The sequence below is a fragment of the Amycolatopsis sp. NPDC049159 genome (assembly GCF_040648295.1).
Lineage (GTDB): Bacteria > Actinomycetota > Actinomycetes > Mycobacteriales > Pseudonocardiaceae > Amycolatopsis > Amycolatopsis pretoriensis_A.
This window is the reverse complement of the sequence record NZ_JBEZDL010000010.1, coordinates 163134-277099: the sequence shown is the minus strand read 5'-3', so window position 1 is coordinate 277099 and position 113966 is coordinate 163134. Positions and strand designations below refer to the sequence as shown.

Below are 113966 nucleotides of genomic sequence, written 5' to 3'. Positions count from 1 at the left end.
ACGACGGCCTGTCGGCCTCGATCGACATGATCGAGCTGTTCGCTTCGCGCACGAGCAGCCACGAGGAACTGCTCGCCCTCTTCCCGCCCGTCGGTTCGCGGGTCGAGGCGGTGGTCCAGCGGATCAGCCGGTGGCACCCGCCGGTGTCGGTGCGCCTCAGCATCCGCGCCGCCGACCTCGAGGCGTTGACCTGGCCGTGCGACTTCTGCGGCGAACGGACCACGCTGAGCCCCGGCGGTGACGCGCTCGTCCTCGACTCACGCAGCAACAACGGCCCGGGCAGTCACACCCTCGTCGTCCACCGGCAGTGCCTGGCCACGCGGATACACCCGCACAACTCCGGCGAGCGAGCACGGGCGCTCAAGATCGGTGAGGCTGAGGCTCCTTTCGTGTGAGGGTGGGCTCGCACCTGCGGACAAACTGCGGGCCGCGGCAGCCGCGGCGCGGGGACAGCACGCCGGGGGAACCGCTCGGCCGGAAACGGCCCCGCGGTGCGCGGGCAGGCGCGCCGGCACCGGCTCGTGCCGGCACCGCTGCGCTCGGGAACGGGCGCGGACGCCACCGCCGGAACCGCACACCGCCCGGGCTTGGGGACGAACCGCGGGCCGCGGCAGCCGCGGCGCGGGGACAGCACGCCGGGGGAACCGCTCGGCCGGAAACGCCCCGCAGCGCGCGGGCTGGTGCGCCAGCCGCCACCGGCACACCGGCACTGGCTGCGCTCGGGAACGGGCTCGGGCGCCACCGCCGGAACCGCACGCCGCCCTGGGCCCGTCCGAGAACCGCCCGGGCCTGGGGATGAACCGCGGGCCGCGGCAGCCGCGGCGCGGGAACAGCACGCCGGGGGAACCGCTTGGCCGGAAACGCCCCGCAGCGCGCCAGCCGCCGCGACTGGCACGCACCGGCACCGGCTGCGCTCCGGCAAGGCGCGGTGAGCCACCGCCGGAACCGCACACCGCCCGGGCCCGCACGAGAACCATCCGGGCCCGCTCCCGGCGGATCACGTCATCGGGACTCCCTCAACCGGGCCTCGCCCTCGACGCGGAACAAGAACGACACCCAGCTCCGGAACGGGGCCCACGCCTCCGCGATGTCGGCCAGCTCCGGCACGCCCGCCTCCGGCAGGTGGTAGGCGGCGCGCATGATCTCGTGGAGGCGGCCCTCGTCGCGGGGGAAGATGTCCGGGTGGCCCGCGCCGCGGATCAGGATCAGCTCCGCGCTGAAGCGGCCGATTCCGGGGAGCAGCCGCAGCTGGTCCAGGGCTTCGTCCGGGGGCATCGCGCGCAACGTCGCCGCGTCCAGCGCTCCGGCGGCCGCCGCCTCGGCGATGCCGCGCAGGCGCTGCACCTTCTGGCCCGACAGGCCCGGCATGAACTCCAGCTTCGCCAGGACCGCCGGGGGCGGGAACGACGCCAGCCGGCAGCCGCCGACGTCGACCTCCGTGCCGTGGCGTTCCTCCAGGCGGCGGCGCAGCCGGACCGCCTGGGTCATCCAGACGCGGTGGCTGAGCACCGCCCAGCACGCCGCCTCGTACGGCGAGGCGAACAACACCGGGCGCAGGCCCGGGTGCAACTCTCGCAGCAGGGACACCACGGGGTCGCGGGCGCCGGCTTCCGCGAACGCCGTGCCGTCGACGTCCAGCGAGCACATCCGCCGCACCTGGGCCAGGACCGCCGCCGCGTGCTCGGGCGGGCCGTGGACCTCCACCGCCACCTCGCCGGGCGATCTCTGGCGCAGCACCGCTCCCACCGGCGCCCACACCCCCTCGAGCGGGAATGCCACACGCAGCGCACCCGCCTCCGCCGCCGGCTGCCCGGCCGGGGCGAACCCGGTCAAGAAACGGGCCGCCGCGGCGAGGTCGAACTCGCCCTGCACCGTGATCTCGCTGTCCAGCATCGAAGTCGTCATCTGTCCTCCTCGGATCGGGAACCTCGCCTGCGACGCTAGGAAGGACCACCGACAATTCCGGGCTCGAACGCCTGAGCCCGCGCATTGTTCACTCGATCGAGTGCCCGAGATTTGACATACTCCCGGTATTCGAACGACAGGAGGGGCCATGCCGGCCAGCCGAACCACCGCCCTCGAGCGGCTGAACGCCCTGCTCGAGACGCCGGCGCAGACCACCGGCGGCTACCTCGACCTGCTGGGCACCGCGGACCAGGCCGGTCCCCCGACCGGCCTCACCCAGCGGCTGATGCGCACGACCCTGCTCCCGCAGGTCTACGAGCGGTACTGGCGCCCCACCCTCGGCCGCGCGCTCAAAGGCCCGTTCGGGCCGAGCATGGCCGGCGAGGTCCGCCTCGCCACGAAGCTCCTCGCCCTCGAACCCGGGCAGACGGCGCTCGACGTCGCCTGCGGCACCGGCCGCTTCACGCGCGCGTTCGGCGCGGCCGTCGCCCCGGGCGGGCTCGCGATCGGGCTCGACGGCGCCCGCACGATGCTCACCAAAGCCGTCGCCGAGGACAACCCCGGCACCGTGGCCTACTTGCGCGCCGACGCGGTGCGGGTCCCACTGAAAGGGTCCACTGTGGACGGCGTCTGCTGCTTCGCCGCCCTCCACATGTTCGCCGAACCGGAAGCCGCACTGGACTCCTTCGCGCGCGTGCTGAAGCCCGGCGGCCGGATCGTCCTGCTGACCAGCGCCCGCCGCGGCTGGCAGCCCGCGCGTCTGATCGACTCGGCCGGCGGGATCGTGAGCGGGCAGAAGATGTTCGACCGCGGCGAAATCGCGGCAAGCCTGCGCGCCCGCGGCTTCTCCGGGATCACCGAACGGTACGCGGGCGTCACGCAGATCGTGGCGGGCCGGCTGGGCTGAGCGCCGCGGATTGTCGGACCCGGCGGTTAGCATCGCCCCATGACCCACGCCGAACCCGTCCCGCCCGACGACAGCTACCTGCGTTCCCTGGTCGAGGCGACCGCCGACGCCGTCGCGGCCGCCGAACCGCTGTCCTCGCCGCACACCGGCGCGGACGAGGCGACGCGGGCCGAAGTGACGGCCGCGGTCGAGCACGGTTCACCCGATCTGGTGGCGTTGAGCCAAGATCTGCACGCGCACCCGGAGGAGGGGTTCGCCGAGCGCCGTTCGGTGCAGGCGCTGGCCGACCTCCTGAAGCGCCACGGCCACGACGCCACCATCGGCGTCGGCGGGCTCGAAACCGCACTGCGCGTCAGCACGCCCGAGCGGGACGGCCCGCACATCGCCGTCCTCGCCGAGTACGACGCGCTGCCCGGGCTCGGCCACGCCTGCGGCCACAACGTCATCTGCACGACCGCCGCGGGCGGGTTCCTCGGCGCCGCCACCGTCGCCGAGCGGCTCGGCGGCCGGGTCAGCCTGATCGGCACGCCCGCCGAGGAAGGCGGGGGCGGCAAGGAAATCCTGGCCCGCGCGGGCGTGTTCGACGACGTCGACGCGGTGATCATGCTGCACCCGTTCAGCCACGACATCGCGCTGCACCCGTTCCTCGGCCGCCGTCAGCTGGAGATGGTCTTCCACGGCATCGGCGCGCACGCGTCCGCGCAACCCTTCATGGGCCGCAACGCGCTCGACGCCGCGGTCGCCGCCTACCAGGGCGTTTCCGCGCTGCGGCAGCAACTCCCGCAGAGCGACCGCGTCCACGGCGTCTTCACCGACGGCGGCGCCCGGCCGAACGTCATCCCGGCGCGGGCCGCGCTGCTGTTCTACCTGCGCTCCCAGAACCCCGAGACCCTGCGCGACCTCGCCGCGCGCATGAAGTCGATCGCGGAGGGCGCGGCGGCGATGACCGGCTGCGGTGTCGAGCTCACGTGGGACGCGCAGGCCGCCTACCTCCCGATCCGGTTCAACACCGCGCTCGCCGGCCGCTGGACGGCCAACCAGCTGGGCACCGGCCGCAAGCCGCTGCCACCGGGCATCGTGCCGGAGTCGCTCACGGGATCCACCGACCTCGGCAACCTGTCGTTCCGCATGCCCGCGCTGCACCCGATGCTCGCGGTCTCGGGCCCGACGGTCGCCTTGCACACCAAGGAGTTCGCGGCCGCGGCCGGTTCGGAGACGGGCGACGCGGGCGTCCGCGACGGCGCTCTGGGCCTGGCCCTGACCGCGGCGGACTACCTGGGCGACGCCGAACTGCGGAAGGCGGTGCACGACGAGTTCGAAGCGGCGGGAGGAGCACTGGACGTGCCGTCGTTCTTCGACTGAGAACCGCCTGAGTTTTCTCAGCTGATTCTTCTCAGCAAAGCCTGAGGTATTTCCACAGGCTGTTCACAAGCACGGGCGCGAACCTAGGGCCATGACCGAGAACGAGAGTCGGCCCGGCCCCGCCTCACCCGGTGGGCACCAGCCGCACCAGAGCACCCCGCAGTACGGGCCGTACGCGCAGCAGCAGTACGGCTACCAGCACCAGGCCGCGCCGAACCCTCTGTTCACCCCGCAGCCGCCGCTCCAGCAGCCGGGCCAGGCACCCACGGCGCTGAAGACCAAGCCGCGCAGGGGAGGCCGCGTGGCGCTGATCGTCAGCGCGACCGCCCTCGGCGCCGCGCTGGTCGGCGGCGTCGGCGGGGCCGCGATCGTCGGGCTCACCACGAACTCGGCGGACGGCACCACGACGTCGGTGAGCGCGCCGGCCGCGAGCGGGCAGCCGGTCTCGAACTCGACGACCGGCGACGTCAGCGGTGTCGCGGCGAAGGTGACGCCGAGCGTCGTCCAGATCAACGTGACCACCGACCAGGGCGAGGCCATCGGTTCCGGCGTCATCCTCACCGCGGACGGCCGGATCCTGACGAACGCGCACGTCGTCGACGGCGCCCGGAACGTCGTGATCACGACGTCCGACGGCAAGAAGTACCAGGCCAGCGTGGTCGGCGCGGACACCAAGGCGGACATCGCGGTGGTCCAGGCCCAGAACGCGAGCGGGTTGACGGCCGCGACCTTGGGCGACTCGAGCAAGCTGGTCGTCGGCCAGTCGGTGGTCGCGATCGGCTCGCCGGGCGGGCTGCAGAACACCGTCACCACCGGCATCGTCAGCGCACTGAACCGGAACCTGTCGGACATCGGCGAGGGCCAGCAGCAACAGCAATCGCCCTTCAGCCGCACCTCCAACCAGGCCGAGAGCTCGCCCAGCTACACCGCGATCCAGACCGACGCCTCGATCAACCAGGGCAACTCCGGCGGCGCGCTGGTCGACGCCCAGGGCAACGTCATCGGCATCAACTCGGCGCTCTACAGCCCGTCGGCCTCGGCCAACGGCTCGGCGGGCAGCGTCGGGATCGGCTTCGCCATCCCGATCAACGACGCCAAGAAGATCGTCGACCAGATCGTGAACAACTAGGACGCGGACGGGCCGTGGTCGGGGCGGTCCGTCCACCCGCTTCGGGGAGCGGGGAACCGCGAAGGCCGTTTCGAGAGTCAATCGGGGGCTCTCGAAACGGCCTTCGTGCTGGCTCAGAGTGCGTAGCTGAGGACCAGCGTGTGGTTCTGCTCGGCGTCCAGCTCGATGTTCGCCGTGCCGGAGATCCCGGCCAGCTCGCCGAAGCCCGAGCCGGCGAGGATCTTGAGCGTCAGGCCGCTGTCGTCGGCGGTGTGGTGGAGGACGAAACCGCCCTTGCGGCCGTCGACCGAGACGGCAAGTCGCTCGAAGGCGACGTACGCGCGCGAGGTGGCGTTGGACGCCGTCAACATCTCGACGGTGCTGGTCCCTTCGATCGCACCGGTGAACGTCTTGGCGATCGCCACCCGGGCGAACTCGGTGCCGCCTGCCTCGTCGGTCGCTTGCGGCTCCCACTTGTCGAGGACGAACGACGCGGTGGCGGTGCTGGTCATGGCTTTCCCCTGTCTCGATGGTGGCGCCAGCTTCGCAGCGATACCTGACAGGTCGCGTCAGGTTTTCTCACCGCCGCCGGTTGCCGAACAGCCCGCGCGTGATCTCCCGGCCCAGCGCGCTCGCCGCGGACCGCATGAACGACTTCACCGCCGGGTTCTTCATCGCCGACTCGATGAAGCCCGGATCGTCCTTCTCGGGCGCCGGAGCGGCCGGGGGCGGCGGAGCGTCCGGGGGCGGCGGAGCGTCCGGGGGCGGCGGAGCGTCCGGCGCCGCCTCGGGCGCGGGCGCGGCGACCTTCGCGGCCAGCTTCTCGTAGGCCGACTCCCGGTCGATCGTCTCGCCGTACTTCGCGTGCAGGTCGGACGACGCGACGGCCGCGGCGACGGCGTCCGCGCCGATCGAGCCCATCTTCGACCGCGGCGGCCGCAGCCGCGTCCACGCCACCGGCGTCGGCGCACCCCGCTCGGACAGCACCGTGACGATCGCTTCGCCGATGCCCAGCGACGTCAACGCCGTGTCGAGCTCGTAGAACTTCGTCTTCGGGTAGGTCTTGACCGTCTTGGCCAGCGCCGCCTGGTCGTCCGGCGTGAACGCCCGCAGCGCGTGCTGGATCCGGGCGCCCAGCTGCGAAAGCACGTTGTTCGGGATGTCCGTGGGCAGCTGCGTGCAGAAGAACACGCCGACGCCCTTCGACCGGATCAGCTTCACGGTCTGCTCGATGCGCTCGAGGAACGCCTTCGACGCGTCGTTGAAGAGCAGGTGTGCCTCGTCGAAGAAGAAGACGAGCTTCGGCTTGTCGAGGTCGCCTTCCTCCGGCAGCTCCTCGAAGAGCTCGGCCAGCAGCCACATCAGGAACGTCGAGAACAACGCCGGCTTCGACTGCAGGTTGTCCAGCTCCAGCAGCGTGACGACACCCTTGCCGTCGTTCTGCCGCATCAGGTCGTGGACGTCCAGCTCCGGCTCACCGAAGAAGTCCTCCCCGCCCTGGGCCTCGAGGTTGGACAGCGCGCGCAGGATCACCCCGGCCGTCGCCGCCGACACCCCGCCGATGCCCTTGAGGTCCGCCTTGCCCTCGTCACTGGTCAGGTGCGTGATCACCGACCGGAGGTCCTTCGTGTCCAGCAACGCCAGCCCGCGCTGGTCCGCCCAGTGGAAGATCAGCCCGAGCGTCGACTCCTGCGTCTCGTTCAGGCCCAGCACCTTCGACAGCAGCACCGGCCCGAAACTCGTGATCGTCGCCCGGATCGGCGAGCCCTTCCCGCCGGTGCCCAGCGAGAGGAACTGCACCGGGAACGCCGTCCCCGCCCAGTCGTCCCCCAGCTCCTGCGCACGCTTCGCGACCTTGTCGTTCGGCTCCCCGGCCGCGGCCAGCCCCGACAAGTCACCCTTCACGTCCGCGAGCACCACCGGCACCCCCGCCGCCGACAACTGCTCCGAGATCAGCTGCAACGTCTTCGTCTTGCCCGTCCCGGTCGCCCCCGCGACCAGCCCGTGCCGGTTCAGCGTCGCCAACGGCAGGCGCACCGCGGCCGCGGTGTCCGCCGCACCGTCGATCACCACCGCACCCAGCTCCAGCGCGGCGCCCTCACTCGCATAACCAGCGGCGATCTCGCTCGCCGGCGACCCCTGCTCCGTCACTCTCAGCTCCCCGATCGTGTGTCCTGCACCACACCGCGAGCGTAACGCGCCGTACGCGCAGGTAACGCCACTCCCATCCCCGTGTCGGGTTAGGGTCACCAGGTGACCGACCGCCTAGTCTGGATCGACTGCGAAATGACGGGGCTCGACCTCGGCAAGGAAGCGTTGATCGAAATCGCCGCCCTCGTCACCGACGCGGAGCTCAACGTGCTCGGCGACGGAGTCGACATCGTCATCCACGCCGACGAGGAAAAACTCGCCGGGATGCCCGACGTCGTCCGCGAGATGCACGCCCACTCCGGCCTCACCGAAGAGGTCCGCGCCTCCAGCGTCACCCTCGAAGAAGCCGAACGCCGCGTCCTCGACTACATCCGCGAGCACGTCCCCGAACCGGGCACCGCACCCCTCGCCGGCAACTCCATCGCCACCGACCGCGGCTTCATCGCCCGCGACATGCCCGACCTCGACGCCCACCTGCACTACCGCATGGTCGACGTCTCCTCGGTCAAGGAGCTCGTCCGCCGCTGGTACCCGCGCATCTACTACGCCAAGCCGGAGAAGGGCCTCGCCCACCGCGCCCTCGCCGACATCAAGGAATCCATCGGCGAACTCGACTACTACCGGCGCGTCGCCTTCGTCCCCCAGCCCGGCCCCACCAGCGACGAAGCCAAAGCCGCAGCCGCTGAAGTGCAAGAACAGCACCAAAGGTAACCCCCTGCGAACCCCGCGAGGGCACCCGCTACGATTACAGCCAACGAGGTGATCGCAAGCGGTTCCCTCGCTGATGGTGGGCGTAGCTCAGCTGGTAGAGCACCTGGTTGTGGTCCAGGAGGTCGCGGGTTCGAAACCCGTCGCTCACCCCATTGGCCCCAGGCTGGTCGGTTGCTTCGCAACCTTTCCTCAGCCTGGGGTTTCGCCTTTTTGTGGGGGTCGAACCCCCACGCCCCCGCCGGGGGCTTGCCCCCGGACCCCCGTCGTAGCGGTCAACTTTTGTGCGTTGGCGGGCTTAGCCAGGTGGGGCGTACTCCTGCTAGAAGCAGGAGGGCTAGGCCTAGGACTACGTAGAGGGCGTGGGCTGCTGCTTGGGCTGGTGGTGCGTAGTTCTCCGGGAGGACTACCAGGCCTACCAGGGGGATGTCTTTGCGGCCTGTTCCTACCTGCCAGGAAAAGAGGAGTAGGTAGGTTGCGGTGAGGGCTGCGGCTGGGTACCAGGTGCGGGCGTTGTGGGCGGCGGTTGCCGCCATTGCGAAGAAGGGGATGAACCAGACCCAGTAGTGGGTCCAGGTCCAGGGGGTCACCAGGACCATCAGGGCGCCGATCACGCTTACGGCCAGGAGTTCCTGGTTGTTGCGGTGGGCTCGGAGGGCTATCCAGAAGGCTGCTGCGGCCACCGCTGCTGCGATGGGGATCCAGATCGGGCCTGAGACGTCCGGGATGTCGAGGATTCGGGCCAGTGCGCCTCGGATCGACTGGTTTTCCGGGGCCGTTGCGTCGCTGTCGCCTGTGATGCGGGATGGGTCTGCGATGTTCGCAGCCCAGAACGCCGCTGAGTCCCTTGGGAGGGCTATGAAACCGGCCAGGACTGTTGCGGCGAACGTTGCCACCGAGACCGCTGCGGCTTTGAAGCGGCGTGTGAGCAGCAAGTAGACGACGAAGATCGCCGGTGTGAGCTTTATTGCTGCTGCCAGGCCCACTCCTGCTCCTGTCCACCAGCGGTTTCGGCCCGTCAGGTCGGCTAGGACCAGGAGGAGCAGGATCAGGTTCACCTGGCCGGCCGTGAAGTTCATCAGGACTGGTTGCAGGGGGAGGGCCAGTGCCGTGAGGGCTGCTGTTGCCGCGATGCGGCCGTTGTCCCGGGCGTAGCCGAGGCTTCCTAAGCAGATCCAGATGACTGCCAGCAGGGAGAACAGGTTGACCAGGAGGGCGAACAGCGGCAGCAGGAGTTTGGGGATCGCAGTCAGGGGGACGAAGAGGCCTGCCGCGAACGGGGTGTACTTGAACGTGCCGCCGATCGTCGGCAGGTGGGAGACGCCCTGCTCGTAGAGGGGTGTTCCCGCCCGGACCGCTTTGCCGGTGGCCACGTAGGAGCGGAAGTCTTCGAGGTAGACGCCGGCCGTTGTCCAGACTCCGGCCCAGACCGTGTAGCCCGCGAAGACCACGAGGAGTAGCGCTCCGGCCAGGATCGTCCACCAGGTGGGGGCGGGTAGTTTTCGCTCGACCGGTGAAACGGGTAACACGACCTTTGCCATCGGATCCCCCTCTGATGCGCGTCGGCAGTCTAGGCGGGGCAGGTGGCACACCCGGCGTTAGCCCGAACGTGGTAACCCTCACGACCAGGTGGCTCGGCATGCGCGTCCCGGCAACCCGGTGCACCGTGTTCTGGTGGAACGTTCACGGCCGAAGCTGCGCACCCGGAAAAAACTGCGGTACGAGGACATCACCGTCGTCGACCGATCCCTGCTCAAGCGGGCGGTGGGAGCCGCCGCGCTGGGCAACGCCATGGAGTGGTTCGACTTCGGCGTCTACGCCTACATCGCCGACACCATCGCCGAGGTGTTCTTCCCGCCCACGGTGTCGCCCGGCGTCCGGCTGATCGGCACCTTCGGCGCGTTCACCGCCGCCTTCCTCATGCGCCCCCTCGGCGGCCTCGTCTTCGGACCGCTCGGCGACCGCATCGGACGGCAGAAGGTCCTCGCCGTCACCATGATCATGATGGCGATCGGCACGCTCTGCATCGGCCTGATCCCCTCGTACGCCAGCATCGGCGTCTGGTCACCGATCCTGCTCGTCGTCGCCCGCATGGTGCAGGGCTTCTCCACCGGCGGCGAATACGGCGGCGCGACCACGTTCATCGCCGAGTACTCCCCCGACAAACGCCGCGGCTTCATGGGCTCCTGGCTCGAGTTCGGCACGCTGTCCGGGTACGTGCTCGGCGCGTCCGTCGTCACCGGCATGAAGGCGTGGGTCCCCCACGAGACGCTGCTCGACTGGGGCTGGCGGGTCCCGTTCCTCGTCGCCGGCCCGCTCGGCATCATCGGCCTCTACATGCGGCTCAAGCTCGAGGAGACCCCGGCGTTCCAGAAGCACGCCGAGGAAGCCGAGAAGCGCGGCCGCTCCGGCGAGCCGTTCTGGAAGATGTTCACCGACTACTGGCCCGCGCTGCTCATCTGCGTCGGCCTGGTGCTCGTGTTCAACGTCACCGACTACATGCTGCTGTCGTACATGCCGACGTACCTGTCCGAGCAGCTGCACCTCGACGCGACCCACGGGCTGCTGCTGATCATCGTCGTCATGGTCGTGATGATGCTCATCATCATGGTCGGCGGCCGGATCACCGACCACGTCGGGCGCAAGCCCGTGATGATGGCGGGCTGCCTCGGCTACCTCGTGCTGTCGTGGCCGCTCATGCTGCTGGTGCACGACGGCGGCCTCGTCCTCACGTTCCTCGGGCTGATGGGCCTCGGCCTGCTGCTGCTCTGCTTCGAAGTGTCGATGCCTTCGGCGCTGCCCGCGTTGTTCCCGACCGCCATCCGGTACGGCGCGCTGTCCATCGCGTTCAACATCTCGGTGTCGCTCTTCGGCGGCACGACGCCGCTGGTGATGCAGTCGCTGATCTCCGCGACCGGCTACGACTACTGGCCGGCGTGGTACCTGATGGCGGCGGGCGCGATCGGCGCCGTCGCGGTGTACTTCAGCCGCGAGACGGCGAACAAGCCGCTCTGGGGTTCGGGGCCCGCGGTGGCGAGCGAGGCCGAGGCGCGGGAGCTGCTCCGCACCTCGGCCAAGGACGGCTAGTTGCCGGCGGTGCGCCACTCGTCCCAGGACAGCTGCCAGACGCTCCAGCCGTCGGTCGGCTCCAGCTTCGGGCCGCCGCTGTTCTGCACGGTGACGACGTCGCCCTTCTTGGACGTGTCCATCAGCCACTTCGTGTTCTCGGTGGACAGGTTCAGGCAGCCGTGGCTGACGTTGCTGTGCCCCTGCTGCCGCACCGACCACGGCGCGGAGTGGTAGAAGATGCCGCTGTAGGACAGGCGCACCGCGTACTGGACGAAGGTGCTGTAGCCGCCGGGCGAATCCTCCGGCACGCCGTAGGTGGCGGAGTTCATCGTGTAGCCGGTGTGCTCGCTCATGACGGTGTAGGTCCCGGCCGGCGTGTTGTGCCCGGGCTTGCCCATGGACGTCGGCATGGTCTTGACGACCTGGTCGTTGATCGTGACCGTCATCTGGTGCGTCCCGCCGTCGGCGACGGCGACGAGCTTGTCCCCGACCGCGCCGCTGACGCTCTTGTCTTCCCGGCCGTAGCTGCCGTTGCCGAGCGGCTTGCCGTAGACGGCGGCGTCGACCTTGATCTTGGTGCCGCTCTTCCAGTACTCCTTCGGCCGCCACGTGACCTGCTTGTCGCCGGACCAGCGGAACGCGCCCTCGGTGGCCGGCTCCGCGGTGATCTTGAGCGCCTTCTCGGCCGCGGCCTTGTCGGCGACGTTGCCGGTGAAGGTGAAGATCAGCGGCATCCCGACCCCGACGGTCTCCCCCTCGACGAGGTTCACCGAGACCCCCAGCTGCCGCGCGGGCCTGGCGGTGCTGAAGCTCGACTCCGTCGTGACCGGCTTGCCGTCGCCACCGGTCGCGGAGGCGGTCAGCTTGTAGGACTTGCTGTAACCGAGCGGCTCGGCGGAGTCCCACCCGGAGCCGTCGGCCCGCACCTTCCCGGCGACGACCTTCCCATCGGCCCCGGTCAGCTTCACGTCGCCGACCTTCCCGTCGGCAACGGTGACGCTCACCGGCTCCCCGGGCGCGACGTCCTTCGCATCCTTCGCAGGCACGACCGTCAGCACGGCGGGCTTCGGCGCCGGCTTGGGCGCGCTCGAGGACGTCTCCTTCGCCGGTGGTTCACTCGAAGGGCTACTGCTGCACCCACCCAAGGTGAGGCCGATCACCCCCGCGGCCACCAGCAGCCGCGCCTTCACACCCCGCATGCCCACCCGCCTGTTTCGCCGTCGATGTCCGACTACAGTGTGCCCGACCAGCCGCGACACCGGGGCGGCAACGCCCGAACCCGGTTGAAGGGACCCCCCTGAAACGGGGCCTGAACGGGGTGCTAATCTTTTCCACGTCGCCGAGGGAAGCCTCCGGCAGACACCGGCGCCATTAGCTCAATTGGCAGAGCAGCTGGCTCTTAACCAGCGGGTTCGGGGTTCGAGTCCCTGATGGCGCACAGTCGGAAAGCAAAGCCCACCAACGGTTTCCCTGCAATATCGGGGTCGCTGCTGATGGGCTTTGCTCGTATGTGCAGCCCGGGTGCAGCCGACGTGTCGCCCCGGTTCAGTGACTTGGCGTCACCACCCGTGCCCGTGGTGACCCGCTGCGCTGCTGGGGCACCACCACCTTGTGGATCTTGACCCCGCGCTGGTACCCGGCGCGCCGGACGAGCTCCGCCGTCGCATCCGCCGCCTGCTGCGCCAGGCAGGGCAGGACGCTGGTGTAGGTGTCGGCGGTGAGCACGATGCTGGAATGCCCGAGCAGGGCCTGCACCACCCGCAGCTCGTTCCCGGCCGCCAGCGACAGGGTCGCCGCGCCATGCCTCAGGTCGTGGAACCGGATCGGCGGCAGGCCGGCCTCGTCCACCAGAGCCCGGAAGGTGCGGGAGACGTAGCTCGGGCTCCACGACCGGCCCTGATCATGAGAGAACACCCAATCGCCGGCCGGATCCTGCCGGGCGAGCCGGCGCAGCAGAGCGGTCGTTCCCCGGTCCAACGCGACGGTCCGGCAGCTGGCGTCGGTCTTCGGCAGGCGCACACCGCGGCCATCACGTTCAACCAGCTGCCGCACGACCGCCAGTGTCCGGTTCGCCAGGTCGACATCGCACCACCGCAGACCGACCGCCTCTCCGCGTCGCAATCCCAGCAGGGCCGCCACGTGATACAGCGGGTATAGCTGATGATCGCAGACCTGCGCGAGGAACCTCGCGGTCTGCTCGGCCGTCCACACCGCGACAGCAGGACGTTCCCCGGTCCTCCGCCACAGCTCGACCCGGGCTTCGGTCCACACCACCGCCCGAGGCCGACGCGCCGAGGGCAACTCCACCCACCGCGCCGGATTGTGCGTGATCAATCCACGCCGGATCGCGCCGTTGAGCGCAGCCCGCAGCACCTCACGAATCCGCTGCACCGTGGTCGGCGACAACGGCCGCGACCGCATCGCGTTCGCCCGCAACAGGGCCGTGAACGCCGCCTGCACCGTCCCAATCGTCAGCTCCGACAGCGCGAGCCCACCCAACCGTGGCTGCAGATAGTCACGGATCAGTTGCTCATACAGCTGCCGTGTCGACGGCCGGAGGGCGCTCCTCGTCGCCAGCCACACATCCAGCCACTGGCCCACCGTCACCAGGGCCCGCCCGGGATCCACGTCGTCGCCCAGCCAGAACCCCCGCGCACGTTCCGCCGCGGCTCGCGACGCAAACCCGCCGCGCTGCACCCGCCGACGACCACCGTCCCGGCCGGCCGCCAGTTCAACCGCGAAATACCACCGTCCGTGACCACGCTCACCCAGCCGCGGACAACGCAACCCCCACCGGCGACCATCATCCGGATTGACACAACCACACCTTTTGAACACCCGCCCACCTGATCGCTTCGTCATGCTTCCTCCGTCCACAGAGCAGATCAACGCATCAACGATGCGCGTGTCATGAGCGACTCTCTAGTTGGACGACGCGACGAACTGCGCGAAAGCGTCCAGCACCTGCGAGCCCGGACATCCGAGGCAAGGCGAAATGAGGTGTACCCGATACCGTCGGCCTACACCCACTCACTCGTCGCAACTGTTCGACCGGCCCAGGACGCACAGACTGTGTGATCGCCCGAGCTGCAGACGGTCACTACCGTCAACGTTAGTTGCGCACCAGAGGCGAGATCGCCACGCGCGATCTAGTCGCGCAGGTCCGTGGCGGTCTGTAGTGACGGCCAGACGTCACGGGTGCGGGCAAGCCCGGCTCCTCGGGGCGTCGTAGCCACAAGGGCAGCTCGAAGACACGAAAGGCGGGGTGCAGGCTCAGCGATCTGTTGATCATTGCCGGAGAATCACCGCTAGCCGAAGATTTCTCACCTGGGCCGTCGCACCTGCCTAGCACCAATCTCCGGCGGTCCCAGCCTGCGGGTGTGGGATGCGTCGGGTCGGCCACCAGGACAGCAGCCGACCCGGCGACATACCACTGCTTCTCAAACGGTCCGGCAGCTCCGGAACGACGACGCGGGCTTGGGGCGTGCCGGGGTCGTCGGGCGGCCGGAGCGCCGACCCTGACGCGGCGGCCAAGACGGCCGGCGGTCGCCCAATCGGCCGGCCACACCTTGGGAATGACGGATCTTCTGCACCTGGTTCTCCTTGATCTTCAATATCCTGATCTTTCCTGCTGGGATTCTCGCAGGTCACGTCATCGTTGCAGGTGTGCGGCGCCGGGTATTCGCCGCGGTCGTGGGGCGAACGTGGGTCGGACGTGGGTCGACGCGCTGGCCACCGGATGCGAAGTGGTGCGAGGATCTGGCATCGGTTCGGTCGTACCCAGTCGCCGAACAAATCTTCCCGATTGTCAAGAGGGGTAGATGGAAATCCGCCTTTTGGGCCCCTTGGTGGTCTGTGTCGACGGCCGCGATGTCGTCATATCGTCGCCGATCGCCAAAGGCCTGCTCACTGTTCTCGTCCTCGCTCCGAACCGCACGATGCGCCACACCGAGATCGTGACCAGGCTCTGGCCGCATGACCGGGCTCCGCTCGATCGGGTCCGCGAGGCGCGTCGAGCGCTCGGCGAACGGCTGCCGGCGGTCAAGCCCAGAAACAAGAACCAGCAGTGCATGATCGACCTTTCGGATTGGTCAGTCGACTTCATCCGGTTCACGAGCGGGCTGACGGAGGCGAAACGGCTCGAGGGTCAAGACCGGGTGGAACGTCTGCGGAAGACCCTCGCCGAATGGCGGTCCGAGCCGCTCATGGAGGCGGATCTCGAGAAGTTCGACCTAAGCCGGGAACGCGAATACCTGGACGACCTGCACCGAGCGGCCTCTTGCGAGCTCCTTCAAGCGATGTCGGACTGCGGCGATATGAAAGGGTTTCGGAATACGGTGCACGACATCGTCCGTCGTTGGCCTCACGACGTCCCGTTGCTGAGTCTGGCCACCGACGTCCTGGCCGATGCGGAATCGGGCGCCCGGGCGGGAACCTTCCTGGACGGGCACATCCGGGAGCACGGCGACCCGCAAGGCCGCCTGGCCGAACTCCGGCCCCGGTTCGGGCCGCCGCCACCGACCGCCGCACCGCTCGCCGCGGTTCCGCATCAACTCCCCGGCTGCGACCCGGTGCTGGTCGGGCGGCAGGCGGAACTGGACGCCCTGAGCGAAGCACTCGTCTCGACCGACGACGGCGACACTCGTATCGCCGTGGTCTCCGGCATGGCGGGTGTGGGCAAAACCAGCCTGGTCCGCACCTGGGCCAAGGGTGTCGAAGACGCCGCGTTCCCGGGAGGGACGTTGTACGCGGACCTCAACGGATTCGGTGCGCTCTCGCCGGAAAACCCCGAGCAGATCCTGGCGAGGTTCCTCAAGGACCTCGACGTCGAGGCACCTACGAGCACTCTCGACGGGTTGATCACGACTTTCCGAACGGCGACCGCGGGCCGGGCAGTCCTCGTCGTACTCGACAACGCCCGGGATTCCGCCCAGGCCAGGCCCTTGCTCCCTGGAGCCGGGTGCTCCGTAGTCGTCACCAGCCGCCTCCGCTTGGAGAGCCTGATCGCCCGGGAGGGGGCGCGGCCTCTCGTTCTGCGGCCCCTGGCGCGGCCAGAAGCGGTCGCGATGTTGTCCGGGTCGCTGGGTGCGGACAGGATGCGCCACGCCGGGCACCTGGTCGGCGAAATCGCGGAGTTGGTGGGCGGACTCCCCCTGGCCCTCGCCGTGGTGGCCGCGCGGCTGGCCAGGCACCCCGCCGACGCGGTTCGCTCCATCCGCGACGCACTCCGCGAGACCAAGACCAGGCTCGACGCACTTTCCCTGGGGCGCGAGCCGGACTTGGACGTCCGGGTCGCGTTGTCCTACTCCCACGACGGGCTGACCAGCGCGGCCGCCGAACTGTGGGCCGTGCTCGCGCTGCACCCCGGCCCGACGATCAGCCTGGACGCGGCCGCGGACCTGGTGGGCAGGACCTGTACCGCCGAGATCGCGGAGCTCGTCGCGGCACATCTACTCGACGAGCCGGTCTATGAGCGGTACGCGATGCACGACCTCGTCCGTGACTACGGGCTCGAGCTCGCCGGCCTCCTCGAGCCAGGTCGCATCGAGGAGGTCGCTTCGGCCGCCTTCGAGTACCTCCTTCACCACGCTTGGGCTTGCGACCGGGCGCTCGTGCCCGACCGGGAGCTGCCCATACCGACGCCGGCCAAGGGCGAGGTGGCGGTGCCGCCGAGTGCGCAGGACGCCATGAGCTGGCTGGATGCTGAGTATTCGACGATCACCGCTGCCCTGCGCGCAGCGGTCGAGAGCGGGGCCGACCAGTACACCTGGCTCTTGGCGATGACGCTGGTGACCTACCAGTGGCGCCGAAGCAAGTTCGCCGACGCCGACCGCTATCTGCGCGAAGCGGCCGAAGCAGCAGGGCGGGTCGCCGGCCCGGCTGACGAGGCAATGGTCTACCGCATGCTCGGTGGATCTCGCTGGAATATGAAGCAGTACACGCTGGCCGAAGGCGCGCAACGGCACGCCGTCCGGCTGAGCGAGCAGGCCGGCGACGAGCGCGGCCTCGCCTACGGACACCTCGGACTAGCGACCATCTACTTGGCGCGCGACGAGCACCCAAGTGCCCACGCCGAGTTCGAGAAGGCCCACATGCTGTTCCGACGGCTGGCCGACGAGACCGGCGAAGCCGACGCGCTCAGCGGCCTCGCGCGGGTCGCACTGGCCGAAGGCGAGCACGATCGTGCTGCGCAGGCATGTTCAGAAGCCCGGCAACGGTTCGCCCAGGTCGGCGATGTGAACGCCGAAGCCGCCGTGCTGGTGGTGCTCGGCGACGTGCACGCGGACCGCGGAGACCTGCCACGGGCCGCCGCGACCTACGACGTCGCGATCTCCGCCTACCGGTCCTTGACCCGGCGAAGCCACGAAGCTCGGACGTTGGTTCGCCTGGCCGAAGTTCTCCGGCTCGACGGCCGCCAAGACGAAGAGGAACAGGCCTTGCGCCGCGCCCGCGCGCTCTACGACGAACTCGGCGACACCGCTGCCTTCGAACAGATCGACAACGTCCTGACGAAGGCTCAGGAGGCGTTCTGATGACGCGCCAGCCAGTACCTGAGCACGGGGTCGGGTTCGCGGCCCGGCCGGGGTGGCGCAGCGGGGCCCGGGAGAAGCCCGGCCAGCTCTCCGGCGACTTCGTCCGCACTCTGCGGGCGATCGGCGGGGTCCCACGCGATCATGCGGAACCCCACTGCGCGCAGTTGCGGTGCAAGCGCCGCGATCTCGGCCCTCAGCCGGTCCGGGAATGGTGGGTCCGGGGCCGGAGGAAGCCCTGTCTCGTTGGCATAAGGAAGATTCATGATCGCCAGCTTGAACAGCAGACAACCCAGCGAAAACACGTCCGACGCCACGGTCGCCGGAGCACCTTGCATGACCTCCGGCGCGGAATACCCGACGGTGCCTTGGGGCGTGGCTGCCACGTCGCGCCGAACCGCGCTGCCCAGGTCGATCAGCCAAACACGCCCGTCAGGGGCGATGAGCGTGTTCTCGGCCTTGATGTCGCGGTGGAGCCACTCCCGCGCATGCAACTCACCGAGGGTTCCGCACAGCTGGGCGATGATCGCGGCCGTTCGCAAGGACGAAACAGCACCCTCATCGGCCGCGAAATCCACGAGGTCGCGGCCACCGACGTCCGGCATGACCACGTACTGCCGCTTGATGTGGTCGCCGCCGGGGCGAGCCAGGACCAGGCCCGGTACTTCGCTCAGCTGACCCCCAACGGACCCCTCGTTGAGGATCTCGTTGCCGTATTCCTCGTAGCTGGCGGTGTCCTCGAAGAGGCGGGGCATCTGGATCTTGAGTACGAGGTGCTCCCCTGTTCGCCGGTCCCGGACACGGTAGGCCTCGCCTGAATTCCCATTCCCGAGTACGCCGTCCACAACGTAGCGGCCGTCGACTACCTCACCCGGATGAAACATCCCGGAATGCTCTCACGGAAGAAGGAAGAAATGACGTCATGGCGCCCCCCGGCCGGGGTGTCCGGTGATTCCGGCCTGATCAAGGTCTCGGTCGGGATGCTCGGGCCAGCGCGGTATCGCTGCCCGGCGCGCGACGCACTGGCGGCCCGGCCGCGCTACCGGGCCGACACACCGGTGCCGCGCAAGCCAGAGGTGCTGGAGACCTTCGCGAATGGCCCGTTCATGGACGTGCTCGACCTCGTCGAGCACCAAGGAGCCACCGTCGAGGACGCCCTCGCGAAGGTTGCCAGGCGCTCGATGCACGATTCGGTCCGGCAGTGGACCAACCATGCCGTCGACGGTTACCGCAAGGCGTTCCCGCCCGGTGAGGACGACGCGCTGAAGCCTCTGCGTGAGCGATGGGTCTACGAGACCGTGCTCACCCAGCCTGACCAGCGAGGAGCGCGGCAGTACCGGATCACCGTCTGGGGTCGCTGCTACCGATCCGCCGACGGCACCCTGCGTGAGGTGCGGCTGCCAGCGAACCGCCTCGACGGCCGGGCGAGGACCGATGCCGAGATCGCGGTCGCCGCGCTCGTCTTGGCGGCCGGCGGCCCGGGCACACCACCAGAGCACGTCACGATCCGCCAGTTCGGCATGCTTGACGGCCGTTCGGCCATCCTGTTCGACGGCTCGCGACAGGCCGCACTCGATCTGTACGCGGTGTCGGGCCGGACGGCGCTCGCCCAGCTCGTCGACGCCGGAGACCCCGTCGTCTACCGGCCGGGTGCTGCGTGTGCGGATTGCCCGTTCGCCGCGGTGTGCCCGGAACTTCGCCGGACCCCGGGCCTCCTCGGCGTCCGAAACCGCCGGCGTCCCCGTCGGAGCTGGTCCGCCACTTCGGCGCGCAACCACGCCACCTGCCCGGCTCGTGACTACGGCCGCAGACAGCGTCTGCCCGTCGACCAGCAGGTCGAGCGCGGGCCGGCCGCCGAACGCGGGCGAGCCGTGCACCGGTACCTCGAGAACAGGCACGCTGGAACCGCGTGCCGCTGCGACACCCGGATCCCCGTGGACTGGGTACCTCCCGGTTTCAGCCTGACCGAGGAAGACCAGAAACTCGGCGCGGTGCTCCTTCGCCACCACGCGGTCGTTTGCCCGGTCCGCCACACGAGCAAGCCCGCGGACCTCCGGGTGGAACCCGACCTCGTCTTCGACGACACCGACGCCGACACGGTCGTCCTGGCCAAGCCCGACCTCCTCTATCACGACGGGACCGCCTGGGTCTGGCGCGAAGTCAAGACCTCCGCCTCGGGGCGCCGTGGGACACGACCATGGATCGAGCAGTACCCACAGCTCGCCCTCGCCACGGTCCTCGCCGCCCGCGCCGAATTCGGGCTGGGGATCGGCCGGGTCGAGCTGGAGGTGCTCCGTCCGGCGGGCGCCGACCTCTACACGCTCGACCCGAGAACGCCGGAGGTGCTCGCGCATGCCGAGACCGTGGTACGCAAGTCCTTCAGCAGTTGGCAGAACGACGACAGCTTCGTCCCCGTGCCAGGACGCCACTGTTCCGGATGTGAAGTGGCCCAGTGGTGCACCGCAAAGGAAACGACCGAGGGTGCAGGATGACGGACGTGACGACCTTGCTCCACCACGTCGCCCGCGGCGTGAACGCTCTGTCCGATCGCGACAGTGCGGGGCCGTCGGTCCCGCCGTACCCGGACGAGAGCCAGTACGCGCTGGACTTGGTCGTCAGGGATTGCCTCGACCACGAACGCACGCCCCCGGCCGGAATACCGGAGCTCATCCGGTGGTGCACGGACCTCACGGCGCAGCACTGGCCCGCTCCATTCGGGCCTGCGTACAGAGGTCTCGCCCTGGTCGATCCGGTCCACCGCACCCGGACCCGGGCTTGCGCCGAGCTTGCCGGGCTGGCGGCCGTCGCCGACGAGATCATGACGGAGACGCTCGCCGATCTTTCCGACAGTGAGGCTGCAGAACGGCTTCGATTCCTGCAGTCACATGTACTCGTCGGACCGGACACCCAGCGGAAGCTGTTCATGGAGAATCCCAGGGAAGCGCACGTCGTGAAATTCGTCAAACCCCTCTACCGGCCGGCCTCGGCAGCGTGGATCGTCCGGGGCCGGGTCGCCCTGTGCGACTGTGGACTCCCCGCCCGGACGGACGATCTTGCGGGTGAAGACATGAGGTGGTGCGAGCGGGAGACCTGCCCACCAGGTGGCCGGACAGCGCAGCGATTCCCGGCCGCCCGAGTGCTTCTGCTCCATCCCGCGCTCCGACTCTTTGTCACGTTACCATCCACATTGGACATCCGGGTTCTCGACGGCTTCACATCGACGGGAGTCCCGGTACGGACGGTGGATCGCCCCACGCAACGCCGTGAAGTCTGCTTTCCCGGCCAGGATCCACTGACTTTTCGGAGCTACGACCGGCTTGTTCCGTCCGCGTTGGCCCTCGATGCCGCAGCCGACGGCGTAGACGTCGCAGTGATCCCGGATGGTTCCGCGATGACCGCGCCGGCTGCTCGTCAGGCCTTCGCGGACAACCTCCCGCCCGGTTCGCGGGTCGTTCTCGCAACCGAGAGCGAACTGCTGGCCGGCGCGCTCGAAAGGAACCATGATGCGTGACCCCGGAGTCGTGCTCGCGCCTGTCTTGCGCGACCTCGAAGAAGCAGGCCTCCGCAAAGAGCAGGCGGCTTTGCTGTGCGATGTCGAACTGGGCCTGCTGCTCCACCAAAGAACGAATCCCGACGAGGCTGCGGGCGGGGCCTGGGTCTTGTTCTGCGGCATCCCGTACGCGCGTGGCCGTGGGCTCGCGAGCACCGAGGAGGCGACGACCGCACTTCGCTCGGCGCGCTTCACGCTCTGGACGTTGCGCCGGCGCACCGCCTGGCACGATGCCTTGGCCACCTATCAAGAACTGGCCCGGAAGTTCCGAGCCTTCGACGTGCCGCGGCCGGACGTCCGGATCGTCCGGCTGCCGACCGAAGGCATCGCCGATGACCGGTTCGCCTCGTACGGCCGGCTGCTGGCCGCGGCGCCGCCGTTCGAGGGGCGCCCGGCGACCTTCGCCCGACGCGGGCCACACCGGTTCCAGGCCGGGCGGGCGACGGTACGCGTCGACCTGCCCGACACCGGGCACCTCCCCCGGCCTGCCGCCCACGACGTCGACCTCCGTCCGACGGGCAACGGCGAACCGATAACCGTGGTCTGGAACGACTTGATCACGACGGCGGAGAGCATGGACGCCGTCGAGTGCCACCACTGGGCGCGCCGACTGCGTTCGGTCCGGCTCCGCACGAAGGGCGACTCGACCTTCCGCCCTGACGGCGCTTTCACGATCGCGGGCGTCGAGCACCTCCTCGGCATCGTCGGTGCGGGGAAGAGCACGCTGCGCGACGTGCTGACGGTGCACCTCGCCCGGCAAAGACGCCGGATCACCGTCGTGGTCGGGGATGTCGCCGAAACCCTGGCGCTGGTCAGGCTCTACAACGTGCACACCGGCGGCAAGGCGGCACCTGTCCTAGGCGCGTCCGGAAAGGAACGGCACGCGCAGCGCATGCACCGCAGGCTCACCGGTCGCGGCGAGGCGAACGTCCTCGCCCACGACGACGCCGGGTTCGGGTACCTCAGCACCTCGTGCACGGTGAACGCCCTCATCGGCGACCCGGACGACGTCCTCGCGTTCAACCAGGCGCCATGCACTCGCCTGCACCGTCGCACCGTTCGGTCCGACGCCAAACGGGAGTGGTCGACGGCGCCGGTGACGTGCCCGTACTGGGCGGGGTGCCCGCGGCACCGCGGTGCGCACGAGCTGGTCTCGGCCACCATCTGGGTTTCGACCCCGGCCGGCCTAGTGGACGCCTCGGTGCCGCGGCCGCAGAACGCCGAGAAGATCCGCTACCTCGAGGCCGCCTGCCGGCGCAGCGACTTGGTGATCATCGACGAAGCCGACCGCGTGCAGATGCAGCTCGACCGGATGTTCGCCCCCGCGGTCGCCCTCGTCGGCGGCTCGGACAGCAGGTCGCTGCTCGACGATCTGGTCAGCCACAAGAACCGGGAGTTGTTCGAGGGCGCCCGCACGCAGCTGTCCCACCACGACGTCGAGGACTGGACGGCTGCGGTGAACACGATCACGACGACGACCGACAGGTTGTACGCGATGCTGGTCGCCGACCGAGGCCTCCGCGACTGGGTACGCACGGGCTACTTCAGCGCCTGGACCTTGCAGCTCCGGTTGATCGAGGAACGCTACCCCGACGATATGGTCGACGCGAACGAGCCCCGTCGACAGCTCACGGAACTGCTCGACGACTTCCGTGACAACCCGTTCGGGGATCGCGCGGGAGCCACCAACCAGGAGCTCACGGCGCTGGTCAACGAACTGCTCACCACCGGGCGCCAGCCTGCGACCCGGCGGAAACTAAGCGACTTCCTGGTGAAGTTGTTCGACCTGCCCTCGAAGCTGTCCGAGTTGCAACTGGCCTACGACGAGGATCAAGGGCGACCCGGGCCGGCAGGACGCCGACACAAGCCAGCACCGGATCCCGCGGATTGGCTGGACGAGAAACGGCGCCAGTTCGAGTTTACCCTGCTGCTCTCTGCGCTAGAACCGAAGCTGGCCCTGATGAACGCGATGTGGCCGCGGGTGGAATCAGTTCTGAAACTGGGCTTCAACGACATGTACCAGCGGCCGCCGGACTACGGCCCGATCGTCCCGGAAGCGCCGATGGGGAACGTGCTGGGCTTCCAGTTCATCGTGGACGGACCGCCGAGGCACGGAGTTCAGAGCGGAGAGCTGCGCTACTTCCGGTGCAGCGGGATCGGACGGGAGCTGCTCCGTGCGCTGCCGGAGCTTCCCCTAGTGGACGGCCGTCCTGGTACCAACGTGCTCTTGATGTCAGGGAGCAGCTGGGCGGGCAGCTCCAGCCGCTACCACGTGCCGGTGCCCGTCGGCACCATCCTGCTCCCGGAGGAAGAACACGTCGAAGCCGTGGTCGACGGTACCGAAATGCGCTTCGAATTCCTCCGGAGCGGACGCGGCGCCGAAGCGCTGCAGCTGTCCGGCGCCGGTCTCGACCAGCGACCGGACGTCCTGAGCCGGATGGTGACGCGTCTGGGTGAGCACGACCACGACGGCAGCATCCTGGAGCGTGAGCTTCGCCGCTGGCCGGATGCCCGGCGGAGGATCCTCCTGCTGGTCGGCAGCTATGAGGAAGCCGAACGGGCGGCCAACGCACTGCACACCCTGAGCCCGCGGTGGCGGGGGCGGGTACTGCGGCTCGTGTCGGACGACGTCGACGTCACCATCGGAAGCGACGACGAAATGCAGGCGCCTGTTCTGCGCCGCGGCGATGTCGACACCCTTCGCCACACCGATGCGGAAGTGCTCGTGGCACCGCTGCTCGCCGTCGAGCGCGGGCACAACATCCTGAACGACGACAAGGTCGCCGCCATCGGCAGCGTCTTCTTCCTGGCTCGGCCCAACCCCCGACCCGACGATCTGGGGCTCGCCGTCCACACGGTGAACGACTGGCTGGTGCGGTTCGCCGAAACCGCCGAGTTCGCCGAACGGCTGAGCGAAGCGGCAGATCTGGACAAAGGTGCCCTCGCACTCCGCAAAGAGGCACGAAGTCGCTGGTACCGGGCCCTCGCCCGATCGCTCGCCTGGACCTCGCTGGGGTCTGACCGCGATTCGGTGACGTGGGACTTGCTGGTGCTCATCTGGCAGGTCATCGGCAGGCTGGTGCGCGGCGGGGTGCCCGCCCGGGTCGTGTTCGTCGACGCCGCGTTCGCCCCGGAAACAGCCGCGGGAAGGCCGGCCGACGAGACGCCCGAGACCAGCCTGCTGCACAACATCCACGCCGTGTTGACGCCCTACCTGACACCGGACTCCACTGTGCCGGCCCACGACCGCTACATCGTCGACGCACTCTATCGGCCGCTCTGGGCGGCGCTGGACCGTCTCCTCAACGACAGGAACCCGGAATGCACTCCTTGATCACGCCGTGCGCGTACGAGCCCGATCCCAGCGCCGGCCCGTGGGTTGAAGACTTCCACGTAACGACATTCGCCGAGCAGTGGCGAAGCGAGCTGACCGACCTGTGCGCACTGGGCTGGCGCAGCCGGGATCCGTTCGCCGGGCTGCCCATCCGGAAACTCGACGGCCTTCTTCGCGCCGTGGCGCCGGGAGTACTCGCGACCGGACGCGGCGCCGCTGCCGACAGCACCGTGCCGTGGCTCTACGCACGCGAGCCGCTCCCGACTGACGTCGTCCTCCCCGCGTTCCTGAGCTGGGTCGCCGCGCTCCGGCCCGAGACCGAGCACCAAACCGCTTCCCGCCGCGTGCTCGACGCCGTCCGGCAGACCGAACCGGAGTGGTCAACGTCTCCGGTGGAGCTGTCCGGCACCGACATCTCCCCGGGCGGGACGGCATCACCCCATCAACGGCTCTACGCACTGCTGCCGGAACTGCTGGCTCTACGCCTGGCAGAACGTCCTTTCCGTGCCGAGGGGCAGGATACGGACATGTGGTTTCGGGCAGTCCGGCTCGAGCACGGGGCCGAGCTCGTGTCGTGGCCTCCTCAGACATTCCGGAAGAACGGCCAGGACCACCACTACTCGGCTCGGTTGCGGATCACGCTCCACACAGTCCCGTTCGCGCCCTCGTTCCGGGTGCACGTGTCGTCGGGAATCCGCCGGTGGGTGACCCGCACCCCGGTCTGGATTCCGCGCGGTCGCGGCGCCACTGTCCTGTTCGACCTGCCGTTCCCCTGGGACGGAGAGACCGGGAAGCGCCGTGTCCGGCTCGTCGGCAATGCGATGAAGTTCTCCCCTTCCGACGGGCGCTGTATGTGGCGAGGCCAGAGCCCCGTGGAGATCATCGACGATCTCGACATCGTCCGGCGGTTCCCGAAACCCGACGACCTCATCGCGGACCCGCGCGCCTGGTTGGACGGACAAGGTGACGTCGCCGCGGCGGTGGTCCACAGCACCATGATGGGAAAGCACACGATCGGTGCCGGCCTGATGCCCGGGGAACGGGCTCACCTCGACAAGTGGGTCGAGGCCGGGCTTCGTCCGTGGCTCCGCCGGGTGCCATCGCTGACCCGCGCGTTCCGCGTCACCAAGCCAGTCATGCTCCCGAAGGTGCCTAGAAACGACACTGCTCGACGTGCGACGGTCGAAATGCGAGCGGTGTCCGCACGGAGGGCCACGCTGCGCGCTGCGTTGGCGGGAGCGCCTCTGCACGTCGACATCGTCACCGTCTACCCGGAGACCCGCGAGCATCTGCTGCGTCAGCTCGCCGAGTTGCTCGGGGTGACTGATCTCGGCGAAGGCAACCTACGCCGCTGGTCCGTGGATGGCCTCGACGTCGACCTCGTGCTGTCCGAGTCCGGTTCTCTCGCCACGGCGCTGAAAGCGCCGCCGGACGTGCAGGACAAAGGCACCGGGGCCGATGAGGCCCAGCGCGCACGACGAGCGTCCGTCGCCGCGCGGTTTCCTCTTCGCACGGGACGGCCGGGCCTCGCCTTGGTCGAGATCCCCGGTCCCGATCGGTTCACCAGCCCCGGAACAGACCCGAAGTTCGCCTTGCGCCTCGGGTTCGCGGACACCGGGCGGCTCTCCCAGTTCATCAAGATCGCCGAGGACGACGCCGACGATCAAGCGATCCGTGCCGACGCCGCGTGCCGAGACGGGCTCCGCCAGCTCGGCGCCTCGTCAGCGCCAGCGCACCGGGCAGGAACGGGAGTTCCGCAGAAACTCCAGTACGTCGCATTGTGGGTGGCGCGCAAACAGGCCACCGCACAGACGAAGCGCTCCAGTCGGCACCTCGTCGCGGTGCGAATCCGGCCCGCCGACCCGGAACATCCGGTCCGGGCCTGGGACGACCGCGCGCAGGACTGGATTCCCTACGCTGACTTCCTCGTCTCGCTCGCGGCCGGCTCAGATGCCGAACCCAACGCTCTGTGGCGGCCTCCGACGGCCGAGGACGAGCGCACCGACGTGGAACGGCGCGTGCGCGCCATTCTCTTCCAGGTCCGGGACCGGCCGACACTCCTGATGGCAAACGCCGGAAACATGCGGGACTCGTGGCGGTGGCTGAGCAATCGCACCCTGGTGCGGGACATGCTCGGCTTCGCGAGAGAACCGGATCAACGATTGGGCGCTTTCGGCGAGCACCTGCGGGTTGTCCTGCTACGCGACCGCAACGGCAGGGACGAGGTCCCGCAGTGGTATGCGCCGGGGAAGGACAACGACACGCCCGGCTTCGGCACCGGCCTCTGGGCGTCGCCGGACGCTTCGCTGGACAATCGGGTATTCGCGAGCACGGCCGACGTTCCCAGCACCTTTCCCAAGATTGCCCGTGGGCTCCGCAAGCTCGGCCGGGAGCCTGGCCGGGCTCCCTCGGCCACGGTGACGGCGTGGAACCCGCAGTACCTTGAATTGACCGTCCTGGGTTGCCCATCGCAGGACACCCCAGTGACGTGGGCAGCGATCACGCACCAAATGAGGTTCCATGACGACTACGTCCCGCTGTCACGTCCACTGCCGATGCACCTGGCGAAGCTCGCAGAGCAGTACCTGAATCCGCAGCCTGCGGAAAGAGATTCGCCAGAATGACGACATGTGGTTGTCGCCGGTCGGCACTGCGGCGACAACCACACAGGCGCAGTCGAATTGCTGCCACCCCTTTCTTAGTCGTCGACAGACAACTTCCTCCTCCTGAACGCCTCCAGACACTCTTCCGAGACAGCTGCCCCCCCCCCCCCATTTACTCATGTGCCCGCCGGCGGTGGACGCTACTCGCGACCACCCCTTGACAAGAAAAACCTCCGCGTCCGCAGCTCTAGATGCATATACGACAGCCGCCGGCGCCGTCGTAGTTTTCCAGCTGCCGCCATAGCTCGGTCAGCTCGTAGTTGTGTGCCAGGGCCAGCCGAGCAGTCCATCGTTGATCGGCTTGGGAAGGCGCACTCCTGAGTGCCATGCCGATATCGGCCAAGGGGCGATCCACCTGCTGGGTCTTCGGGGGCCGACCGACGCGATCGTCGTCCTGGAGCAAGCACCCCAGGTTGGCAGGTAGGGTCGGTAAAGGAAACCGGTCAGCCGACCGTCACAGGAGCGCGATCATGACCAAGAAGTTCCGGGACCTGTTCAGCGCGGTGGTCCCGGCAGACCGGCTCGACCGCCTGTTCGCACAAGCGGCCACCGGCCCCGGTCACGAAGCCGCCCGGGCGCTGATGAACGGCATCTTCGAGAACTTCGTCGACGTCGACGGCAGCTTCGTCAAGGAGTTCCAGTCGACTGGGTTCTCCCCGCGCGTGCTCGAACTGGCGCTCTTCGCCTACCTCGAGGAGCAGGATCTCCCGCTCGACCGCAGCGCGCCCGCACCCGACTTCGTCGTCCGAGGCGACCACCCGGTCGCGATCGAAGTGACCACCACCAACCCTGCCCAGGATTCGCGGCCGCTCGGCACGCAGGTGGCACCGTCGTGGCTGCCGGACGACCCGGACGCGGCCGATCAGGAGTTCGTCTTCCAGCTCGGCAAGGCTCTCCGCCGGAAACTGACGCACGGTGTCGAGAAGGGCCGTGCCTACTGGCAATTGCCACACGTCGAGGGCGTTCCCTTCGTGATCGCCGTCGGTGCCTTCCATAGCGAACACGCTCAGATCCACCCCGACGGCCTGCTGGCCCGCTACCTCTACGGCTTGGACCAGACCTTCAGCCACGACGAAGTCGGTAATCTCGCCATCAGCCAGCATGAACTGACTGAGCACCGCTGGTCGGCGAGGCCCAAACCCCTTCCGAGCGGTTTGTTCAAGCAGCCCGAAGCCGCCGCCCTCGCCGGTGTGCTGTTCAGCAACTCCCACACCATCGGGAAGTTCAACCGCATCGGTGTCGAACAGGGCCTCGGCAACGACGAAACCACGCTCGTGCGCGTCGGCACCTGCTACGACTACACGCCGAACTCCGCCGGCCCCGCCAAGTTCGCCTACGTTGTGGGCGAACGTCCCGACGAGCAAGAGACCTTCGCCGAAGGGCTGACCTTGTTGCTCAACCCCTGGGCAACGAATCCGCTCGACCCCGAAGCCCTGCCGGGGATCGTCGTTACGGCCCCACGGGACGGCGACGGTCTCTTGGAGTCCACGTTTCCCACCGGGTTCCGGCCCTTCACCTCGAAGACCATGGTGCTCGAGGTATCGAGCGACGAGCCCGCGACGGAGGCCTGAGCCTCAGCTCGCCGGGACTGAGGGTGGCGTTGGCAGTTCTGCGCCGCATCGACGGTCTGCCGCGCGGATGTATCTCCCCCGTTCGGAGCCTGCGTCAGCCGGTCCAGCGATTCGCCCACACCTCCGCGCGGATTCCTTGACAGGCTGGGCATTCGCCGTCCCGGCTGTAACGCCGGACGCCGGCGGGCGCGTTCGCGGGAGCGAGCAAGTTGGTCACGAACCGGGCGTTCTCGCCGGCCAGCGGAACGCTCGCTGCTATGCGCTCCGGGTCGCCGGCACGTGCTACCGCGTCTTTGAGCACTTGCCCGGCCAGCAGCACCCCGGCGAGGACCGACATGAAGCCGACGGAGAACTGTGCGTCTCGGCCGTCGGAGGGACGCAGGCGGTCGAGGAGCGCATCACCGATCCGGCCGCAGCCGCCGACACGGCCCCATTCCCGCACCTGTGCCGGGTTGGCGCCGACGGCCGCGGCGTGCGCGGCGACGTCGTTCTCGTCCATGTTCGCGATACGGGACCGGACCTCGCTGTCCGGGGTCACCTTGCGCGGCGGGTTGAAGCACCGCAGGCACGCGGTGCCGGCCGTCGGGTCGACCCTCAGCATCTCAAGCCTCAGCCCGGACGTGGCCGCCTGAACCGCGGACGCGGGGTACTTGTCCTGCAGCGCCTGCCGGGCCTCAGGGGTGTCAACGGCGCTGATGAGGTGGCTCCGGGGCTCGACCAGGTTCTCGGCGGTTCCGAAGATGCCTTCGATGACCAGGCCGTGCCGCCCGCTCAGCCGGTCTGCCGCAACGATCGCCTTCGGGCGGTGGAGATCGGTCCAGCGGAACGGAACGCACCTGCTCAGGTTCGTGTCGTCGATACCCTCGAGGTCGGCGTCGGCTGCGCGGATCGTGCCGGCCACCTCCGGGTAGGCCCACAGCGTGACCAGAAGCGCGGTCCCGACCGCCCCGACGCCTGCGAGCACGTGGTCCAGCTCCGCCGCCGGCTCGCCGGGGTCGACGGTGGACTGGGTGAGCGTCCACGCGTTCAGCACGACGGCCTGGATGCGGTGATCACGAACGCGGGCGTGCAGGTAGACCTGGCAGGCGGCGAGGCAGGCGGCGACGTACGACCCGAAGGGGTTCTCGCCGCTCATGCCGAGCGGCGGCGCCCCGGCGGCGGCCGGCGTCACCGCGCCGGTCCAGCCGGCCGCGGACACGTGCAGGACCTCGGCATCGGGCCAGGCGCGGGCCGCCGGACCGCCGATCTGCAGGACGAGGTCGGCGCCCGGGAGCTCGTGCGCGTCGACGACCGGGGCGGCCTCGGGCCCGAACGCGCCCGCGGTGGCCTTGAGCGTGTCGAGGAGGGATAGGCCGCCATCCGGGTGTCCGGGATCGACGCCATCGCGGAGCGGTGCGTCGTCTGAGCTGATGCCGACGGCCGCGACGACCCACTTGGTGGACCGCGTGAGCAGGGTGACTAGCAGCCAGGTCAGGTGCTGGACAGCCTGTCGGTCGGCGAGGCCGGGACCAACGGCTACGACGACCTTGAGCGGACTCGACGCGTCCACGCGGTCTTCGTCCAGGCCCGGAATCGGGAGAAGATGCCGCCACTCGGAGCGGCTTCCGGCGTCGGCACCCATTTCGTGCTCCTGAGGTCGAGGACCGAGGGGATAATCCTGATGACGGACTCGGGCCGGACCCGCCGCCAGCCGGCTTCCGCCCGGACGTGAACGCCGCAGTCAGCCAGGTTGGGCCGGGTGCGGCCGTGGAACGGGACCACGACGGACACGGCACCGATCCGTTGGCTGTAGGCACGCTCGTCGTCGGTCGGGGAATGGTCGACGAAGTCGTCGCCGTGCGAGTGGACTTGCGCAACGCGGGTCATCTGCCCGGTGCGCAGATGGCGCCCGGCGGCGCTGACCGCCTCGGCCGGCACGGCGTAGTTCCGGGGCCGGAGGACGGCGTCGGGGACGACGACGGTCACCGCGACGTATACCCGGTCGTCCGGCGATGTGCCGGGGTACCCGGTCTCGTCGACGCGGAACCCGTCGAGGTACGCGACGCGCTCGACGCTCGGGTCGTGCTGCGCGAACAAGTCGAGCACGGATTGCCACAGAGCTTCCGGAACGCGGATCTCGACGCTCATGGCGCACCTGCAGCGCCCGACGGGCCGAGGTACGCCGGGCTGGTGAGGGCCGCGTGGATCCGGCTCAGGGTCGCATCGACCCGGTCCTCGCCGGGACGCCACTTCTGGTTTTCGGCGGGGGTGTGGTTCGACGTGTAGTAGCTGAGGTTGTAGGAGAAGCAGATCAGCTGGTCCGGACTCTCACCGGGAAACGGGTACTCGTCGTGCAGGGCGAACTGAAACCCGACACCGTCGCCGGGCGGTGCCCCCGGGGACCCGCGCAGGAGCGGAAATGCCAGCGAGCCGAAGCGGGCACGGCGCCACCCACCGCCGTGCGCCTCGACGAACGTGGCCGAGACCGGCCAGGTGTCGTAGCAGCGGCCGTCCAGGCGCAGGGTGTAGCTGTCAGGCATCCGAGCGGGTATCCCCACGATCGCGATCAAGGGATTCTCGGTGATCACGTAGCTCCAGCCGGCCCCGCCGCGCACGCGCGGGGAGTTCTCGAAGAAGTCCTCCAGGTGCGACCGCAGCAGCGCGGCCGCGACCTCGGGGTCGACCGGGGCCGGCTCAGGCACGGGCGCCACCCGTGTCCCGGACGAAGGTCCAGACGAGGTCGCGGCACTTGCCGGACGCGTAGTCGCGCAGGTGCAGGTCGCCGTACTGGCGGACGTCCTCACCGGTGGCCAGGCAGGTCAGCCGGTCGTCGGGCTTCGGCTCGCGCTTCAGCTCGGCGTAGACGGCCGCGATCATCTTGGAGACCTTTTCGCCCGGCCCGCCTTCGACGGCGAACGGCGGCCCGCCGGCGTCCTCGTCGTACACCGTGACGACCAGGTGCCCCGCCGGGGTCGGCTTGCCGCCCTTGGTGTCGCCTTCCCGAGCATCTGCCGCAGCCATGGCGGCCCTCCTAACGTCGTGCCCCGTCTGGTCGAGAGGCCTAGCCCCACGGTAGCATGCTGACGATCACCTTATGGGTGATGACGAGCTATCGAGATGCAACCGGGTGACAAGCAGCCCCGCGCGGTCACCGGTCGTATAGCATCGGGACGTAATTGCGTCATCAGCCGACGGGTGATGGGGACCAGACGCGTGGAACGGGAGTACCTGGATGAGGACCTGCGCCGCCTCGCCACGGAAACCGGATTCCAGCCGACGGGCTGGAGTACGCAGGAGATCCTGGACTTCCGCAAGCTCGTTCAGTGCACACGAGCAGCGCTCGTCGACACCGATTTGCGGAACATGCGCATGCTGCGGATCCGGCCCGACGAGTCGGGCGACCCGAGCCGGGCGCAGGCCACGTTGAAGTCGGGCCGCGTAATCGACCTCACGTTCAAGAACTCCGACAGCCGGGGCGCCGTGGCCTTCGAGCTCTTGACCCCAGGGACGGACACCCACCGATGAGCATCGTGGAAAACGACCCGATCCCGGACTTCCACCGGCCGGCCGGCGAGCTGCTCGGCGAAGAGCTCGAGGCTCGGGAGTGGTCCCAGGCGGACTTCGCCGCCGTCCTGGACCGGCCGATTCAGTTCGTGTCCGAGATCGTGACCGGCAAGAAGGAAATCACGAGGGAGTCGGCCGCTCAGATCGGCGCCGCTTTCGAACAATCGCCCGAATTGTGGCTCAACCTCCAAAATCAGTACTTCTTTTCCAAGCAGGCGAAAAACACGGCCACGCAGGAAAAGCTCGAAGAAGTGCGTCGCCGGGCCGTCCTCAACGGCAAGGCGCCCATCCAGCTGCTACGTAAACGCAAGATCCTCCAGAGCACGAACCTCGACGACCTCGAAGCCGAGGTGATGGAACTGTTCGAGCTCAAGTCCCTGCGGGACGAGCCCGCCTTCGCCGCGGCGGCCAGGCGTGGCAACAACGGCGAGGAGATGAGCGTCCTCCAACGCGCGTGGATTGCCTGCGTCCGTAAGGAAGCACGCAGGCACCCTCCGGCTGGGAGCTACTCGGCCACGAGGCTGCGGAGGCTCGCCGGCACGTTGTCCCAGCGCCTCCGGACACCTGAAGAATTCGCTGGCCTACCTGCCCTTCTGGCTGAGGCTGGCGTGCGCCTGGTTTACGTCGAAATGCTTCCCGGCGGGAAAATCGACGGGTGTGCCATGTTCGTCGACGGCTATCCCGTCATCGGCCTTTCGGGCCGCGGCAAGCGCTTGGACAAGGTGCTCTTCACCCTGCTTCACGAGATCGCGCACATCCTCCTCGAGCACGCCGATGCCGAGCACATCATCGCCGAGAACCTGGACGATCACCAAGGCCGTGAATCCGCTCAGGAAGCAGACGCGGACCGGGAAGCTTCGGGCTGGGTCTTCCCGAACGGTTTCCCCGATGTGCCGGCACGCATCAACGCTCCTTGGGTCGAGCAGACCGCCGACGAACTCGGCGTCGCGCGCATCGTCGTCGTCGGTCATCTCCAGCACCGCGGGGTTCTCGACTGGCGCACCACTCTGGCCCGGAACGCACCGAACGTCGGCGACACCCTCGACGCCTGGGACTGACTCACCACCGATCTCACCCGGTAATGAGTTCGAGCGCGCCGCCTCCAAGAGCAAGCACCACAAGCCGCCCGCCTCCGGCTGAGCACTCGCAGATCGGCTGGCCGTCTGGACTCCTATGACCGCCCGCAACCAGCCGTCTCCGCACTGTCGCACATAGAAACCGGCGTAGCCTGATCCGCTATGCGGAGATGCGACGCTCTGCACGCACGAGCCTTGCAAGCATTCGCGATCGCTCGGCGCCTACACCCAGCGTCTTCCGGAGATTCTCAGCATAGATCGGGCGCTGATGCAACTCACGATGCCGCCGATCCTCACACCGCGCCCGCTCCAGCAACTCGGCGTCCACGTCCATGCCCTCTGGCTGCTCCGCGAACGTGCTGCCCGAATCGGCGGCTTGGGTGACACTAGCCGGCCGCCCGGCGCCTGGAGCAGCGGCCAGCGCCTGCAGAAGGACCGGTCCCACCTCCGACCAGCCGATCAGCAACAACGAACCCACCGCATCGAACAACGCCTTCCCCACCTCTCCAGCGATCAACGGCTCAGCCACGTTCAACGCCAACGTCACCACACTCGACGCCAGCAACAGCCGCCGAGCCGGCCGAATCATCTCGACAGAGGCGCCTCGCATCGACAGGGACCGAATGGCGATCAGCAACCCGACCACCGACAGATCCACCGCAGGCGCCACCAACGGCGCAACCCAGGCCGGTACCCCCAACCGAAGCGCCAGAGTGAGCACGTTCCCGAAACCGAACAAGAAAGTCAGAGCCACGATGACCCCCACGATCAGCGTCACCGCCAACAGCACCGGATCACGTCCTTTGCTCGGGCTCAACACAGCAACCACCCTGCCGCGCCATCCTCACAACGAACCACGGTCGACCTGCACGAACAGCTCGACAGAATCCGGCACGGACGAGCCCGAGAAGTGCCCGAGAGGTCTCGCACACGATGACAGAACGCGGTATAGTCCGACACAAGTGATGGCCGATGACCAGCCGAAAAGGCCTTGTCCGACATCACTCGGCATCACCCGACACCCCAAAACGCGTTCTCTTAACCAGCAGGTTCGGGGTTCGAGTCCCTGATGGCGCACAGTCGGAAAGCAAAGCCCACCAATGGTTTCCCGGTAAATTCGGGGTCGCCGTCGGTGGGCTTTGTTGTTCTGTGGGTCCGAGCTGGGGCCGCTGTGGGTCCGGCCCAGAGTCCTGCCAGCGCGGGCCGCGCTCGACCGCTCGACGTCGCCGGGAAGACCTCGTACCTGACCTGCAGATCTTCCGTCCCCGGTCGTAGCCGGCGCGGCGAACCAAGCTCGCGGTTGTCTCCGCACAAGCCTGAGCCAGCGACGGGAGCACGCTGGCGTAGGTGTCTGCGGTGAGGACGATGCTGGCGTGACCGAGCAGTACCTGCACGGCCTTCAGGTCGTTGCCCGCGGCCAGGGACAGCGTCGCCGCGCCGTGGCGCAGGTCGTGGAACCGCACAGGTGGCAGATCAGCCTTGACGATCAGTCGTCGGAACGGGTGCGACACGTAACTCGGGCTCCAGCGCGGCCGCTGGCCGTGGACTTCGGTAAACAGATCACCGCCCGACCGTCCCGCTCCTGAATCTGATGAGTCACCGTCAGCGACGCTCCAACCATCCACCGCAGGCGCCACCAGCGGCGCAACCCAGACCGGCACGCCGCCGCGCTCGTGCGCGCCTACCGCCCCACGCTGAGCGCCGCGCAGGTCAAGCACCGGCTGCCTGCCACCGCGACGCATCCGGCCGCGCAACTGCCGGACCCGGCGCTGCGCTGGGGCACGGTGAACCCGCTGTCCGCGGTGACCGCCGTGCTCTCCGAGGAGGGCGGCAGCGGCAGGCCCGCCGCCGTCGTCCCGCCCGACGCCCGCGGCCCCGGCGTGACGCCGCGCGACGAGCTTGGCCCGGCGCCGGCCGTGGCGGGGGTGATCGGCGCGGGCTGCCTCGCGCTGACGGTGCTGCTGCTGACCAGTCCGTACCGGTCCAGTACGCCGGAGAACGGTCTCGGGGAACATCGGCACAGTGGTCGATGAACAGGCCGAGGCGTACTGGACGTTCGCCGAGGAGCCGACGAACCCCGAGCTGGAGCAGTTCTTCTTGCACGTGGGCAGATCGACGCACTCTGCTTGGGTGGTCGAGATCGGTTCGCGAGCGCGCACCCTTCCGGCACCGCAGCCCGAGTCGGCGACCGGATGACTCCTCCGTTCGCGTGCAACGCTACCGCCGCGCAAGCCCAATACTTGTTGTGACTATGACGCGGCAATCAACTCCGGCAAGCGGTGGTGATCGGCCTGACCTGCGTCGCGGTGATCTCGAGGAGACTTTCCGGCGTCTGTTCGACGAGCACGCCGCGGTCCTGCACCGCTATCTGGTCGGGAGGATCGGTGTCGACATTGCCGGTGACCTGCTCAGCGAGACGTTCCTGATCGCGTTGCAGCAGCGCGACCGCTACGACGCCGAGCGAGGAAGCGCCCGGTCCTGGCTGTTCGGTATCGCGACGAACCTACTGCGCACGGAGGTCCGCAACGAGGTCGCTGCCCAACGCAGGCAGTTGCACCTGGCCGCGCACGAGCACAGCAGGCGGGTTGTGCACGGGCATGCCGATCGGGTGGCCGAACGGATCGACGCGCAGACCCGGGTGCAGCACCTGGCCAGGGCGTTGGCGGAACTCTCGCCGAACGATCTGGACGTGCTGCTGCTGACCAGTTGGGCGGAACTGACGCCGACCGAGATCGGCGAGGCGCTCGGTGTTCCCGCCGGCACCGTGCGCTCCCGCTTGCACCGGACCCGGCGCTTGCTGAAGGCGTCCGCGGCATCCAGCTCCGCGCGCGATGAGGAAGGAGTACAGGCCGATGACTGAGGACAACGTCCACCGCTTGTGGACCGACGAAGAGCTGGACGAAGGGCTGATCTTGATGCGCCCCGGCGAACTCGCCAACCGGCAGCCCCTGGCCGAGGCACGAAACACACTGTTGAACGCAGTGCGCTCACTCGAAGGCAGGGACACCCTGGTGGCCGACACCGACCCGGTGACCGAGCCGACCCGAAAGCCAGGACTCCCCACCGGACGGCGCTGGTGGCTCAGCGCGGCGGCCGCCGCGGTAGTGGTCGTTGCCGTCGGCGGCACCGTGGCGAGCACCGGCGGAGACCACGGTGGCCCCTCGGCCCAGTCGACGTCGTCGGTGCCGGCGGTGAAATTCGCGTCGGTGCAGCAGGCGCTGGGCAAAGCGGCCGACATGATCCACGTCACGGGCGAGGCGCCCATTCCCGCAGGGAAATTCCGGTACACCGAGACCCGCGGCTGGTACCTGGTCGCCAGCAAAGAGCGCCAGTTCGCTTTCCTCGCCGAAGAGCTGAGGCAGACCTGGCAGCCGAGTGACTTCGACAGTGAATGGCTGCTCAAGATCGGGCAGACGGGGAACAAGCAGTGGCTGGTGGGCAACGAGCAAACCGCCACCACCACCGAGGGCCAGAACGTGAACGAAATCCGTCAGTCCGGTGAGTGGCGCGCGCGGGGTGGCCAGTTCCCCGAGAAAGCGTTGATCTTCGCCGGCCGGGGCGCCGACAAATGGGGCGCACCCACCGAACAGCAGCTGGCCGACTTGCCCCGTGACCCGCAACAGCTCTACGACCTCATGCTCAAAGATCCCTATCTGGTGAACAAGCCCCGCGGCGGAGGTGTGCTGAGACTCGCGTCCGATCTGCTGAAGACCGGTGTCGTACCCGCCGATCTCAAGGAAGCGGTGTACCGCGCGGTGGCCAAGATCCCCGGGCTGAAGATCACCGCGCAGGTGGCGAACCTGGACGGCCGCAAGGGCGTCGCCCTCGGTGTCACACCCCCGGACGGTGGCTATCTCTACGAGATCATCGTCGATTGCGACACCGGCGAGTTCATCGGGGAACGGACGACCCAGTTGACGCCGGGAGGCGACGCGGGGATCGAAGGCATCAAAGCCAACACCGTGTCCGCCTACAGTTCGGTCCGCACCGCCATCACCGACCAGGCGGGGACCGTTCCAGCGGGAAGCTGACCGGCCCACAAGGCCGACCGGAGTGGACCCGGCACTCGCTCCTGGGCGGGCGCCGGGCCCACCAAAGCCGCGCCGACCAGCCAAAAGGCCCACTTGACCAGCGGGTTTGGGTTTCGAGTCCCTGATGGCGCACGTGGTCGCACGGCGAGGAGCCGGCCGCTGGTCGGAGGGTGCCGATGAGGGGGATGCCCCGGTAGCCGGCGATCAGCAATTCCTCCGCGACCCGCATCGACTCGGTCGCCTTGGTGACGTCGGCTGAACGATCGTCCGTCCGAAGTGGCTGCCGAGGTGAAGCCGACCCCGTGCGGGCTGACAGACTCCTGTCGTGATCCTCGGATACGTCCTCGCCGTGCTGGCCGCTGTCGCGTCGGGCAGTGGGTCCATTCTGGAGTCCGCCGGTGTGCGGCGGGCCGGGGCCTTCGGTGGCTCGCCCCAGGACCTCGTCGCGCTGCGGCGGCAGCCGCTCTACTTCCTCGGGGTCGGAGTTGACCTGCTCGGGTTCGTCTTCGCCGCCGCCGCGCTGCATCGGCTGCCGCTCTTTCTCGTGCAGTCCGTGCTCGCGTTCAGCGTCGGGGTCACCGCCACGATCTCCGCCGTCCTCGGTGTTCGGCTGGCCGGGGCCGGGTGGGCCGCTCTCGGTGTGGGGGCGACGGGGCTGGTGCTGCTCGGGCTGTCCGCCGATCCGAGTCCCGCGCAGCCGCTGCCGTCCACCTGGAAGCTGCTGCTCGTGGCGGGTGCGGGGGTGATCGCGGCCATCGCCTTCGTCGCGCAGCGCGCCGACGGGCGCTGGGCGCCGATCGTGCTGGGGTTCTGCGCCGGGCTGGGGTTCAGCGCCGTCGGGATCTCGGCGCGGACGCTCGACGCGTCGGGGCCGGCTTGGCGGCTCGTCCTGGAGCCGGCGATCTGGTCGATGATCGCCAACGGGCTCGCGGCGGCCGTCGCGTTCGCGATGGCCCTGCAACGCGGGCGCGCCACCGCGGTCACCGCCATCATGTTCACCACCAACACCGCGGTCTCTTCGCTGATCGGGGTGGTGCTGCTGGACGACCGCGTCCGCAGTGGCTTCACCGCCGCGGCCGCCGCGGGGTTCGTGCTCGCGGTCGCGGGGGCGATCGGGACCGCCCACTACGCGGCCGGGCACCGGACCACCGCCACCTGAGACTCCTAGTACTTTCGGCCGATGTCCGCACGGTGAAAACCCTCCGAAAGACGTGAGCCATTTCGGGGTTCTCTTCCTGGCGCCGGTTTCGCCGCCAACCACCGCCCTACTGTGGCGGTGCTTGGTGATCTTGAACCGGAGCAGAAGAGGGGAACCACCTTGCCGAACCGGACCAGATTCTTCAGCCGGACGTTGGCGGCAGCGGGCACCGCGGCGGCTTTGGCGCTCGCCACGGCCGTTCCCGCCGCGGCCGCGCCGGCCACCGTCGAGCAGGACGTCGCGCAGCTGTACCAGGACGTCGTCGACCTCTACAACGGCCTGCCCGCGAGCGCGCTGAGCGGCGTCGACCGGCTCATCGAGTCGCCCATCCCGCACGTCGGCCCCCAGCGCCAGGCCGCGCAGGGCCCGATCCCGGGCTGCACCGAGGGTTCGCTGCTGACCTACGCGAACAAGCTCGCCTCGCAGCTCACCCCGCTCGAGAGCCAGGCACTCGACGCACTGTCGGGGCTCAGCCAGCTCTACGTCCAGGGCGTCGCGTCCGACAAGACCCCGCAGGTCTTCGGCACCGACGGCCAGTACACCCCGCGCGCCACCGCCACGATCGACAAGCTGCGCGGCTTCTGGGACATCGAGAGCTGGAACATCCAGCTCGTCGCCTGGAAGGGCACCGATCTCGGCAGCCAGGCGAAGATGGCGCAGACCTTCAGCCTCGGTCTCGCGCCGGCGAAGGTGAAGGCCGCCGCCGCGCTCGCCACCAAGGTGCTCTACGAAGTGCCCGCGATGCAGGGCGGGCGCAACCCGCTGATCACCCTCAACGCGTTCTCCGCCCCGGCCGACAGCCTCGGCGGCAAGCGCGTGGCGCTCGGTGACGGCCTGCTCGACACCGTCGACTTCCTCGGGTTCGACGACGTCTCGGTCGAGTCCGTGGTCGGCCACGAGTACGGCCACCAGGTCGACTTCGCCCACGACAACCACCCGCGCAACGAGTCCTCCGAGATGGGCCCCGACGCCTACGGCGGCTACTTCGTCGCGCACGCCAAGGGCTTCGCGTGGGACGCCCGCACCCAGCAGGAGGTCACCTACCTGGACGCCTCCATCGGGGACTGCTTCCACAGCCACGGCACCCCCGACCAGCGCAAGGCCGCCGGCGCATGGGGCGAGAAGCAGGCGACGAGCCAGGGCAACCCGAACCGGGTCGTCCCGACCGCCACGATGATCGAGAAGTTCCAGAAGGAATACCCGAAGCTGATGCCGCCGGCCGCCGCTCGCGGTTGATTTCGATGGGCCGTCTCCCCGGAACGCGGGAGGCGGCCCGCCTCAGGCCACCTTGATGACGACCTTCCCCGCGGCGTGACCGTTTTCGACGGTGGCGAGCGCGGCCGAGGCGTCGGAAAACGGGTGGACCGCGGTGATCACGGGTGCGAGGACCCCATCCAGGGCCAGCCGGGCGGACCGCTCCAGGCTTTCCCGGTCGAGGCGACGCTCGACGAAACGCCCGCCCAGCTCCGACACGGACATATCGCCCACCGAGATGACGGTGCGGGGCTCCCGGGCCAGCGGGGCGACCGTCCGCAGCGAGGTGCCTCCGGCCAGGTCGACGATCCCGTCGAAGCCGTCCGGAACCAGCTCGCGGGCCGCGGCGACGACGTCCCCGGCGGTGTAGTCGACGAACCGCACGCCGACGGCCTCGGCGTGCTCGCGCTTGGCGGTGCTCCCGGTGCCGATCACCCGCAGCTCACGCGCGACGGCCAGCCGGGCGACGGCGAGGCCGACCCCGCCCCCGACGCCGTTGACGAGGATGGTGGCGCCGGCCGGGAGGCCGAGCTGGTCGAGCGCGTCCACCGCGGTCGTCCCGGCCACCGGCAGCGTCGCGGCCACGGTCGCGGACAGCCCCGCCGGGATGCGCGCGGTGTTGGGCGCGGACAGCACCGTCGTCTCGGCGTAGGTGCCGCCGCCGGTGAGCGCGAAACCGAAGACCGCGTCACCCACCTCGAGCCCGTCGACGTCCTCGCCCAGCGCGAGAACGGTTCCCGCCGCCTCCATGCCCAGCACGCGGGGGAACGGACGCCCGCCGTCGAGCCCGGGGACCAGGCCCGAGCGCAGGAGGTGGTCCAGGGGGTTCACGCCGGCGACGTCGACCCGGATCAGCACCTCACCGCGGCCGGGGGCGGGATCGGGCCGGTCGAAGAACTCCTGCACCTCGGGCCCGCCGTAGCTGCCGAAACCCCACGCCTGCCCCATTTTCTGCCACCTCTCGCCCGACCGGCCCGGTGCTTCCGGGCGCTGTCGCCATCCTCACCGCTGACACCGGTGTGAGGGGCAACCGGCTGAGGCGCGGGTCACAGCGCCAGTTGTGCCCGGTGCCGGCTGTTGGCCTTGATCAGCACGTCGAGCGCTTTTCGGGTCTCGACCAGGTGCGCGATGTCGGCGTCGATCCGGTCGCGCTCGCGGATCATCGCCGCGAACGTCTCCTCGGCGACGTCCAGATCGTCAGGGACGTCCACGCAGGGCAGCACGGTGGCGATGACGCGGCTGGACATGCCCGCGTCGAACAGCCGGCGGATGAGCGTGACGCGCTGGACCGCGGTGTCGGCGTAGTGGCGCTGTCCCGCTTCGGAGCGGGCGCTGGTCAGCAGGCCCTGGTCTTCGTAGTACCGCAGTGAGCGCGGGCTGACGCCCGTGCGCTGGGACAGTTCGCCGATCCGCACCCCGAAAGCCTACGCGGCCATTGCGAGGAGCCTCAACGGACTGATGTGCACATGCACATGCATGTCAGCTAGGGAAGTGGTTATGGGGATGCCGAGGGAAACAGACAGACATACGTACATCCGTCAGGTGACGGATGTACCTTCCTTGGCCTCGCGACAGCACGACCTCTACGGAGTCCGGCTCTCCCGCACCGTTGCAGGTACGAAATCAGCGGTGGAACGGCGGGTTCGGGACTATTTGGCCGGAGCGGATTCCTTGAAATGGGCACCCAGCTCCGCCGGCCACAAGCATTCTGAAGTTCGGAGGGCACCTGTCATGGCAACGCATCTCGGCGGAGCGGCTTCGAGAGCCAGTCAGCCAAGTAGTCCGAAGGGCAGCCGCATCCAGGCAACGGTAACCGGGTTCACCATCGCGGCGGTTCTACTGGCCCTCGCGCTTTTCGGGACATGGCACCTGCCGTTCTTGAGCGCACTCGACGACCTCGATGGTCTTCGGGAAGACCTTTCGGGTTGGCTGCTCGGCGCTTTGGTGCCGGGAACGGGCCGCTTCCTGTGGGTGAAGGTCACTCCAGCACTGGAGACGTTCAAGGCATACATCGGCTCGAAGGTCGGCGAGTGGATCGAGGAGTCCAAGCGCAGCAGGGCGAGGGCTTCGACCGTTGTGCCGATGGATGAGGCGCTCCCCGCGCGCATCGGCTCCGGGACTTCGGACGGCAACGATCCGCCTGAGCAGGATGGCACGGGTCTTGACCCGGCGGTGGATGCCAGGCAGCCGCGGCCGCATGAGGACCCGACGAAGGGGCTGAGTGGTTCGCCCGACGACTGATGGTTACCGGATCGTGTATGCGCCGGTCCACGCCGCAGCCCCTCCCTGCTCTCGACCCAGCGATCGGGTTTCCCGGTTCCATATTGGCTTGCCGCTCCACGAGGGCGGTGTCTACGTTCCGCTCGTGCGTTCGCGACTGCTGGCGGTGACCTTCGAGGCGGACGACCCAGCTGAACCGGCCCGGTTCTGGGCCGGTCTGCTCGGCCGGGAAGTCGTCGGCGATGCCGGCGGTGTGCTGCTGCCGGGCGGGGACACCCAGCTGGGCCTGCGGTTCGTGCCGGGCCGCGGTGGGCGGCTCGGGGCGAACCGGATGCACCTGCACCTGACCAGTGCCGACCTCGACCACCAGCGGCGCACCGTGGCCACCGCGGTCGGGCTCGGCGGCCGTCACGTCGATGTCGGGCAGCGGCCGGAGGAGGGGCACGTCGTCCTGGCCGATCCGGCGGGCTACGAATTCTGCGTGATCGAGCCCGATAACGGCTACCTCGCCGGGTGCGGGCCGCTGGGTGAGCTCACCTGTGCCGGCACTCGGCAGGCCGGCCTGTTCTGGGGCGCGGCGCTGGGCTGGCCCCTGGTGTGGGACCGGGGCGAGCAGACCGCGATCCAGTCACCGCGCGGTGGCACCAAAGTCGCTTGGGACGTGTGGGATGGCGCGCCCGTGGCGTCGAAGGCGGAGCCGGGCCGGCAGCGTTTCGAACTGCTCGCCGCGGACGGTGATCAGCGGGCGGCGGTCGACGCGCTGATCGCCCTCGGTGCCGCACGGCTCGGCGTCCGTGACGACGGCACCGTCGTGCTGGCGGATCCGGACGGTACCGAGTTCTGCGTGTGGCCGGCCGGCCACACGCAGAACGGGTCGCCACCCCGGACCGGATGACCACCAGCCACGAACGAAACGGGCCGGATACGCCAAAGCCGGGCTAGGCTGGAACCGGAAGTCAGCGCGGATCCGAGGGAGCCACCGAAGTGGTCGAGACGCACGACATCGTCCGCCCGCCCGCCGAGCTCAGTGCGGCGCTCGCGAAGATCGGCAGCGCGACCGCCAGTGGTGAGCTCAGCCGGATGGGGATTCGCAGCGCGTTCATCAGCGGGCCCGTTTCGGTGACGCCCGGTGTGCGCGTCGCGGGGCCGGCGCTCACGCTGCAGTTCTTGCCGAAGCGGGAAGACCTTTACCCCATCGAGGAATACGAAGAGCCGGAGAAGCAGCTGCACCGGCACGTCATGTACCACGCCCAGCCCGGCGACATGATCGTCGTCGACGCGCGCGGGGACATGGGCAGCGGGGTGTTCGGCGAGATGATGCTGACCTACTTCAAGGGCCGCGGCGGTGCCGGCGTGGTCGTCGACGGGTGCCTGCGCGACACCGGTGAGGCCAAGCAGCTCGGACTCGGGCTGTGGATCCGGGGCGCCACCCCGAACTTCCACACCCAGACCGGCATCGTGCCGGTCGCCGTCAACGTGCCGGTGGCCTGCGGGGGCACGCTCGTCGAGCCGGGGGACATCGTGGTCGCCGACGACGACGGGGCTGTCGTGGTGCCGGTGAAGCTGGCCCCGGCTCTGGTGGCGCACGCCGAGGAGCACGCGGAATGGGAGGAGTTCTCCCGGATCCGGCTGGCCGAAGGCGGCGACCTGCGGCGGTACTACCCGCTGTCGGACGAGGCCCGGCCCGAGTACGAACGGTGGCGCGCCGAACAGGGCCGCGCCTAGCTCCACAGGCGGTCGTGGCTCGACTCCGCGTCCCAGTGCGTCGTTTCGGCGAAGAACACCGGGGCGCGCGGGTCGAGGTGGTGGCGCACCAGTTCCTCGTCGAGGTCGCCGAAGCCCAGTCCCGGTGTGTCCGGCACCGTGATGTGGCCGTCCCGGATCAGCGGGCCGGTGACGAGGTCGCTCCAGAACTCCACGTCGGCCGCGTGGTGTTCGAGCACGAGGAAGTTCTCCGTGGCGGCCGCCAGGTGCACGCACGCCATCGTCGCGATCGGTGACGCCGCCAGGTGCAGCGCCATCGCGATCCCGCGCTCCTGCGCGTAGTCGCCGAGCCGCTTGGTCTCCGCGATCCCGCCCGACGTCGCCGGATCGGGGTGCACGACGCGGATGGCGCCCGCGTCCAGCAGCGGCCGGAAACCCTCCAAGAGGTAGATGTCCTCCCCCGTGCACGTCGGGACGGCGACGGCCTCGGTGAGCCGGCGCCACTGGTCGGTCAGCTGCCACGGGATCAGGTCTTCGATCCACGCCAGCGTGAACGGCTCCAGCGCGCGGCCGATCCGGATGCACGAGTCGAGGGCGATGTGGCCGAAGTGGTCGGCGGCGAGCGCGACGTCGTAGCCGACGACGGACCGCACTGTGTCCACATAGGACGCCAGGTGATCGACACCCGTGGCCGTCACCTGGATGCCGGTGAACGGGTGCATCGTCGTGTCGTCCGCGCGGGCACCCGGCGGCGCGATCAGCGCCCCCGGCACGTCCCACAGCAGGTCGACGCCGACGTCCATCTTCAGCATCGTGAACCCGCGCCGCTTGCGCTCCAGCAGCCGGGCGCCCATCTCGTGCGGGTCCGGCAGCGACGGCGTGTCCGCGTAGCACCGGATCTCGTCCCGGAACCGGCCGCCGAGCAGCGCGTACGCCGGCACTCCGTACGCCTTGCCCGCCAGGTCCATCAACGCCATCTCGACGCCGGAGACCCCGCCGCCCTGGCGGCCGTGGTGCCCGAACTGCTTGATCTTGCGGAAGATCTTGTCGACGTTGCAGGGGTTCTCGCCGACGAGCCTGCTCTTGAGCACGAGCGCGTAGGTGGCGCTGGCCCCGTCGCGCACCTCGCCGTAGCCGACGAGGCCCTGGTTCGTGTCGATCCGGATGAGCGACGAGCGGAACGGCACGCCGGTCAGGTTCGCCACCCGCAGGTCGGTGATGCGCAGGTCGCTCGGGCGCGACGCCGTCGCGACGTGCTCCTCCGTGATCACCCCTTCACCGCCCCGGCGGTGAGGCCTTCGGTCAGGAACCGCTGCCCGAACCCGTACATGAGCACGACCGGGATGCTGATCAGCAGCGAGGCCGCGGCCAGCTGCCCCTGCGGCACGACGTCGCCGAAGATCATCGACTGCATGCCGACGGGCAGCGTCTTGTAGTCGTCCTTGGTGATGAACACGAAGGCGAAGAGGAACTCGTTCCACGCGTTGGTGAGCGTGAACAGCGCGACCGCGAGCAGGCCCGGTTTGGCCAGCGGCAGCACGATCCGGCGGAACGCCCCGAACCGCGTGCAGCCGTCGACCAGCGCGGCCTCCTCGAGGTCGGCCGGGATGGACTTGAAGTAGCCGACGAGCAGCCACGTCGCGAACGGCAGGGTGAACGTCGGGTAGGCGAGCACCAGCGACCACAACGAGTCGTTCAGCCCGATCCCGCTCATCAGCTGGTACAGCGGGATGAACAGCAGCGCGCCCGGCATCACGTAGGTGAGCAGGATCGTCACCGTGAAGCTCTCCGAACCCCGGAACTTCAGCCGTGCCAACGCGTATCCGGCCAGCGCCGCGCAGACCAGCGCGATCACGGTGGACGCCACCGACACCAGGATCGTGTTGAGGTACCAGGTGCCGAACGCGCGGCCGGTGAACAGGTTGGTGAACTGCTCGGTGCTCCACGGGGTCGGCCAGAGGTCGTCGGTGCGCGCGACGATCTGGTCGTCGGACTTGAAGGCCGTGACCGTCATCCAGTAGAGCGGCGCGAGCACGAAACCGAGCAGACCCACGAGCGCGAGCCCCGACCCGGCCCCGCCGACCAGGCGGGCCGCCACCCGGTTGCCCCGGATGGCGAGCGCGGAGACGACCCGGCCGAGAGCCGCGGCCAGCACCACGAACACGCCGAGCACGAGCGCGGCCTTCCACACGATGTGCGGGGACGCCCAGGCCAGCAGGAGCAGCGCGACCACGACGACCGCCCACGGCAAAGCTTTGCGCTGCGCCGGAGTCAGCCGCGTGCGTCCCAGGTCGGCCGCGCCGGGCTGGTCGCTGCGGCGCATCATCCGCACGAGGAGCACCACGAGGATCGCGATGACCGGCAGCATCACCAGCGTGACCGCGGCGCCCGCGCCCAGCTGCAGCTGCTGGATCGCCTTGGAGTAGGCCACCATCACGTACGGGGCGGTCGCGTCCCCCGGCCCGCCCTGGGTCATCAGCCAGATCAGGTCGAAGTTGTTGAACGTCCAGATCGACGACAGCAGCACCGTGACGATCATGACCGGACGCAGCCCCGGCAGCGTGATGTGCAGGAAGCGCTGCCACTGCGACGCGCCGTCCACCATCGCCGCCTCGTGGAGACCGTGGTCGATGGCCTTGAGGCCGGCGAGGAACGTCACCGTGAAGAACGGGATGCCCTTCCAGACGTTGACCAGGATGACCGCCGGCATCGCGAGCGCGGGATCGGACAGCCACTCCGCGGGCCACTTGTCGACGAGCCCGATCGCGGCGAGGCCGGGGCCGATCCCGGAGTCGGTCAGCAGAACGTTGACGCTGCCGAAGATCGGGTCGAGCAGCGAGCGCCAGGTGAAGGCCGTGACGACCGTCGGGATCACCCACGGCAGCAGGATCACCGCGGCGACCAGTGCCTTGCCGCGGCGCATGTGGTGCAGCATCAACGCCGCGATGAGCCCGAAGGTCACCTTGAAGATCTCGGCGTAGGCGGTGAAGACGAACGAATTGAGCACGCCCTGGTGGAACAAGCCGTCGCCGACGAGGGCGGTGTAGTTGTCCAGCCCGACGAAGACCGTTTCCGCGCCGTGGCGTTCGGTGGTGCTGGTGAAGATCGAGCTGACGATCGGGACGAGGATCAGGCCGGCGACGAGCACCAGCGTCGGCCCGATGAACACCGCGGCGAGGCGCCAGTCGCGCCCGAGCCGCCGCTGCGTCGGCGTGAGCGAGGACGACGCGGCCGGCGCCGGACGGGCCGGCGCCGGGCGCGGACGCAGGGTGGTCATTGCCGGTAGCCCTGTTGTTCGAAGATCTGGACGATCCGGGTGTGCGTCGCGGCGACGGCGTCGGCCGGCCGGGTGCCCTGGATGACCGACTGCATCATGTCGGTCAGCAGGTAGGCGGCGAGGGCGGCCTGCTCGCCGGGGCTCGGGGCCTGGGGGAACGCGTACCCGGTCTTGGTGGTCACCGGGAGCTGCGCGCGGGTCTGCTCCCGCAACGCGGGGTAGGCCGGGTCACCGCTCGTGTAGTACGGGTCGGAGTCCCACACCTTGCTCCACGACGGGTTCACCAGGCACGGTGCTTCCTTCGCGACCCCGAGCAGCGCGCTCCCGCCGGCCATGAACTTCGCCACCAGCTTGGCGAGGTCGGGGTTCTTCGCCCCCTTGAACACGACGAACGAGTTGGACTCGCCGAACGCCAGCGGCCGGTCGAGCGCCGGTCCGGTGGCCCCGTTGAACACGTGGGTGTTGGCGTAGACCGGGTTCTTCTTGGTCTTCGAATCGGCGTAGACGCTGAACTGGTTGAGCGTGAGCCCGAGGATCTGGGCCAGCCAGTTCTCGTTGTTGCTCGAATCGGTCCAGCTGCCGATCCCGGGCGGCAGCATCGGCCGGTACTTCGGGTTCGTGTAGATGTCGCCGATGAACGTGACGGCGGCGACGGTCTCCGGCGAGTTGAACACCACCTTCGTGCCGGTGTTGTCCGCGATCGCCCCGCCGTAGGTGTTGACGACGTTCTGGATGAAGCCGTTGGCGTCACCCGAGCGGTTCACCGTGAGTCCCCAGCCGAAGCGCCGCTTCGCCGGGTCCGAGACCGCCAACGCGTTGTCGCGCAGCTCTTCCCACGTGTAGTAGGGCTTGAGCGGAAGACCCTTTTCCTGGTACCAGTCCTTGCGCAGGTACATCCCGGACGCGATGAAGTGGTACGGGATCGCGAACCAGCGCCCGTCGAACACGCAGTAGTCGTTCGCCTCGGTCGCGGGCTCTCCGTAAAGCGCTTTCATCTCCTCGACCACGTCGGTGACGTCGGTGAGGGCGCCGAGGTTGTGGAGCTGGCCGACGAACCGGCGGTCGCTCAAGAAGGCCAGGTCGCGGTTGGTGCCCGCCTTCACCTCGGCGTCCATCTTCGCGACCATGTCACCGGCGTCGCCGGAGACCAGGTCGTTGCGGATCGTGGTGCCGGTGGCTTGCGCGAACACCTGCAGGGACTTGTCCAGCGCCTTGTTGGCGGCCTCCGAGTACAGCTTCTGCGACAACATCCCCACGGACCCGCCGCGGAGCCGCGCCGCCTGGTCGAGCAGTGCCTGCGGCACCTGGACGTCGACTTGCGGTGCGGGTGCGGGACCGCTCCCGCACCCGGCGAGACCGAGCACGCCCAGCGCGCTCACTCCGAGGAACGTGCGCCTCGACAGGTCAGTTTTCTCTTCCATGACAACTCCTCGTACCGACGGGCGACGTTGCAACCGGCGGGACAGCGCGGCGAGTACCGCGCTGCGGGTCGTTCACGCGGCGAAGGACGCCGTACTGCTGCTGCGTTGTCCTGGCAGCCCGTCGAACAGCCCGGTCGAGCCGCGGGGCCGCCACAGCGGCACCGCGCCCGCGCCGGGCACGGGGGCGAGCGTCAGGGCGGCCGCCTGTTCCGCGGAGTCGAGCGCCCGCTGGACGACCATCGCGTTGGCGACGCTCTGCGCGACACTGCCGACCGGCCGCAGCCCGAACTGCACGGCGTCGGCGAAGTCGGCGAGTTCCGCGCGGTAGCCGTTGTCGATGCCGCGGAAGACGGTCGTGTGCGTGGTGGCGTCGGGGCTGCTGCGCGTCACGCGGCGTTCCGCGTCGGATCCGGCGAGCACGAGCACGCCCTCGGTGCCGTACAGCCGCATGTCGTTGGGTTCGGGCGGCACCGGGATTTCCGGGAAGGACGCGGTGTAGTTGCCGATGGCGCCTCCGGTGAAGACGAGGTTGAGCGTGAGGTCCGACGGTCCGTCGATCGTGCTGTTGGCCGTCTGCACGGCGCCGTGCACGCGGGCGACGTCGCCGCAGAGCAGCCGGATCTGGGCGATGTGGTGCACGCCGAAATCGAGGTGCACCCCACCGCGGTACTGCGGCCGCTGCCGCCACGGCGTGCTGGTGAACCCGCCCGGCCGGGGCACCGACTGCCCGGCGTGCCGCCACGCCATCAGGTGCGGGCGGCCGATCGCGCCGCTGTCGAGCAACGCGCGGGTGTAGCGCAGGTCGTCGCGGTAGAAGTAGTTCTCCCCCACCATGAAGGTGCGGTCCGGGTGCCCGGCCGCCAGCACCAGGAAGTCTTCCGCCTGCTCCGCGTCGACGCCGGTCGGCTTCTCGCAGAACACGTCCTTGCCCGCCGCGAGCGCGTCTCGCGCCACCTCGTACAGGTGCGGGATCGGCACCGAGATGAGCACGGCGTCGACGTCGTCGCGGGCCAGCAACGCGGCCCGGTCGGCGGTGGCGCGGGCCGGATCGGTTCCGCTGTAGGCGGCGAACCTCCGGCCCTGCTCGGCGGAGGAGTCCGTGAACGCGGTGAGCGCGAACCGGTCGGTGAGCGTGCGCAACGCGGGCCAGTGCAGCTTCTCGACCGCGAGCCCGGTGCCGATCAGCCCCAGCCGGATCGGCGGGATAGCCGGTGCCGCCATACCTGTCCGTCCTCGTCATCGGTTCCGGAACTCGGTCGTGCAGTCTGCTAACGCCGCTCGGCGGCCCGCTTGCTTCGCTGTTCCTTCTCCGCGACGAGCGTGGAGAAGTTGTTGCTCAGGTGCTCGCGCATCGCCGCGCGGGCCGCTTCCGGGTCGCGCGCCACGAGCGCCTCGTAGATCTTCGTGTGCTGAGCGGTGGCGCGGCGCAGGCCGGCCGGTGCCTCGTTGGTCAGGCGCCGGCTGGCCGTGCCGAGCCAGCGGGCGGAGTACATGATCCGGTCGAGGATGCGGTTGTCGGCCGCCCGGCAGATCTCCATGTGGAATTCGTGGTCGACCTCGAGGTAGGCCTCGGGATCGGTCTCGAGCGCCGCCATGCGCTCGACCTCGTCCCCGAGCCGGGCCAGCGTCTCGTCGGTGATGCCGGCCGCGGCCATCGCGGCCAGCTCGGGTTCGAGCAGCGCGCGCATCTGGTGCAGTTCCTGCAGCAGCTCGTCGACGATCTCCGTGGGCAGCCACTCGATCAGCAACGGGCTCAGGTAGTCCCACTCCGCGCGGGGGCGCACGACGACCCGGCGGCCCTGCGCGACGTCGACGATGTCGAGCGAGGCGAGGATCTTGAGCGTTTCCCGCGCCACCACGCGAGAAACCCCGAACTCGCCGGCGATGTCGAGTTCGGACGGAGCCCGGCCGTCCTCGAACCCGCCGCTGACGATGCGGCGGGTCAGGTGGGCGGCCACCTGCACCGGGAGGGTCCGGACCTTGACAGCGTCCGGAGACTCTTGTCTCCTTTGCATGTCATCAGCTTATCGGACAAGTTGCACTTCACGTTAGCCCGTTCATCTGCATGACCCTGCGGCAGGAGAGCAATGCGGATCGTGAACATCACGACGGCGGTGGTCGCCTACCACGGCGAAGCCACGCTGGTGCGCATCGACACCGACGAGGGCCTCAGCGGGTTCGGCGAGGCCAATCCGGACGCCGGCGCGGGTGCCGTCGTCGGGATGATCGAGTCCCTGACGCCCCTTCTGCTCGGCGAGGACCCGCGCAACGTCGAACGGTGCTGGGAGAAACTGCGCCGCAGCAAGGTGTTCGCGGGCGCCCAGAGCGGGGTGTTCGTGATCGCCCTGTCCGGGATCGAACTCGCGCTGTGGGACCTCGCGGGCAAGGCCGCGGGTCAGCCCGTGTACCGGTTGCTGGGCGGGAAGTTCCGCGACCGCGTCCGCCTCTACGCCGACTGCGGCGACGGCGACGACCCGGCGGGTTCGGTCGCCGGCTGCGTCGACCGGGCCCAGCGGATGGTCGCGGAAGGCTTCACCGCCCTCAAGTTCGACATCGACGACCTGCACCACCCGGCCAAGTTCGACGCTTTCAACCACACCGTCAACGCCGCCGAGCTGCGCTCGATGGTCGAGCGCGTGGCCGCCGTCCGGGAAGCGATCGGCCCGGACGTCGACCTGGCCATCGACCTGCACGCCCGCTACGACGTGCCGAGCGCGTGCCGGATCTCGTGGGAGCTCGAGCCGTTCCACCTGATGTGGCTCGAGGAGCCGCTGCCGGCGGAGAACGTAGACGCGCTGGTACGGGTGCGCGAACAGACCCGCACGCCGATCTGCGCGGGCGAAAACCTCTACCTGCGCTGGGGATTCCGCGAACTGCTCGAACGCGGCGCCGTGGACTTCATCGAGCCGGACGTCCCGAAGTGCGGCGGCCTGGCCGAGGCGAAGAAGATCGCCAACCTCGCGGAGCTGCACTACGTCCCGTTCGCCCCGCACCTGGTGTCGACGCCGCTGGGCACGATGGCGACTTCGCACCAGTGCGCGGCGATCCCCAACTTCTTCGTCCAGGAGTGGCACGCTCTGGAGGAGCGCGCGGTGTGGGACAGCTACGTCCACGTCCCCGACGGGAGCGGCTCGATCGTCAAGGACGGCTACATCACGCTCCCCGACACGCCCGGCATCGGCGTGGAACTCGACATGGACGGCGTCCGCGCCCACGCGGTCGCGGGCTACGGGGTCTTCGAAACCCGGTGACAGGAGGTCCGGCTTGAGCCACTTGGTGCGATTCTCCGACGGAACCGGCGTCCGCGTCGGCCTGCTCGCCGACGCGGAACTGCGGCCGCTCGCGGTGGCGTCGATGGGTGACCTGCTGCGCCGCTCCGTGGCGGAGATCCGCGAGCTGACCGAGGCCGCCGGCGCACCCGTGGGCGGGGCGCGCCTGCTGCCGCCGCTGGACGGCCGGATGGAGGTGTGGGCCGCCGGGGTGACCTACCAGCGGTCCGAGGAAGCCCGCCGTGAGGAGAGCGCCGACGAGGACGTCTACGCGCGGGTGTACCGCGCGGAGCGGCCGGAGCTGTTCTTCAAGTCGGCCGCGTGGCGCGTCGTCACCGACGGCGAACCGATCGCCGTCCGCGCCGATTCCGCCAACAACGTGCCGGAGCCGGAACTCGGCCTGCTGCTGACCAGTACCGGGGAGGTCGCCGGGTACGTGGTCGTCGACGACGTCAGCTCCCGCAGCATCGAAGGCGAGAACCCGCTGTACCTCCCCCAGGCCAAGATCTACACGGGTTCGTGCGCGGTGTCGGCCCGGGTGCGCCCGGCCTGGGAGGTACCGGACCCGCTGTCGCTCGGGCTCCGCATGCGCATCCGCCGCGACGGCCACGAGGTGTTCGCCGGCGAAGCGAACACCTCGCAGCTCAACCGCGAACCGGCCGGGCTGGTCGAATACCTGTGGCGCGACAACGACTTCCCCGACGGCGCGGTGCTCTCCACGGGCACGTCCGTCGTGCCGGGGCTCGACCTCGGACTGCGACCCGGCGACGTGGTCGAGATCGAGATCGACGAGGTCGGCTCCCTGCACTCCCACGTGGTGCTGGGCGCGGAGGAGGTGCGCCGGGCGCTCGCGGCTCGCTGAGTCCGGCCGGAGGTCAGGCCAGCAGGCGGGCCTTCAGCGCGTCGATGGTCGCGTCGTCGAGGCGAAGGCCTTGACGGGCGTAGGCGTCCATCGAGCCGTACAGGTGATCGACCTCGGCGAAAGCCGCGCGCAGCCAGCTCAGCTCGACAGCCTCGGGGTCGCCCAGCTTGTCGTTGCTGAGCAGGAAATCGGCCTCGACGGTCGCGCGCGGCACGCCCAGCAGGCTCAGCAGGATCGCCGTACCCCAGCCGGTGCGGTCCTTGCCCGCCGAACAGTGGAACACAGTGGCGCCGGAACCGTTCGCCGCGATGGCGTGCAGCAGGTCGCCGAACGCGTGGTCCGCGCCGACGAAGTCGACCATGAAGGGGTAGCCGATCGACTGGCCCAGGTTGCCGGATCCGTTGAGCAGCCCGGCCGCGATGGCCTTCACCAGCGTGACGGCAGCGTTGTCGTGGAACCGCAGGCCGTGTGCGAGCGAAACGACGTCGGCCACCTGGTAGCGGGCACCCGCGGGTACGCGGTCCGGCTCGTCGTGGCGCTCCTGCACGTTGCGCAGGTCGACGTCCAGCGAGACGTCCGCCGCGGTGAGCCGCTGGAGATCCGCGTCGGTGAGGTGGGAAAGTTTGTTGGACCGGTAGACGACGCCGGTCCGGACTGTGCGGCCGTCGGTCGTGGGGTAGCCGCCGATGTCGCGGAAGTTCCTGGCGCCCTCCAGGCTTACCGCGCTGACGACGGCCGATGCCGGGGCCGCTATCCCGCTGACGAGTGTGGTCACCGCCGCGCCGATCACGAGCAGCTTTCGCACGCGCATGTCGCTCCCTCCGCCGAGTGCCGGGACGAACGTGAATGGTTCCCGCGTTCGCCGGGGAGGACAACAGTAAAAGGTGAAGGGTTCGCGGGGAGTTCAGCGAGCGGCCACCGGCACCCTGCACCGGGAGACGGCCTGGACAGGAGTCCGATTTATCTGATTGGATCTCACCAGGAGCGTTTTACAACGTTGTAAAAGTGAAGGGTCCCCGCCGATGAGAAGAGCCGCTTCTGTCCTCCTGGCCCTGCTGGTGGCGCTGGGCGTGGCGTCGGGAACGCCGCCCGCGAGTGCCGCCGAGGCCGTGCACGGCCTGAAGGCCGAGTACTTCACGATGTCGGCGCCGGGTGCGCACGACTTCGCGAACCTGGCCGGCACCGCGCTCGACGGGGAGGTCGACCACCCGGACCTGACCTCGGTCTTCGGGCTGGTCGCCGGGCGCACCGAGAACACGACCGCCCGGTGGAGCGGGCAGCTCGCCGTGCCGCAGACCGGGGACTACACCTTCTACGCGATCGGTGACAACGGGTTCCGGCTGTTCATCGACGGCGCGCCGGTGATCGACCACTGGGTCGGCGACTGGGACAAGGAGCAGACCAGCGCTCCGGTCACGCTGGCCGCCGGCACGCAGCACGACTTCAAGCTGGAGATGTTCCAGGACACCGGCGGCGCGAACATGTTCCTGCGCTGGTCCAGCGCGGCCATCGCGAAGCAGATCGTGCCGCTCTCGGCGTTCACACCGCCGGCCGGCTTCCGGGCCGTGCCGCGCACCGCGGACGTCTCCCAGGACGGCCGCACGCTCACGGCCGACTTCGACGGCCGCGTCTCGGGGACCGGCGACCTGGCGGACCACCTGCGGATCGAGGTCGACGCGACGCCGATGCCCGTCTCGTCCCTCACCACGAGCCGCAGCCGGGTCACGATCCGGCTGGCCGAGGCGGTCCTGAAGGGCCAGCGGGTCACCCTCTACTACGACGGCGCGGGCGCGCTCGCGGTGGACGGCACGAAGATCGGCAAAGCCGCGCGCATCGTCGCGAACGCGTCGGCCGAACGGCTCAAGACGCCGTGGGGCGAGCACGTCGACACGCGCCACCCGTTGCCGGAGTACCCGCGGCCGCAGCTCGAACGCGACAAGTGGGTCAACCTCAACGGCCCGTGGGAGTTCTCGGCCGCCAAGGAGGGCCAGCAGCCGGCGTTCGGCAAGAAGCTGCCCGAGAAGGTGATCGTGCCCTTCCCGATCGAGTCGCAGCTCTCCGGCCTCGAACGGCACGAGGACCACATGTTCTACCGCCGCACGGTCAGCGTCCCGCGCGACTGGAAGATCGGCGGCGGGCAGCGCCTCAAGCTCAACTTCGGCGCGGTCGACTACCAGGCCAAGGTCTGGGTGAACGGCAAGGTCGTCGCCGAGCACACCGGCGGGTACACGGCGTTCAGCGCCGACATCACCGACGCGCTCAAGCGCGGTGACGAGCAGGAGATCGTCGTCGCCGTCACCGACACGACCGGCCCGTACCAGCCCAAGGGCAAGCAGTCCGCCAACCCCGGCGGCATCTTCTACACGCCGTCGTCGGGCATCTGGCAGACGGTGTGGCTGGAACCGGTGGCGGACAAGGGCATCGACGAGATCAAGACGACGCCCGACCTCACGACGAACTCGCTGGCGCTCACCGTCAAGTCCGCGGGCAACGCCACCGTCACGGCGGTCGCCAAGGACGCTCGTGGCCGGCAGGTCGCCGCGGTCACCGGGCCGGCGAACGCGAACCTGAAGATTCCGGTGCCGAACCCGCACCTGTGGACGCCGGACGACCCGTACCTGTACCAGCTGGAGGTCAAGCTGGGCGGGGACAAGGTCAAGAGCTACTTCGGCATGCGGTCCACCGGCATCACGAACGTCAACGGCACGCCCAAGCTGACGCTCAACGGCAAGCCGATCTTCAACCTGATGCAGCTGGACCAGGGCTTCTACCCGGACGGCCTGAACACCGCGCCGAGCGACGAGGCCCTCGTCTTCGACCTGAAGGCGCAGAAGGACCTCGGTTTCAACGCCGTCCGCAAGCACATCAAGGTCGAGCCCGCCCGCTGGTACTACCACGCGGACCAGCTCGGACTGCTGGTGTGGCAGGACTTCGTGTCCGTCGAGGACGGCAACAACCCGGCGGCGCAGCAGGCGTGGCTCAGCCAGGGCCTGGAGGAGATGCACCAGCTGCAGAACTCCCCGTCGGTCTACGCCTGGATCGTGTTCAACGAGGGCTGGGGCGAGTGGGACAAGACCGCGACCGGCCGGATCACCGACCAGGTCAAGGCCACCGACCCGAGCCGGATCGTCAACGCCCACAGCGGGGTGAACTGCTGTGCCTCGAAGGGTGACTCGGGCGCGGGCGACGTCATCGACCACCACGACTACAACAACACCGACCCGGCGGCCTCGGACGGCAAGCGCGTCGCGATGGACGGTGAGCACGGCGGCTTCACGCTGCGCACGCCGGGTCACCAGTGGCCCGGTGCGCCGATCGCGATCTACAGCGGGGTGGCGGACAAGGCGGCGCTGACGGCGAAGTACGTCGACAACACCCGCACGTTCTACCTCGGGCAGGCTCGGGCCGAGCTGTCGGCGTCGGTGTACACGCAGGTCACCGACCTGGAAGGCGAGCTCAACGGCCTCTGGACCTACGACCGCAAACGCATCAAGGTCGACCCGGGTCCGGTCCGCGAGATCAACCGGCGGGTGATCGAAGCCGGCGCCGGCGCCGGCAAGCCCTACCCGTACGCGGGGAAGGGCTCGTGGAACCTCGACGAGCGCGGCGGAACGACCGCGAAGGACTCGAGCGGTGGCAAGAACCCGCTGACGCTCACCCCGACCGGGGCGGCCTTCAAGGACGGCGCGCTGCAGTTCAGCGGCGGCTCGGCCGACACCTACGGCCCGGTCGTCGACACGACCGGCGACTACACCGTGTCCGCGAAGGTGCGGCTCGACCAGCTGCCCGGCAACTACGCGACCGCGGTGAGCCAGGACGGCCGGGACCGGGAAAGCCCGTTCTACCTGCAGTACGGGCAGGGCGCGTTCGCGTTCAGCACGCCCGGCGGCAACCGGGCCCGGTACGAGGTCGTGCCGGAGACCGGCCGCTGGTACGAGCTGACGGGCGTCCGGGCCGGCACCGAGATCCGGCTCTACGTGGACGGCGTGAAGGTCGCGACCGCCCCGGCCGGACCGGCGTTGGTCAGCACCGGCGCGTTCACGGTCGGCCGCGCCAAGTACGACGGCCGCAACGTCGACTTCTGGCCCGGCGCGGTCGACGACGTCCGCGTGGTCGGCAAAGCGCTGACGGACACGGAGGTCGCCCAGGTCTCCTGACTTCACCCCCTGCGACGCGGGTGCCGCACCTCGGCACCCGCGTCGCCGCGTGGCCGAAACCCGGGTTCGGTAGCGCGCGGCCCGGTGGAGGCTGGGCCCCGCCGAACGGAGGTGGGCGTGGTGAACACGGTGGATCCGGCGCGGGCCCGGCGAGAGCGTCTTGAGCGGTGGCACGGGAACCCCTGGCTGCTCGCCGGGATCGCGGTGGCGTCGGTGGCCACGCCGGCCCTGGGTCTCCTGGCCGGGCTGGGCTTCGGCGGGATCCTCGAGCAGTTCCGGACGATGGCGATCGACAGCGTCTTCGACGACCGCGGGGACGGAGACCCGCCTTACGTCCTCATGTGGGGCACCTTCGGCCTGCTCGGCTGCCTCCTCGCGGCGACGCTGGCCGGTGCCGCCGCGCGGCGCTACCGGGCACGCCCGTCGGGGCCGGTGTTCCCGGCGGTCCTGGCACTGGCCGGAAGCACTGTGGGCGTTGCGGTTTCGGCCCGGGACTGGCTCCCGCCGCTCGCCGTCGGCACCGCGGTCGATCCGGTCTTCCACCACGACGAGGCCTGGGGGTTCTGGGCGTGGGTGTGCTACTACGCCGACTGGTGGGCGCCCGCGCTGCTGCTCGGGCTGACGCTGCTCACGCTGGGATGGGCCGTGGCGGACGGCCGCCGGCAGGCCCGGCTGGCCGCGACCCGCGACCGGTTGCTGGCCCACGGCTGCCGGGTGCCCGCGGCCGTGGTCGACGTCAAGCTCCGCCTCGCGGGCGACGAGTCGGGCACCCGGATCGTCGGCTCGACGGTGACGGTGTCCTACACCGACCCGGCCGGCGTCCGCCGCTGGGCGACCCGCCGCAGCCGCGAGACCGAACTGGCTGTCGGGCCCGGCGGCGCGGAGGTCCTCTTCGACCCGGCCCGCCCCGCCGACGAGAAGGCGGTCTTCGTCGCCCTCCGCCGCCACCCGGCCCTCGCCGACTGGCTGCCGGCTTGATCAGCCGGTTTCGCGGGCCCACAGCAGTTCGGTCAGCTGCGCGACCGCCTTGTCGCGGTGCCGCCGGTAGGTGTTGAACGACAGGTGCAGGGAGTTCGCCACGCGCTCCTGGACGCCGATCGGGCGCAGGAACGTGCGCTCGATCAGCACGCCGAGATCCGGCTTCAGCGTGGCCGCCGTTTCGTCGAGCAGGTCCCGCAGGATTTCGGCCGGGGTGCGGCCGGCTCGTTCGTGCTGCCGGACCAGTCGTGACCGCAGCAGCGGGTTCGAGCGCAGGAGTTCCGGCGTGTGCAGGGTGCGCAGGGCGGAGCGGACGGCGTCGGTGAACTCCGGCTCGGACAGCACCGGCTCGTCGAGGTCCTGCCCGGCGGGTCGCGCCGGCGCGCCCAGCTGGCGGGTGTGCAGCAGGTCCGTGTACGTCGTGATGCCGGTCCGGCGCCAGTCGTGCGCGAACACCGGGAACCGCGCGCCGCTGACTTCGTAACCGGCTTCGGTGGCCGCCCAGAAGTCGAGGGATTCCATCGCGGGTGCCCACAGTTCCCCGTCGCCGAACGCGCCGACGAAGCTCCACGCCGTGTCGGCGCCGACCAGGAGGATGTCCAGCATCTGCCACGCGACGAACAGCGTCAGCGACGGGGACGGGCGCTGTCCGTGGTCGTGGTCGAGGAAGAACCGCCAGGCGCGGACCCGTTCCCCGGCGCGCGGCGGCCCGAACTTCGCGGCGTAGCCCCACATCGCGTCGGTACCCGGGTCGACGCCGAGGTCGGCCTCGGTCAGGTCCAGGCAGGCGCCGTAACCGCGCGGCTCGCCGGTCTCGGTGCGGAAGACCCGGAAGTCCCCGGGCCGGCGTCGCAGCCAGTGCGCCACCAGCTCGGCTTGCTCGCTCCCCTGCCACTCGGCGGTCATGGCGACGATCGGCGACCGGTCGCCGTCGCGCAGCCCGTCGGCGTGCGCCCCCATCGTCGGCGGCAGCGACGCCAGCGCCGCGAACGGGGAACGGGCACCGTTCAGCACGACGGTCAGCACGACCAGGTCCAGCCGCTCCCGCTCGTCCGCCGTCGCCCGGACCTGGTCGTGGAACACGGCGAGCTTCCGGCGGTACAGGTCGGCGTAGCGGCCGGGATCGCGCCAGCGCAGGTCCGCGGTGATGGCGTCGCGGACCACGTCGTGGGGGTAGAGCCCGTACGGGGACTCGTCGACGAACGCCTGTGTGCGCAGCCAGGCGAACAACTCGCCGGCGTCACCGCCGACCATCGAGCGCAGCAGGTCCTCGGTCGTGACGAGCAGCAGCGCGCACACTTCCAGCGCCGTGCGGTGCCGGGCGCTCGGCACCTCGTCGAGCATCTGCGCCAGCAGCGCGCCCACGACGTCGGGCAGGTCCGACAGCGTCCGCGGCGCGGCACCGCGGCGTACGGCGTCCACCATCAGCGACGGGGTGAGCGGGTGGCCGCGGCTGATCTTCAGCAACCGGTCGTGCGTCTCGCCGGGAACGTCCTGGGTGGTCAGGTACGCGCTTCCCTCCTCGGCCGAGAGGTTGCCGAGCGCGACGACCCTCATCAGGGCCAGCCAGGCCGGGTCCGCGCGCCACCGCGGCCCGGGACCACGCCGCCCGGCGATCACCACCAGGCAGGACGCCGGGAGGGACGGCAAGTACTGGTCGCGAACCCAGTCGTCGACCGGCTCCAGCAGTTCGTAAGTGTCGATCAGCAGCACGTCGCCGGCCGGGGCGGGCAGGGCTGCCCGGCCGAGGGCCAGGTGCCGGGCGTCGACCCGGACCGGCTCGAAGCCCTTCTCGGCCGCCACGTCGGCGAAGACGTCGAGCAACGCGCTCTTGCCCACCCCGCCGACGCCGTGCACGAAGAGCACGCCGGGCGCGCCCAGCGCGTCGCGGAACAGGGCGACCTCCTCGTCCCGCCCCGTGAAAGCCCGCCGCTGCAGCTCCCGCACGGTCCGGCCGAGTGATGTCATGCACCCGACTGTATCCATCGCCGCGGACCGGAGTGGGCACCGAACGGGCAGCGGCTGGGCTGGTGGCCGCGGGCCCGCTCGGTGACGATCTTGGCGTTGTCCCCGAGCGAAGGAAGCAGCCATGGTTCAGAACCCCGAAGAGTTCCCCAGCAACTGGGGACGCTGGGGTGCCACCGATCAGCTCGGCACCGTCAACCTGATCACCGCCGAGGCCCGCGCGCGTGGCGTTGCCCAGGCGCGCAAGGGATTGACGGTGTCGCTGGCGCGCAAGACCCCGACCGCACCGCTGATGGGCGGGCCGATGGCCGCGCTGCGGGCGGACACCACCGGCGTGCAGACCATCATGTCGTTCACCGGCTCGCCGCCGCTGGCGATGGCCGAGCTGATGCTGGTCACGACGCACCACCCCGAGGTGACGCACCTGGATGCGTTGTCGCACATGGTCGTGGACGGGCAGGTCTACCCCGGGATCGCGCAGGCGGAGAGCTCCGGGCCCGCGGGCGTGATCCACGGCGCGGCGGACGTGTTCGCCGACGGGATCGTGACCCGCGGCGTGCTGCTCGACCTGGCCCCGGACGGCAAGCTGCCCGACGGCCACGCGGTCACGGCCGACGACCTGGACGCGGCGGCGGCGCGGGCGGACGTCGTGGTGGAGCCGGGTGACGCGCTCGTCGTGCGCGCGGGCTGGGACCGGGTCCCCGACCACGGCCGGGCGCTGCCGGGAATGACTTCCGGGGCCGTCCGGTGGATGCACGACCACGGGATCGCCGTCTACGCCGGGGACATCGGCGACGCGTCGCCGCCGGTGCAGGACGACTTCCCCGGCGCCCTGCACCGGCTGGGCCTCGCCCGCCTCGGGTTGGTGCTGATCGACGGCGCCCGCGGCGAGGAACTCGCGGCGGTCTGCCGGGAGCAGGGCCGTTGCACATTCCTTTTCGTGGCCGCGGTTCCGCGCATCCTCGGCACCACCGGGCTGCCGGTGAACCCGCTGGCCATCTTCTGAGCGAAAGGATCGACCACGACGAACGCCTTCCTCAGCGGCCTCGGCGAGCTCACCCGCCTTTCAGAAGTGCCGGGGCGTGACCGTCGACGAAACCGCGCCGGTGATCAGCCGGGCGAGCGTGCTCATCAAGGCGCCGCCGGCGGAAATCCGGCGCCTGCACACGGATATCGACCGCCGGCAGCGCTGGATCCCGGAAATCACCCCCGCCCACAAGGGAACACCGGGACCGCTGCGGCCGGGCTCGGTGTTTTCCTGGTCGCTGCAGAACATGCACGTCGAGTCGACGGTCACGGCCGTGAAGCCGGCCCGCTGCACCGCGTGGGGCGCTCCCGTGAACGGCATCACCGGCGTGCACCTCTGGACGTTCCGACAGACCCGCGGCGGCGTCCTGGCGACCACCGAGGAGTCCTGGGCGGGCCCGCACCGGTTGCGGTACACCGCGGAGAAGCGGGGAGCACGGACTCGCTGACGCGCCGGGGCGGTACCATCCGACCACGGCAAGGGGTCTTCGACGGGAGCTGACGCGGGTGGCACGTCTGCACGTCGGCTGCGCGATGTGGACGCACAAGGCGTGGCCGGGGCGGTTCCTGGCGCCGTCGCTGCCGGCCAAGGAGCGCCTGCGGGCCTACGCCGGCTGGTGCACCGCGGTCGAAGGCAACACGACGTTCTACGCGACGCCGGCCCGCGGCACCGTCGAGACGTGGGCGGAGCAGACCGGCCCCGGCTTCCGGTTCGTGGTCAAGGTGCCCAAGGTCGTCACGCACGAGCGCCGGTTCACCGGGGTCGAGACCGAGATGCGGGCGTTCCTGGACGCGATCGAACCCCTGGGTCAGCGGGCGGTCCTGTGGACCCAGCTGCCCGGCTCGTTCGGCCCCGCGGACGTCGACGCCCTCGCCCGTTTCCTGCGCCGCCTCCCCGCCGATCTCCGGCGCGCGGTGGAGGTGCGCCACCCCGAGTTCTTCACCGACCCACGCTCGACGTCGCTGCTGGAGGGGACGCTCGCCGGCGCGGAGGCCGAGTGGGTGCCGTTCGACACCACCGTCTTCTTCGCGAGCCCGCCGATCAGCGAGGCCGAGCAGGAGGCGTGGGGCAAGAAACCGCGGCTACCGCGGCGAACGCGGGCCCTGACCGACCAGCCGGTCGTCCGCTACCTGGGCCGGGACTCGGTGGAGGAGACGGTCGCGGGCTGGCAGCCGTGGACCGAGGTGGTCGCCGGCTGGCTGCGCGAGGGCCGCACACCGACGGTTTTCGTGCACACCCCGGACAACGACGAGGCCCCGGCACTGGCCCGCCGCTTCCACGACGACGTACGGGCGCTGGTACCCGATCTCGAGGCGCTTCCGGAGCCGGAACCGATCGAGCCGGCGACGTTGTTCTGAGCGACACGCCGAACTCACCCGGCGGGCGCTATCTTCGTGCGTTGAGCTCGGTCGGTTCCCGGACGTCGGAGGTCACGTTGGTCAGTTTCGGCGACGAGGTGGACGCGCTGGTCGGGTTCCACGTCGACGAGAACGCCAGGAACGCCGCCGCGCACCAGGCGGAGCTCCACCGGCATCGGCAGAGGCTCGTGCACCTGCGGCAACTGGCCGCGGAAAGCGCGCACTACCTGAGGACCAAGGGCGCCCGACCGCTCCCGGTGCTGGCGAATCCCCACCCGGGCGGCCAACGAGACCACTATCGGAACGCGGTGATCGACTGCCACGCCTGGCCGATGGGGCGGCTGTCGCTCACCTCGGCGGGCGAGTTCGTCGGCGGTCACATGCCTTCGAAGAGCACCGGCGAGAACTCCGAGCGGGCTCTGATCGGCTTGGGCATCGGGCCAGGGCAGTGGTACCTGCCGCACGCCGAGCGGATCGAACTGTCCGATACGCGCGCCGTCCACCCCTTCGAAAAGGGCCTCGACGACAGCGAATTCTTCGTCTACTCCTTCGCTGCGGACGAAAGCCGTCCGATCAGTGAGCACGTCAAGCACTACGCGGCGATGTTGACCTTGTACGGGCCCGAGTTCACCGACGTGACCTGGGACAAGATCCACTGGGACTACTGAGGCGTGGCCGGCGAGGAGGAAGGCGAAGCCGAGCGGGGCACACGTGTGGACCTGGTCGTGAACCAGGTATCCGGCCCGGTGAGCGGCACGGTGGTCCAAGCGGGCGTCATCAGCGGCTCCGTGCACATCCACGCCGCGGCCGAACCGGTGGTGCCCCGGCAGCTCCCGGTCGTGCCGGCGACGTTCGTCGGGCGATCCGCCGAGCGGAACGCGCTGGACGAGCTGCTGCCGGACGATCCGGCGACCGGCCGGAGCGTCGTGATCTCGTCCCTCGGCGGCGTCGGCGGGATCGGCAAGACGTGGCTCGCCGTGCGGTGGGCCCACGACCACGTCGCCCGGTTTCCGGACGGGCAGTTGTTCGTCGACCTGCGCGGCTTCAGCCCGGACGGGGAACCGATGTCGTCGGAGACGGCGGTGCGCGGCTTCCTCGATGCGCTCGGCGTGGACGCCGACGGCCTTCCGTCCGACCCGCACGCCCTGTCCGCGCGGTTCCGGACGTCGGTCGCCGACCGGCGCATGCTGATCATCCTGGACAACGCGGTGAGCACCGAGCAGGTGGCACCGCTGCTTCCCGGTGGCAGCGCGTGCACGGTCCTGGTCACCAGCCGCAACCACTTGACCGGACTGCAAACCGCCCACGGCGCCCAGCACGTGGTCGTCGATGTGCTCAGCGAAGCCGACGCCCTCGCCTTGCTGGAACGGAAGCTGGGCCGCGACCGGGTCGCCGCCGAGCCCCGAGCGGTCGCCGAGCTGCTGGCGTACTGCGCCGGCTTGCCGCTCGCGTTGAGCATCGTGGTCAGCCGCAGCTCGATGCGGCCGCGGGCCCGGCTGTCGGATCTGGTCGGCGAACTCCTGGACACCGGCCTCACCGCGCTCGCCGGCGATGACCCCGTCGCGAGCCTGCCCACCGTCCTTTCGTGGTCCGTCGCGGCCCTCGCCGAGGAGCAACGACGGGCGTTCGCGCTGCTGGGACTCGCACCGGGCCCGGACACCAGCCTGCCGGCCGCCGCGGCCCTCCTCGGCGTGGACGTAGGCGAGGCGCGACGGATCCTGTTCGCGCTCGAAGAGGCCTCACTGCTGACGACGGACGGCCGGGGCCGGTACGCGATGCACGACCTGGTCCGGCACTACGCGGCCGGACTGGCACCGGAAGGCGCTGCCGAAGACCCGGATGCCGCCGTGCGGCGCATCCTCGACTTCTACCTCCACACCGCGCATCGGGGAGACCGTGCCCTGTACCCGCATTCGACGTCCATCGCACTGGATCCGCCCGCAACCGGGGTTCGAGCGCTCACGCTGACCGAAGAGAACGCGATGGCGTGGTTCGAGGCGGAGCACGCTTGTTTGCTGGCCGCACAGCGAACGGCCTCGGCACGCGAGCTCTACGGGCAGACGTGGCAGCTGGCCTGGGCGATGGACACGTACCTGCACCGGCGCGGACGTCTCGACGACTACCTCGCCGTGTGGCAGCTCGTGCGAGCCTCGGCCGATCGGCTCGATGACGAGTCGCAGCAGGCACTGGCGGCTCGCCGGCTGGGGCACGCGCTCGCCCGGCTGAGGCGGTGGGACGCGGCGATGTCGCACCTCGACGCGGCGCTGGCGCTGGCTTCGGCCATCGGCGACGTCGAAAACCAGGCCAACACCCACCGCATCATGGCCTGGGTGCAGGGGGCCCAGCACCACTACGCCCGGGCCTGCGCCCACGCCCAGGACGCGTTGCGGCTGTACCGGTCGATGGGCAGCGGCACTCGCGAAGCGGACGCGCTGAACACCGTCGGCTGGTACCTGGCCAAGCAAGGCCGCTACGGCGAGGCGCTGGCGCATTGCCAGGAAGCGCTCACCCTGCAACTCCGGCACGGTGACCGGGACGGCACGGCCGCCACCCTCGACAGCTTGGGGCACATCGCGCACCAAACCGGCGAGAACGACCTCGCCATCGACTACTACCGGCAAGCGCTGGCCCTGCGCCGAGAGCAAGGGAACGCCTACGAGGAGGCGAACACGCTGGAGGGCATGAGCGCGGCTTACGTCACGTCGGGACGAGCCGAAGAGGCTCGGGCCGCGCAAGAGCAGGCGCTGGAACTCTTCGAAGCGCAGGGCCGAACCGCCGACGCCGCGCGAGTACGGGCAGCGCTGGAAGCTTCGCCCTGAGTTCCAGTGCGGATACGACGTCAGCCGCGCTGCCCTACAGCGGGTCGACCTACCCGCCCAGCACCTCCGCTGTGAAGCCGGCTGCGGTAGCGGAAGTCGTCAGCGTCTCCGCGTCGGTCGCCGGCAGGAGGACGAGCGGGTAGCAGTCCGACTCGATGTCCAAGACCGCGAGCGCCGCGCCCGTCTCGCGCAGCCGGTTCCCCGCCGTCTCGAGGAAGTCGTACGTCGGGAGTTCGCTCGCCGCCAGAGACGTCCACAGCTCATCGGCCGGCGGGGCCGAGCGCAGAGCACGCAGCCGGGCGGTGATCTCGTCGGGGGCTTCCTTCCAGTCGACCTCGGCGAGCAGGCCGTGGTCGGCGAGGGCGTCGACCAGGGCGATCCACGGGAGGCCGTCGAAGGGCTCGTCGATGCCGCGGTCGTCGAGGCGGTCGGCGTGCTCCCGCACGTACGCGGCGGGGTCCTCGAGGGCGGCCGCCGCCCGGGCGGCGACCTCGGGGGTGTCCGGGGCCAGGAGCGTGGCCACGGCCACCAGTGCGTCGCGAGCCGGCGTGGTCATCGGGTCCTCCGTGGGGGCGAGGGGCGGGCGGGACCATGATCTCAGCTCACCGGTTCAGACCAATCTGGTGCCACCTTGATCGAGCAAGCTCTACCGGACGCGGCCGGTCGCGGGTGATCCTTCAGTTCCCCCGTCTGGATCGACCGAGGGATGTGGTCGTCGTGTTCCGCCGCCTCGTTCTCGTTTTCGCCCTCCTCGCCGCCGTGACCACCGGGACCGCGGAGGCCGGGCAGACCGCTCTGCGCGCGGCCGATCCCAGCGTGCTGCGGGTCGGATCCACCTACATCGCCGTCCAGTCGTCCGGCGGCGGGATCGTGGTGCGGCAGGCCGCGTCCACCGACGGGCTGGCGAGCGCGCCCGCGCGGCGGATCTGGTCGGACAGCCGCGGCCTCGGCGAGGTGTGGGCCCCGGAGATCGTCACCGACGGCGGCCGGTTCTACGTCTACTTCACGGCCGGAACCGGGGCGGCGCACCGGATGTACGTGATCAGCTCGGCCGTCGCCGACAGCGGCTACACGGCGGAAACGCAGCTCGCGCTCCCCGACGGCAAGTGGGCGATCGACGGCACGATGTTCACCTTCGGCGGCCAGCGGTGGTTCGTCTGGTCGGGCTGGGCCGGCGACACGAACGTCGAGCAGAACCTGTACATCGCCCGCATGAGCACCCCGACGACGCCGTCCGGCGCGCGGTACGTGATCTCGCAGCCGCGGGAGAGCTGGGAGCGGGTCGTCGGGAACCCGTACATCAACGAGGCCCCCGAGGCGATCAAGGACCCGAACGGGCAGCTGCACATCGTCTATTCGGCCAACGGGAGCTGGAGCGACCAGTACTGCATCGCGGAGCTGCGCCTGCGCGCCGGCGGCGACCCGACGTACGTGTGGGACTGGTACAAGTCCAACGGCTGCCTGTTCGGCTCGAACCGGGCCACGATGATGGCGGGCTGGGACCCGACGTTGTACGTCAACGGGCCGGGGCACAACAGCTTCGTCCTGCTGAACGGCGATATCGCGACGAGCCCGCTTGCTGGGCCCAAGTTCCCGTTGATGTACCACGCGGTCGCCAAGGGGACGCCGTATTCGTGGGCGAACCGGTACTGGTACACGGGAACGTTCTGCTGGTGGGGGTCGACGACCTACCGGCGGGCGAATGTCCCGGGCGCGAACACCGACACGGGGTGGAGCCTGAAGTTCTTCGAATGAGCCGGGCCCGTTCGGCACTGCCCGCCGTCGGCCCCCACGCCGGACGAGGGCGGGGGCCGTGGCTCGAGGCATTCGCACAGCTCACAGCAATGGATGGTGTTGCTGCCCCAAAAGCCGGCTGGCCGAAGCCCGATGACTCACTCCCCCGCCGGGAGGATGCGGCCGCGCACCTCGCCGAACGCGATGCGCGTGCCGTCCGCTCCCGGGGCCGTTGCCGTGATCACCACTTCGTCGCCGTCCTGCAGGAACGACCGCTGCTCGCCCTTCACCGTCAACGGTTCCGCGCCGCCCCAGCTCAGCTCCAGGAACGCCCCTCGCTGGTGCTTCTCCGGGCCGGAAATCGTGCCCGAGCCGTACAGGTCACCCGTGCGGGACGACGCGCCGTTCACCGTCAGGTGGGCCAGCATCTGGGCCGGTGACCAGTACATCTCGCGGTACGGCGGGCGGCTGACCTCCTCGCCGTTCCACTCCACCACCAGCTCGACGTCCAAGCCCCACGGCGAGCTCTCCCGCAGGTACGGCAGCGGCTCCGGGTCCTGGCCCGGCAAGGGCACGCGCGCGGCTTCCAAAGCCAGCAGCGGGACCACCCACGCCGAGATCGAAGTCGCGAAGCTCTTGCCGAGGTTCGGGCCCAGCGGGACGTACTCCCACGCCTGGATGTCCCGCGCGGACCAGTCGTTGAGCAGCACCGCGCCGAACACGTGGCGGGGGAAGTCGTCCGGGGAGATCGGGGTGTTCAACGGCGTTCCCGTGCCCACCACGAAACCCAGTTCCGCCTCGATGTCCAGGCGGGTGCTCGGCCCGAAGACCGGCGCCGGGTCGGCTTTGCGCTGGCCGCTGGGGCGGACGATGTCCGTGCCCGAGACCAGGACCGTGCCCGCGCGGCCGTGGTAGCCGACCGGGAGGTGCTTCCAGTTGGGCAGCAACGGTTCCGCGTCCGGGCGGAACAGGCGGCCGACGTTCGACGCGTGGTGCTCCGACGCGTAGAAGTCGACGTAGTCCGCGACCTCGATCGGCAGGTGCATCGTGACGTCGGCGAGCGCGTGCACGGCGTCGTCCGGGACCTCGCCGGTCACCAGCGACGTGAGCTGCGCGCGGACCGCCACCCAGCGGTCGTGGCCCTGCGCCATGAACGGGTTCAGCGTCGGCGCGTCGAACACGTCGTCGCCCAGTGCGCGGGCCAGGTCGAGCACCGAGTCGCCGACGCGGACGCCGACGCGCGGGGTGCCGCCGGCGGGCGAGAACACGCCGTACGGGAGGTTGCCGGTCCCGAAGGGGGAATCCGCCGGGATCGCGATCGTGGTCATGCCTCTCCTCGGGGCAGCAGGCCGAGCTCGGCCAGTTCGGTCAGGGGGTCGGTGATGCTGCACGTGCCGAACGAAGTGAACCGCGCGCGGACGCCGGCGGGCAGGTCGCGCACCAGCGCGGCGACCGCCCGGCCGTCGCGCTCGGCGAGGCGGGCCTCGGCGTGGTCCGGGTCGGCGGCCGCGAGCAGCAGGTTGAGGAAGCCGTGCTGCTCGAAGCCGGTTTCCGGGTCCGTGTTGCGCAGCGCGTGGTGCAGGCCGGCCGTCGCCTTGAACGGGACGCCCGCGTCGACGGCGGCCCGGATCGCCGCCGCCAGTTCGGCGTCGCCGGGGTAGAGCTCGGCGCGGACGCCGCCGGTCCGGAACTTCGCCCGGTGGCCCGTGCCCGCGAGCGCCCGCAGCAGCGGCACGCGCCGGTCGTCGCGCGGGATCTCGACGTACACCGGTGCGGTCGCGGCGGACACCGCGTCGAGCACCTCGGCCGGGCCCATGCCGTCCGGCACCGCGATCTCGAGCGCCTGGAGGTCGACGGGCAGCGCGGGGACGGCGGCCAGCACGCCGGGCAGCTGCGCGGGGCCGCCGGGCAGCGTCACCGCGAGCGGCAACGGCGTCTCGCGGGCGCCGAGCACGCCGGCCAGCTCGCCGAGCGCCGGGGCGGCGACCACCAGCGGGCCGACCAGGTCGGCGTACCAGGCCGTCGAGTACCCGTCGTGTGCAACTACGGCGTCCGGCAGCGGCGCCAGGCCGGGCGGGAACACCGCGGCGTCGTCGCACAAGCCGGTGAACAGTGCGGGGATCACGGTGGGCGCCTCCTCAGCCAACTTGGTTCACACCTTTACTAACTACGGCTGCGCGCGTCGAAGCCGGCGCGGCTGGTGATCAGCTTCCCGAGCAGCATCACGAGGATGCGCTGCTCGGTCTCGGTGAGCGCGTCCGTCCAGCCGAACTCGCGCTCGTTGTGCTCCTGGAACACCGAAACCATCTCGTCGTGGCCCGCTTCGGTCAGCGAGAGCCGGACCGAGCGGCCGTCGTGCTCGTCCGGGGTGCGGTCGAGCAGCCCGTCCGCGACCAGCACCTTGGCGAGGTTCGACACGGCCGCGCGGCTCATCCCGGTCAGCCGGGCGGCGCTCTTCGGCTCCAGCGGGCCGGCCAGCCAGACCACGAAGAGCAGCCGGAAGGCCGACCACGACCGCCCGCGCGGCCGGTGCACGGCGGCTTCGAGGTCGTAGGTGACCAGGTCGGAGGCGCGGTTGAGGGTCAGCAGCACCTCGGTGGCGAGCTGGTGCCGGAAGCCGTACTCCTCGGCCAGCCGCCGGTTGGCCAGCGCCACGAAGGACCAGAAGTCCAGCTCGGCGGCGGTCACGTCCTGCACGGGGCGCAGCCTAACGCGGCCACGACAGGTAGTCAAAGTTGAAACTATCTCGGGCTAGAGCGCCGCGCTCTCCCGGATGTACGCCGGCAGCCCGGTCCACCACGTCGCCGCCGTGCGGATGCGGGCCGGGAGTTCCGGGCGGGTGACCACTTCGCCGAGCAGGGCGCGGCGGTCGGTGATCCCCATGCAGTACACCAGCCGGTCCAGCACCGACGTCGAGTGCGCGCTCTCCTCGTGGCGCGCGTGCAGCGCGAACGCCCGGCGGTAGAAGTCGTCGGGGCTCGCGCCGCCCACGTGGCCCAGTGCGTACGCGGCGGAATCGCGCACCGCGGGTCCGAGGTGTTCGGACAGCACCATCGCTTCGATCAGCCGTCGTTCCTCCGCGCCGCCGAGGATGCGCAGTGCGTCGAGGAGCCGCTGGACCCAGTCGGGGCGGCCGCGCCGCCGGAGGGTGGTGACCAGTTCGCCGGCCAGCGCGTGCGCCAACGGCGCGCGATACGGCGTCGCGTAGAGCAGGAACATCGTGCAGAGCCGGACGTCGAACACCGGGTCGTGCAGCATTTCGTCGACGAACACGGCCAGCAGCGGGTCGGCGGGCGGCTCCTCGATCGCTTCCAGGGTCTCGGCGGACAGCCGTTCCGCGACCGGGGCCGCCGCCGGCCACAGCGCCGCCGTCGCCGCGGCCCACACCCGGCTCGGGACCTTCACCTGCAGCTCGCGGGGCAGCAGCTGCAGCAACCGGGCCGCCAGGGACGTCCGCTCGCCGCCGCCCGCCGCCACGAGCGCGCACAGGATCGGCAGCAGGGCCGCCGTCTGGCGGTCGTCGAAGTGCCCGAACCGCAGTTTCTTGACGCTGGTCAGCAGGGCTCCGTAGAACGTCCGGTCGGTCAGCGGGTCGGTGAGGTGCCGGACGACCGACGAGCTCGCGTCGGGGTGGGCGCTCGCGCTGAAGACGCCGAGGGTGCCGATCAGGCTCTGCGCGGAGGTGTCGGCCGCCGCAGCCGCCGCCGTGGTCATCGCCGCCCGCTGGCCGACCGGGTGCACGATGAGCCGGTGGAACGCCTCGGCCCGGCGCATCCACGAAACGCCGTCCGCGATGCACATCTCGGTGAGCAGCCGCTCCGAGAGCCGGTCCCACGTCGACGCGGGGCTCAGGATCAGCTGCGGCCGGCAGGCGAGGAGCTCGGTCAGGCGGTCCCATTCCTCGCTGCCGAGGACGGCGTCGGTGACGGCCAGGTCGACCAGCTCGTCGAGCGGCGCGCCCGGGTTCGGCCGCCGGTGCCGGGCCCACGGCGGGACGGCCTGGGTCGGCGGCGTGAGGTAGCGCGCGACCGTGTCGTTGACCGCGGCGAGCAGGCCGGGACGCAGGTCGAGCAGCTGTTCGTAGCGCCGCACCGCCGCGCCCGGCACGGTCGTGACGCGGTTCTCCCAGCGGGACAGGGTGCTGATGGACACCGAGGGCGTCACGCCGTCGGCGTCGAAGTCCGCGGCGAAGGCCGCGAGGCGGCGGTAGCGCGGCCGGGCGCCGAGCACGCGGTTCGTCCGCAGCAGCCAGCCGATCCGCCGTCCCGCGTTCACCTTCCGCATCGCACGCCCTCCCGCTCCAGCGAACACCCGGGAGCCCGCGCGGGGCCAGCGGCGTTGCAGAATTGCCGCGAACGGGCCCGCCGCATCCGCTGAACGCGCCGGGCCCGTTCGGCCGCACCCCGTTGTCAAGGGTTGTTGCCGGCCGGTTTTTCACTGCGACGGCGGCCTTCCGCTCCCGCTTCCCTCCCTACTTTCGTGAGCAGGACGGGGAAGGAGGCCGCGATGGAAACGCACTGCTGAGCGCACCAGAATCCACAATGGACGGACCTGCGGGTTGATCTCCGACGCGGGCAGGGCCTCCGACGTCAGGTGCCACCGCTTCAGCACCTCCGCGTACTTCCCGTTCCGGATCGTCCACCGCACCGAATACGAGGGCACGACGCTGCGGGAGCACCTCGGGCTGCCCTGGTCAGGCCACCGTCACCGGGTGCCGGACGACCGCGCCGAACAGGTACCCCTGCGTGTTGTACGGCGAGACGTCCGGCTGCCGGGTGCCGGTGACGTCCGTGGCGCGCGCCCGCAGGGTGTACGACCCGGCCGTGCGGGGCCGCCACGGGAACTCCCACTGCAGCCAGCCGCGGTCGAGTGCCGGGCTGATCGGCTTCGCGGGCGCCCACGTGACGCCGTCCGTGCTCACCTCGACCCGCCGGATCCGGCCGTGGCCCGACCAGGACCGGCCGCGCAGCACCTGCCGCTGCCCGGCCGCGAGCGTCGCGTCCCACGGGAGCTCGAACGCGCTCTTCACCACCTGTTCGGTGACGAGCGTGCCCTCGGGCGGGTAGTCCGGGCCCAGCAGCCGGTAGAACTGCGTGTTCCACGGCGACACCAGCGGCGTCGCCGAGACCTCGATCCGGCCGAGCCACTTGATCGACGCGATCCCGGCCCACGACGGCACCACGAGCCGCACCGGGAAACCGTGGTCGGGCGGCAGCGGCCGGCCGTTCATCTCGTAGGCCAGCAGGGTGTCCTGCAGTGCCTTGCCCACCGGCAGCGGCCGCCGCACCTTGCCGAGGTTCACCCCCGCCGCGGTGTAGTCGGGGTCGAGCCCTTCCGGCAGGACGTCGACGGCGTCGCGGGTCAGCCCGGCCCGCGCGAGCACCGTCGCGAGCCGGACGCCGCGCCAGCGCGCCACGCCGACCGCGCCCAGCTTCCACGCCGTCCCGCTGACCGTCTGCCCCTGCTGGCTGGTGAAGAACCCGCGGCCGTTGCCGGTGCACTCGACGAACGCGGTGATCGTCTCCGACGGCAGCGCGCGCAGGTCGCGGTACGACAGCTCGATCGGCGCCCCGGCCGTCGGCGCGCCGCGCAGGCCCGAGCCGAACAGCTTCAGCCGCCAGCCGGCGGCGTCCAGCAGGGGCGTGGAGGTGTGGTCGCGGACGAAGAACCGGTCGACCGGCGTCAGGTAGCCCTGGCCGCGCATCGACTCCCAGCGCATCTCGGCGTTGGTTCCGTGGACGTCGAACAGCTCGGGCGGCAGCGGTTTCACGATCGGTCCCGGTTCCGCGGCGGCCACCCCCGGCGTGGCCGTGCCCGCGGCCAGCGCGAGACCACCGGCCGCGGTCAGCCGCAGCAGGTCGCGCCGGCTCAGCCCCGGCAGGCGTGCCTCCCCGTCCCGCCACTGGGCCAGGCGGGTCCGGTCGTACGCCGTCTCTTCGCTCGTCATGCGGGGCATTGTCGGCGGCGGCGCGACCGCCCGGCCAGGACGTCCACGGAGCGGAACCGGAATCCACAGTGGACAGTCCAGGTGGTGGGCACGGTTGCGCACGGGTGCACGCGACGCGTCCACTCGGCCCACCACATCCACGCGGAAGGGACCACCATGTCGGTCACCGACGAGCTGCTCGCCAACAACGCCGAATACGCCGCGCGCTTCGCCGGGCCGCTGCCGCTGCCGCCCGCCAAGCACGTCGCCGTGCTCGCCTGCATGGACGCCCGGATCAACGTCTACGGCGTGCTCGGGCTGCAGGAAGGCGAGGCGCACGTGATCCGCAACGCCGGCGGCGTCGTCACCGAGGACGAGATCCGCTCGCTCGCCATCAGCCAGCGGCTGCTCGGCACCGAGGAGATCATCCTCATCCACCACACCGACTGCGGCATGCTCACCTTCACCGACGACGACTTCAAGAAGTCCATCCAGCAGGACGTCGGCGTCAAGCCCGCGTGGGCCGCCGAAGCGTTCTCCGACCTCGACGAGGACGTCCGCCAGTCGATCGCGCGGATCAAGGGCAGCCCGTTCGTCCCCAAGAAGGACTCGGTGCGCGGGTTCGTCTTCGACGTCGCCACCGGGAAGCTGAACGAAGTCGGCTGATCCGCGGTTTATTCCCGGCGCACCCGGCTCGTCCCAGCCACTGGCCGCTCCGGCCCGTCCCGCGGCAACCGGCGCACACTACGGGGACGAGCCGAGAGAAGGGACGCGGGGATGACAGGACCACGGATCGCCGTCGCGCTGGATGGGGCCGGGTGGCACCCCGCCGCCTGGCGGGAAGCCGGCGCGCGGCCCGGTGAGCTGCTCACCGCGGGCTACTGGACCGACGTCGTCCGCGAAGCCGAGGCCGGCCTGCTGGACTTCGTCACCCTCGAAGACTCGCTGGCCCTGCAGACCGTGCAGCCCCTCGACCGGCCGGGCGAGCGGGACGGCATCGTCCAGGGACGGCTCGACGCGGTGCTGATCGCCGCCCGCGTCGCGCCGCTGACCTCGCACATCGGGCTGGTGCCGACCGCCGTCGTCACCCACACCGAGCCGTTCCACCTGTCCAAGGCGATCGCCACGCTCGACTACGTCAGCACCGGCCGCGCGGGCGTCCGCGTGCAGGTCGCCGGGCGCGCCGAGGACAACCGGCACTTCGGGCGCCGCGAGTTCGGTGAGTTCCGGCTCGAGGACTCCGCGGAGCCGGGCAAGCCGAGCCCGCTGCGCGACCTGTTCGACGAGGCCGCGGACTACGTCGAGGTGCTGCGCCGGCTCTGGGACAGCTGGGAGGACGACGCCGAGATCCGCGACGTCGCCACCGGCCGGTTCGTCGACCGCGGGAAGCTGCACTACATCGACTTCGAGGGCCGCTGGTTCTCGGTCAAGGGCCCGTCGATCACGCCGCGGCCGCCGCAGGGCCAGCCGCCGGTCACCGCGCTGGCCCACGCCGCCGTTCCCTACCGGCTCGCCGCCCGCTCCGCCGACGTCGTCTACGTGACGCCGTCCGACCGCGCGCGGGCCGCGTCGATCGTCGCCGAGGTGCGGGACGAGCAGGAGCTCGCCGGGCGCGGTGCCGAGACGCTGCACGTCTTCGGCGACGTCGTCGTGTTCCTCGGCGAGACCGAGCAGGCGGCCGCGGACCGCAAGGCGCGGCTCGACGAGCTGTCCGGCGCCCGGTACACCTCCGACGCGCACGTCTTCACCGGGACCCCGGCCGGGCTCGCCGACCTCCTGCTCGACTGGCAGGCGGCCGGGCTGTCCGGCTTCCGGCTGCGGCCGGGCGCGGTGCCGCACGACCTGACCGCCATCACCCGGGGACTGGTACCCGAGCTGCGGGGCCGCGGGGCCTTCCGCACCGGGTACGAGGCGAGCACCCTGCGCGGGCTGCTCGGCCTCGCCCGCCCGGCCAACCGCTACGCCGCCGTCTGAGGAGGACCGAGATGACCCGCAAGCAGATCCACCTCGCGGCGCACTTCCCCGGCGTCAACAACACGACCGTGTGGAGCGACCCCGCGGCCGGCAGCCACATCGAGTTCAGCTCGTTCGTCAAGCTCGCGCAGACCGCCGAGCGCGCGAAGTTCGACTTCTTCTTCCTGGCCGAGGGCCTGCGGCTGCGCGAGCAGAACGGGGAGATCTACGACCTCGACGTCGTCGGCCGCCCGGACACGTTCACCGTGCTGTCGGCGCTGGCGGCGGTCACCGAGCGGCTGGGGCTGGCCGGGACGATCAACTCGACGTTCAACGAGCCGTTCGAGGTGGCCCGGCAGTTCGCGTCGCTGGACCACCTCTCGGCCGGGCGCGCGGCCTGGAACGTCGTCACGTCGTGGGACGCCTTCACCGGCGAGAACTTCCGCCGCGGCGGCTTCCTGCCGCAGGACCAGCGCTACGAGCGCGCGGAGACGTTCCTGCGCACGGCGTGGGAGCTGTTCGACTCCTGGCGCGGTGACGAGGTCGCCGCCGACGCCGGAACCGGGGTGTTCCTGCGTGACCCGTCGGCGGGCGCGTTCGCCCACCACGACGCGCACTTCGACATCGAGGGCCGGTTCCCGGTGCCGCGCAGCCCCCAGGGCCGTCCGGTGATCATCCAGGCCGGCGATTCCGAGGAGGGCCGCGAGTTCGCCGCGGCGACCGCCGACGCGATCTTCAGCCGCTACGGCACGCTCGAAGCGGGGCAGGCGTTCTACTCCGACGTCAAGGGCAGGCTGGCGAAGTACGGCCGGACGCCGGAGCAGCTGGTGATCCTGCCGGCGGCGACGTTCGTCCTCGGCGACACCGACGCGGACGCCCACGAGCGCGCCCACGTCGTCCGGCGGCAGCAGGTCAGCGGGCAGACCGCGATCAAGTTCCTCGAGCAGCTGTGGAACACCGACCTCAGCTCGTACGACCCGGACGGCCCGCTGCCGGAGTCCGACCCGGTCCTCGGCGACCACACGATCGCCCGCGGCCGCGCGAGCGTCCGGATGTACCGCGACCCGCTGGCAACGGCACGGGAGTGGCGGCAGCTGGCGGAGGCGAAGAACCTGTCGATCCGCGAGCTGATCATCGAAGTCACGGCCCGGCAAACGTTCATCGGCTCGCCGTCGACGGTCGCCGACGCGATCGACGAGCTGGTGCAGGCCGACGCGAGCGACGGGTTCATCCTCGTCCCGCACGTCACCCCGGGCGGCCTGGACGAATTCGCCGACACAGTCGTCCCACTGCTACAAGAGCGCGGCTCGTTCCGCACCGACTACACCGGCACGACCCTGCGCGATCACCTCGGACTCGACTGACCCCGGCTCGGCTCGGCCGCCTCGGCGACGACGGGCCACCGCTTTCCCGGTGCGGCGGGCGGATCGTGGCGGCACCCGGCGAGCACGACGACGGCCATCAGCACGAGCGCGGCGGCGCGGATCGTCGAGGTCACGCCCGGACTCTAACCAGTCCGGCGGACCGCACCCACATGCTGGGAATCAGCCCGGCCCGCGGCGGTAGCCGTAGTGGATGAGCCCTTCGTGCAGCCGGCCGACCCGGTCGTAGAGCGCGCGGGCCGGGGCGTCTTCGAGGGTGTTCCAGTAGAGACCCGGGTAGCCCTGCTCCTCGGCGTCGCGCGCCACCCAGCCGAGCACCGCGGTCGCGACGCCCTGGCGCCGGACCGCGGGATCCACGAACAAGTCGGCCAGGTAGCACTTGCCGGAGTACCAGACGCTGGCATGGAAGAGGTAGTGCGCGATGCCGACGACCCGGCCGTCGAGGCGGGCGGCGATGCCGCGGATCCGGTCGTCGTCGAGCACTCGCCGCCAGGTCCGGTCGTAGTCGGCGGCCGCGCGGTCGGCGGCGAAGTAGGTGTCCTTCCCACGGGCCAGCACTTCCCAGGCGGCGCGGTCGGACTCGGTCAGGAAGCTGATCTCCACCACGGTGGCCATCCTGCCCCGCGGCCGGCCCGGCGGGAAGCAAGTCGTTTCACCAGCCGGGCGCACTACCCCTTCCCCGGTCGGACCTCGACAATCTGTCCGCATGAAGATCCTGCCGGAACGGCGAGCCGACGCCGAGGTTCTGCACGTGGGGATTCGGATCGACCTCGTCGGCCGCGCCGTCGACGCCGCCACCGTCGCCGCTCGGCTGGCCAGTGCGCTCGACGGCGTCGCGAGTGTCGACGTCGTCAGCTCGCGGCGGCACCTGCGGGCCGTTCCCGATCCCCTCCTGCGGATCGAAGCCGGCTCGAGGCGGGCGATCCTGCTGGGTCGCCCGCTCGAGCTGACCCGCCTCGAATTCGATCTGCTGCACTACCTGCGCGCCCACCCCGACCGCGTCTTCACCCGCACCGCGCTCAAGAGCGCGTTGTGGCCGCGGCAGGACGGGAACGACCGGACCGTCGACGTGCACGTCCGCAAGCTGCGGGCGAAGCTCGAGCCGCACCTCGATCCGATCACCACCGTGCGCGGGGTCGGTTACCGCTTCGAAAGCTCGGCGCCCGTCACGCTGGATTGACGCTCGGGTGCGGCGGCTGGTTGTACGCGGTGTTCTGCCACGCCACGGCTTCCCGGTACTGCCGGTCCTGCATCAGCGACACGTGCGAGATGCTCGTCGGGTCGGTGGTCGAATAGATCCGCAGGGCCCGGTTGTCCGACGTCGCCCAGACGACCTCCTCGCGCCAGTCGCCGAACAGGTCCGCCTGCACCGCGGGCGTGTTCTTCGTGCCGTTGTTGGCGTGCACGCCCGACGCCGTCAGCAGGCGCGTGTCCGCGCCGGTGCCGTACTTGTCGATGTGCGTGCCGTCCAGCAGTTCGCGCTGGGCGTCGCCGTCCCACCAGACGACGAAGTTGGCCGACGACGGCTTGCGCCCGATGTTCTGGCCGCTCGTGTTCAGCAGCCCCGCCACCCCGGACGACCAGGACTCCGCACCCGGGCTGCCCGCCCAGATGTCGTCCGACACCCCGCGGCCGTTGTCGCAGCCGCACGGCAACTGCCACAGGATCTGCCCGGTCTTCGCGTCGGCCATCCAGGCGCCCGGCTTCGACGTGTCTTCGTCCACTTTGAACTCTTCCAGCCCCGGCCGGCCCGGGATCAGGTCGCCGACGTGCATCGCGTCGCCGTGGCCGAGCCGGGTGTTCCACAGTGGACTGCCGTTGTCGTTGATCGCCATGGCGCCGAAGACGATCTCGTCACGGCCGTCCGCGTCGACGTCGGCGATCGCCAGCTGGTGGTTGCCCTGGCCGGTGTACTGCGAGCCGGCCGTGTTCGAGTCGAACTTCCAGCGCTCGGTCAGCGCGCCACCGCGGAAGTCCCAGGCCGCGATCACCGTGCGCGTGTAGTAGCCGCGGCTCATGATCAGGCTCGGGCGCGAGCCGTCGAGGTACGCCGTGCCGGCCAGGAAGCGGTCGACGCGGTTGCCGTAGCTGTCGCCCCACGACGACACCGTGCCGCGCGGCGGGTCGTAGTTCACCGTGGCCGCCGCCGCGCCCGTCTGGCCGTTGAAGACGGTCAGGAACTCCGGGCCGGACAGCACGTACCCGCTGGAGTTGCGGTAGTCCGCGCTCGCGTTGCCGATGACCTGGCCGGTGCCCGAGCGCGTGCCGTCCGCGGTCTTCATCGCGACTTCGGCCTTGCCGTCGCCGTCGTAGTCGAAGACCTGGAACTGCGTGTAGTGCGCGCCCGCGCGGATGTTGCGGCCGAGGTCGATCCGCCACAGGCGCGTGCCGTCCAGCCGGTAGGCGTCGACGTAGACGTTGCCGGTGTAGCCGGACTGCGAGTTGTCCTTGGCGTTGCCGGGATCCCACTTGACGACGAACTCGTACTGCCCGTCGCCGTCCAGATCGCCGACGCTGGCGTCGTTCGCGCTGTAGGTGTAGCTCTCGCCCGACGGCGTCGTGCCGCCGGCCGGGACCTGGATCGGCACGTCACGGGTGCTCGCCGCGGCCGTGCTGTCGAGCGTCAGCGACTCCTCCGCGGCGAACGCCGACATCCGCTCCACGCCGTCTACCACCGCGTGCACGGTGTACTTCGCCCCCGCGGGCGCCCCGGCGTCCAGGTAGCCGGTCGGACCACCGGCCGGGGTCGTGGTCACCCGGGTGCCGTCGCGGTAGACGGCGAACGACACACCGGCCGGGTCGCCGGCGAGCAGCCGCCAGCCGACCCGGTTGCCCGCCGCGCCGTGGACGCTGATCACCCCGCGGTTCAGCTCGTCGATCTGCGGTGCGGCGGCCGCCACCGCCGGGGCCGGGGCGAGCCCGGCCGCCAGCAGGCCCACGGCCAGCAGCCGGCTGAAGGCGGATGTGCGCAAGGACATGACCTTCTCCGTCCGAAGTAGACTCGATCAGCCGATCGTGCAAGTGCTCCCGTTCAGGGCGAAGGACGCCGGCGCGGGGTTGGTGCCGCTGGAGGTGCCGTTGAAACCGATGCCGGTCGAGGCGTTCGGCGCGAGGGTGCCGTTCCAGTCCAGGTTCGTCGCGGTCACCGCGCCGGCGGCGGACTGGGTGAACGTCGCACCCCAGCCGGGCAGCGTCACCCGCTGACCCGAGGTGTAGGTGAAGGCCAGTGTCCAGCCGGTCACCGGGCTCGTGCCCGTGTTGGTGATGGTCACCGAGGCGGTGAACCCGTTGCCGCCACCCCAGCCGGGCGCGGCGTAGGCGACCTTGCACGCCCCGCTCCCGCCGCCCGCGCCGGTCGTCGCCGACGCCGCACCGGACGCGGCCGAGGTGTTCCCCGCGGCGTCCTTGGCCCGCACCTGGTAGCGGTACGTGCTGGAGGCGGTCAGGCCCGAGTCGGTGAACGTCGTCGACGCGGCCGAGCCGACCACGGCGAACGTGCCGCCGGACGCGCCGGGCGCGCGCAGGACGTCGTAGCCGGTGACGCCGACGTTGTCCGTCGAGGCCGTCCAGCTCAGCGTGACGCCGGAGGAGGTCACGCCCGAGACGGCCGGGGTGCCCGGCGTCGTCGGCGCCTGCGTGTCGACGGTGCCCCCGCCGTAGATCGTCGCTTCCTTCGACGTCTGGCGGACGCCGTTGGTGCCGTTGAGGAACCGCTCGCCCCACGCGGTCAGGCTGGTGGGGTCGAAGCCGTTGGTCATGTCGAGGTAGGCGACGTCGCTGCCGTTGCCGCTCCATGACCAGCCGAGGTAGCCGAGGCCGCGGGCCTGCGCCTGGGCCATGATCGTGTCCTCGTCGGGGTTGCCGTCGCTGTGCATGTTGCCGAACTCGCCGACGACCAGCGGCAACCCGGCGGTGCGGAACGCGTCGAAGTAGGCGGTGATCTCCGCCGCGGTGTCGTAGACGCCGTACATGTGGATCGAGAACACCGTGTTGTGCTGCGGATCGGCGTTGAGCACCGAGGCCGCGTTGTCGCGCATGATGTTCTGCCAGTCCTGGCCCCACATCGGCGCGTCGGCCATGATCAGGTGCTGCAGCCCGGCACCGCGGAGCCGGGTGATGGCGCTCGACGTCGCGCTCGCCCAGGTCGCGCTCACCTGCGCGTTGTTGCCGAACGGCTCGTTGCCGAGGTTGACGACGACGTGGTTTTCCTGGCCCTTCAACGCGCTCGCGATGCTGATCCAGTAGTCGGCGGCCTGGTCGAGGCTCGCCGCCGCGCTTTCTTCGCCGTAGCCGGTGGTGTCGTGCACTTCCAGGACGCAGATCAGCCGGGACTGCTTGCACAGCGAGATGATGTTCGTGACTTCGGCCGCCGACGTGGGTCCCCACCGCTTGCCGCTGCCGAGCACGACCCGGACGGTGTTGGCGCCGAAGGACTTGATGTTCGCGAAGGCGCTGTTCTGGCCGGTGTACCAGGCGTACGGGTGGTTGACCCCGCGCATCACGAACGCGGCGCCGTTCGCCTCGAGCACGCGGGTGCCGTCGACGTGCAGCCCGGTGGCGGCCGGCGTGGCCGGGCTCAGCGCCGCGACCAGGGCCGGGTACCACCTGCTCTCCATCTTCGCGATCCCGGTGGTGCCGTTGGGGTGCACGCCGTCGGTGGTGTCGGCCGCGGTGTCGAACCCGGTCCACTGGTCGACGACGGTGATCGGGGACGCCGCCGTGCTGTGCGCCGCGGCCCACGCGGGGATGCCGGCGTTCAGGTCGACCACCCGCTGGGCGCAGGCCGCGCAGTTCGACGGGTTCATCGGGATGATCTTCGCGACGATCAGCTTGGTCGCCGGGTTGCTCGCGCGCATCTGCCCCAGCAGCGTGGTGTAGGCGTCCAGGATCGTGCTCGCGGCGATGCCGTTCCAGACGTCGTTGGTGCCCAGGTGCATCAGGACGACGTCCGGGTGCGTCGAGGACAGCCAGCCGGGCAGCTGGTTGTCCCGCACGATCCCGGTCGCGAGGAAGCCGCCGTGGCCTTCGTTCTCGCCGTCGTAGGTGAACCCGCAGCCCTGGGGCGGCAGCGTGCCGACGAAGTCGACGTCGGTGTGCCCGGTCTGCTGGAGGTGCTGCCACAGCAGGGCCCGCCAGCACCCGGGCGACCCCGTGATGGAGTCACCCAGCGCCATGACGCGCGTGGGCGTGGCCGCGCCGGCCGGCGTGGGGGCCACGACAGCGCAGGCGGCCAGCAGCAGGCCGGCCACGGCCGCGCGGGGAAAACGCCACTTCATACCGACCTCCTGGAGTACCGCTCGACAGGACAGTTCGATCTGGGAGCGCTCCCACGCTAGCACGCGGGTGCGGGTTTGAGGACCGCCGGTTTCCGGAGAAAGCGCTTACTGAGGTATTGGACTGATCGGGTCCCCGAGGTTGACAAGCCCGGACGCCGCTGGCTTGAATCGGCTCGACCACAGCGGTCGCGAGCTGACCGGAGGCCGGCGATGTCCCCGCAGTTCCCGCTCACCCGGCGCGTCTTCCTCGGTGGCGTGTCCGCGCTGGCCGCCACGGCCGTCGCGCGCCCGGCCGCCACGCGAGCGGCCGATCCCGAGGTCCGGCTGCACTGGCTCGACGGCCGCCCGGCGGCCGCGGCGGACTGCACCTTCGGCGTCCCTTGGCCGCGGGGAACGTTGTCCCGGAACGTCCCGCTGGCCCTGCACACCGCCGACGGCGTCCCGGTTCCCCTGCAGGTCCGGCTGACCGGTCCGGTGCCGCGCCCGGCGTGGCTCGCCGTGACACCCCGGCCGCGCGCCCCGCGGATCTTCGTCCTCAGCGACTCCACCGCCGCCGACTGGGCGAACCCGCCGAAGAACGGCTGGGCCCAGGCGCTGCCCGCGTTCTTCCGCGCCGGGCCGAGCGTGCGGAACTACGCCCAGTCCGGCGCCGGCACGGCCGGCTATCTCACCGATCCCCGCTACTTCCCGCGCGTCCGCCCGATGATCCGGCCCGGCGACACCGCGCTGATCCAGCTGGCGCACAACGACAAGCAGACGACCGAGGCCGGCTACCGGGCGAACCTCGCGCTCCTCGTCGACGGCGTCCGGCAGCAGGGCGGGGCCGCGGTGCTGGTCACGCCGCCGGTCCGGCACCGGTTCGGCGCGGACGGGAAGCTCACCCCGCTCGGCCTCGTCGTCAACAACCTGGGCGTCGACCTGCCCGCGGTCATGCGGGACGTCGCCCGGGGCGAGGGGATCCCGCTGCTCGACCTGACCGCGCGCAGCCAGGCTCTCGTCGAAGACCTCGGCGAAGCCGCTTCGTGGCCGCTCTACCTGACCCTCGCGCACGACGGCGTCGACGACGCGACCCACCTCAGCCGGTACGGCGCCGAGCGGTACGCCGCGCTCGTCGCCGATGCCGTCGCCGAGGCCCGCTTGCCGCTCGCGCGGTTCCTGCGTCCCGGAAGGCTTCGACGATGAGGCGTCTGCTCGCCCTGTTCCTCGTTCTCGTCACCGCGGCCGGGCTGAGCACCGCGCCCACCGCCGCCGCGGCCGTCACCACCGCGAAGCACCGGATCACGTTCGACAGGTATTCGATGCTGCTCGACGGACGGCGGGAGTTCGTCTGGTCCGGCGAGTTCCACCCGTTCCGGCTGCCCAGCCCGGACCTCTGGCGCGACGTGCTGCAGAAGATGAAGGCGACCGGCTACACCGCCGTGTCGATCTACTTCGACTGGAACTACCACTCGCCCGCGCCCGGCGTGTACGACTTCACCGGGGTCCGCGACATGGACAAGGTGCTCGACCTCGCCCGCGAGGCCGGCCTGTACGTGATCGCGCGGCCCGGCCCGTACATCAACGCCGAGGTCACCGGCGGCGGCTTCCCCGGCTGGCTGACCACCCAGGCGGGCACGGCCCGCAGCGACGCCCCCGACTACCTGGCCGCGGCCGACGAGTGGCTGACCGCGATCGACCGCGTCATCGCGCGGCACCAGTACGTCGACGGCCGCGGTCCGGTGATCCTGTACCAGATCGAGAACGAACTGGCCGCGACCGGCGAAAGCCAGCGCGACTACATCGCCCACCTCCACGACAAGGTCCGCGCGGACGGCATCGGCGTGCCGATCTTCCACAACGACAAGGGCCGCAACGGGATCTGGGTGCCGCCGGACTCCGGCGTGCCGGGGACCGTGCCCGGCAAGGTCGACCTCTACGCGTGGGACACCTACCCCGGCGGCACCTGCCGCCCCGACGCCACGCCCGGTACCCCGAACACCGCACCGGACTGGGGTCTGTACGGCCCGGGCGGAGCGAAAGGCGGCGCGAGCGCGTCGCCGAACACCCCCGGCTTCACCGCCGAATTCGGCGGCGGCTGGTTCGACTACTGGGGCAGCAACGGCACCTACCCGTGCACGGCCGTCCGCGAGGGACCCGGGTACGAGCGCGTCTTCTACGGCACCAACATCGCGAACGGGCTCACCGTCCAGAACTTCTACATGACCTTCGGCGGCACGTCGTGGGGCTGGCTGCCGGCACCGGTCGTCTTCAGCTCCTACGACTACGGCGCGGCCATCGACGAGGCCCGGCAGCTGCGGCCCAAGGCGTTCACGATGAAGGAACTGGGCTACTTCCTGCAGGCGGTGCCGCCGATCACCAAGCAGGACAAGGCAGCGGCCATCGCCCCGTCGTCGACGGCGGTGAAGGTGTACCACAACGTCAACCCGGACACGCTCACGCACTTCTACGTGCCGATGCACAACCCGTCCAAGGACACCACGGACGACGCCTTCACGTTCCCGGTGTCCACACCGGACGGTTCCTACACCGTGCCGCAGGCGGGCACGCTGCGGGTGCACGGCCAGGACGCCAAGCAGCTGGTGGCGAACTTCGAGCTGGCGGGCCAGCACCTGGTGTACTCGACGTCGGAGATCATGACCGCGGTCCGGGAAACCGCCCTGCTGCACGGGCGGCCGGGCGAGGACGGCGAGACGACGTTGCGCTACAGCCGGGAGCCGAAGGTCGAGGTACTGGCCGGGATCGTGACGTCCACTTGGGACGCCGCGCGCGGCGACCTGCGGCTGAACTACGTCCACAACGGACTCTCCCGGGTCCGCGTGTCCGGTGGCGGCCGGCCACCGGTCACCCTGCTGCTCGCCGACGACGCCGCCGCCGACACCTTCTGGCGCCAGGGTCCCGCCCTGGTCCGCGGGCCGGCGTTGCTGCGGACGGCCCGCCTCGACGGAAGCGTGCTCGCCCTGACCGGCGACACCGCCCAGGCCGGCGACCTCGAAGTGTGGGGCCCGGGCACGCGGGTCACGTGGAACGGGCGGGGAGTCCCGGCCCGGCGGACGTCGTCGTCGAGCCTGCTGGCGGCGGCCCGGCTCCCCGGCCCGGACGCGGTGCCCCTGCCCGCGCTGACCGGCTGGAAGCAGGCCCCGGGCTCGCCCGAGGCGGCGGCCGCCTACGACGACTCGGCGTGGCTGCCCGCGGACAAACCCGCGCTCACCGCGGACGACTACGGCTTCCACACCGGCGACGTCTGGTACCGCGGGCACTTCGGCGGCCCGGTTCCCGAGTCGTTGAGCTTCGGTTACGGCGGGGGCGGCGCCGGGATGCTGCAGGCGTGGCTGGACGGGCGGTACCTCGGCCAGCACGTGCTGCCGAGCGCGCTCGCTTCGCCGCCCACGACCGGCACCGCGAGCTTCACCGTGCCGGCCGACCTGCGCGGCGACGGCGGCCACGTGCTGTCGGTGATGGTGCGGAACAACGGCCACAACGAGGACGGCGGCGTCAACGACGCCCACAAGGAGGGGCGCGGGCTGATCTCGGCGTCGCTCGACGGCGTCGCGTGGAAGATCCGCGGCGGTGTCGCGGATCCCGTGCGGGGCCCGCTGAACAACGGCGGCCTCGACGGCGAACGGGCCGGCTGGACCCTGCCCCGCCACTCCGACGAGGGGTGGGCGGCGGGGCAGGTGCCCGCCGCCACCGCGGCACCCGGGACGACCTGGTACCGCACGGACTTCACCCTCGCCGTGCCGAAGGGGCACGACGCCTCACTGGGCCTGACCATCGGCGACCCGGCGGTCCCGCGATCGGGTGGCCGCTACCGGGCGCTGATCTTCGTCAACGGGTGGAACCTCGGGCAGTACGTCGCGGACGTCGGCCCGCAGCACACGTTCGTGCTGCCGACCGGCGTCCTCGACCCGCACGGGCGCAACACGCTCGCGCTGGCGGTGACCAGCGACGGCGGTCCGGGCAACGGCCTGGAGAACGTCGCGCTGACCAACCTGGGCACGGTCCGGGGCGGCGTCCCCGTCCGGCTTCAGGCGCCGGGACCGGAGTAGATCTCCGACGCCGGGGGCGCCTCGACGGGGGCCGGCTTGTTCCAGTCGCTGAACTCGATGGCGCCGCTCTTGGGGTCCTGCATGCGCAGCAGGTAGTGCGGCGCGTCGGCGGCGACCGTGGCGGTGCCGTCCGGGCTGGTGAAGTTCAGCGCCGGGACGCCGCCGAGCGTGGTGGGCTCGCCGCCGGTGAAGCTCGCGGAAGCCAGCTCGCCGACGGTGTTCTCGGTGAACGACTTGTAGTCGAGGAACACCTTGAAGGCGTCGCCGATGCCGGCGCCGATCTTGGCGGTGGACGGGACCCACTTGCCGGTGAGCTTCTTGCCGATCGAGGCCGGGATGCCGGCCTCCTTCACCAGCGAGTCGGTGAAGCGGAAGAAGTACTTGTCGCCGACGCGCAGGACGGGGATCTCGATGCCGTCCTTGACCACGGTGCCGCTCGCGCTGTCCTGGTTGAGCTGCAGGTCCAGGTTGATGTTGCCCTCGCTCGCCATGGTGCCCTTCACGCGCACCGAGGACGCCTGCTTGGCGGCGTCGGCCACGGCGGACCCGACCTTGGCGGCCTCGAGCGCCGGCGGCGCGGTCGAACTGGGCGCGGCGGCGGCCGCAGAGGAGGTGGCCCCGGCGGGTTCCACCGTGCCGGAGGTGCCGGAGCAGGCGGCGAGGGCGAGGGTGCCGGCCGCGAGGGCGGCGGCGAGGGACAGGCGTCGCATCGGATAGTCCGTTCATGAGGGCCGGGCCACGCCCGGACACGATCGGGCTATCGGCCGACCGGGTGATCCGTTACACCCCGCCGGCACCGCGAGACGGACATCTCCCCTGGCCCGAGCGCCGGAGGTGGCGAGGTTTGGCCATCACCCGGTCTGGGTAAGCCACCATTCGGTGGAAACCAGGCAGAGGAGGAGCACCAGGTGAGCACGGACGGCAATCGGCTCCGGCCCCAGGACCTGGTGCGCGTGACGCCCGAACGCGTCGGCGGCGCGGTCGTCCTGGACGTGGCCGGCGAAGTCGACCTGCTCAGCGCGTCGGTGCTGAGCGAAGGCATCACCGCGGCGCTCGCCGACCCGCCGGAACTGCTCGTGATCGACCTGACCGGGGTCTCGTTCCTGGCCTCCATCGGCATCACGGCCCTGCTCGAAGCCCGCCGCAGCGCCGGCACCGCCACCCGGGTGCGGGTCGTCGCGCCCGAGCGCAGCGTCGTCGCCCGGACCCTGCAGCTGACCGGCCTGCGCGAGGCACTGGCCGTCACGGCCACCCGCGACGAAGCTCTCGCCCGCTGAACCACGCGATCCGGGCCGCCGGGTGGGAGGATGGGCCGGTGAGCATGCGCCGCCGGAACAACGTCGTCGTCACCGGTTACGAGGACGGTCCCACTCTGCTGCTCGCGCACGGCTTCGGCTGTGACCAGAACCTCTGGCGCCTCGTCGTCCCGCCGCTCGCCGAGCGCTACCGGCTGGTGCTGTTCGACCACACCGGGGCCGGTCAGTCGGACAGCTCGGCGTGGACCGCCGGGCGCTACAGCGGTCTCGACGGCTACGCCGACGACGTCCTGGCGATCTGCCACGAGCTCGACCTGCGGGACGTCGTCCTGGTCGGGCACTCGGTCAGCGCGATGATCGCGGTGCTGGCCGCCAACCGGGAGCCGGACCGGTTCGCGAAGCTGGTGCTGCTGACGCCGTCGCCGTGCTACCTCGACGACGGGGACTACCGGGGCGGGTTCAGCCGCGAGGACATCGACGAGCTGCTCGAAGCGCTCGACTCCAACTACCTGGGCTGGTCGGCGGCGATGGCGCCGGTGATCATGGGCAACCCGGAGCGCCCGGAGCTCGGCGAGGAGCTGACGAACAGCTTCTGCCGCACCGATCCCACGATCGCGCGGGTGTTCGCCCGGGCGACGTTCCTCTCCGACAACCGCGCCGACCTGGCGAAGGTTTCCGTGCCGACGCTGGTCGTCCAGTGCGCGCAGGACGCCATCGCGCCGCAGGAGGTCGGGCAGTTCACGCACGAGCGGATCGAGGGCAGCGTGCTCGTCACGCTGGACGCGACCGGGCACTGCCCGCAGCTCAGCGCGCCGGAGGCCACCGCCGCCGCGATCACCGCGTTCGTCGACCGGCCATGATGTGCGACGCCGGTGACCAGGCCGGCCCGGCGTTCTCGGCGCTGCTCGAAGACAGCGCCGAAGACCTCTACGAGCACGCGCCCTGCGGGTACCTCTCGACGTTGCTCGACGGCACGATCGCGAAGATCAACGCCACGCTGCTCGGCTGGCTGGGCTGGGAGCGCGAGGACGTCGTCGGGCGGCGCCGGTTCGCCGACCTGCTGACCGTCGGCGGCCGGATCTACCACGAGACGCACTTCGCGCCGCTGCTGCGCATGCAGGGCCAGCTCGGCGGGGTCGCGTTCGAGCTGAAGACCGCCACCGGCACGCGGCTGCCGGTGCTCGTGACGTCGACGGTCAAAGTCGGCACCGACGGGCAGCCGCAGCTCATCCGCACCACCGTCTTCGACGCGCGGGACCGGCGCGCCTACGAGCAGGAGCTGCTGCGGGCACGCGAAGCCGCCGAACGCGAACGCGACCGGGCGCAACGGCTGGCGCGGACGCTGCAGCAGACCCTGCTGCCGCCGGCGCTGGCCGAGGTGCCGGGCGTGCGGGTCGCGGCGTACTACCACCCCGCGTCGGCCGACGAGGTCGGCGGCGACTTCTACGACCTGTTCGCGCTGACCGGCGACGCGTGGGGGTTCTTCCTCGGCGACGTCTCCGGCAAGGGCGCCGGCGCCGCGGTGGTGACGTCGCTGGCGCGGTACACGCTGCGCGCGGCCGCGGCGTACGACCCGGCGCCGGCCACCGTGCTGGCGCACCTCAACACCGTGCTGCACCAGGAATACCGCGGTGCGGACCCGCGCTACTGCACGGTCGTGCAAGGCGTCGTCCGCCCGGACGACGAGGGCGCGGCGGTCACCGTCGGGTCCGGCGGCCACCCGCCGGCCCTGCTGCTGCGCGCCGACGGCACGTCGGCGTTCCTCGACATCCCGGGCGGGCAGCTGGTCGGCGCGTTCCCGCAGGCGCGCTTCGCCACCGTGGACGTCCGGCTGGCGCCGGGCGACACCCTGCTCCTCTACAGCGACGGGCTGACCGAAGCCCGCGTCCACGGCCGCACCCGCTACAGCGGGGAGCAGCTGCAGGCGTACCTGACCGGCCGCGCGCCCACCACCGCACCGGCGGTCGTCGCGGCCGTGACCGAGCTGCTCGCCGGCTTCGGCGACGGCGTCGACGACGACACCGCGCTGCTCGCGCTGAGCATCCCGTTCCCCGGAGGCGATCCATCGTGACCCAGTTTTCGACCACCACCCGGACCACCGCATCCGGCCCGGTGGTCACGGTCGAAGGCGAGCTCGACGTGGCGACGGCACCCCGCCTCCGCGCCGCGATCGCCTCCGCGCCCCTAGACCGCCGGCAGCTGCTGGTGATCGACCTGGCCGGCGTGACGTTCTGCGACTCCAGCGGTATTTCCGCCCTGATCGCGGCCCGCAACGTCGCCGAGGCGGCGGGTGCCGGCGTGGCGCTGGCGGCCGTCCCCGCCCGGCTCAGCCGGACGTTCGGCCTGATCGGGCTGGCGGACTTCTTCCCGACGTACCCGAGCGCCGAAGCGGCCATCACCGCGCACGGTTAGGGCGTGGGGGACAAAGCTCCCGCACCGTCACCCGGGGTCAGGTCCGCTTGCGGCCGGCGATCCGATCGGAGAGCTGCTGCACGTGGGCGGGGTCCGCGTCCCGGGCAAGGGCGACGTAGTGGTCCATGACGGCCGGCCGGTAGCGCACCGGCCACGTCTGCCCCGGGGCGAGCCGGGTGAGCTCGGTGAGCGTGAGGTCTTCGTCCGCGATACCGCGGAACGAGAGGCCGTCGGCGGTCTCCACGTCGAACATCAGGACCACGCGGGGATTGCTGTTGACCTCCCGCCAGTCGACGAGAACGCCGAGCGCGAGCACCCCCGCACGCAGTTCCGCGGTGCGATTCCGCGCACCACCGCTCAGGAGCGGGTTCGGGGCGACGCCCGGGAAATCGGGGCCGACGCCGAGCGATTCCCGGCTCAGGTCGGGCCTGAGCTGCGCCATCAGATCGTTCAGATCGTCGAGCCTCTTCTTCCGACCGAACACCCTGCCCCCTCCCGCCGGTGCCGGAATCGTACGTCAGGAGCACAAGGCCTCCGCGAACCCGGCGGCCGACCTCCGCCCCCGGCTAGCGCGGGCTGTGGTCGGCGAACTCGACGGTGAAGCCGTCCGGGTCCCGCAGCTGGAGCTGCCGTTCGAACCCGCGGTCCCGGGGCGGCCCGGAAACGGGCACCCCGCGGGCGAGGAAGTCGGCGTACAGCTCGTCGAGGTCGTCGGCGAGCAGCTCGACCTGGACGAACGCCCGCAGCCGGCCACTGTCCCGTTCGACGGCGTCACCGAGCTCGAGGAGCCCGAGCGTGCCGGCCCCGAGCCGCAGCAGCGCGAACCGGCCGTTGCGGACTTCGGTGGTGAACCCGAGGGATTCGTAGAAGGGAAGCGAGCGATCGAGACTGGCGACCGGCAGGCTCATCCCGGCGAACGTGGGCAAGGCGCACTCCTCCGCTTGGTGCGCCAAGGGAAGTCGCCGAACGGGCGTTCCGACGCCGCACCCGTTCGCCGGCGAGCTTAGCCCGCTTCCGCGCCGCCGTGCCAGCCGTCGGTCACCGGACCGGCCCCTTGCCGGGCGGGACGGCCACGGCGACAGTGGGAAGGTGGACGAACCCGGCCGGACCTCAGTGACGCCGCAGTGGCGGGAACAGGCCGGCCGGGAACGCACTTCGGCACTGCTGGCCGCCGCCCGCGACGGCGACGAAGCCGCTTGGGCGGACCTCCTGGCCATGGTCGAACCGTTCTTGACGACGCTGGTTCGAGGCGCGGGGATCGATCCCCCGACCGGCGAATCGATCGCGGCGGACGTACCCGCCCGCTTGCGCCGGGAGGTGCACCGCATCGACGACGAGGACTCGCTGATCGCTTGGGTGCTGCGGGCGGTGCGGGAGTACCCGGCGGGCCGGTATTCCGAAGTCGACCGGACCTTGAGCAGCTTGTCGGTGACCGAGCGGCACCTGCTCCTGGTCATCTTGCGCGGCGGCTCCGGTTACGCCGATGTCGCGCGGTACACCGAGATCCCCGCCGGCGCGATCGGCCCGACCAGAGCGCGGCTGTTCAAGAAGATCTGGCGGCTGTCGACTTCCGGCGTGCCCGGGCCCCGCCGTGGCCGGCGCACCGCACGCGACGACCTCGAGGCCGCCCTCCTGCTCCGCAAGGCAGCCCGGGAAGAAGCCGCACCGGAACCCCGGCGCGGCTGGGTACGTACCCTCGCCCGCGCCTTCGGCCTGGTGCCACCACCGCGGCACCACCCGGCGACCGATGTCGTGGCCGCCTGCCGGGACGTCACCGGTGCCACCCGGGACGTCCTCGGCGAGTTCGCCCTGGTCGTTTCGGAGCGCGCCGCCCTCACGCCGGAAGCAGGGGACCGACGATGACCGAACAGACCACGTCGGGCTCTTCGCTGGTCGACGAGTGGCTGGGCATGCGGGTGCTCGAACACGTGCGTGACCTCTACAAGGAACAACCCGACAGCGCCGATCGGGTCCTGAAGCTGGTCGAGCTGCGGCTCGGGCAACGGCACGACGCCGAGGTCGTCGAAGCCCGGCACCGGAGACGGCTGGAGTGGGCCTGGTTCGGCTTCCGGGCGGCTTCGGCGTTGCTCGGGTTCGGCGCGCTCGTCGTCTTCGCCCTGATCGCCGCTCAGTTCATCGGGCACGGCGCACCGACGCAGGCCAGCGTCGCGCTCGGCGCGGGTGCGGTTTCGGTGGTCGCGATCTTCGTGACGGGGCGCGCGGCGGGCCCGCTCTTCAGCCGGCGTGCTCCGGACGAGAAGGCCGAGTAGCCACCTCCGCCAGCACAGCCCGGATCGCCGGGCTCGTGTCCGCGCTGCGCCGCCAAGCCGCGTGGACCTCACGCTTCGGCGGGCGCCGCAACGGCCGTGACACCAACTCCTTCCCCAACGGCGGCCGGGCCAGCCTCGGGATCAGCGCGATCACCTCGCCCGCCGCCACCAGCGACAGCTGCGTCGCGAAGTCGTCGACCAGGTGGCGGACCTCCGGCGCCGTCTCGAACAGGCGCCGGAACCATTGGTGGCACACGGTTCCCGGCGGGCTCGTCACCCACGCGTGGCCCGCGAGCTCCGCACCGAGCGGCCGGTCGACCGCCGCCAGGGGGTGGTGGCGGCTCAGCACCACGTCGCCGACGTCGGTGTGCACGTGCCGCTGCGTCAACGACGGCGGGAGCACGGCCGGCAGGCCGTCGGCGTCGTGGATCAGGGCGAGGTCGGCCGTCCCCGCGTCGACGCTGCGCAGGGCCTGGTCCGGGTCCTGCTCGGTGATGTCGAGGCGCAACTCCGGGCACCGCGCGGACAACCGGCCGAGTGCCGGGGCGAGCAGGCCGCGGATGCCGGTCGAGAAGGCGGCCACGCGCAGCGTGCCGCGGGGCGCGCCCTCCGACACCGATCGGGCCGCCTCGGCGCAGCGCTCCAGTGCCTGGAAAACCTCCGGCGCCGAGTCGGCGATCGCCTGGCCGGCCGGGGTCAGCACGACGCCGCGGCCCGCCGGGGCGAGGACCGGCACGCCCACCTGCCGTTCCAGGCGCTTGAGCTGCTGCGACACCGCCGACGCCGTGAACCCCAGCTCGTCGGCCGCTTTCGCCAGCGTGCCGAGCGCCGCCACCGCACGCAGCGCCCGCAGTGCACCGACCTCGATCATGAAGCCAGGCTACGCAGTACCGGCAAAAAAGCATCGCTGGACCGCAGCATTCACCACGGGCAGGGTCGACGCCATGACGGACTTCGGCGCCAACCTCGTCGCGATGGTCACCCCGATGGGGCCCGGCGGGACGCTCAGCGAACCCGGCCTCACCCGGCTCGTCGACCACCTGCTCGCCGGCGGGGCCGACGGCCTGGTCGTCGGCGGGACCACCGGCGAAGCCCCGACCTTGAGCGCGACCGAGTCGGCCGGGCTCGTCCGGAGCGTGGTGGCCCGGACCCGCGGCCAAGCGACCGTGATCGCCGGGGTCGGCACGTACGACACCGCCGAGAGCGTCCGCCGAGCCCGCGACGCCGAGGCGGCCGGCGCCGACGGGCTGCTGCTCGTCTGCCCCTACTACTCGCGGCCGACGCAGGCGGGCGTGCTCGCCCACTGCTTCGCGGTCGCCGACGCCACCGAGCTGCCGGTGATGCTCTACGACGTCCCCACGCGGGCCGGCATCGCCATGGCGCCGGAGACCCTGGTCGAGCTCGCCGGCCACCCCCGCGTCCGCGCGGTGAAGGACGCCAAGGGCGACCTCTTCGAAGCGATGACCGTGCTGGCCCGCACGTCGCTGGCGTACTACTGCGGCATCGACGAGCTGAACCTGCCGTACCTCGCGTGCGGCGCGGCGGGCCTGGTCAGCGTGGTGGGCAACGTCGTGCCGGACCGCACCGCGGACCTCATCCGCGCGGTGCGCGCCGGCGACCTGGAGTCGGCGCGCCGGATCCAGCACGCGCTCAACCCGGTGATCGACGCCGTCATGCACGCCGGCCCGGGCACCGCGATGGCCAAGGCCGCTCTGGTGGAGCTGGGGATCCTCCCGCACGCGACCGTGCGTCTCCCCTTGATCGAAGCGAACTTGCCCGATTTCGGGCAAGAATTTGGGTTTCGTCATCCACGCAGTGCATGATGGCCGACGTGCCGGACACCGAGATCGTCGATCGCGTCGCCGCGTCCACCGGGCTCCCGCCCGGGGTCGCCGCGCGGGTCGTCGACGACGTCCTCGCCTTCTACCGGACGCCCACCGAGGCCTACGTCCGGCGACGGCACACCGAGCTGCAGGCCGAAGGGCGGAAGAACCCCGAGATCTTCCCGCTCATCGCCGCCGAGCTCCGCGGGCGCCTCGTCGCCGCGCCCGCGTTGTCCGAGCGGCAGCTGCGCCGCATCGTCTACGGCTAGAAGAGGTTCGCCATGTGCGGAATCGTCGGCTACATCGGTGGCCAGAACGCCGCCCCCATCCTGCTCGAAGGCCTGACGCGGCTGGAGTACCGCGGCTACGACTCGGCCGGGATCGCCGTGCTCGGCGCCAAGGGCACCGCCCAGGTGCACCGGGTCGTCGGGCGGGTCCGCAACCTCGCCGCGGCGCTGCCCAAGCGCCTGACCGGGAAGGTCGGCATCGGGCACACGCGGTGGGCCACCCACGGTCCCGCGTCCGAGGCCAACGCCCACCCGCACACCTCCGAGGACGGCCGCATCTGCGTCGTCCACAACGGGATCATCGACAACGCCGACGCCCTGCGCGCCCAGCTCGCCGACGCCGGGGTCACCCTCACGTCCGAGACCGACAGCGAGGTCCTGGCCCACCTGATCGCCCGCTCCGGCGCCGGCACCCTCGAAGACGCCGTCGTCGAAGCTGTCTCCCGGATCACCGGCACGTACGCGATCGCCGTCACCGACAGCGAATACCCGGACCGGCTGGTCATCGCGCGCAACGGCTCGCCGCTGATCATCGGCGTCGGCGAGCGCGAGATGTTCATCGCCAGCGACCTCGCCGCGCTCGTCCGGCACACCTCGCAGGTCGCGCACCTCGACGACGGCGAGTTCGCGACCGTCTTCGCCACCGGCTACCGGACCTTCACCGTCGACGAGAGCGACACCACCAAGCCCGCCACCGAGATCGACATCGCCGCCGAAGACCTCGACCTGGGCGGCTACCCGCACTACATGGCCAAGGAAATCCAGGAGCAGCCGGAATCCGTGGAGCGGATCATCCGCGGCCGGCTCGACGACCGGTTCGGCGTCGCGCGCCTCGACGGGCTCAACCTGACGCCCCGGGAGCTGCGCGGCTTCAGCCGGGTGAAGATCCTGGGCTGCGGTTCCGCCTACTACGCCGGCCAGGTCGGCGCGACGATGATCGAGGAGCTGGCACGGATCCCCGCCGACGCCGAAGCCGCGTCGGAGTTCCGCTACCGCAACCCGATCGTCGAAGCCGACACGCTCTACATCGCGGTCAGCCAGTCCGGCGAGACGATCGACACCGCTTTCGCCGTCGAGGAGATCAAGCGCAAGGGCGGCCGCGTGGTCGGCCTGGTCAACGTCGTCGGCTCGACCATCGCCCGCGCCTGCGACGGCGGCGTGTACCTGCACGCCGGTCCCGAAATCGCGGTCGCGTCGACCAAGGCGCTGACCAACATGGCGATCGGCTTCGCCCTGATCGCGCTCGCGCTCGGCCGGGTCCGCGACCTGTCCAATGCGGACGGTCAGCGGATCATCGACGCGCTGCGCGCGATGCCCGGCCAGATCAAGTCCATTTTGGACGAGGAACCGCGCATCGCCGAGCACGCGAAGGAGGTCGCCACCGCGAACAGCCTGTTCTTCGTCGGCCGCGTCCGGGGGTACCCGGTGGCGCGCGAGGGCGCGCAGAAGTTCAAGGAGATCTCCTACCGCCACGCCGAGGCGTACCAGACGTCCGAGCTCAAGCACGGCCCGCTCGCCCTGATCGACGCGGCGCTCCCGACCGTCGCCATCGTGCCCTCGGACGAGCTGACCGGGCGCAACCTGGCCGCCGTGCAGCAGATCAAGGCCCGCGGCGGCGCGGTGCTGGCCGTGACGCACGAGGACGTCGACTTCGGCGAGCTCGACGTGCCGCGGATCGTCGTGCCGAAGACCGAGCCGGAGCTCGACCCGATCCTGCTGACGATCCCGTTGCAGCTGCTCGCCTACCACGCCGCGCTCAGCCTGGGCTACGACATCGACAAGCCGCGCAACCTGGCCAAGTCCGTCACCGTGGAGTGAGCGTCAGCCCAGCCGGAAGTCGGCCACCCGGATCGGCGAGGGCGTCGTCCCGGCCGACACCTGCTGGTACATCACGGAAATCACGCCGTCGGCGGCCAGCCGCGAGTCGTCGACGTCGACTTCGCCGAAGGCGCGCAGGTCCGGGGTGTACACCGTCTTCCAGTCGGTCCACCCGCTCGCCTTGGTCGCCGCGACGATCCGGCCGTAGGGCATCACGAGGTAGGCGTTGTCGGCGCGGTCGAACACGAGCTTCGTGCGCTGGGTCGATTCCGGCGCCACCGGCACTTCGCGTTTGGTCCAGCCGCCGTCGGCCGCCCGGCTCAAGAAGAACGTGCGCCCGTACTGCTTGCGCTGCGCGGAGTAGTTCGTGACGCACTGGGTGAAGCGGCCGGGCACGTAGCTGATCACGACGTGCGGCTGCCCGGCGGCGTCGACGGCCTGGCTCTCCTGGTTCATCAGGCCGTGGTCGACGCCGAGCGGGTCGACGACCGTGCCCGGCGTGCTCACCGACACCGGGGTCGCGGCGGCCGCACCGGAACTGGTCCGCCAGGTGCGGCCTCGGTCGTCGCTGTAGACGTACCCGGTGTCGTGGTTGGCCAGGCCACCGGCGTTGCACAGCACGCCGGTGTTGCCCTCGCGCCAGGTGAACGCCGCGTGCAACCGCCCGCCGGGCCCGTAGGTGAGGCCGTGCAGGTACATGTTGCGGGTCGTGCTGGTCACGCCGTTGCCGGCCGTCCACGAGCCGGTCGCCGACGTCCACGGCCCGAGCTTGCGCCAGCTGCCGCCGCTGTACTCGGCGAGTTCGTCGACGCCGTTGCCGGAACCGCCGGTCCGGTAGCTGAGCTGCAGCTTCCGTTCGGGCGTGACGACGAACTGCGGGTAGGTGATCGCGCCGAGGTCGACACCGTCCAGGGTGCGCTGCACCGGGCCGAACGCCGACGCCGTCCAGGCGTGCGAGGCCGGCGACGAGAGCAGGCCCGCCGCGGATCCGGTGTAGTAGACCTGGTTGCCGTGGGTGTCCATGGCCACGTGCAGGCGGCCGTCGTCGGGCGAAACCCCCATCGAGATCACGTTGTGCGAGTCGTCGGCGGTGAGCTTGTGCGGCAGCACGAGGGTCTGCCACGCACCGGTGAACCCGGCGCGCCGGGCGAGCACGGCACTGCGGTCGGCGGTGTACCAGGCCGCGTACTGGTAGCCCGCGTAGCTGAAGATGCCGCTCTGCTGGAAGGAGTCGTTGTTCACCAGCCCGTCGTAGGAGACGAAGTACAGCGCCGCCGGGTCGAGCTGCGTGTCCCCGATCTTCACCGCGGCCACCGCGGCCTCGGCCGGCGTGGCGGGCAGCAGCGGCAGGGCCGCGGCCACCAGCACGCCGAGGATCCGGGAAAGCGCTCTCTTCCTCGCCATGGCCGATCCCTCCCGCGCGGTGTTAACGCGAACAAGGATCGGCTGTCACCGCGGCTCCGTCAACCGGCGGATGGCGGGTTTTCCGGTTCAGGACCGCCCGGCGAGGACCGCGCCGTCGATCTCCTGCCGCCGCAGCCGGGCCTGCTTGGGCATGTTCCAGCCGAGCACACCGACGACGGCGCCGCCCCGGTGGTAGCGCACGACGAACCGGCCCGCCGCCGGATCTCCTTCCACAATGGACACCTTGGCGTCCGCGGCCGGCGTGCCGTGCACGTGGATCCGGGCGTCGAACTGGTTGGTCCAGAAGTACGGCACCGGCGTGTACGGGCGGTCCTCGCCGAGGACGTTGCCGGCGACGGCGATCGCCTGTTCGGTGGCGTTGGTCCGGTTTTCCAGCCGCAGCAGGACATCGAGCCGCTCGTGGTGCCAGCGGGCGACGTCGCCCGCCGCGTAGATCCCCTCGGCCGCGCGGCACCGGGAGTCGCACACCACGCCGTTGTCGCACAGCACGCCGCTGCCCGCCAGCCACTCCGTCGCCGGCGCGGCACCGAAGGCCACCACGACGACGTCGGCGGGCAGCACCTCGCCGGACTCGAGCCGCACCCCGGCGACCCGCCCGTCCGCCTCGGTGAGCCCGGTGACCGGGGCCCCGAGCCGGAGCCGGACACCCCCGCGGGCGTGCAGCGCGGCGAGCGCCCCGGCGACGAGCGGGCCGAACTGGTACGCCAGCGGCGCTTCCTGCGGCCCGGCCAGCGTGACCTCGACGTCGAGCCCGCACAGGGTGGCCGCGATCTCCGCGCCCAGCACCCCGTCCCCGACGACCACCACCCGCTTGCCCGGCGCGAGGTCCGCGCGCAGGGCGAGCGCGTCGTCGAGGGTGCGCAGCACGTGGACGCCCGCCAGGCCGTGCTGGCCGGGCAGGGTGCGCGGCCGCAGACCGGTGGCCAGCACGATCGCGTCCGCGGTCAGTTCCCGCCCGCCCAGCGTGTGCACGGTCCGCGCGGCGGCGTCGAGCCGGACCGCCGGGTCGCCCAGCACGAAGTCGGCCGCGAGGCCGGCCAAGGCCTCCGGCGGGCGCAACCGGGCCCGCTCGGGTTCCCAGGCCCCGGCGAGAACCTGTTTGGACAGTGGCGGCCGGTCGTAGGGCAGGTGCGCCTCCGCCCCCAGCACCGTCACGCTGCCCTCGTACCCCTTGCGGCGCAGTGCTTCCACCGTGGCGAGTCCCGCGGCGGACGCCCCGACGACGAGGACGTTCACGCGTCCTCGCTGACCGAGATCGCGACGCCGGGGCAGACGCTGGCCGCCTCCCGGACGATCTTGTGGTGCTCCTCGCCGGGGCGCTCCTCGAGCAGGACGACGATCCCGTCATCCTCGCGCTGGTCGAACACGTCCGGCGCGAGCAGCACGCAAGTTCCGGCGCCGCAGCACTTTTCTTCGTCAACGGTGACCTTCATGGCCGTTCCTTTCCCTCGGGTGGTTCGTGACGGGCGCGAGCCACAGGCCGACCAGTGCGTCGGTCAGACCCGTGGCAGCCTCGCGCCAGGTGGCTCTCGGGGTGTCGCCGCCTTCGGCGAGCGCGCGTTCGCGCTCGGCCATGGTGTGGATCAGCAGCTGCCGGGTCATGGCGTTGCGTTCGGCGCGGACCTCGGGCGGCAGCTCGGGCAGGCACCGGGCCAGGCCCTCGACGGTCCGCGCCAGCGACGGCGAAGACAGCGTCTCCGCCGCGACGACCGCCCGCAGCGACGGCTCGGTCATCACCTGCGCGGTGAACCGGGCGAACCAGCTGGGCGGGCCCGCCGTCGCGAGGTACTCGGTCGACGGGTGCACCAGGCAGCGGACCCAGTCCCGCAGGCCGGCGCGGCCGCCGAGCTCCGCCAGCATGTCCTGGCGGAGCTCCTCGACCCGGGCGGAGTGCCGTCGCGCGATGGCACGCACCAGGTCGGCGCGGGTGCCGAAGTGGTAGCCGACCGCGGTGTTGTTGCCCTGCCCGGCGACCTCGCTGATCTGCCGGTTGGACACGGCGAGCACGCCGTGCTCGGCGTAGAGCCGTTCCGCCACGGTCAGGATCAGCTCCCGCGTCGCCTGCGCCCGGTCCGTCACCAGCGGACGGGCAGTTCCCGCAGGCCGCCGACCGCGAGCCCTTCGACCCGGCGCAGTTCGTCCGCCGGGACGGCGAGCTCGAGCGAGGGCAGCTTGCGCAGCAGCACTTCCAGGACGACCTGCAGCTCGGTGCGAGCCAGCGGCTGCCCGAGGCACGCGTGCGCGCCGGCCCCGAAGGCGAGGTGCGGGTTCGGGCTGCGGCCCAGGTCCATCTCGGCGGCGTCGCCGAACGCTCGCTCGTCGCGGTTGGCCGCGGCCATGCTGCACATCGCGGTGGTGCCGCGCGGCAACACGGTGCCGCCGACTTCGAAGTCTTCGCCGAGGTAGCGCATCATGCCGACGCCGGCGTTGGCGTCCAGCCTCAGCGATTCTTCGACGGCGGTGCGCACGAGCGACGGGTCGGCGAGCAGCGCCTCCCACCGGCTCCGGTCGGCCAGCAGCATCGCGACCATCTTGGCGATCATGTTCGCGGTCGTCTCGTGCCCGGCGATGAGCAGGCCGATCCCGGTGGCGACGAGCATCGGGTCCGGCCACCCTTCGGGCAGCAGCGCGCTCAGGATGTCTTCCCCGGGTTCGGCCCGCTTCCCGGCGATGAGCCCGCCCATGTACTGCCCGAACTCCCACTGGGCGGCGTCGAATTCGGCCTGCGTGTAGCGGGTCATGCTGAGCATGACGTCGGACCAGTGCGCGAACCGGTCCCGGTCGGCGTCGGGCACGCCGAGCATGTCGCAGATGACCCAGACGGGCAGCGGGAAGGCGACGCCCGCCTTGAGGTCCTCGGGCGCACCCTTGGCGACCAGGTCGTCGATGAGCTGCTCGGCCATCGCGGCCATCCCGGGCCGCAGCGCGTTCATCCGCTTGGCGGTGAACCACTTCCCGAGCGTGCGCCGCCAGGTGATGTGGGCTTCGCCGTGCTGCGGCAGCACGGTGGCCATCTCGGAGTTGAAGACCCCACCGGACTCGGTGTCGGCCACCCGCGCGGCGTTGTCGGCGGGGGTCGGACGGGTGAAGCGGGGATCGGAGAGGACGGTCTTGACGTCGTCGTAGCGGGTGATCAGGGTCGCCTGGTCACCGCTGGCGAGGGCGACGTGGGCGACGGGGCACTTTTCGCGGAACTCGGCCCATTCGGCCGGCGGTTCGAGAGCGGACGCGGTTTCGAACGGGAAGCGCGGCAGCGGATCGGTGTGGGTCGGCGTCATCACGGGCTCCTCGTTGGTGAATGTCCCCTGTTCCCGAGGATGGCCAAGATCGACCGTTAAGTCAAGCAGTTGACTTAACACCTGATGAGACGGGTGCCCGGCGGCGCGAAGCACCGCAGGCGCCGAAGCACGCCAGCGAGGCGGCCTGCAGCGCAGCCCCATCGCCGCAGGCCGGCACCGAGCCGGGCAGCCGGGGCCGAGCGGCGCCGGCGTCAACACCCCCGAGCAAGCCGCGCACCCCGCCACCCGGATGTCATGAACGACTCGTTCATGACATCCGGCGAGCGGTCCAGCTCACTCGCGCTCGACCTTGCGAAGCCCTCCGGCCGGCGTCCACCACTCCACCACCAGCAACGTCGCCGCCGCGTTCAAGTGCGTGTGGACCACCTCGGCGATGTCGACGCGGAAACCCCCGCCGTCCGCCGGCACCGCCCGGCCCGAGATCTTCGCCTCCCCCGGCCACGCCGCCTCGGCGCCCTCCACCGGGTCGACCGTCGCGCTGTGCAGCGCCAACCGCGGGTCCCGGGCCAGGTCCGCGCCCTTGCGCGCGTTCGGCATCGAGCCGAACGTCAGCTCGCCGTCCGCGACGACCGTCTCGATCCCCGAAATCCGCGGCGAGCCGTCGGCTCGCAGGGTGGCGATCGTCTTGTGCTTGTGCGCGTCGAACAACGTCCGCACGCGCCCGGCGAACTCCGGTTCCGCCGCTTCGAACTCCCGCCACGCCGTCATGCGGTCATGATGGCACCCAGCGCACGGGCACGGCCGCGGGTTTGCGGAACACCAGCCCGGCCGGCGGGACATCTTCCGCCAACGCGATGCCGGGCAACCGGTCCAGCACGGTCTCGGCGGCGATCCGCGCCTCCAGGCGGGCGAGGTCGGCGCCGAGACAGAAGTGCGGGCCGTGCGCGAACGCCAGCTGTTTGCGCAGTTCCGGGCGGTGCGGGTCGAAGACGTCGGGGTTTTCGAACACCGCCGGGTCGCGGTTGGCGGCCGTGAGCGAGACCGTCACGAGGTCGCCGCGGGCGATCGACGCGCCCGCGAGCGAGACGTCGCGGGTCGCGTAGCGGTCGACGACCGCCGCCGCGGGTTCCAGGCGCAGCGACTCCTCGATGGCCGCCGGGAGGAGGGCGCGGTCCGGGAGCGACGGCTCGCGCAGCAGGTGCCGCAGGAGGTTGGCGATCATGCCCTCGGTCGTCTCGATGCCGCCGAACATCAGCACCGCCGCGTTCGACACCACCTCCGGCAACGCCAACGCCGAAGCCGCCTCGGTCAGCAGCGAGCGCCGGCCGACCGAGCCCTCGATGTGGGCGCGCAGTTCGCCGAACGCCTTCGCGCCACCGGAACCCGGCGCGCCACCCGCCGAAATTGAGTCCACTGTGGACACGATGGCGTCGTACCAGGCCAGCACCTTCGCCGTGTCCGTGTCGTCGAGGCCCAGCGCGTCGGCGACCACCGCGACGGAGAGGGGGCCGGCCAGTTCCCGCCGCAGTTCCGCGTGACCGGCCGCAGCGAAACCGTCGACCAGCCGGGTGCATTCGGCGCGGACGAACCCGGTGAAGCGGTCCGCGATCTCGCGGGGGCGGAAGTGCCGGGCGAACGGCGCCCGGTGCCGGGTGTGCTCGGCCGCCTCCAGCGAAAGCATCGACGGGCCGACGACCCGGGCCGTCGAGAAGCGGGGGTCGTCCACGGTGAAGGTGGCCGCGTCGCGCATCACCTCCAGCGCCAGGTCGTGCCGCGTGACCAGCCAGCCGTTCAGCTCCGGCAGCCAGGACACCGGCTCGGTCGCGCGCAGCCGGGACAGCAGCGGGTACGGGTCGGCCGTCAGCTGGTCGATCACGCCCGCAGCCCCGCGATCAGGAGGCCGACCAGGCGCCGTGCGTCGTAGTCCGGGTTGTCCTCCGCGCCGATGCACAGGTTGCCCACGCCGCGCATCAGCTCCAGCGGCCGCACCCGCGCGGTCAGGTCGGCGGCTTCGAGCAGCCGGGCGCACACCGGCACCAGCCGGTCCAGGAAGTACGCGTGCAGCGTGTCGAAGCCGTCGCCTTGCAGGACACCCGCCAGCCCGTGCTTGGTCACCAGGAAGTCGACGAACAGGTCGATCCACTCCGCCAGCGCCGCGTGCGGCGAGCGGGCGGCTTCCAGCAGCGCGGGCCCGGCTTCGGCGCACGCCTCCACCTGGTGCCGGTAGACGGCGATGATCAGGTCCGCCCGGGTCGGGAAGTGGCGGTAGATCGTGCCCATCCCGACGCCCGCCTTCGCCGCGATGTCCCGCACCGGCGCGTCCACGCCGGAGGCGACGAAGACCGCGGCCGCCGCGTCCAGCAGCGTCTTCTCGTTGCGCCGGGCGTCGGCGCGCTTGGGCTTGCTCGGGCTCACCACACCTCCAGGGTTGCTAACCGGAACATTGTTCCGTATCGTTAGCGGAGCAACGTTCCGCTTGCCATCCTGCCACGGAGGCCATCGAAATGCAGTACCGCACTCTGGGCCGCACCGGCGTCCAGGTCAGCGCCCTCGCACTCGGCGCGATGAACTTCGGCGCCATCGGGCGCACCACCCAGGACGACGCCACCGCCATCGTCGACGCCGCCATCGAGGGCGGCATCAACCTGATCGACACCGCCGACATGTACGGCCAAGGCGAGTCGGAGGTCATGGTCGGCCGGGCCATCAAGAACCGCCGCGACGACCTCGTGCTCGCCACGAAGGCGGCCATGCCGATGGGCGAGGAGCGCAACCACCGCGGCAGCTCCCGCCGCTGGCTGGTCAAGGCGCTGGACGACAGCCTGCGCCGCCTCGACGTCGACCACGTCGACCTCTACCAGGTCCACCGCTGGGACCCGGCCACGAGCGACGAGGAAACGCTTTCCGCGCTGACCGACCTGCAGCGCGCCGGCAAGATCCGCGCCTTCGGCTCGTCGACGTTCCCCGCGTACCGGATCGTGCAGGCCCAGTGGGCGGCGCGCGAGCACCACCTGAGCCGGTACGCCACCGAGCAGCCCAGCTACTCGATCCTGCAGCGCGGCATCGAAGCCCACGTCCTGCCGGTGACGCAGGAGTACGGCCTCGGCGTGCTCGCGTGGAGCCCGCTCGCGTCGGGCTGGCTCTCCGGGGCCGTCCGCGCCGGGCAGGAGATCACGACCAGCCGCTCGCAGGCGCTCCCCCAGCGCTTCGACCTCACCGACCCGGCCAACCAGGCCCGCCTCGACGCCGTCGAGAAGCTCGCCAAGCTGGCCGACCAGGCGGCACTTTCGCTGATTCAGCTCGCGCTCGGGTTCGTCACCGCGCACCCGGCCGTGACCAGCGCGCTCATCGGCCCGCGCACGCCCGGCCACCTCGAGTCGCAGCTCGCCGCCGCCGACACCGTGCTGCCCGCCGACGTCCTCGACGAGATCGACGCGATCGTCGCCCCCGGCGTCGACCTGGCCGCGCACGAGAAGTTCGACACCCCGCCCGCCCTGCTCGACCCGTCCCTCCGGAGGCGTTGATGACCAGCTTCGGCATCATGACCCCGCCCATGAACGTGGGCTACGACGAGATCCAGCGCGTCTGGCGCGAGGCCGACGCGATCCCCGAGATCGAGCACGCCTGGCTGTTCGACCACCTCATGCCGATCGGCGGCGACCCGGACGGCCCGATCTTCGAAGGCTGGACGCTGCTCTCGGCGATGGCCGCGCAGACCGAGCGGATCCGGCTCGGCCTGATGGTGACCAGCAACCGCTTCCGGCCGCCCGCGGTGCTGGCGAAGATCGCGGCCACGGTGGACGTCGTGTCCGGCGGGCGCCTCGACTTCGGCATCGGCGCCGGCTCCCGGCCGAGCCACCCCCTGGCCCGGCGCGAATACGACGGGCACGGCCTGCCGTACCACTCCCGGGACGACGCCGTCGCCGCGCTCGCCGAGGCGTGCACGGTCATCCGTCGCTTGTGGACGGAACCGGAACCGTTCGACTTCGACGGCGAGTACGTGCAGCTGAGGGGCGCCTTCGGGAATCCGAAACCAGTCCAGGCACACCTGCCGATCATGATCGGCGGCCGGGCGAGCGCGACGCTGCGGGTGGTCGCCGAGCACGCCGACCAGTGGAACATCCCCGGCGGCGGCGACATCGAAGACCTCGCCGGCCGCAGTCGGCTGCTCGACCGCTACTGCACGGAGATCGGCCGCGACCCGGCGGAGATCACCCGCTCGATCTTCCTGCCGGTCGACTACGACAAGCCCGCCGCCACCCGGGAAAAGATCGAGGAAGCGGTCGGCGCCGGCTTCGGGCACGTCGTCCTGGGCCTGGCGAACCCGTACCCGGACGGCGTCGTGCGCTGGGTCACCGACGAGCTGATCCGCTGAGCTACCTGGCGGCGGCACGCCGGACGTCGCGGCGGACGCCACCGGCGAGGTCACCGAGCTGCGGCCGCCGCCCGGGTTCCGCCGGGTGCCCTAGCGTTCGGCGCGCTCTCTGACGGTCCGCAGCTCGTCGTCGACGACCGCCATCTGCGCGTCGACCGCGGCGGGGTCGGTGCCCTCGGGGAAGAACAGGCTGAAGATCAGCTCGGCGCCGGTCAGGTTGGGGACGACGCGGGTGAAGAGGCCGAGGTTCGGCGCCGCCGCGCTGACGAAGTCGACGACGCCGTGCTCCGGCGCGGTTTTGACCGCGACGAGCCGCGGGCCGGCGTCGTCCGGGATGCGCCAGACGTCGTCGTGGTCGTGCTCGACGGCGGGCGCGAACCCCGGTGCCCAGTCGGGCAGGTTGCGCGCGTCGGCCAGGTAGCCGAGGACTCGTTCGGGCGAAGCGGCGATGGACGTCGTGCGCGTCTCGGCGCGCCCCGGACGGAATGCTGTCATGGGGTTAACCGTACGCAGCTGCGTATCATTTGTCCACGCGTAAAATTCGGCGAGTGGACGAGGATCTCGGAGCACTCTGCGCGTGGGCGGGCCGCCGGCTGGCCGAAGCCGAGCAGCCCGTGCTGACCGAGCACGGGCTCTCGATGTGGCAGTACGTGGTGCTGTCGGCGCTGGCCCGCGGCTCGGCGCCGAGCCAGCTGGTCCTGGCGCAGCAGATCCGCTACGACAAGACCCGCCTGATCGCGCTGCTGGACGGCCTGGTGACGGAGGGCCTGGTCAGCCGCGACCCCGACCCGGCGGACCGCCGCGCCCGCGTGGTCCGCCTGACCCCTCTCGGAACCCGCCGCCACGCGGCGGTGCGCGACGCGATCCGGGTGGTGGAGAACGAGCTGCTCGAGGGGTTGGACGCCGAAACCCGGCGGGTGCTGCGGTCAGCCCTCGCCCACCTGGCGAACGCGGACTGACCGCAGCCGGCTCACGCCACCGAGCAGAGGGTTCCGTTGAGCGTGAACGCCGCCGGCAGGATGTTCGGCCCGCCGTAGTCCGCCACGAATCCCACGTCGGCGCCCGACGCCACGGACGCCGTCGACGTCACCGTCACCGTGCTTCCCGTCTGCGTCCACGTTCCGTTCCAGCCGCTCGTCACCCGCTGGCGCGCGGTCGGCCACGAGAACGTCAGCGTCCAATCCCCCGTCACCGCGGGCGAAACGACGTGGATGCCGCCCACGAAGCCGCTCGCCCAGTCCGTCACGTCCGTCAGCCGGACCGTGCAGCTGCTCGCGGCAGGGGCGCCGGTCGTCAGCGTCAACGGCGGCGACGCCCACGACACGTTCCCCGCCGTGTCACGAGCCAGCACGTTCACCGCGTACCGGCTGCCCGGCACCAGGTTCCGGGCCGTGAACGTCGTCCCGGCCGTCTCGCCCCACAGCTGACCGTCCGCGTACACCTCGTACTTCGCGATCGGGTGCCCGGCCGGCGCCGCCGCGGGCCACGCGACCGTCGCCGTGCGGTCGGTCGTCGTGCCGGTCGGCTGCCCGGGTGCACCCGGGCCGGCCGAGGGGGAAACCGGGTGCAGGACCACGGTCGTCAGCGAGTACGGCGGCAGCGTCTGCGCGCCGGGCGAACCCGAAGGGCCGGTGGTGATCGACGTCGCGCCGTTGGCGAAGGTCGACACCTGGGGCGTGGCCGCGGCCGGGGTGTAACCCGTGTAGTCGAGCGTCACCGCGCGCGACGCGTCCGGGTCCTTGTTGATCAGCAGCACCGCCAGGTCGCCGTTCGGGCGGCGGACGGCGTGCGCGCTGACGAGCGGGTCGTCCGCACCCGCCCGGACGAACTGGTCGCCGGGACGTGCGAAACCGCTCAGCAGCTTCAACCCGTAGTAGGGCGCGAACGGGGTGTTGAAGGCCGGCTCGCAGCCGTCCGCGAGACAGGTCGCGCTCGACAGCAGGCCGAAGTCGGCGTAGTCCGGGTAACCGGCCACAGTGGACACCTTCGTCGCGCCGTTGTGCGTGTTCCACCAGTCCACTGTGAACACGCCGTTGGCGAGCAGCGCGCTGTAGGCGTCGGCGGCGAACAGCGCGCCGGGCTGGGTGTTCATGCCCACCGGCGTGTTCGTCTCGGTCATCGCGATGCCCAGCGGGCGGCCCGCGTACCGCGCGATCTGCTCGCGGGCCAGGTAGATCATGTCGCCCACCTGCTCGGTCTTCGTGAGCGCCTCGGCGGCCGTCGAGCCGCCGGGGTACCAGTGCAGGATGACGTAGTCGACGTGCGGGCCGGCGATCGACAGCACCGTCTGGTTCCACGTCGCGGTGTCGCCCTCGCCGACGATGCCGTCCGGCCAGTTCGCCGGGGTGGTCAGCACCGCGCCGATCTTCACCGCCGGGTCGGCGGCCTTCATCGCGTCGGCGTAGGCCACGACTTCGTTGGCGTACGCGGCCGGGCTCTTGTCGGCGTGGTCGTCGGCTTCCCAGTCGGCCCCGTAGTGGCCGTTGCCGTAGTTCTCGTTGCCGATCTCCCAGTACTTGACGCCGTAGCCCTTCTCGACGTTGGCGTACCGCACCCAGTCCGCCGCCTCCTGCGGCGAGCCGGTGCCGTAGTTCGCGATGACGATCGGCTGGGCCCCGGTCCGCCGGACACCGCCCATGAACGTGTCGAAATCGGTGCCGGGAGCGACGTAGCCACCCGGTGCGGTGTTGTCCTTCCAGTGGTAGATGTCGCCGTAGGACCCGCCGGGGTACCGCAGCATCCGCACGCCGGCGCCGCCGAGCAGGTCCGCCACGGCGTCGGTCCCCAGCTGGCTGTCCCACACCGCGTGGTTGACGCCGATCCCGGTGTCCGGCACGGTGGCCAGCCCCGCGCGGACGTCGACGGTGACCGTCGCTCCGGGCGGTTCGGCGGCTTCGGCGGCGGGCACCGCCGCGGCGAGCACGGCGATCACCGGCCACGCTGCCCAGCGCAGACGTCGTGCTGTCATGGGAAGTCCATCCTCTCGTCGGGCACGAACGGATGGCTGAGAGCGCTCTCAGAGAGAGAGAACCACCGCGCGGCCCGCAAGTCAACGAAAGTCCCGGGACGGCCCCGCGCGCATCGAAAGATCGATGCGTTCGAGCCGGTCGGCGACGAGGGTGACCACCCCTTCGGCCGCCTGGGCCCGGCCGCGGACCAGCAGCGCGGCGCTGGTGCGGGCGACCAGCCGCTGCCGTCGCCACAGGCCGGGCGAGACGAGGACGTTGGCCATGCCGGTCTCGTCTTCGAGGTTGAGGAACGTGATCCCGCCCGCGGTCGCCGGGCGCTGCCGGTGGGTGACCGCGCCGCCGACCCACACGCGCGTGCCGTCCCGCACGCGCGTGAGCTCGGCGGTGGTGATCGCCCCGCGCGCGTCGAGCAGTTCGCGCAGGTACTCCACCGGGTGGCTGTCCGGGGAAACGCCGGTGGCCCAGAGGTCGGCGGCGGTGATCTCGAGCCGCGTCATGCCCGGCAGCGCGGGCGCGTCGAGCCCCGGCGCGAGGCCGGGCAGGTGACCCGGCCGGGCGGCCGCCGCCGCGCCGGCCGCCCACAGGTCCTGCCGCCGGTCGCCGCCGAACGCGCCCGCGGTCGCGAGGGCTTCGACGGCGTTCTTCTTCAGCCGGACGCGGCGGGTGAGGTCGCCGACGCCGCGGTACGGCCCGTTGGCCTCGCGTTCGGCGACGATCCGCTCTGCGACGTCGCCGCCGAGGTGGCGGACGCCGGCGAGGCCGAGGCGCAGCGCGACGCCGCCGGTGCTGCCGGGATCGGGTTCGAGGGTGGCGTGGGCGAGACTGGCGTTGACGTCCGGTTCGCGGACGTGGACGCCGTGCCGCCGGGCGTCGGCGACCAGCGACTGTGGGGAGTAGAACCCCATCGGCTGGGCGCGCAGCAGCCCGGCGCAGAACGCGGCCGGGTAGTAGCGCTTGACCCACGCGCTCGCGTACACCAGCAGCGCGAACGACATCGAGTGCGCTTCGGGGAAGCCGTACCCGGAAAAGGCGTGGATCTGCTCGAAGATCCGGGTGGCGAGCTCGCGGCCGATCCCGTTGGCTTCGCAGCCGGCGAAGAACCGCGCCATCAGCGCCTTCATCTTCGCGCTCGACCGCTTGGCGCCCATGGCGCGGCGCAGCTGGTCGGCTTCGGCGGGGGTGAAGCTCGCGACGTCGACGGCCATCTGCATCACCTGTTCCTGGAACAGGGGAACGCCGAGCGTGCGGTCCAAACTGGACGCCAGCAGCGGGTGCGCGTGCTGCCACTGCTCCTCGCCGCGACGGCGCCGGATGTAGGGATGCACCGAACCACCCTGGATCGGGCCGGGCCGGATCAGCGCGACTTCGACGACGAGGTCGTAGAACTCCCGCGGCCGCAACCGCGGCAGGGTGGCCAGCTGGGCGCGGGATTCGACCTGGAAGACGCCGATCGCGTCGGCCTCGCAGAGCATGTCGTAGACGGCCGGGTCGGCCAGGTCGAGCCGGCCGAGGTCCACAGTGGACTCGTGGTGTTCGGCGATGAGGTCGATCGCGTAGTGCAGCGCGGAAAGCATGCCGAGGCCGAGCAGGTCGAACTTGACCAGCCCGACGGCGGCGCAGTCGTCCTTGTCCCACTGCAGGACGCTGCGATCGGCCATCGTCGCCCACTCGACCGGGACCACTTCGGACACCGGCTGCTTGGAGATCACCATGCCGCCGGAGTGGATGCCGAGGTGGCGCGGGAAGTCCTCGATCCGGGCAGCGAGGTCGAGCACATCATCGGGGATCTCGCCGGAGGACTGCTGTTTCGTGGCCGTGACGCCGCCCCAGCGGTCAACGAGCTTGCCGAAGGCGTCCTGCTGCCCGGGACTGTGCCCGAGCGCCTTGGCGGCGTCGCGGATCGCCGAAGGCGCCCGGTAGGTGATGACGTTGGCGACCTGCGCGGCGTGGAAGCGGCCGTGCTTGGCGTAGACGTACTGGATGGCTTCCTCGCGCCGGTCGGACTCGATGTCGATGTCGATGTCCGGCGGCCCGTCCCGCTCCGGGGCCAGGAACCGCTCGAACAGCAGGTTCCACTTCACCGGGTCCGCATGGCAGATCCCGAGGGCGTAGCAGACCGCGGAGTTCGCGGCCGAGCCGCGGCCCTGGCACAGGATGTTCGCCTCCTTGCAGAAGCGGACGATGTCCCAGACGACGAGGAAGTAGCCGGGGAAGCCGAGGGCTTCGATGACGGCGAGTTCGTGGTCGAGCTGGGCGTAGGCCTGGGGGTTCGCCTCGCGCGGGCCGTAGCGGTCCGCCGCGCCCGTCCGGGTCAGCTCGCGCAGGTACGACATCTCGTCGTGCACGGGCGGCACCGGGAACGGCGGCAGGTCCGGGGCGACCAGCCGCAGGTCGAACGCCACTTCGACGCCAAGCACGGCGGCGCGGCCGACAGCGCCGGGGTAGCGGCGCTCGAACCGGCGCCGCTGCTCCATGCCCGACCGCAGGAACGCCTGCCCCGACGGCGGCCGCCACCCCTCGAGGTCCTCGGCCGACCGGCGCGCCCGGACCGCGGCGACCATGTCCGCCACGACGGCGTCCTCCGGCCGGGCGTAGTGCGCGTTGTTCGAGACGACGGTCGGCAGCCGCAGGTCGCGGGCCATTTCGGCGAGCAGGTCGTTGGCCGCGTCGTCGAGCGGCAGCCGGTGGTCGATCAGCTCGACGGCGACGTGCTGCCGCCCGAACCGGTCGACGAGCCGCGCGAGCTCGGCGTGCGCGGCGGCGGGCCCGGTGCGGGCGAGCGCTTGGCGGACCGCGCCCTTCCGGCACCCGGTCAGCACGACGACGTGCCCGGCCAGCTCGTCGACCAGTTCCTCGACGTCGTACACCGGCCGCCCCTTCGCCCCGCCGGCGAGCTGGGCGCGCGAGATGACGCGGCACAGCCGGTGGTACCCGTCCTGCTGCCGGGCGATCACCAGCAGGTGCGACCCCTTCGGATCCGGTTCACCGGCCTGCGGCGCGGGCAGGTCGAGCGAGAGCTCGGCCCCGAACCCGACGCGCACCCCGAGCTCCCGGGCGGCGTCGCTGAACCGGACGGCGCCGTACACACCGTCGTGATCGGTGAGCACGAGCGCGTCGAGCTCCAGCCGCGCGGCTTCTTCGACGAGGGTCTCGGGATGACTGGCGCCGTCGAGGAAGCTGAAGTTGGAGTGGACGTGCAGCTCGGCGTAGGGCGCCCGGATCCGGTCCCCACCGTCGTCCCGCCGCCTCCGCGCCCGCAGATCGTCGGGCGCCCCGCCATACCCTTCGCGCTTGCGCGACCACGCCGGGGCATCACTGCCGTCCCCGGGCACGGGCGCCCGCCCGGAGGCGACCCGCTCCACTTCGGACCACGGCACGCTCGGGTTGTTGAACGCCAAAGCCAGCTCCCGCAGGGAAAGTTCACTGAGGGGAAGCCAGCGAATACCGATCGAACACACGTACGACTGCTGGCTTCGATCCTGAGCCGGGGAGCGGGCGGTGTCAACTGTGGACCGTGGCGGAGTCGCCTTGATCACTACGGCGCAGACGGAAGGTGCACCCAGGCGGGAACGTCCCACTGCTTGAGGGGAACGGTCGTGGCAACGTAGTCGGCGGGGTCGATGGCCCCGTAAGCGTGGCGCACGACACCGTCGTAGATCTCGTGGGACACCATGAGAGCCAACGGCTGTTCGGGACGTTGACGCAGACTGTCGCGCAACACGTCGGAGTTCAGCAGACCGTACGCGTCGTTGAGCGCGCTTCCGAAGAAGTCGTACTCGTCGCGGAAGAGCTCGCCGGAATCGACGACCGCCCGCAACCGCATGTGCGCACCCGGCAGGGCAGTTCTGTTGTAAGCGACGAGCTCCCGGGTCAGCGCCGGGATCAGCGGGTCGATCAGACGGTTCTTCGGCGTACCCGGCCCGAACACGTACCGCAGGCTGTCCCCGGCGGCCTCGGGCGCCTGCAGCGGCGTCACCCCGGCGTGCTCGATCGCCGCGGTCACCATGCGGCGCAACGCCGCCCGGAGCACACCTTTGATCTTGTCCGGCCGGGTGCCGTGGTCCTCGATGTCCACGAGCAGCATGCTGACGTGGTGCAGATCGCCCGAGTCGAACGGCGCTTCGGATGGCGGCGGTGGAGCAGGCGGCGGATCGGCCGAGCGGATGCGCGCGGCGAAAGTCCGCCCTTTCACCTTCACCAGGATCTGCCGGAAGCGCGACGGATCGATTCCCCGGGCACCGTGCGCGACCACGTTCTGGTAGAACGACTCGGTCACGATCATGGCCAGGTCGGCATCCGCCAGCTGAAGCGCAGTCCGGAGCTCGGCCGAGTCCAGCAGGCGGAGCGTCGTGGACAGACTTTCCCCGACGACGCCGTGCTCGTCTCGGACGACCTCACCGGCGTGCACGGCGACGCGGAGCCGGATCTGCTCGTTCGAAGCGTGCCCGAGGTTGTACTCCCGCAACGCCGCGGCCAGGCTCGGCACCAAGTCCGCGAGCAAGTGGGTCTTGGGCACATCCGGGTCGATCAGGGTCAGGACGCCGTCTCCGGTGTCGACCAGATCGCGTTGATCCTCGGCGATCCCCGCGTCCGCGAACGCCCGCCGCAAAGCGGCCCACAAACCGCGGCGGACCTCCAGGATCTGGGGATCCGTTCGCCTCGCGTACCCCGCGACGTCGACGGCCATGATGGTGCGGTGCATCGGCTCGACTCGGTTCATCCCGGAACCTCCGCACTGGGTCGTCGTCCGCACCAGGATATCCGAACGAATCGATTCACGGCGGGTTCTAGTCGTAGCAGCCTTCGACCGTCCATTGTGGATCGTCACCGATCGTGGCCTTGAGCAGGAGTGCGACGTCGCCTTCGTCGGTGTCCAGGACCACCTGGACGCGGGCGAGCCGGTCGCCGCGGTGGTGGACGATCCAGGGGCCCGCCGAGCCGAGGACGGGCCGGGGCGGGGCGTCCTCGGTGGTGACCGTCGCGGGTGGGCGGCTCAGCTCGCCGCGGGGGGTGCAGCGGACCTCGTTGCCCGCCGCGTCCAGGACCGTGGCCGGGATGCGGCGGGCGGCCACCACCGTCGGGGAGGGGGCCGGGAGGCGGCCCGGCCAGGGCTGGTCGGCCGTGGCCGGGGTGCGGGGCTCGCCCCACGGGACGAGCCGGACGCGCTCGGCCGGGCCGCGGCCGCCGTCGAGGAGCGGGGTGACGACCGCGTCCGGGCCCAGCAGGCCCTGGATGCGGACCAGGGCGCGGGCGGCGCGCTCGGCGGCGTCGGCGTCGCGGCCCAGCGACCCGAACTGCAACTGCAGCGCTTGACCGCCGACCACTTCTTCGGGGTCGAGGCGCAGCCGGACGATGCCGGCGGTGGGCCGGTCGCGGGCGTTGAGCCAGCCCTCGCACTGCCAGCGGACGCGGTCGGCCGTCGCGCGGGCGGTCAGCGGTTCGGCGCAGCGCCAGACGCGGGCGCGTTCCTCGCCGGCTTCGGTGACCGCGACGACGGCCAGCCGGGTGCAGGCGAGGCCGTGGCGGGCGAGGCCGGCGAAGAAGCGTTCGCCGAGCGTCTTCGCGACGAACGCGGCTTCGTCGATCCGGGCCAGCGGGTGCTCGAAGGTTTCGGTGACCGACAGGTCCGGCGGCAGGGCACGGCGCAGCGGCGGGCGTTCGGAAAGGCCGCGCGCGAGGCGGTGGGCGGTGATGGCGTCCTTCGGGAACCGGCCGGCGACGTCCCGCTCGGCGATCGCGGCGAACGCGCCCAGGGTGCGCAGCCCGAGCCGCTGCAGCAACGCGACCAGCTCACCGCGGTCGTCACCCGGCTGGTCCAGTTCGGTGATCGCCAGCGGCGCGAGGAACCCGGCGGCGCGCCCGGACGGCACGAGCGCGGACCGCCGGGCGGCGAGGGTCGCGGCGAAGAGCCCGTCGGCGATCCCGACCTGGCACTCGACCCCGGCCCGGGCGGCGACTTCGTCGATGAGCAGCTCGGCGAGCGCGGCCTCCCCACCGAAGTACCCGGCGGCCCCGGTGACCGGCACGGCCACCAGCCCGGGCCGGACGACCTCGACCCCGACCGCCTGGCTTTCGACGGCGGCGGCGACGGATTCGAAGAGCCGCGCGTCGCGGTCCGGGTCGTGCTGGTGGACGACCAGGCCGGGACAGCGGGACTGGGCATCCCGCCGGCGCATCCCGCGCCCGACCCCGCCGGCCCGCGCGGAGGCGGAGCAGGCGACGACGCGGTTGGCGGAGAAAACGGCGGCGGGAGCGGTGGGCGGCGTGCCGGCGGCGGCCCCCGCGGCGACGACCGGCCAGTCCGGGCACCACAGCACCAGCAGCCGCGGCGCATCGGTCACCGGACGCCTTCGGCGAGGTGCTCGGACTTCGACGGCCGCGCGGTGACCGAGTGGCTCGCAAGCCGCCGGGCCCGGCCCGGCCCGGCGCGATCGCAGCCGGCGACCCGCGCCAGGCTGCCCCGCCGACCACTATTCGACAGACCACGGCCCACGCCATGGACACGGCCGGCAACCTGCACCAAGCCGACCAGCCGACCACCCTTCGACAGACCACAGCCCACGCCACGAGCGCCTCCGGCAGCCCACGCCAGGCCACCCAGCCGACCACCCCACGACCGACCACAACCCACACCACGAACACGACCGGCAGCCCACGCCAAACCACCCAGCCGACCACCCCACGACCGACCACAACCCACACCACGAACACGACCGACAGCCCACGCCAAACCAACCAGCCGACCACCCCACGACCGA

The 113966-nt window shown here is 70.9% G+C and carries 102 protein-coding genes and 2 tRNA genes (1 of these 104 only partly in view); 54 read left to right on the top strand and 50 right to left on the bottom strand.

All coding sequences use genetic code 11. From position 1 onward, the window contains the following. On the top strand, positions 1 to 395 hold the 3' portion of the coding sequence (locus tag AB0B33_RS20605; RefSeq protein ID WP_360774009.1) for a hypothetical protein. Its footprint begins 112 nt before the window's first position; only the last 395 of its 507 coding nucleotides appear in the window; its start codon lies off the left edge, out of view; it ends in the stop codon at positions 393 to 395. 607 nt (positions 396 to 1002) lie between these two features. Here the strand turns inward: AB0B33_RS20605 and AB0B33_RS20600 are convergent. Then, positions 1003 to 1905, bottom strand: coding sequence for a DNA-3-methyladenine glycosylase 2 family protein (locus AB0B33_RS20600; RefSeq protein ID WP_360774006.1), 903 nt, complete (start codon positions 1903 to 1905; stop codon positions 1003 to 1005). A gap of 148 nt (positions 1906 to 2053) precedes the next feature. Here AB0B33_RS20600 and AB0B33_RS20595 point away from each other — a divergent pair, with 148 nt between their 5' ends. The 3 genes from AB0B33_RS20595 (at position 2054) to AB0B33_RS20585 (ending at position 5303) form a co-directional block, all read left to right on the top strand. After that, entirely contained in the window at positions 2054 to 2812 is a 759-nt protein-coding gene (locus AB0B33_RS20595; protein WP_360774003.1) for a methyltransferase domain-containing protein, read from the top strand. 39 nt (positions 2813 to 2851) lie between these two features. Next, positions 2852 to 4174, top strand: a complete 1323-nt coding sequence (locus AB0B33_RS20590; protein ID WP_360774000.1) for a M20 family metallopeptidase — start codon at positions 2852 to 2854, stop codon at positions 4172 to 4174. 91 nt (positions 4175 to 4265) lie between these two features. After that, positions 4266 to 5303 carry a trypsin-like peptidase domain-containing protein gene (locus AB0B33_RS20585; RefSeq protein WP_360773997.1) on the top strand — a complete coding sequence of 346 codons (1038 nt, stop codon included), beginning with the start codon at positions 4266 to 4268 and terminating at the stop codon, positions 5301 to 5303. Between the two features lie 113 nt (positions 5304 to 5416). Here the strand turns inward: AB0B33_RS20585 and AB0B33_RS20580 are convergent, their stop codons facing one another. Next, positions 5417 to 5794, bottom strand: coding sequence for a DUF3224 domain-containing protein (locus AB0B33_RS20580; RefSeq protein ID WP_360773994.1), 378 nt, complete (start codon positions 5792 to 5794; stop codon positions 5417 to 5419). Positions 5795 to 5861: 67 nt separating this feature from the next. After that, positions 5862 to 7433: a helicase HerA-like domain-containing protein gene (locus tag AB0B33_RS20575; RefSeq protein ID WP_360773991.1), complete on the bottom strand. Its 1572-nt coding sequence runs from the start codon at positions 7431 to 7433 to the stop codon at positions 5862 to 5864. A 102-nt stretch (positions 7434 to 7535) separates the two neighbouring features. Here AB0B33_RS20575 and orn point away from each other — a divergent pair, with 102 nt between their 5' ends. Beyond that, a complete protein-coding gene (gene orn / locus AB0B33_RS20570) occupies positions 7536 to 8144 on the top strand; it encodes an oligoribonuclease (protein ID WP_247019850.1) in 609 nt (202 codons plus the stop codon). 76 nt (positions 8145 to 8220) lie between these two features. Further along, positions 8221 to 8296: transfer RNA gene (locus AB0B33_RS20565), tRNA-His, on the top strand. 120 nt (positions 8297 to 8416) lie between these two features. On the opposite strand, the gene AB0B33_RS20560 is transcribed toward AB0B33_RS20565, so the two are convergent. Continuing rightward, a complete protein-coding gene (locus AB0B33_RS20560; RefSeq protein WP_360773987.1) occupies positions 8417 to 9682 on the bottom strand; it encodes a glycosyltransferase 87 family protein in 1266 nt (421 codons plus the stop codon). 133 nt (positions 9683 to 9815) lie between these two features. On the opposite strand from AB0B33_RS20560, the gene proP reads away from it, so the two are divergent. After that, entirely contained in the window at positions 9816 to 11228 is a 1413-nt protein-coding gene (gene proP, locus AB0B33_RS20555) for a glycine betaine/L-proline transporter ProP (protein WP_360773984.1), read from the top strand. Here proP and AB0B33_RS20550 read toward each other — a convergent pair. Continuing rightward, positions 11225 to 12409, bottom strand: coding sequence for an Ig-like domain-containing protein (locus tag AB0B33_RS20550; protein WP_360773981.1), 1185 nt, complete (start codon positions 12407 to 12409; stop codon positions 11225 to 11227). The two genes, proP and AB0B33_RS20550, sit on opposite strands and share 4 nt — an antisense overlap. Positions 12410 to 12575: 166 nt before the next feature. Between AB0B33_RS20550 and AB0B33_RS20545 the strand changes: the two genes are divergently transcribed. Next, a tRNA-Lys gene (locus AB0B33_RS20545) sits at positions 12576 to 12648 on the top strand. A 107-nt stretch (positions 12649 to 12755) separates the two neighbouring features. Here AB0B33_RS20545 and AB0B33_RS20540 read toward each other — a convergent pair. Next, positions 12756 to 14072: a tyrosine-type recombinase/integrase gene (locus AB0B33_RS20540; protein ID WP_360773978.1), complete on the bottom strand. Its 1317-nt coding sequence runs from the start codon at positions 14070 to 14072 to the stop codon at positions 12756 to 12758. Between the two features lie 959 nt (positions 14073 to 15031). Here AB0B33_RS20540 and AB0B33_RS20535 point away from each other — a divergent pair. Further along, positions 15032 to 17743: a tetratricopeptide repeat protein gene (locus tag AB0B33_RS20535; protein ID WP_360773975.1), complete on the top strand. Its 2712-nt coding sequence runs from the start codon at positions 15032 to 15034 to the stop codon at positions 17741 to 17743. On the opposite strand, the gene AB0B33_RS20530 is transcribed toward AB0B33_RS20535, so the two are convergent. Further along, entirely contained in the window at positions 17728 to 18624 is an 897-nt protein-coding gene (locus AB0B33_RS20530; protein ID WP_360773972.1) for a serine/threonine-protein kinase, read from the bottom strand. The genes AB0B33_RS20535 and AB0B33_RS20530 overlap by 16 nt on opposite strands. Positions 18625 to 18630: 6 nt before the next feature. On the opposite strand from AB0B33_RS20530, the gene AB0B33_RS20525 reads away from it, so the two are divergent. The 4 genes from AB0B33_RS20525 to AB0B33_RS20510 are packed head-to-tail and all read left to right on the top strand — an operon-like array spanning position 18631 to position 27248. Continuing rightward, complete coding sequence (locus AB0B33_RS20525; RefSeq protein ID WP_360773970.1) at positions 18631 to 20232, top strand: PD-(D/E)XK nuclease family protein; 1602 nt, start codon at positions 18631 to 18633, stop codon at positions 20230 to 20232. Beyond that, entirely contained in the window at positions 20229 to 21251 is a 1023-nt protein-coding gene (locus AB0B33_RS20520; protein ID WP_360773967.1) for a hypothetical protein, read from the top strand. Before AB0B33_RS20525 ends, AB0B33_RS20520 begins: the two co-directional genes overlap by 4 nt. After that, positions 21241 to 24624 carry a hypothetical protein gene (locus AB0B33_RS20515; protein ID WP_360773964.1) on the top strand — a complete coding sequence of 1128 codons (3384 nt, stop codon included), beginning with the start codon at positions 21241 to 21243 and terminating at the stop codon, positions 24622 to 24624. Before AB0B33_RS20520 ends, AB0B33_RS20515 begins: the two co-directional genes overlap by 11 nt. Then, positions 24612 to 27248, top strand: a complete 2637-nt coding sequence (locus AB0B33_RS20510) for a DUF3962 domain-containing protein (protein ID WP_360773961.1) — start codon at positions 24612 to 24614, stop codon at positions 27246 to 27248. Before AB0B33_RS20515 ends, AB0B33_RS20510 begins: the two co-directional genes overlap by 13 nt. A 226-nt stretch (positions 27249 to 27474) precedes the next feature. On the opposite strand, the gene AB0B33_RS20505 is transcribed toward AB0B33_RS20510, so the two are convergent. After that, the gene (locus tag AB0B33_RS20505) at positions 27475 to 27690 is read right to left on the bottom strand and encodes a hypothetical protein (RefSeq protein WP_360773958.1); all 216 of its coding nucleotides are present in this window, start codon (positions 27688 to 27690) and stop codon (positions 27475 to 27477) included. Between the two features lie 67 nt (positions 27691 to 27757). Between AB0B33_RS20505 and AB0B33_RS20500 the strand changes: the two genes are divergently transcribed. After that, positions 27758 to 28858, top strand: coding sequence for a hypothetical protein (locus AB0B33_RS20500; protein WP_360773955.1), 1101 nt, complete (start codon positions 27758 to 27760; stop codon positions 28856 to 28858). Between the two features lie 94 nt (positions 28859 to 28952). On the opposite strand, the gene AB0B33_RS20495 is transcribed toward AB0B33_RS20500, so the two are convergent. The 4 genes from AB0B33_RS20495 to AB0B33_RS20480 are packed head-to-tail and all read right to left on the bottom strand — an operon-like array spanning position 28953 to position 31858. Beyond that, the gene (locus tag AB0B33_RS20495; RefSeq protein WP_360773953.1) at positions 28953 to 30479 is read right to left on the bottom strand and encodes a hypothetical protein; all 1527 of its coding nucleotides are present in this window, start codon (positions 30477 to 30479) and stop codon (positions 28953 to 28955) included. After that, positions 30374 to 30985, bottom strand: a complete 612-nt coding sequence (locus tag AB0B33_RS20490; RefSeq protein ID WP_360773950.1) for a hypothetical protein — start codon at positions 30983 to 30985, stop codon at positions 30374 to 30376. The genes AB0B33_RS20495 and AB0B33_RS20490 overlap by 106 nt, the downstream gene beginning before the upstream one ends. Beyond that, positions 30982 to 31539 (bottom strand): hypothetical protein, encoded by a 558-nt coding sequence (locus AB0B33_RS20485; RefSeq protein ID WP_360773947.1) that lies wholly within the window; start codon positions 31537 to 31539, stop codon positions 30982 to 30984. Before AB0B33_RS20485 ends, AB0B33_RS20490 begins: the two co-directional genes overlap by 4 nt. After that, positions 31532 to 31858 carry a hypothetical protein gene (locus tag AB0B33_RS20480; RefSeq protein ID WP_360773944.1) on the bottom strand — a complete coding sequence of 109 codons (327 nt, stop codon included), beginning with the start codon at positions 31856 to 31858 and terminating at the stop codon, positions 31532 to 31534. Before AB0B33_RS20480 ends, AB0B33_RS20485 begins: the two co-directional genes overlap by 8 nt. A gap of 192 nt (positions 31859 to 32050) precedes the next feature. Here AB0B33_RS20480 and AB0B33_RS20475 point away from each other — a divergent pair, with 192 nt between their 5' ends. After that, complete coding sequence (locus AB0B33_RS20475; protein ID WP_360773941.1) at positions 32051 to 32362, top strand: hypothetical protein; 312 nt, start codon at positions 32051 to 32053, stop codon at positions 32360 to 32362. Then, a complete protein-coding gene (locus tag AB0B33_RS20470) occupies positions 32359 to 33459 on the top strand; it encodes a hypothetical protein (RefSeq protein ID WP_360773938.1) in 1101 nt (366 codons plus the stop codon). Before AB0B33_RS20475 ends, AB0B33_RS20470 begins: the two co-directional genes overlap by 4 nt. 178 nt (positions 33460 to 33637) lie before the next feature. Here AB0B33_RS20470 and AB0B33_RS20465 read toward each other — a convergent pair whose 3' ends face one another. Continuing rightward, positions 33638 to 34267 (bottom strand): hypothetical protein, encoded by a 630-nt coding sequence (locus tag AB0B33_RS20465; RefSeq protein ID WP_360773935.1) that lies wholly within the window; start codon positions 34265 to 34267, stop codon positions 33638 to 33640. Between the two features lie 211 nt (positions 34268 to 34478). Continuing rightward, the gene (locus tag AB0B33_RS20460) at positions 34479 to 34949 is read right to left on the bottom strand and encodes a tyrosine-type recombinase/integrase (protein WP_360774153.1); all 471 of its coding nucleotides are present in this window, start codon (positions 34947 to 34949) and stop codon (positions 34479 to 34481) included. Between AB0B33_RS20460 and AB0B33_RS20455 the strand changes: the two genes are divergently transcribed. The 7 genes from AB0B33_RS20455 (at position 34851) to AB0B33_RS20425 (ending at position 39942) form a co-directional block, all read left to right on the top strand. Further along, complete coding sequence (locus AB0B33_RS20455) at positions 34851 to 35063, top strand: hypothetical protein (protein WP_360774166.1); 213 nt, start codon at positions 34851 to 34853, stop codon at positions 35061 to 35063. The two genes, AB0B33_RS20460 and AB0B33_RS20455, sit on opposite strands and share 99 nt — an antisense overlap. A gap of 87 nt (positions 35064 to 35150) precedes the next feature. Next, positions 35151 to 35510 carry a hypothetical protein gene (locus AB0B33_RS20450; RefSeq protein WP_360773932.1) on the top strand — a complete coding sequence of 120 codons (360 nt, stop codon included), beginning with the start codon at positions 35151 to 35153 and terminating at the stop codon, positions 35508 to 35510. Continuing rightward, positions 35500 to 35673 (top strand): hypothetical protein, encoded by a 174-nt coding sequence (locus AB0B33_RS20445; RefSeq protein WP_360773930.1) that lies wholly within the window; start codon positions 35500 to 35502, stop codon positions 35671 to 35673. Before AB0B33_RS20450 ends, AB0B33_RS20445 begins: the two co-directional genes overlap by 11 nt. Positions 35674 to 35728: 55 nt before the next feature. After that, complete coding sequence (locus AB0B33_RS20440; RefSeq protein WP_360773927.1) at positions 35729 to 36337, top strand: RNA polymerase sigma factor; 609 nt, start codon at positions 35729 to 35731, stop codon at positions 36335 to 36337. Then, complete coding sequence (locus tag AB0B33_RS20435) at positions 36330 to 37508, top strand: CU044_5270 family protein (protein ID WP_360773924.1); 1179 nt, start codon at positions 36330 to 36332, stop codon at positions 37506 to 37508. Before AB0B33_RS20440 ends, AB0B33_RS20435 begins: the two co-directional genes overlap by 8 nt. A gap of 325 nt (positions 37509 to 37833) precedes the next feature. Further along, positions 37834 to 38667 (top strand): hypothetical protein, encoded by an 834-nt coding sequence (locus AB0B33_RS20430; RefSeq protein WP_360773921.1) that lies wholly within the window; start codon positions 37834 to 37836, stop codon positions 38665 to 38667. Positions 38668 to 38826: 159 nt separating this feature from the next. Next, positions 38827 to 39942: a hypothetical protein gene (locus AB0B33_RS20425; protein WP_360773918.1), complete on the top strand. Its 1116-nt coding sequence runs from the start codon at positions 38827 to 38829 to the stop codon at positions 39940 to 39942. 42 nt (positions 39943 to 39984) lie between these two features. Here AB0B33_RS20425 and AB0B33_RS20420 read toward each other — a convergent pair whose 3' ends face one another. Continuing rightward, positions 39985 to 40908, bottom strand: coding sequence for an NADP-dependent oxidoreductase (locus AB0B33_RS20420; RefSeq protein WP_360773915.1), 924 nt, complete (start codon positions 40906 to 40908; stop codon positions 39985 to 39987). A 98-nt stretch (positions 40909 to 41006) separates the two neighbouring features. Next, a complete protein-coding gene (locus AB0B33_RS20415; RefSeq protein ID WP_360773912.1) occupies positions 41007 to 41375 on the bottom strand; it encodes a MerR family transcriptional regulator in 369 nt (122 codons plus the stop codon). Positions 41376 to 41691: 316 nt separating this feature from the next. On the opposite strand from AB0B33_RS20415, the gene AB0B33_RS20410 reads away from it, so the two are divergent. The 3 genes from AB0B33_RS20410 (at position 41692) to AB0B33_RS20400 (ending at position 43905) form a co-directional block, all read left to right on the top strand. Next, positions 41692 to 42201 carry a hypothetical protein gene (locus tag AB0B33_RS20410; RefSeq protein WP_360773909.1) on the top strand — a complete coding sequence of 170 codons (510 nt, stop codon included), beginning with the start codon at positions 41692 to 41694 and terminating at the stop codon, positions 42199 to 42201. Positions 42202 to 42325: 124 nt separating this feature from the next. Then, a complete protein-coding gene (locus tag AB0B33_RS20405) occupies positions 42326 to 43075 on the top strand; it encodes a VOC family protein (RefSeq protein ID WP_360773906.1) in 750 nt (249 codons plus the stop codon). Between the two features lie 89 nt (positions 43076 to 43164). Beyond that, on the top strand, positions 43165 to 43905 hold the full coding sequence (locus tag AB0B33_RS20400) for a ribonuclease activity regulator RraA (protein ID WP_360773904.1): 741 nt from the start codon (positions 43165 to 43167) through the stop codon (positions 43903 to 43905). On the opposite strand, the gene AB0B33_RS20395 is transcribed toward AB0B33_RS20400, so the two are convergent. From AB0B33_RS20395 to AB0B33_RS20375, 5 genes are all read right to left on the bottom strand, one after another. Beyond that, on the bottom strand, positions 43902 to 45155 hold the full coding sequence (locus AB0B33_RS20395) for a mandelate racemase/muconate lactonizing enzyme family protein (RefSeq protein WP_360773901.1): 1254 nt from the start codon (positions 45153 to 45155) through the stop codon (positions 43902 to 43904). The genes AB0B33_RS20400 and AB0B33_RS20395 overlap by 4 nt on opposite strands. Beyond that, positions 45152 to 47161 (bottom strand): ABC transporter permease subunit, encoded by a 2010-nt coding sequence (locus tag AB0B33_RS20390; RefSeq protein WP_360773900.1) that lies wholly within the window; start codon positions 47159 to 47161, stop codon positions 45152 to 45154. The genes AB0B33_RS20395 and AB0B33_RS20390 overlap by 4 nt, the downstream gene beginning before the upstream one ends. After that, entirely contained in the window at positions 47158 to 48582 is a 1425-nt protein-coding gene (locus AB0B33_RS20385; protein WP_360773897.1) for an extracellular solute-binding protein, read from the bottom strand. The genes AB0B33_RS20390 and AB0B33_RS20385 overlap by 4 nt, the downstream gene beginning before the upstream one ends. Positions 48583 to 48654: 72 nt before the next feature. After that, positions 48655 to 49803 (bottom strand): Gfo/Idh/MocA family oxidoreductase, encoded by a 1149-nt coding sequence (locus AB0B33_RS20380; protein WP_360773894.1) that lies wholly within the window; start codon positions 49801 to 49803, stop codon positions 48655 to 48657. A gap of 47 nt (positions 49804 to 49850) precedes the next feature. Beyond that, positions 49851 to 50597: an FCD domain-containing protein gene (locus AB0B33_RS20375; protein ID WP_247019819.1), complete on the bottom strand. Its 747-nt coding sequence runs from the start codon at positions 50595 to 50597 to the stop codon at positions 49851 to 49853. Between the two features lie 72 nt (positions 50598 to 50669). Between AB0B33_RS20375 and AB0B33_RS20370 the strand changes: the two genes are divergently transcribed. Both AB0B33_RS20370 and AB0B33_RS20365 read left to right on the top strand, forming a co-directional pair. Next, positions 50670 to 51833 (top strand): mandelate racemase/muconate lactonizing enzyme family protein, encoded by a 1164-nt coding sequence (locus tag AB0B33_RS20370; RefSeq protein ID WP_247019817.1) that lies wholly within the window; start codon positions 50670 to 50672, stop codon positions 51831 to 51833. 13 nt (positions 51834 to 51846) lie between these two features. Further along, positions 51847 to 52713: a fumarylacetoacetate hydrolase family protein gene (locus tag AB0B33_RS20365; RefSeq protein ID WP_360773889.1), complete on the top strand. Its 867-nt coding sequence runs from the start codon at positions 51847 to 51849 to the stop codon at positions 52711 to 52713. Positions 52714 to 52726: 13 nt separating this feature from the next. Here the strand turns inward: AB0B33_RS20365 and AB0B33_RS20360 are convergent, their stop codons facing one another. Beyond that, positions 52727 to 53524, bottom strand: a complete 798-nt coding sequence (locus tag AB0B33_RS20360) for a tyrosine-protein phosphatase (RefSeq protein ID WP_360773886.1) — start codon at positions 53522 to 53524, stop codon at positions 52727 to 52729. 211 nt (positions 53525 to 53735) lie between these two features. Here AB0B33_RS20360 and AB0B33_RS20355 point away from each other — a divergent pair, with 211 nt between their 5' ends. Next, entirely contained in the window at positions 53736 to 56870 is a 3135-nt protein-coding gene (locus AB0B33_RS20355; RefSeq protein ID WP_360773883.1) for a LamG-like jellyroll fold domain-containing protein, read from the top strand. A gap of 120 nt (positions 56871 to 56990) precedes the next feature. Beyond that, positions 56991 to 57848 (top strand): hypothetical protein, encoded by an 858-nt coding sequence (locus tag AB0B33_RS20350; RefSeq protein ID WP_360773880.1) that lies wholly within the window; start codon positions 56991 to 56993, stop codon positions 57846 to 57848. Here the strand turns inward: AB0B33_RS20350 and AB0B33_RS20345 are convergent, their stop codons facing one another. Next, entirely contained in the window at positions 57849 to 59816 is a 1968-nt protein-coding gene (locus AB0B33_RS20345) for an ATP-binding protein (protein ID WP_360773878.1), read from the bottom strand. Between the two features lie 121 nt (positions 59817 to 59937). Between AB0B33_RS20345 and AB0B33_RS20340 the strand changes: the two genes are divergently transcribed. From AB0B33_RS20340 to AB0B33_RS20320, 5 genes are all read left to right on the top strand, one after another. Continuing rightward, positions 59938 to 60819: a cyclase family protein gene (locus AB0B33_RS20340; RefSeq protein WP_360773874.1), complete on the top strand. Its 882-nt coding sequence runs from the start codon at positions 59938 to 59940 to the stop codon at positions 60817 to 60819. A gap of 76 nt (positions 60820 to 60895) precedes the next feature. Continuing rightward, positions 60896 to 61288 carry an SRPBCC family protein gene (locus AB0B33_RS20335; RefSeq protein WP_360773871.1) on the top strand — a complete coding sequence of 131 codons (393 nt, stop codon included), beginning with the start codon at positions 60896 to 60898 and terminating at the stop codon, positions 61286 to 61288. An 85-nt stretch (positions 61289 to 61373) separates the two neighbouring features. After that, positions 61374 to 62198: a DUF72 domain-containing protein gene (locus AB0B33_RS20330; RefSeq protein WP_360774150.1), complete on the top strand. Its 825-nt coding sequence runs from the start codon at positions 61374 to 61376 to the stop codon at positions 62196 to 62198. A 98-nt stretch (positions 62199 to 62296) separates the two neighbouring features. Then, on the top strand, positions 62297 to 62866 hold the full coding sequence (locus AB0B33_RS20325) for a hypothetical protein (protein WP_360773868.1): 570 nt from the start codon (positions 62297 to 62299) through the stop codon (positions 62864 to 62866). Positions 62867 to 62923: 57 nt separating this feature from the next. Continuing rightward, the gene (locus AB0B33_RS20320; RefSeq protein ID WP_360773865.1) at positions 62924 to 65017 is read left to right on the top strand and encodes a tetratricopeptide repeat protein; all 2094 of its coding nucleotides are present in this window, start codon (positions 62924 to 62926) and stop codon (positions 65015 to 65017) included. A gap of 49 nt (positions 65018 to 65066) precedes the next feature. Here the strand turns inward: AB0B33_RS20320 and AB0B33_RS20315 are convergent, their stop codons facing one another. Beyond that, positions 65067 to 65573, bottom strand: a complete 507-nt coding sequence (locus tag AB0B33_RS20315) for a DUF6630 family protein (RefSeq protein WP_360773863.1) — start codon at positions 65571 to 65573, stop codon at positions 65067 to 65069. A 161-nt stretch (positions 65574 to 65734) separates the two neighbouring features. On the opposite strand from AB0B33_RS20315, the gene AB0B33_RS20310 reads away from it, so the two are divergent. Next, positions 65735 to 66772, top strand: coding sequence for a glycoside hydrolase family 43 protein (locus tag AB0B33_RS20310; protein ID WP_360773860.1), 1038 nt, complete (start codon positions 65735 to 65737; stop codon positions 66770 to 66772). 137 nt (positions 66773 to 66909) lie between these two features. On the opposite strand, the gene fahA is transcribed toward AB0B33_RS20310, so the two are convergent. The 5 genes from fahA to AB0B33_RS20285 form a co-directional block, all read right to left on the bottom strand. Then, positions 66910 to 68079 (bottom strand): fumarylacetoacetase, encoded by a 1170-nt coding sequence (gene fahA, locus AB0B33_RS20305; RefSeq protein ID WP_247019798.1) that lies wholly within the window; start codon positions 68077 to 68079, stop codon positions 66910 to 66912. Then, positions 68076 to 68876 carry a hypothetical protein gene (locus AB0B33_RS20300; RefSeq protein WP_360773857.1) on the bottom strand — a complete coding sequence of 267 codons (801 nt, stop codon included), beginning with the start codon at positions 68874 to 68876 and terminating at the stop codon, positions 68076 to 68078. Before AB0B33_RS20300 ends, fahA begins: the two co-directional genes overlap by 4 nt. A 38-nt stretch (positions 68877 to 68914) precedes the next feature. Further along, positions 68915 to 69448, bottom strand: coding sequence for a MarR family transcriptional regulator (locus AB0B33_RS20295; RefSeq protein WP_360773854.1), 534 nt, complete (start codon positions 69446 to 69448; stop codon positions 68915 to 68917). Between the two features lie 54 nt (positions 69449 to 69502). Beyond that, positions 69503 to 71035 carry a hypothetical protein gene (locus AB0B33_RS20290; RefSeq protein WP_360773850.1) on the bottom strand — a complete coding sequence of 511 codons (1533 nt, stop codon included), beginning with the start codon at positions 71033 to 71035 and terminating at the stop codon, positions 69503 to 69505. Between the two features lie 409 nt (positions 71036 to 71444). After that, positions 71445 to 72698: a sulfite oxidase gene (locus AB0B33_RS20285; protein ID WP_360773847.1), complete on the bottom strand. Its 1254-nt coding sequence runs from the start codon at positions 72696 to 72698 to the stop codon at positions 71445 to 71447. A 156-nt stretch (positions 72699 to 72854) separates the two neighbouring features. Here AB0B33_RS20285 and AB0B33_RS20280 point away from each other — a divergent pair, with 156 nt between their 5' ends. The 3 genes from AB0B33_RS20280 (at position 72855) to AB0B33_RS20270 (ending at position 75994) form a co-directional block, all read left to right on the top strand. Continuing rightward, positions 72855 to 73343 carry a carbonic anhydrase gene (locus AB0B33_RS20280; protein ID WP_360773845.1) on the top strand — a complete coding sequence of 163 codons (489 nt, stop codon included), beginning with the start codon at positions 72855 to 72857 and terminating at the stop codon, positions 73341 to 73343. Positions 73344 to 73454: 111 nt separating this feature from the next. Beyond that, positions 73455 to 74651 (top strand): LLM class flavin-dependent oxidoreductase, encoded by a 1197-nt coding sequence (locus tag AB0B33_RS20275; protein ID WP_360773842.1) that lies wholly within the window; start codon positions 73455 to 73457, stop codon positions 74649 to 74651. Positions 74652 to 74662: 11 nt separating this feature from the next. After that, positions 74663 to 75994, top strand: a complete 1332-nt coding sequence (locus tag AB0B33_RS20270) for an NtaA/DmoA family FMN-dependent monooxygenase (RefSeq protein WP_360773839.1) — start codon at positions 74663 to 74665, stop codon at positions 75992 to 75994. Here the strand turns inward: AB0B33_RS20270 and AB0B33_RS20265 are convergent. Together AB0B33_RS20265 and AB0B33_RS20260 are read right to left on the bottom strand one after the other, a co-directional pair. Beyond that, positions 75976 to 76128 carry a hypothetical protein gene (locus tag AB0B33_RS20265; protein ID WP_360773836.1) on the bottom strand — a complete coding sequence of 51 codons (153 nt, stop codon included), beginning with the start codon at positions 76126 to 76128 and terminating at the stop codon, positions 75976 to 75978. The two genes, AB0B33_RS20270 and AB0B33_RS20265, sit on opposite strands and share 19 nt — an antisense overlap. A gap of 46 nt (positions 76129 to 76174) precedes the next feature. Then, entirely contained in the window at positions 76175 to 76627 is a 453-nt protein-coding gene (locus AB0B33_RS20260) for a GNAT family N-acetyltransferase (protein WP_360773833.1), read from the bottom strand. A 91-nt stretch (positions 76628 to 76718) separates the two neighbouring features. On the opposite strand from AB0B33_RS20260, the gene AB0B33_RS20255 reads away from it, so the two are divergent. Then, positions 76719 to 77192, top strand: a complete 474-nt coding sequence (locus AB0B33_RS20255) for a winged helix-turn-helix domain-containing protein (protein ID WP_360773830.1) — start codon at positions 76719 to 76721, stop codon at positions 77190 to 77192. On the opposite strand, the gene AB0B33_RS20250 is transcribed toward AB0B33_RS20255, so the two are convergent. Both AB0B33_RS20250 and AB0B33_RS20245 read right to left on the bottom strand, forming a co-directional pair. Next, positions 77179 to 78990 carry a rhamnogalacturonan lyase gene (locus tag AB0B33_RS20250; protein ID WP_360773827.1) on the bottom strand — a complete coding sequence of 604 codons (1812 nt, stop codon included), beginning with the start codon at positions 78988 to 78990 and terminating at the stop codon, positions 77179 to 77181. The genes AB0B33_RS20255 and AB0B33_RS20250 overlap by 14 nt on opposite strands. 27 nt (positions 78991 to 79017) lie before the next feature. Continuing rightward, entirely contained in the window at positions 79018 to 81288 is a 2271-nt protein-coding gene (locus AB0B33_RS20245; RefSeq protein ID WP_360773824.1) for a cellulase family glycosylhydrolase, read from the bottom strand. Positions 81289 to 81498: 210 nt separating this feature from the next. Between AB0B33_RS20245 and AB0B33_RS20240 the strand changes: the two genes are divergently transcribed. Both AB0B33_RS20240 and AB0B33_RS20235 read left to right on the top strand, forming a co-directional pair. Then, positions 81499 to 82470: a GDSL-type esterase/lipase family protein gene (locus AB0B33_RS20240; RefSeq protein ID WP_360773821.1), complete on the top strand. Its 972-nt coding sequence runs from the start codon at positions 81499 to 81501 to the stop codon at positions 82468 to 82470. Then, positions 82467 to 85334: a beta-galactosidase gene (locus tag AB0B33_RS20235; protein WP_360773817.1), complete on the top strand. Its 2868-nt coding sequence runs from the start codon at positions 82467 to 82469 to the stop codon at positions 85332 to 85334. The genes AB0B33_RS20240 and AB0B33_RS20235 overlap by 4 nt, the downstream gene beginning before the upstream one ends. Here AB0B33_RS20235 and AB0B33_RS20230 read toward each other — a convergent pair. After that, positions 85313 to 86044: a hypothetical protein gene (locus AB0B33_RS20230; RefSeq protein ID WP_247019768.1), complete on the bottom strand. Its 732-nt coding sequence runs from the start codon at positions 86042 to 86044 to the stop codon at positions 85313 to 85315. The two genes, AB0B33_RS20235 and AB0B33_RS20230, sit on opposite strands and share 22 nt — an antisense overlap. A gap of 198 nt (positions 86045 to 86242) precedes the next feature. On the opposite strand from AB0B33_RS20230, the gene AB0B33_RS20225 reads away from it, so the two are divergent. The 4 genes from AB0B33_RS20225 to AB0B33_RS20210 are packed head-to-tail and all read left to right on the top strand — an operon-like array spanning position 86243 to position 89002. Next, positions 86243 to 86611, top strand: a complete 369-nt coding sequence (locus AB0B33_RS20225) for an STAS domain-containing protein (protein WP_360773813.1) — start codon at positions 86243 to 86245, stop codon at positions 86609 to 86611. 38 nt (positions 86612 to 86649) lie between these two features. Continuing rightward, positions 86650 to 87450 carry an alpha/beta hydrolase gene (locus AB0B33_RS20220; RefSeq protein ID WP_360773810.1) on the top strand — a complete coding sequence of 267 codons (801 nt, stop codon included), beginning with the start codon at positions 86650 to 86652 and terminating at the stop codon, positions 87448 to 87450. Next, a complete protein-coding gene (locus AB0B33_RS20215; protein ID WP_360773807.1) occupies positions 87447 to 88661 on the top strand; it encodes a SpoIIE family protein phosphatase in 1215 nt (404 codons plus the stop codon). The genes AB0B33_RS20220 and AB0B33_RS20215 overlap by 4 nt, the downstream gene beginning before the upstream one ends. Further along, positions 88658 to 89002 carry an STAS domain-containing protein gene (locus AB0B33_RS20210; RefSeq protein ID WP_360773804.1) on the top strand — a complete coding sequence of 115 codons (345 nt, stop codon included), beginning with the start codon at positions 88658 to 88660 and terminating at the stop codon, positions 89000 to 89002. The genes AB0B33_RS20215 and AB0B33_RS20210 overlap by 4 nt, the downstream gene beginning before the upstream one ends. A gap of 37 nt (positions 89003 to 89039) precedes the next feature. On the opposite strand, the gene AB0B33_RS20205 is transcribed toward AB0B33_RS20210, so the two are convergent. After that, positions 89040 to 89444, bottom strand: a complete 405-nt coding sequence (locus AB0B33_RS20205; RefSeq protein WP_360773801.1) for a hypothetical protein — start codon at positions 89442 to 89444, stop codon at positions 89040 to 89042. Positions 89445 to 89568: 124 nt separating this feature from the next. Further along, positions 89569 to 89928, bottom strand: a complete 360-nt coding sequence (locus tag AB0B33_RS20200; protein ID WP_360773798.1) for a VOC family protein — start codon at positions 89926 to 89928, stop codon at positions 89569 to 89571. 163 nt (positions 89929 to 90091) lie between these two features. Between AB0B33_RS20200 and AB0B33_RS20195 the strand changes: the two genes are divergently transcribed. After that, positions 90092 to 90865 carry a hypothetical protein gene (locus AB0B33_RS20195; protein ID WP_360773795.1) on the top strand — a complete coding sequence of 258 codons (774 nt, stop codon included), beginning with the start codon at positions 90092 to 90094 and terminating at the stop codon, positions 90863 to 90865. Continuing rightward, positions 90862 to 91272 carry a hypothetical protein gene (locus AB0B33_RS20190; protein ID WP_360773792.1) on the top strand — a complete coding sequence of 137 codons (411 nt, stop codon included), beginning with the start codon at positions 90862 to 90864 and terminating at the stop codon, positions 91270 to 91272. Before AB0B33_RS20195 ends, AB0B33_RS20190 begins: the two co-directional genes overlap by 4 nt. On the opposite strand, the gene AB0B33_RS20185 is transcribed toward AB0B33_RS20190, so the two are convergent. Further along, positions 91238 to 92143 (bottom strand): LysR substrate-binding domain-containing protein, encoded by a 906-nt coding sequence (locus AB0B33_RS20185; RefSeq protein ID WP_360773790.1) that lies wholly within the window; start codon positions 92141 to 92143, stop codon positions 91238 to 91240. The genes AB0B33_RS20190 and AB0B33_RS20185 overlap by 35 nt on opposite strands. Before the next feature lie 73 nt (positions 92144 to 92216). Between AB0B33_RS20185 and dapA the strand changes: the two genes are divergently transcribed. The 3 genes from dapA to glmS are packed head-to-tail and all read left to right on the top strand — an operon-like array spanning position 92217 to position 95200. Further along, positions 92217 to 93095: a 4-hydroxy-tetrahydrodipicolinate synthase gene (dapA, locus tag AB0B33_RS20180; RefSeq protein ID WP_360773787.1), complete on the top strand. Its 879-nt coding sequence runs from the start codon at positions 92217 to 92219 to the stop codon at positions 93093 to 93095. Continuing rightward, positions 93092 to 93364, top strand: a complete 273-nt coding sequence (locus AB0B33_RS20175; protein ID WP_360773785.1) for a hypothetical protein — start codon at positions 93092 to 93094, stop codon at positions 93362 to 93364. The genes dapA and AB0B33_RS20175 overlap by 4 nt, the downstream gene beginning before the upstream one ends. A gap of 12 nt (positions 93365 to 93376) precedes the next feature. Next, a complete protein-coding gene (gene glmS, locus AB0B33_RS20170; RefSeq protein WP_360773782.1) occupies positions 93377 to 95200 on the top strand; it encodes a glutamine--fructose-6-phosphate transaminase (isomerizing) in 1824 nt (607 codons plus the stop codon). Positions 95201 to 95203: 3 nt separating this feature from the next. Here glmS and AB0B33_RS20165 read toward each other — a convergent pair whose 3' ends face one another. The 8 genes from AB0B33_RS20165 to AB0B33_RS20130 all read right to left on the bottom strand — a co-directional run bounded on the left by AB0B33_RS20165 (position 95204) and on the right by AB0B33_RS20130 (position 102279). Continuing rightward, entirely contained in the window at positions 95204 to 96604 is a 1401-nt protein-coding gene (locus tag AB0B33_RS20165; protein ID WP_360773779.1) for a BNR repeat-containing protein, read from the bottom strand. A gap of 87 nt (positions 96605 to 96691) precedes the next feature. Further along, complete coding sequence (locus AB0B33_RS20160) at positions 96692 to 97861, bottom strand: FAD-dependent oxidoreductase (protein ID WP_360773776.1); 1170 nt, start codon at positions 97859 to 97861, stop codon at positions 96692 to 96694. Further along, on the bottom strand, positions 97858 to 98058 hold the full coding sequence (locus tag AB0B33_RS20155) for a ferredoxin (RefSeq protein ID WP_086861071.1): 201 nt from the start codon (positions 98056 to 98058) through the stop codon (positions 97858 to 97860). The genes AB0B33_RS20160 and AB0B33_RS20155 overlap by 4 nt, the downstream gene beginning before the upstream one ends. Next, on the bottom strand, positions 98042 to 98704 hold the full coding sequence (locus AB0B33_RS20150) for a TetR family transcriptional regulator (protein WP_360773773.1): 663 nt from the start codon (positions 98702 to 98704) through the stop codon (positions 98042 to 98044). Before AB0B33_RS20150 ends, AB0B33_RS20155 begins: the two co-directional genes overlap by 17 nt. Beyond that, positions 98701 to 99903 (bottom strand): cytochrome P450, encoded by a 1203-nt coding sequence (locus tag AB0B33_RS20145; RefSeq protein WP_360773770.1) that lies wholly within the window; start codon positions 99901 to 99903, stop codon positions 98701 to 98703. Before AB0B33_RS20145 ends, AB0B33_RS20150 begins: the two co-directional genes overlap by 4 nt. 294 nt (positions 99904 to 100197) lie before the next feature. Further along, positions 100198 to 100632 carry a pyridoxamine 5'-phosphate oxidase family protein gene (locus AB0B33_RS20140; protein WP_360773767.1) on the bottom strand — a complete coding sequence of 145 codons (435 nt, stop codon included), beginning with the start codon at positions 100630 to 100632 and terminating at the stop codon, positions 100198 to 100200. Positions 100633 to 100636: 4 nt separating this feature from the next. Beyond that, the gene (locus AB0B33_RS20135) at positions 100637 to 101740 is read right to left on the bottom strand and encodes a cytochrome P450 (RefSeq protein WP_360773764.1); all 1104 of its coding nucleotides are present in this window, start codon (positions 101738 to 101740) and stop codon (positions 100637 to 100639) included. Next, complete coding sequence (locus AB0B33_RS20130; RefSeq protein ID WP_360773761.1) at positions 101737 to 102279, bottom strand: TetR/AcrR family transcriptional regulator; 543 nt, start codon at positions 102277 to 102279, stop codon at positions 101737 to 101739. Before AB0B33_RS20130 ends, AB0B33_RS20135 begins: the two co-directional genes overlap by 4 nt. Before the next feature lie 89 nt (positions 102280 to 102368). Here AB0B33_RS20130 and AB0B33_RS20125 point away from each other — a divergent pair, with 89 nt between their 5' ends. Together AB0B33_RS20125 and AB0B33_RS20120 are read left to right on the top strand one after the other, a co-directional pair. Next, positions 102369 to 103388 carry an aldo/keto reductase gene (locus tag AB0B33_RS20125; protein ID WP_247025554.1) on the top strand — a complete coding sequence of 340 codons (1020 nt, stop codon included), beginning with the start codon at positions 102369 to 102371 and terminating at the stop codon, positions 103386 to 103388. Then, positions 103388 to 104239: an LLM class flavin-dependent oxidoreductase gene (locus AB0B33_RS20120; RefSeq protein WP_360773757.1), complete on the top strand. Its 852-nt coding sequence runs from the start codon at positions 103388 to 103390 to the stop codon at positions 104237 to 104239. Before AB0B33_RS20125 ends, AB0B33_RS20120 begins: the two co-directional genes overlap by 1 nt. A gap of 90 nt (positions 104240 to 104329) precedes the next feature. On the opposite strand, the gene AB0B33_RS20115 is transcribed toward AB0B33_RS20120, so the two are convergent. Further along, the gene (locus tag AB0B33_RS20115; RefSeq protein WP_360773754.1) at positions 104330 to 104734 is read right to left on the bottom strand and encodes a hypothetical protein; all 405 of its coding nucleotides are present in this window, start codon (positions 104732 to 104734) and stop codon (positions 104330 to 104332) included. 53 nt (positions 104735 to 104787) lie between these two features. Here AB0B33_RS20115 and AB0B33_RS20110 point away from each other — a divergent pair, with 53 nt between their 5' ends. Then, positions 104788 to 105198: a MarR family transcriptional regulator gene (locus AB0B33_RS20110; RefSeq protein ID WP_360773751.1), complete on the top strand. Its 411-nt coding sequence runs from the start codon at positions 104788 to 104790 to the stop codon at positions 105196 to 105198. An 11-nt stretch (positions 105199 to 105209) separates the two neighbouring features. On the opposite strand, the gene AB0B33_RS20105 is transcribed toward AB0B33_RS20110, so the two are convergent. From AB0B33_RS20105 to AB0B33_RS20090, 4 genes are all read right to left on the bottom strand, one after another. Next, on the bottom strand, positions 105210 to 107207 hold the full coding sequence (locus AB0B33_RS20105; protein WP_360773748.1) for a cellulose binding domain-containing protein: 1998 nt from the start codon (positions 107205 to 107207) through the stop codon (positions 105210 to 105212). Between the two features lie 81 nt (positions 107208 to 107288). Then, entirely contained in the window at positions 107289 to 110606 is a 3318-nt protein-coding gene (locus AB0B33_RS20100; protein WP_360773745.1) for an error-prone DNA polymerase, read from the bottom strand. 137 nt (positions 110607 to 110743) lie between these two features. Beyond that, the gene (locus AB0B33_RS20095; protein ID WP_360773742.1) at positions 110744 to 111910 is read right to left on the bottom strand and encodes a hypothetical protein; all 1167 of its coding nucleotides are present in this window, start codon (positions 111908 to 111910) and stop codon (positions 110744 to 110746) included. 85 nt (positions 111911 to 111995) lie between these two features. After that, positions 111996 to 113549: a DNA polymerase Y family protein gene (locus AB0B33_RS20090; protein ID WP_360773739.1), complete on the bottom strand. Its 1554-nt coding sequence runs from the start codon at positions 113547 to 113549 to the stop codon at positions 111996 to 111998. Positions 113550 to 113966: the final 417 nt, after the last annotated feature.

Coding starts and splice junctions, on each gene's coding strand:
- AB0B33_RS20140 (WP_360773767.1), bottom strand. CDS start 100,632: ATGACGGCGTGGCGGGAGTTCGAAGCGGCGGAACCGGAGTTCGCCGGG.
- AB0B33_RS20095 (WP_360773742.1), bottom strand. CDS start 111,910: ATGCACCGCACCATCATGGCCGTCGACGTCGCGGGGTACGCGAGGCGA.
- AB0B33_RS20520 (WP_360773967.1), top strand. CDS start 20,229: ATGACGGACGTGACGACCTTGCTCCACCACGTCGCCCGCGGCGTGAAC.
- AB0B33_RS20240 (WP_360773821.1), top strand. CDS start 81,499: ATGTCCCCGCAGTTCCCGCTCACCCGGCGCGTCTTCCTCGGTGGCGTG.
- AB0B33_RS20145 (WP_360773770.1), bottom strand. CDS start 99,903: ATGACGCCGACCCACACCGATCCGCTGCCGCGCTTCCCGTTCGAAACC.
- AB0B33_RS20385 (WP_360773897.1), bottom strand. CDS start 48,582: ATGGAAGAGAAAACTGACCTGTCGAGGCGCACGTTCCTCGGAGTGAGC.
- AB0B33_RS20480 (WP_360773944.1), bottom strand. CDS start 31,858: ATGGCTGCGGCAGATGCTCGGGAAGGCGACACCAAGGGCGGCAAGCCG.
- AB0B33_RS20360 (WP_360773886.1), bottom strand. CDS start 53,524: ATGCGCGTGCGAAAGCTGCTCGTGATCGGCGCGGCGGTGACCACACTC.
- AB0B33_RS20260 (WP_360773833.1), bottom strand. CDS start 76,627: ATGGCCACCGTGGTGGAGATCAGCTTCCTGACCGAGTCCGACCGCGCC.
- AB0B33_RS20285 (WP_360773847.1), bottom strand. CDS start 72,698: ATGACGAGCGAAGAGACGGCGTACGACCGGACCCGCCTGGCCCAGTGG.
- AB0B33_RS20525 (WP_360773970.1), top strand. CDS start 18,631: ATGCTCTCACGGAAGAAGGAAGAAATGACGTCATGGCGCCCCCCGGCC.
- AB0B33_RS20390 (WP_360773900.1), bottom strand. CDS start 47,161: ATGACCACCCTGCGTCCGCGCCCGGCGCCGGCCCGTCCGGCGCCGGCC.
- AB0B33_RS20330 (WP_360774150.1), top strand. CDS start 61,374: ATGTGGACGCACAAGGCGTGGCCGGGGCGGTTCCTGGCGCCGTCGCTG.
- AB0B33_RS20115 (WP_360773754.1), bottom strand. CDS start 104,734: ATGACAGCATTCCGTCCGGGGCGCGCCGAGACGCGCACGACGTCCATC.
- AB0B33_RS20230 (WP_247019768.1), bottom strand. CDS start 86,044: ATGCGACGCCTGTCCCTCGCCGCCGCCCTCGCGGCCGGCACCCTCGCC.
- AB0B33_RS20530 (WP_360773972.1), bottom strand. CDS start 18,624: ATGTTTCATCCGGGTGAGGTAGTCGACGGCCGCTACGTTGTGGACGGC.
- AB0B33_RS20580 (WP_360773994.1), bottom strand. CDS start 5,794: ATGACCAGCACCGCCACCGCGTCGTTCGTCCTCGACAAGTGGGAGCCG.
- AB0B33_RS20375 (WP_247019819.1), bottom strand. CDS start 50,597: ATGCAAAGGAGACAAGAGTCTCCGGACGCTGTCAAGGTCCGGACCCTC.
- AB0B33_RS20600 (WP_360774006.1), bottom strand. CDS start 1,905: ATGACGACTTCGATGCTGGACAGCGAGATCACGGTGCAGGGCGAGTTC.
- AB0B33_RS20470 (WP_360773938.1), top strand. CDS start 32,359: ATGAGCATCGTGGAAAACGACCCGATCCCGGACTTCCACCGGCCGGCC.
- AB0B33_RS20245 (WP_360773824.1), bottom strand. CDS start 81,288: ATGAAGTGGCGTTTTCCCCGCGCGGCCGTGGCCGGCCTGCTGCTGGCC.
- AB0B33_RS20550 (WP_360773981.1), bottom strand. CDS start 12,409: ATGCGGGGTGTGAAGGCGCGGCTGCTGGTGGCCGCGGGGGTGATCGGC.
- AB0B33_RS20255 (WP_360773830.1), top strand. CDS start 76,719: ATGAAGATCCTGCCGGAACGGCGAGCCGACGCCGAGGTTCTGCACGTG.
- AB0B33_RS20535 (WP_360773975.1), top strand. CDS start 15,032: ATGGAAATCCGCCTTTTGGGCCCCTTGGTGGTCTGTGTCGACGGCCGC.
- AB0B33_RS20510 (WP_360773961.1), top strand. CDS start 24,612: ATGCACTCCTTGATCACGCCGTGCGCGTACGAGCCCGATCCCAGCGCC.
- AB0B33_RS20280 (WP_360773845.1), top strand. CDS start 72,855: ATGTCGGTCACCGACGAGCTGCTCGCCAACAACGCCGAATACGCCGCG.
- glmS (WP_360773782.1), top strand. CDS start 93,377: ATGTGCGGAATCGTCGGCTACATCGGTGGCCAGAACGCCGCCCCCATC.
- AB0B33_RS20355 (WP_360773883.1), top strand. CDS start 53,736: ATGAGAAGAGCCGCTTCTGTCCTCCTGGCCCTGCTGGTGGCGCTGGGC.
- AB0B33_RS20105 (WP_360773748.1), bottom strand. CDS start 107,207: ATGACAGCACGACGTCTGCGCTGGGCAGCGTGGCCGGTGATCGCCGTG.
- AB0B33_RS20420 (WP_360773915.1), bottom strand. CDS start 40,908: ATGGGGCAGGCGTGGGGTTTCGGCAGCTACGGCGGGCCCGAGGTGCAG.
- AB0B33_RS20495 (WP_360773953.1), bottom strand. CDS start 30,479: ATGGGTGCCGACGCCGGAAGCCGCTCCGAGTGGCGGCATCTTCTCCCG.
- AB0B33_RS20370 (WP_247019817.1), top strand. CDS start 50,670: ATGCGGATCGTGAACATCACGACGGCGGTGGTCGCCTACCACGGCGAA.
- AB0B33_RS20125 (WP_247025554.1), top strand. CDS start 102,369: ATGCAGTACCGCACTCTGGGCCGCACCGGCGTCCAGGTCAGCGCCCTC.
- AB0B33_RS20175 (WP_360773785.1), top strand. CDS start 93,092: ATGATGGCCGACGTGCCGGACACCGAGATCGTCGATCGCGTCGCCGCG.
- AB0B33_RS20185 (WP_360773790.1), bottom strand. CDS start 92,143: ATGATCGAGGTCGGTGCACTGCGGGCGCTGCGTGCGGTGGCGGCGCTC.
- AB0B33_RS20290 (WP_360773850.1), bottom strand. CDS start 71,035: ATGCGGAAGGTGAACGCGGGACGGCGGATCGGCTGGCTGCTGCGGACG.
- fahA (WP_247019798.1), bottom strand. CDS start 68,079: ATGACCACGATCGCGATCCCGGCGGATTCCCCCTTCGGGACCGGCAAC.
- AB0B33_RS20440 (WP_360773927.1), top strand. CDS start 35,729: ATGACGCGGCAATCAACTCCGGCAAGCGGTGGTGATCGGCCTGACCTG.
- AB0B33_RS20165 (WP_360773779.1), bottom strand. CDS start 96,604: ATGGCGAGGAAGAGAGCGCTTTCCCGGATCCTCGGCGTGCTGGTGGCC.
- AB0B33_RS20270 (WP_360773839.1), top strand. CDS start 74,663: ATGACCCGCAAGCAGATCCACCTCGCGGCGCACTTCCCCGGCGTCAAC.
- AB0B33_RS20560 (WP_360773987.1), bottom strand. CDS start 9,682: ATGGCAAAGGTCGTGTTACCCGTTTCACCGGTCGAGCGAAAACTACCC.
- AB0B33_RS20275 (WP_360773842.1), top strand. CDS start 73,455: ATGACAGGACCACGGATCGCCGTCGCGCTGGATGGGGCCGGGTGGCAC.
- AB0B33_RS20595 (WP_360774003.1), top strand. CDS start 2,054: ATGCCGGCCAGCCGAACCACCGCCCTCGAGCGGCTGAACGCCCTGCTC.
- AB0B33_RS20120 (WP_360773757.1), top strand. CDS start 103,388: ATGACCAGCTTCGGCATCATGACCCCGCCCATGAACGTGGGCTACGAC.
- AB0B33_RS20340 (WP_360773874.1), top strand. CDS start 59,938: ATGGTTCAGAACCCCGAAGAGTTCCCCAGCAACTGGGGACGCTGGGGT.
- AB0B33_RS20410 (WP_360773909.1), top strand. CDS start 41,692: ATGGCAACGCATCTCGGCGGAGCGGCTTCGAGAGCCAGTCAGCCAAGT.
- AB0B33_RS20540 (WP_360773978.1), bottom strand. CDS start 14,072: ATGACGAAGCGATCAGGTGGGCGGGTGTTCAAAAGGTGTGGTTGTGTC.
- AB0B33_RS20490 (WP_360773950.1), bottom strand. CDS start 30,985: ATGAGCGTCGAGATCCGCGTTCCGGAAGCTCTGTGGCAATCCGTGCTC.
- AB0B33_RS20315 (WP_360773863.1), bottom strand. CDS start 65,573: ATGACCACGCCGGCTCGCGACGCACTGGTGGCCGTGGCCACGCTCCTG.
- AB0B33_RS20215 (WP_360773807.1), top strand. CDS start 87,447: ATGATGTGCGACGCCGGTGACCAGGCCGGCCCGGCGTTCTCGGCGCTG.
- AB0B33_RS20190 (WP_360773792.1), top strand. CDS start 90,862: ATGACCGAACAGACCACGTCGGGCTCTTCGCTGGTCGACGAGTGGCTG.
- AB0B33_RS20435 (WP_360773924.1), top strand. CDS start 36,330: ATGACTGAGGACAACGTCCACCGCTTGTGGACCGACGAAGAGCTGGAC.
- AB0B33_RS20235 (WP_360773817.1), top strand. CDS start 82,467: ATGAGGCGTCTGCTCGCCCTGTTCCTCGTTCTCGTCACCGCGGCCGGG.
- dapA (WP_360773787.1), top strand. CDS start 92,217: ATGACGGACTTCGGCGCCAACCTCGTCGCGATGGTCACCCCGATGGGG.
- AB0B33_RS20500 (WP_360773955.1), top strand. CDS start 27,758: ATGACCAAGAAGTTCCGGGACCTGTTCAGCGCGGTGGTCCCGGCAGAC.
- AB0B33_RS20250 (WP_360773827.1), bottom strand. CDS start 78,990: ATGTCCTTGCGCACATCCGCCTTCAGCCGGCTGCTGGCCGTGGGCCTG.
- AB0B33_RS20585 (WP_360773997.1), top strand. CDS start 4,266: ATGACCGAGAACGAGAGTCGGCCCGGCCCCGCCTCACCCGGTGGGCAC.
- AB0B33_RS20155 (WP_086861071.1), bottom strand. CDS start 98,058: ATGAAGGTCACCGTTGACGAAGAAAAGTGCTGCGGCGCCGGAACTTGC.
- AB0B33_RS20345 (WP_360773878.1), bottom strand. CDS start 59,816: ATGACATCACTCGGCCGGACCGTGCGGGAGCTGCAGCGGCGGGCTTTC.
- AB0B33_RS20380 (WP_360773894.1), bottom strand. CDS start 49,803: ATGGCGGCACCGGCTATCCCGCCGATCCGGCTGGGGCTGATCGGCACC.
- AB0B33_RS20515 (WP_360773964.1), top strand. CDS start 21,241: ATGATGCGTGACCCCGGAGTCGTGCTCGCGCCTGTCTTGCGCGACCTC.
- AB0B33_RS20205 (WP_360773801.1), bottom strand. CDS start 89,444: ATGGCGCAGCTCAGGCCCGACCTGAGCCGGGAATCGCTCGGCGTCGGC.
- AB0B33_RS20590 (WP_360774000.1), top strand. CDS start 2,852: ATGACCCACGCCGAACCCGTCCCGCCCGACGACAGCTACCTGCGTTCC.